Genomic DNA, 113,024 nt, shown 5'->3' with positions numbered 1-113,024 from the left:
AGCTTGCTTCGCAAGCAGGGATATATCGGGACGAAGGAAGGCATCGGCGGGGGCTACCTGCTGGAGCGGCTGCCGGAGCAGACGACGCTGGCCGAGATCTATTCGGCGACGTCGTTCGGCTCGATCAAGCCGGGCTGGTGCTCCGGCGGCGAGGTGGGAGACTGCATGATCGCCTGCCGCATGGAAGCGGTGATGGATGAGATTTTCACGGAAACGGAGGCCAAGCTGCTCCAGCATCTGGAGAGCATGACCATCCGCGACGTGCTGCAGCGCGTGAAGGCGGAAGAGACGTCGACCTGAAGCGACTAACGGCGGGAGGAATGGCAGATGAGCATGGAAACGGGGATGGAAGCGATTCAGATCGGGGACTGGGTAAGCGGGGTCACCGTCATGGACGAGAGATTCATCGGGTATGTCGATGCGGCGGATCCGGTCGGGTTTTACCGGATCGTCGTGACGCAGAGCGACCGCGAGCGGATTGTCGGCAAGCGCGTCGGCGCGCGCGCCTCCAAGGTGCGCAAGCTGTCCGAGCACGGCCAGCAGGCCGGAGCCGGCGAGCTGCGGACGCTGATCGAGCTTGCCCTCCTGACGTGGGACGAGGACTGGTTCCGCGAGCTGACGGAGCGCGCCCGGACCGCGGACGCGGAGCCGGGCAAGAGCGGTTCGAACGGAATGCCGGTCAACCGCATCTCGTCCATTCTCTAGCCCGGCCGCAGCCGGGGACGCGCTTGTCCTTTTGCAGCCGGTCCGCCATGATGGCGGACCGGTTTTTTTGGCTTCTTCTGACGAGCCCGCCGTCCGCATACGATGAGTAGGGAAGCGAGTTCGTCCGAGGAGGGAAACGCATGGCGAGATGGGGAAAAAGACGCGCCCCTTGGCGGCTGCCGGCGCTGCCGATGCGGCCGGTCCGGAGGATGAGGCTGTCCCGCTCCGCTTCTTCCGGGAGCCGGAGCGCGGGGTCCGGACGTCTGCGGCCCCGCCCGCTGTTTTCTTCGCGGAGCCGCCGGGCGGCTCCGCTCGCCGGGGATGCTGGGCGCCCCCGCCAGACGCGGCGCAGGCGCTGGCGATGGATGCTGCTGACGATCGCGCTGCTGCTGGCGTTCGGGACGCTCAACGGCTATTTTTACCTGGAACGCGAGCTGCAGCCGCCGCTCATGCGGATCGCCCAGCTCAAGGTGAAGCAGATCATGACGGAGGCGATCAACAAGGCGATCACCGATCAGGTCGCCACGGGCGCCAAGCTCGAGAACCTGATCGAGTGGAAGATGGACGCCTCCGGCAAGGTGAGCGGCTTCATGATGAACTACAACGAGCATATGAGGATCACGGCGCAGACGATCCAGACGGTGCAGCATACGCTGCAGGAAAGCGAGAGCTTTCGCGAGGGCGTGCCGATCGGGCAAGCGCTGGACAGCGCGCTGCTCGCCTCGTTCGGCCCGCGCGTGCCGATCCGATTCGAGCCGATCGGCGATGCCAAGGTCGAGCTGAGCACGAGGCAGAAGGATGCGGGCATCAACATGATCCTCGTCGAGGTCTACATGCGCATCCACACGGAGCTGTCGGTCATCATTCCGTTTAATGCCGCCTCGCAGACGGTCGATACGGAAATTCCGATCTCCTACCTGATGGTCGTCGGAGACGTGCCGATGTACTATTACGACGGCAAGGGCAAGCCGATCGGAGACAGCGCGGCGGCCGCGCCCGCGCTCACGCTGCCGCCGCCCTCGGGCGGCGCGGACGCGGGAGCGGCCCCGCCCGGCAACAGCGCGGACCAAACGGAAAACGACCCGGGAGAAAGCCCTTGAGGGCCTTCTCTCGGGTCGTTTCGTCGTACAATGCCTTGCCTACTCGAGATCCAGGTGCAGCCTGCGCGTATTGCGGAGCCCCTGAAGGCCGTCCGGATCCTGCATGGTCTTGAAGCGGGCGAAAGCCTCGGCCGCCTCCGAGGTGCGCACGCGCAGCGGCTTCTCTTCCATGGCGAGCAGGGCGGACACGATGCCGGCGACGTCCTCGCCCGTCTGCGGCACGCTCGTGCGCGAGGCGAACCGGTCGAGGTAGCGGGTCAATAGGGGCTTGTACTCATCCTCGAGGATGCCGCCCGTCCGGGACACCTGCTCCATGACCGTGCCGGAGAACGCCGTCGCGACGGCGCCCGGCTCGATCAGCGTGACATCGATGTTGAACGCGGGCTTGTAATAGGTCGCGAGGCTTTCGAGCAGGCCTTCGAGCGCGAACTTGCTGGAGCAATACAGCTCGTTGAACGGCTGTCCGACCAGGCCGCCGACGCTGGAGGTGGCCAGCACATAACCGTTGTCGGAGCGCTTCAGCAGCGGCAGCGCCGCCCGGATCGTGCTCATGACGCCGAACACATTGGTCTCGAACAGCCGGCGCACGTCTTCCATGTCGGCTTGCTCCAGCGTGCGCAGCATGCCGTAGCCGGCGTTGCAGAACAGCGCGTCCAGCTTGCCGTGATGCTCGTCGATGCGGCGGAAGGCCCGTTCGAGCGAGGCGGGATCGGTCACCTCCATCTCCAGGAACGTCAGGTTGGGCGTGCCGGCATAGGCGGCTTGATCCCGTTCGGGATGGCGGGTGCCGGCATAGACGGCATGGCCTTCCCCGGCGAGGCGGAGCGCGGTGGCGAGGCCGATGCCGGATGAGGCGCCGGTGATGCAGACGATGCTAGGGGACGAAGCCATCCTTTAGCCTCCTTTGGCAACTATCATCTATCGCTCCTATCCTACTCCGGGGAAGGGGAGAAAGCAAAAAGCCGCCCTGCATGAGGGCGGCTCGGATCATGCGGGCTGAGGCTGACGAGGCTTGCCGAAAGGGCTGCGGCGCCGCTAGCGGCCGCGGCGGGCTTTCTTCGCTTTCGCTTCGGCCTTTTCCCACTGGCGCAGCAGCGGATAAGGGTCGAACGCCCACTCGATCATGCCGCGATCCCGATAGATGCCGTAGTGGAGATGAGGCGGGAATTTGCCGGACGTGCCGGGCTTGCCGTAGCCGGAGCTGCCGACCCAGCCGAGCGTGCGGCCGGGCTCGACCGTCATGCCGCAGCGCAGCGACTTGTCGAAGCCGGACAGATGCGCATAATAATGGTAGCGGTTGTCGAGGTCGCGGATGCCGATGCGCCAGCCTCCGTAGGCGTTCCAGCCCATGTTCTCGATGACGCCGTAGCAGGTGCTGCGCACCGGCAGGCCGTGGCCGGCGAAGATGTCGGTGCCCTCGTGCGTCCGATGCCCGCCCCAGCCGCGGGCCGTTCCCCAGGTGCTGCGATAGGAGTAGTCCGTCCCGACCGGCACCGGAAAGGCGCTGCCGTCGAGATCGAGCCGTCCGAACGTGCGGTACAGCAGCGTGAACTGGTTGACCCGCTGGACGGCGCGCTGATTGTGGTAGAATTCCCAGACACCGATCGAGAAGTCGTCTGCCGTGCCGCCGAAGCGCGCGACGGCCGACGCCTGGGCGTAGAGCAGGTCGATGTCGCTGCTCGGATCGGCCTTGCCGTCGCCGTCGCCGTCGCGGCCGATGCCGCCGAAAAAGCGGATCGAATCCGGATTGCGATCGCTCGGATCCGGGTTCGTCGCTCCGCTCCACTGCTCCGGCGAAGCGTACAGGCCGGCCCAGGAGCCGAGCTTCGGGCGCGCCTTGGGCCGCGCCTTGCGCAGCGTGCGCTCGTACTGGTCGAGGGCGGCGATCTGTTCCCAATCCAGTCCCGTCATGAGGGAGAGCTGCCCGTAGGCGGCGCGGCGCTGCTCCGGCGCTCCCGCCTCCTTCGCGTCCGCTTCCGATGCGGGAGCCGCGTGCGCCGGCTGACCGAGCGAGGCGCCGAGCAGCATCGCCGCAGCCGTCAGGGCCATCCATTTCTTCATTGCTAATGTCCACCTCCGCCGGGAACTTGAGCTCGCTCCCGTAGGTTCTGCGTTCCGATTGGATTTTATCCGAAACATGTTATAATGGAGGTCAGGTTTTACGCCCTTTTTTCTACCGAACGACAGAAAGCGAAAGCAGGGGATTCCATGAGCACCAGAGCTCCCAAACCGAAGCTGCCGAAGCCGGAATGGCTCAAGATCAAGCTTCAGACCGACGGCCACTACGCCGAGCTTAAAGATATGATGCGTTCCAAGACGCTGCATACGGTCTGCGAGGAAGCGCGCTGCCCCAACATCTACGAATGCTGGGCCAACCGCACCGCGACCTTCATGATTCTAGGCGACATCTGCACGCGCGCGTGCCGGTTCTGCGCCGTCAAGACCGGCCTGCCGACCGAGCTCGACCTGCAGGAGCCGGAGCGGGTCGCCGAAGCGGCCGAGCAGATGGGCCTGCGCCACTGCGTCGTCACCTCCGTGGCGCGCGACGACCTGAAGGACGGCGGCGCTTCGATCTTCGCCGCGACGATCAAGGCGATCCGCGCCCGCCTGCCGCTGTGCAGCGTGGAGGTGCTCATTCCCGACTTCCTCGGCAACGAGGAGTCGCTGCGGATCGTGATGGACGCCAAGCCCGATATCCTCAACCATAACATCGAGACGGTCGAGCGGCTGTCGGACCGGGTCCGCGCCAAGGCGAAGTACAAGCGCTCGATCGAGCTGCTGCGCCGGGCCAAGGAGATGGCTCCGTCGATTCCGACCAAGTCGAGCATCATGCTCGGCGTCGGCGAGGAATACGAGGAAATCATCGCTTCGATGGACGATCTGCGCTCGGTCGACGTCAACATCTTGACGCTCGGCCAGTATTTGCAGCCGTCGCCGAACCATCTGGCGGTCGCGCGCTACGTCCATCCGGACGAGTTCAAGCAGCTGAAGGAAGACGGCCTCGCGCGCGGCTTCAGCCACGTCGAATCCGGACCGATGGTGCGCAGCTCGTACCACGCGCATGAACAGGTCAAATCTGCAGCAGGAGCGGCATCCGGAGTATGACCGGCCGCCCGGGCCGCTAGGAGGGCTACCGGTGATCTTTGTCGGAACGAAGAAGTACGAGCTGATCCATGAACACAAGACCGCCTGGAACGCCGAAGTATTCCGGGACCGCTACAGCGACGTGCTGGAGCGCTACGACTATATCGTCGGAGACTGGGGATACAGCCAGCTCCGGCTCAAGGGCTTCTACCGCGACGGCCATCCGAAGGCGAACCGGGACACGTCCTATTCCAGCCTCATGGAATATATCAACGAGTATTGCAACTTCGGCTGCGCGTATTTCGTGATGGAGCTCAAGGAGCCGGCATCCGCCGATCCGGACGCTCCGCCGGAGCAGCCGGCGGCCGGCGACATCGTCATCGTGCCGGGCGTGCGGCGCTTCGAGGAGGACAGCTACAGCCGTCCTCCGGCCGCCGACCGCCGGCGCGGGGCGGACCGCTCTTCCGGCTCGAAGCGCGGAGCGGCGGGCGACTCGGCGGCCGATGGCGAGGCCGAAGCGGCTGCCGCCGGCGAGCGCCGCCAGCCGCAGGGCGGCCGGACAGGCGGAGGCAAGCGCCAGGGCGGCGGAGGGCCGCATGGCGGCAAGCGCCGCGAGCATGCCTCGAGCGGCTCCGAGCGGCGCGGCGAACGGCGGGAGCATGCCTCCGCCGGCTCCGACCGGCGCGAGCAGGCTTCGCCCGGCGGCGGCGAGAAGCGCGAGCGGCGGGAGCGCCGCGACCAGGGCGGAGCTTCCGCCGCTTCGGAGCGGCAGCGCGAGCCGGGAGGCGAGCGGGCGCGCGAAGCGCAGGGCGAGACGCCGCGTGCCGACCGCGGCGAGCGGTCGCCGCAGAGCTCGGGCGGCGGCCGTCGAGGCGGCTCGCATCGGCGCGGCGGCCGCAGCGGCGGCTCGGGAGGCGAGCATGCGCCGCAGCAGCAGCCGGGCGAGACGCGCCAAGGCGGAGCCGGCGAGCGTCCGGGTGGCGGCGAGCGTCCACAAGGCGGCGAGCGTCCGCAGGGAGGCCGCCGCAAGCCGCAGGCCGGCGGAGGCCAGCCTCCAGCCGGTCCGGGACCCGGCGGACCGTCCGGCAGCTAGCGATTAGCGGGCTCGGCGGATGCAGGAGAGCGGCAAAAAGGGACGTGCACGAGCGCAAGCTCGTGCACGTCCCTTTTTCATGGCGCCTTGCGCGGCTTGTCCTGTCCGGCGCATGTCCCGCGGGAGCTGCGGCCGTTCAGCCCGGAAACCGCGAGTCGGGCTGAGGCTGGGAATCGTTCGTGTCGATGAAGGCGTCGCGCACGCGGTTCCAGAACGGAAACGGGCGATAGCGCGCGAAGCTGACCCGCGACTCGGCGACGCTGCAGCGGATCGAGCGGATGTCCGAGCGCTGGATGTTCAGGTGATCGATCGTCAGCAGCAGCCGCTGGTCTTTTTTGGACAGCAGATCGCAGTGATGATGCTGCGGCAGGATGACCGACGTGCCGAGCGTCCGATAGACGCGGTTGTTGATCGAGGCGATCTCCGCCAGCTGCAGCGACGGGATCGACGGATGGATGACGGCGCCGTTCAGGCTTTTGTTGTATGCGGTGCTGCCGGTCGGCGTCGAGATGACCATGCCGTCGCCGCGGAACATCTCGAACGGCTCGTCGTTGATGTTCACCTGCACGACGAGCGTGCCGTCCACGCCCTTGAGGGTGAACTCATTGAGCGCCAGATAGCCGGTCGTTCCCTCCGGCGTATCGAGCTCGATCTGGGCGAGCGGATAATGGACCAGCTTGGGCTGCTGCTCGGCCATCATGCGCACGAGCTCCTCCAGCTCGTCCGCCTGCCAGTCGGCGTAAAAGCCGAGATGGCCGGTATGGACGCCGACGAAGGCGACCTCCTCGATCCGCTCCAGATAAGTATGGAAGGCATGAAGCAGAGTGCCGTCTCCGCCGATGGAGATGACCATGTCCGGTTTCTTGTCGTTGCGGATGAATCCGCGTCCGGCCGCCAGCCGGTGAAACCGTTCCGTCAGCTCGTTGGACAGCCGGTCGCCTCGGCTCAATACCACATAGTTCAACAACGCAGGCGCTCCTTCCGAATCAATCAGGATACCCAAATGATAGCGGAAATCGCGGGCGAACACAATGACGGCGGCCTCTGTCGGGAGCGGCTCATCCGGGACCGATCCAGCCCCAAAGGGCGTATACCATGCCGGCGGCGAGCAGTCCGTGCAGGAAGCGGGCGAGCAGGAACGGCCGGTACCGCATGCCGGTATGGCTGACGAGGCTGGCGATCTGCGCGTGGACCGAGAGTCCGGCCCAGCTGAGCACCCAGGCGGCGAGCGCAGTACGGTGGAGGAGCGCGAGGCTCGCTTCGGAGGAGGCTTTGGCTCCGAGCGTCACCTCGAACAGGCCGCTGATGACCGGAGCGGCGGAGGAGGCCGAGCCGCCGAACGCTTCGAACACGAGGCCGAGTCCCGCTTCCAGCAGGCCGAGCAGCGACGTCTCGCGGAGCAGCTCCATGAGGACGGAGAACACGACGACCAGCCCGCCGACGACAATCATGAGCCGCAGCCCCGACTGGACGGCATCTCGCACGAGCACGCTGAACGGGCGGCCGTCGAGCAGCCTCGCCTCGTGCATCGCCTTCAGCGCGGAGCCGATGCCGCCTCGCTTGCGGGCGGACGAGTTGCGGCGGGGCGGCATCGGCTCGGGAGCAGCCTCCTCCGCTTCGCCGCGGCCGTGCCAGCGCATGAGGAAGCCGATCGCGAGGCTGCTGCCGTAGTGCGCGGCCGCCAGCACGGGCGCGATCGCGGCCTGGTGGAAGAAGCCGACCGAAACGGCGCCGATGAGGAAGATCGGATCGGAGGTCGTCGTGACCGCGACGAGCCTCTCTCCTTCCACCCGCGAGATGAGCTTCTGGTCCCAGAGCTGGGACGCCAGGCGAGCTCCGACCGGATAGCCGGACAGATAGCCCATCGCCAGCACGAAGCCTCCGCTTCCCGGTATGCGGAATACCGGCCGCATGACGGGGTCGAGCAGCTTCCCGGCGAAATGGACGATGCCGAGTCCGAGCATGAGCTCCGACAGGACGAAGAACGGGAAGAGGGCGGGGAACAGCACCTCCCACCAGATCGAAAGGCCGCGCAGGGACGAGGCCAGCACGGAAGCGGGATAAAAGGCCATGAGCGCCATGAGCAGGGCGGCGCAGAGGGCGGTGACGGTCGACGGATGAAGCAGCTTGCGGCTCATGGGCGGGGCGCTCCTTCGGATGGGATGAGGGACAGGAAAGCTTGATCCATTGTATGAGACAAGCGCGGGAATCAGAAGGACAAACCGTTGTCAGAAAAATCTAAAAAAGATAGAAAACGCTTGCAAAAAGGGCTGGCATTCCGTTTTCTTTATGGTACAATAGCATTACTCTAAACGGCTTGGAGTGATGGAGAATGAGTGTTGTCGCAGGCATTCTGGTTTGCGCTTTTGTGTATGTGATTCGCGAGTCCCTCATGGCTCCCGGTGAAGAAGATTACGAAAGCTGAAGCTTGTTCCCACCACTTATCCGAATGCCCGCGATGCGGGCATTTTTTCATGGGAAAACGCTTTCTAGCCGTGACGGAGTAGTTCTTTCCTCATAGACCGTTCGACCTAATAAATGGAGGTTTCCTTACCGATGAATAAACCGAGCAGTCCGTACGAGCTCATGGGCGGAGCGGAGACGATCACGAGGCTCGTCCATGCCTTTTATCCTAAAGTCGTTCAGAACGAGCGGCTTGCCCCGTTGTTTCAAAACGATCTGGCGCCGGTCATGGAAAAGCAAATCCAGTTCTTGACCCAGTTTTTCGGAGGTCCGCCGCTGTTTTCGGACGAGCACGGCCATCCGATGATGAGGGCCCGCCATCTGCCGTTCCGCATCACCCCCGAACACGCGGCCGCGTGGCTCGGCTGCATGGATGCGGCGGCGAGGGAGATCGGCATGCCGGACGACCTGAGAAGCTTCGTCATCGACCGCTTGTCCGGTCCCGCCTACCATTTCGTGAACAGCGACGGCCAGGACGATACGGAATAAGAGCCCGACAACCGAGAAGGAGATGTTTCGCGCATGGAGCCGCTATATGAATCGGTCGTATCCTGTCCCTGCTGCGAATCCGAGTATCCGACCGCCCGCGTCCGTTCCAGCTTCAAGCGGGCGGTCTCGTCCGACACGGACTTTTGCTGCTACTACAAGCATGATGTCAACGCGGATTTTTATGTCGTGCGCGTCTGCCCGCGCTGCGGCTACGCGACGACGGAGAACGGCTCGCGCGAGCTGAGGCATGATCAGAAAAAAGCTTATTTCGAGCAGATCGGCCCTTCCTGGAAGCCGAGGAGCTTCAGCGGCGAGAGGACGAGGGAGCAGGCGCTGCTCTGCTACAAGCTCGCGCTTCTGAGCGCCCAGGCGATCGGCGAGAAGGCGCGGCTCATCGCCGGCCTGCTGCATCATATCGCCTGGCTGCACCGCTACGGCCGCGAGGAGGAGCAGGAGCGGCGCTTCCTGCGCCATGCGCTCGAGGCGTACAAGTCCGTCTTCGAGCATGAGCATGTGGAGAACGACGCCAAGCTCATGTACCTGATCGGCGAGCTGCACCGCCGCCTGGACGAGCCGCGCGAGGCGGTGCGCTGGTTTTCCCGCGTCGTGCAGGATCCGTCCATCATGGACGCGGCGATGATCCAGGCGAGCCGCCGCCAGTGGCAGTTCATCCGCGAGCAGACGGCCGGGGCCGTTCCCGAGTGGATCGCCGACGGCGCTGCCGAGGGCGGAGCCGCAGCCGTCTCGTCATGAACCGAAAAAGCGTTCCCCGCGAGAGAGCCTCTTCGCAGGGAACGCTTTTTTGGCTTGTCGTCCCCGGCGGGGCTGCGGCTACAGGCTGCGTACGGGGACGTCCATCAGCAGATAGTCCTTGTCGGCGTCGAGCACCGTGACCCGGCTATGGCAGCACGGAAAGACGAGCAGCTTCTTCGCGCCTTCCGCGATCGTCTTGAGGTCGGACGGGCGCAGCGGCAGCAGCACGTTGTCGCGGCCGCAGAACGGACAGCCGGCCAGGACATCCTTCATCTGGACATCGTAAGGCCAAGAGCATTCGAACGGAATCATCGGTCCTCGTCCTTTTCCGGTTCGGACGGGGCGCCGGCCGTCTCGGGACCTGCGGCGGCAGCGGGTTTCTCCTGGCTGTCGGCGCCTTCGGCGCGGGCCAGCTCGGCCATTTTTTGGAGAAGGATATGGCGGGGCATATGCATGAGATGCTCCAGCGGCACGCCAAGCTGCTTGGCGAGCTTGACGGCCGTGTCGGCGGATATGGGCAGCGGTCTGGACATGTCGGTTCCTCCTTGCCGAAGTAGCGCCGCTGTCGTTCCGGTGGCGGATGGCGAGCGGCGCGAGCTATAATGGTAGCATACACGGCTGGACAAGTCCGCGCAACGCGCGGCGCCGCCGCCCTTCGAGAGAACGGGCTTGCGGCGAGGCCGGAAGGAGAGGATTTGAAACGATGCCAACATCCGTCTATCCGCTGAATTGGAACCTGGAGGTCTTTTACCCTGGCGGGTCCGCGTCGCCCGAGCTGAAGCAGGAGCTGCAAGGAATCTCGGACGACATCGCCCGGCTGAACGCGGAGCTGACGGCTGCGTCGGGCTCGGAGGGCGTGCCGGGGGCAAGCGGAGAGCAGCTGGACCGCTGGACCGAATCCGCTCAATCGATCGCCGCTCGGCTCGGCCAGACGGACAGCTTCGTCGGCTGCCTGCTCGCGGCCAACGTCCATGACAAGGAAGCGGCCTCGCTCAACGGGCGCATCCAGTCGCTGGAGGCCGACTATACGATCGCCCTTACCCGGTTCGACGATCTGATGAGCCGCACGCCGGACTCGATCTGGGAGAGCTGGGTCCAGTCCTCTCCGGTCCGCTTTTATCTGAGCGAGCGCCGTCAGAACGCCCGCGAGAAGCTTCGTCCCGAGCTGGAAGCGTTTGCGGCCGATCTGGCGGTGGACGGCTATCATGCCTGGGGCAACCTGTACAACACCATCGTATCCCGCGCGAAATTCAAGGCGAAGGACAAGGACGGCAACGAGGAGATCCTGTCCGCCGGCCAGATGTTCAACCGCCTGACCGACGCCGACCGCGGCGTCCGGGTCGAAGCGTTCGCCGAATGGGAGCGCGAATGGTCCGAGCACGCGCAGCTGTGCGCCGACACGATCAACCATATCGCCGGCTTCCGCCTGAAGCTGTACGACAAGCGCGGCTGGGGCGACGTGCTCAAGGAGCCGCTCAAGATGAACCGCATGACGCAAGCGACGCTGGACGCGATGTGGGCGGCGATCGAAGAAGGCAAGAAGGACCTGCTTCGCTACTTCGAGCGCAAGGCGAAGCTGCTCGGCGTCGAGCGGCTGGACTGGCATGACGTCACCGCTCCGCTCGGCTCGAGCACGACGAAGATTTCCTACGACGACGCCTGCCGGCAGATCGAGGAGCAGTTCGCCCGCTTCGATCCGAAGCTCGCCGAGTTCGCCGCGATGGCGCTCAAGGAAGGATGGGTCGAGGCCGAGGATCGTCCCGGCAAGCGTCCCGGCGGCTTCTGCGCCTCGTTCCCGGTCAAAGGGCAGACGCGCATCTTCATGACGTATTCCGGCACGGTGGACAACGTCAGCACGCTGGCGCATGAGCTCGGCCACTCCTACCATTCCTACGTCATGGAAGATCTTCCTCCATTCTCCAAGCAATACGCGATGAACGTCGCCGAGACGGCCTCGACCTTCGCGGAGATTATCGTTGCCCAGTCGCAGCTCGAGCTGGCCGAGTCCAAGGAAGAGAAGATCGCGCTGCTGGAGCTGAAGATCCAGAATGCGGTCGCCTTTTTCATGAACATCCACGCCCGCCTGCTGTTCGAGCTGAGCTTCTACGAGGAGCGCCGCAGCGGCGAGGTGTCGGTCAAGCGCCTGAACGAGCTGATGGAGGCGGCCCAGCGCAAGGCTTACGGCGACGCGATCGGCGAGGCGCATCCGCATTTCTGGGCGGCGAAGCTGCATTTCTTCTTCACGGGCACGCCGTTCTACAATTTCCCGTATACGTTCGGCTACCTGTTCAGCGCCGGCCTGTACGCCCGCGCCAAGCAGGCCGGTCCCGGCTTCGCCGAGCAGTACGTCAGCCTGCTGCGCGACACGGGCAGCATGTCGGTGGAGGAGCTTGCGCTCAAGCATCTGGGCGCGAACCTGCAGCAGGAGGATTTCTGGCGCAGCGCCGTGGCGCTTACGGGCGACGACATCCGGCAATTCCTCGAGCTGACCGAATAAGCCTCGGCGACAGTTCGCGATGACGGCCGTCTGAAGGTTGGATGAAGCTTGGCCAGGATACATGAAGATTCCATAAAGAGGGTTGAAACCGGTCGGCATGGAGCGTATTCTGTCGACAGGAAGGGCTTCAAGTGAATCTATTTCCTAGGAAATGATCGAGGAGGAGCGAGCCGATGAAATTCTTTCTGGATACCGCCAATGTAGAGGAAATCAAGCGCGTCGCCAAGCTGGGCCTGGTGGACGGCGTGACGACGAATCCGACGCTCGTCGCCAAGGAAGGCCGCGTCTTCAAGGAAGTCGTGCAGGAAATCTGCCGGATCGTGCCGGGTCCAGTAAGCGCCGAGGTGACCGGATCGACCAGCGACGAAATGCTCAAGGAAGCGCTCGAGATCGCCGAATGGGCGCCCAACGTCGTCATCAAGGTGCCGCTCACCGAAGACGGCCTGTACGTCACCCACGCGCTCGCGCAGAAGGGCATCAAGACGAACGTGACGCTTGTCTTCTCCGTCGCCCAGGGCCTGATGGCCGCAAAAGCGGGCGCGACGTTCATCAGTCCGTTCGTCGGCCGTCTGGACGACATCGGCATGACCGGCATGGATCTCGTGCGCGATCTGTCTGCCATCATCAAGATCTACGGCTTCCAGACGGAGATCATCGTCGCCAGCATCCGCAGCCTGGAGCATGTCAAGGAGGCGGCTCTCGCCGGCGCTCATATCGCCACGATTCCGGGCTCGCTCCTGCCGACGCTTTGGAAGCACCCGCTCACCGACATCGGCATCGAGCGCTTCACGGCCGATTGGAACAAAATGCAGGCGTCCTTGGCCAAGGGCTGATCCGGCCGCTAGAGCAGATTCTGGATGTCGATATCTCCCTAACGTCCCTTTCGGAAAAAGGGCATTTATTCCAGAAATGAGGCTTGACCGCCTCTTCCGGGCCATGCTATAGTCGACTCAATTCAATCGAATGACCTTGCGGAAGCACCGCAAACGAGCAGAACATCTGCTTGTTTGCGGTGCTTTTTCGCGTCCAGGGAGGGATCGGCCTGATGGCCAGGCTTGAGCTTGTCGTCGCGGCGGCAGAATCGGAATACATGCGGAGGCTGGCGGCCGGCGTGAGGGAATCGCCGTTCGGGAGCCGGTGGCGAATGACGGCTTGCACGACCGGCGATTCGCTGCGCCATTATTTGAAAGGAGGCTATGCCGTCCATCTGGTGCTGGCCCAGCCGTCGCTGCTGGAGCAGGCGGGCGAGCTTCCTGCCGGCATTCCGGCCGCGGCATTCGTCCGGCGCCGCGGCGAAGGCGGCGGATTGCCCGAGCTGCTCCAGTACCAGCCGATGCCGGAGCTGCTGGCCGCCATCGAGGCGCTGCATGCGGGCAGAGGCGCAGTCCGGCTGCAGGGCGGAGGAGGCGGGCGGGCATCCGTGATCGCCGTCTGCGATCCGGCCGGAGGGGCGGGCAAGACGACCTGCTCGCTCTGGCTGGCGCGGTTGGCCGGAGAGCGCGGGCATCGCGCGCTGTATCTAAATCTGGAGCGCTTCGACGCCTCCGGGCTGCAGCTGCGTGAGCCGGGAGAGCCCGCGGAGGAGGGGATCGAGGCGCTGCTGTACGCGCTCAAGGCGGACAAGCCGGACTTTCCCGCCCAGCTGGCGGGCGTGCGCCGATACAGCCGGCGAATGGGAACGGACTACATCGGCGAGGCGCCGAGTCCCGAGGAGCGGCAGTCGATGACCGGCGATGATGCCGCGCGCCTGCTGGAGGCGGTGGCGGGCAGCGGCATGTACGAGCTCATCGTCGCCGATATGGACAGCTTGCTGGACGAAGCGGCGGCAGCGGTGCTGGAGCGGAGCGACGCAGTCGTTTGGCTCTCTGAGCCTTCGCCCGCCGCCAGGCGCAAGTCCCGGCTGGCGTTCGAGGCCGTCGCGGCGCGGCATCCTGCTGCGGCCGCCGCCGCGCGCAGCAGGATGCTTCGCGTCCGGAGCCGGGTCAGGCCGCGGGCGCTGACGGAGGAGGAAGAGGTCAGGGACGACGACGATCCGCTGCCGCCCTATGCGGCGGAGCTTCCTTACGATCCGGGCATCGGCTTCGCCGAATCGGCCTCGCCGGCTTACATTCGGGCGGCAGGGGAGCTGCTGGAGCGTCTCGGCTGCGCGGCTCAGAGGAGCGTGCGGCCATGAGCGGACAGGCGGCGAGGCCGGAAGGCCATATAGCTGCGAGCCTGCGCGAGCAGATCCGGGCCGCGATCGATGCCGGCGGCGAGATCGGCGACGACGAGCTGATGCGGACGGTGGAGCGGACCGTCGACCGCTGGGAGGGCAGCGTCCGCCTCGTTTCCAGCGAGCGGCTGCGGCTCGTGCGGCAGCTTTTCCATTCGTTCCGCGGCTTGGATGTGCTGGAGCCGCTGCTCAAGGACGATTCAATCACGGAAATCATGATCAACGGGCATCGTCAGCTGTTCGCGGAGCGAGCGGGCCGCGTCGAGCCGCTCCGCGAACAGTTCGAGAGCCGGGAGAGGCTGGAGGACCTGATCCAGGCGATCGTGGCTCAGGTCAACCGCGTCGTCAACGAATCGTCGCCGATCGTAGACGCGCGGCTCGCCGACGGGTCGCGGGTGCACATCGTCCTTCCGCCGGCGTCGTTGTCGGGACCGGTCGTGACGATCCGCAAATTTCCGAAGCGGCCGCTGCTGATGGACGGACTCGTCGCCTGCGGCTGCCTCACGGAAGACGCGGCCGGATTTCTGCGCACGCTCGTGCGCGCGGGGTTCAACATCTTCATTAGCGGAGGCACCGGCAGCGGCAAGACGACCTTCCTCAACGCGCTGTCCCGCTCCATCCCGGACGAGGAACGAGTCGTCACGATCGAGGATTCCGCCGAGCTGCAGCTGCAGGTGCCGAATCTCGTGCGCCTCGAGACGCGCAACGCCAACACCGAGGGCAAGGGCGCGCTGCCGATGCGTCAGCTCATCCGTGCTTCGCTGCGGATGCGTCCGAATCGGATCATCGTCGGCGAGGTGCGGGGCGAGGAGGCGGCGGACATGCTGGCGGCGATGAATACCGGCCATGACGGTTCAATGAGCTCCGGCCACGCGAACAGCGCCAAGGACATGCTCAGCCGACTCGAGACGATGGTGCTTGCGGCGGCGGAGCTTCCGGTAGCGGCCATCCGCCAGCAGATTTTGTCGGCGGTGGACGTCATCGTGCATCTGTCGAGGATGCGCGACCATTCGCGCAAGGTGCTGGAGATTTCCCAGCTGGCCGGCATCGAGGGCGGGGAGATTCGGCTGGAGCCGCTTTACCGCTACGAGGCGGGGCCGGACGGCGCGGCGATGCTTCGGCGCACGACGGCGGAGCTGCGGCGGAGCGACAAGTGGGAGCGCGCTGGCGGCGAACCCTTCGGTGCCAGCGGCTCCTCCGCCAAGGAGGAACGGGACGATGGCGATTGAGCGCGCGCAGCTCTGGCTGGAGCGGATCGGCTGGCCGGCAGGCCGAGATCGGCCGCAGCCGGCATCCGCCGGAGCAGGCGCCGACTACAGCCGATACGAGCTGAGCCGCCGCGAGTTCCTGCTCGCCTTCGCGGCCGGAGCCGCGCTTGTTTTTTCGGCGGCATATCTGTTTTATCTGAATGTTTTGATCGCCCTGCTATTCTCGCTCGCCGGCATCAAGGCGCCATCGCTCTATCGGGAGCATGTCCGCGTCAAGCGGCAGGAGAGGCTCCGGATCCACTTCAAGGAAATGCTGTTCTCCCTCTCCTCCTCGCTGGCGGCGGGCCGTTCGGTCGAAAATGCGCTGTTCGCTTCGATCGGCGACCTCAGGCTCATCTACACGGGGTCCAGCACGGATCTGCTGCTGGAGCTGGAGCGCATCCGCCGCCGCTGCGCGAACGGAGAGACGCTGGAGTCGGGACTGCTTGATTTTGCCGCCCGTTCCGGCGTCGACGAGATCATGCAGTTCACAGACGTATTCACGACCTGCAAGCGCACTGGAGGCGACCTGGTCGAGATCGTGCGCCGCACCTCCCAGCTGATCGGAGAGCGGATCGAGGTCAATCAGGAGATTCAGGTGCTGATCGCCCAAAAGAAATTCGAGTCGCGCATTATGCTGGGCGTGCCGTTCGCTTTTCTCGGCTTTCTTCATCTGGCCGCTCCGGATTACATGGCGCCGCTCTATGCCAGCGCAGCGGGGTATGTCCTCATCACGGCCGCGCTGCTGCTGTTCGCCGCTTGCGGCTGGCTGATGCTGAAAATCATGGACATTCGGCTGTGAGGAGGTGGAGCGGATGGGATATGGATGGGGTTTTGCGACGATGGCGCTTGCCTGGATCGCGATGGCGGCGGCGACGCTCGGCTGGCGCAAGGCATGGAATACGGCCTGGTCCGCAATGAGGACGAGGGACCGAGAGCGGATCGGCCGCTTGTTTGGCGGGGAAGCCTTGCTGCGGCTCGCCGCGCGCCACGGCATGCCGCAGGCGGCCGAGGATCGGATTGCGGCGCTGCATGCGCTGCTCGTGCCGCTCCGAGGAGAGAGCTGGACGGCGGTGGATACGAGGCGTCTAGCCGCATCGGCCGTTGCAGGCGGCTATGCCGCGGCGACGGGAGGCTGGCTCGTCGCCGCGGCGGCGGGCGAGCCGCTCATCGCCTGGCTCGGCGTCTTCGCCGGCCTGGCGCTGCCGGCGGGCAAGATTCGCGACATCAAGGCCAAGGCGAAGCGGCGGAAGCAGGAGCTGCTGCTCGGGCTGCCCGATCTGCTGGGCAAGCTCACCCTGCTCGTAGGCGCAGGCGAGACGGTGCAGAGGGCGCTCGCCCGCTGCGCCGAGCGGCCGCCTCGGGGCAGAGCGGACGATCCGCTGCATCTGGAGCTGGCGAGGACGGTCCAGCTGCTGGCTAGCGGCCATCCGTTCAGCGCGGCGCTCGAGTCGTTCAGCCGACGCTGCTCGGTGCAGGAGGCCTCGGTATTCGCGACCGTGCTGCTGCTGAATCACCGCCGGGGAGGCGACCAGCTCTCCCTCGCGCTGAAGGAAATCTCCATCCCCCTCTGGGACAAGCGCCGCAGCGCGGCGCGCGCCAGGGGCGAGGAGGCTTCCTCGAGACTCGTATTTCCGCTCGTCGGCATCTTTTTCATCCTGATGATGCTGGTCGGAGCGCCGGCTATCCTCTTCATGGGCGGGTAGCCGATTCTAAATCTATTTTACTGGAGGAATCGACAATGAAACGAAACGCATGGCTGCATCCGAAGGGCCGTCTGCATGACGCGCTGAAGCGCTTCGCACGTTCGGAAGAAGGACTGGGCACGCTGGAAATCATCCTCATTATCGCTGTCGTCATCATCATCGCCCTCATCTTCAAGGAATGGATCATCGATCTCATCAACAACCTCATGGGCAAAGCCGATGATCAGGCGAACAAGATTTTCGAATGACGGAAGCGCGCGGCTGCTGAAGCGGCTCGCAGGCGGAACGGAGGGCAGTTTCGCGCTGGAGGCGGTCTCGGTGTTCCCGCTGCTGCTGGCCGCGACGCTGGCTTGGATGCTCGCCGCGCTGTTCGTCTTCCAGGGCAGCGTGCTGCAAAGCGGAGCGGCCCGCGCTGCGGACGCGGCTTCCCTGCATTGGGACAACAGCAAGCGGGAGCAGTCCGGCCTGCCTACGGCCGGACAAGACGACGGCTTGTACTGGCGGCTGTCTCAGGACAGCTTGCTGCAGGGGCTGCTCGGGCTTGGCGCAGGCAAGGACGAGGCTGTCGAAACGATCGCCTTGCCGGCATCGCAAAGCCCTTCGTCTGACGGCTCGCTGGCCGCGGCCAAGCTCGGCAAGGCGGCGGCCAGGCTGTCCCCGCGGCTCGTCGGCGAGATGGCCTATCGCAGGGATGGACTGGATCGGCGCACGGAAAGCCGCCTGCGCTTGCCGGTCGCGGCAGCGGAAGGACTCGTTCCCGCTGTTCGGGCATCGGCCGTCGTCACCGATCCGGTCGAGTTCATCCGCAGCGTCGATTTGGCTCGTTATTATACGGCCAAATTCCGCTCCTCCCGCGACGTGCAGCCTTCTTCGGCGGGAAAGGCGCTGACCGACTATGCTTCGGGCCGTCCTTAGGCGGCTGGCCTCGGCGTTCAAGCGGCCGAGCGGCGAAGCCGGCAGGCGACGATGGGGAGGCGGTATAAGCGGGTGCAGGCAGCCGGCTGACGCGCATTGCGGCTGCTCTAGGCGACAGAAGCGGCCGCTCCAGGAGGCTGGCCGAGCAGGCTTCCGCTCGGCGCACGGAGCGGTCACGATCTGGACCTGCATGACGGTGTCGGCTGTCCTGCTGCTGATGGCGCTCCTCATCGACTACTCCCGCATCGCCGCTTTCCAATTCAAGCTCGACAGCCTTGCCGGCTCGTCGGTCCGCTCGGTGCTGGCCGCTTATGACGAGCCGCTGTACGAACGCTACGGGCTGTTCGGCCGCGGAGGGACTGATGCCGCGCAGCTCGCGTCCGAGGCGCTGGATGTCTCGGACGCTCGAGGCGGGCTCTCCGATCTGCTGCCGAGTGAGAAAGACGGCCTGAGTCGTCGAATCGATCTTCTCCAGCTTGAGCTCGGCGAGCCGTCGGCGCAGCCGGCTCTCATGCTTGGCGAGTGGCCTGTGCTTCGACGCCAGATCGAGCAGGAGATGAAGATCAAAGGTCCGATCGACCTGACGCTGGAGCTGATCGACAAGCTGCGGCCGGTGGGCGGCTCGATGAAGCAGGCCGCGCAGGAGATCGGCACGCTTCAGCAGTCGGAAAAGGTTTTCGACAAGCGGCAAAGCGCCTTGGCCGAAATGCTGAGCCTAGGGGAGGCCGCCGCAAAGGTGGTCCGGGAAACGGGCAGCGACGGACTCGTCCCGCTGCCTGGACGCGACCAGGCAGCCACGTTCAAGGAGTCGGCGGACGGCTACGGCTCGTACCTCGCTTGGCTGGCCGCCGATGAAGCCGCCCAAGCGGCCTACCAAGCGGCGCTGCTGGCAGTTCCTCCGGCCAAGGAAGGCATGCCGGCCGCTCCGCTGCCGACCCCGCCGATGCTGAACACGGCTTCCATCCAGAACTACGAAGCGGCTGCAGCCGAGACGGCGGGCCGCCTGCTCGGGCTCGCCGCCTCAGCGGATCAGCATGATCGCTTGATCGGAGAGGCGCTGCAGCAGCTCGAGCTTGCCTTGCAGGCGGAGCAGGAGCTGGAACGGCTGGCGGCCGCCTCGCCGGCCGCTGCCTCGCCTCCGGCCGGATCGGAACCCCAGGCGGGAGCTGCGGCGGATCTGTCCGGACTGCTGCTCGGCAGAAGCTGGTTTGCTGAGACGGAAGCGACGCTGAGGACACAAGGAGAGCGGCTGCGCGCGTTCGCGGCCGAAGCGTCGGTCGCAGGCAGAAGGCTGGAGCAGGCCGTGCAGCGGCGGTCGCTGGCGGATGTGCCGCTGCTTCGGGGCGATGCCGTCCTGCTCGCCGACAAGCTGGAGCTTTACTGGCAAGCCTACGTTTCCCCAGGCGAAGAGCTGCAGCGGCTGAAGGCGAAGCTGGAGGCTTCGGACGGCAGCAAGAAGCTCCGGGAAGCCGAGAAGAAAAAGGCGGGCAGCCTTTGGAAGCAGGCTAAGGAGATGCTGGACGGATTCGAACGGATGAAGGCCGCGGAAGCCGAGCTGGAGGAATTCGCCCAGGTGGAGCGCTTGGCCGAAGCGAATCGGGCGTTCAACGAGTCGCTTCGGCAGCAGGACGACGGCGGTCAGGGCGAGGGAGCTGCAGGCGGCCAGGAAAAATCGGAGCGGCCGTCAACGGAGGGATCGGCCGCCGCCGGGGCTGAAGCGGCAAGCGGGAGGTCGGCAGCCTCCGATGAAGCCGATGCGGCGGACGAGGCGATCGCCAGTGCCCAGGAGACGGGCGGCGGGGTGCTGGGAGGACTGGAATCGCTGCTGGCCGCCGGAGGCGAGCGTCTGCTGATGGCGGAATACGGCGCCAGGCGCTTCGCCTCGATGGATCCGAGACGGCTGCAGACGCTGCTCGTCGGCGGGAGCTCGCAAGAAGCGTCGTCGGAGCTGACTTCGCTGGATCATCAGGAACTGGAATATATTCTTTACGGCTTCGCCAATCCGGCGGCCAATCTCGGAGCCGCATACGGCGAGCTGTTCGCGCTGAGGCTGGCGATCCGCACGATGGAGGGGCTGATCGCCAGCCGGGCGGCCGGCCATCCGCTGCTCGTGCTCGCCATGGCCGGCGTCTACGGCTTGCAGCATGCGCTGGGCGATCTGCGCGAGCTCGGCGCGACGGGAGAGGCGGAGCTGTCCAAGTACGCGCCGGTACGGCTCGGCTATTTGGATTACCTGCGATTGTTCATGCTGACGCACGGTACGGGGGACAAGCCGCTCAGCCGCATGGCGGCGGTCATCGAGCATCGGACGGGGGCGAGGCTGGAGCGGGTTCCGACGGGAATGTCGGTCGCGCTGACCGGCTCGATCCCGCTCTGGTTCTTGCCCGGCTTGGTCCGCCTTGCCGGACGAGCCGGAGCGATTGACGGTCAGGTGACAGGAGGGAAATATGAAGCGACATCGATTGCCGGCTGGTCTTATTGATGGCTCGGCCAAGCGTCTGCTTCGCGGACGCGAAGGCTCGATCGTGCTGGAGGCGGCGCTCGTCGTTCCGGCTTTCCTGCTCCTGCTCGTGTTCCTCTCCGTATTCCTGCAGCTGTCTGCCGCAGAAACGGCGCTGCAGCGGGCTGCGGACAGCTCGGCCCGGCTGATCGCCTCCCATATACGACCGGCGCTGCTGCTGCAGCAGGAAGCGTCGGCGGCGTTAAGCGCGGCCAGTCCGAGCGGCGTCGATGCGGCTTTGCCCGGCTGGCGAGAGGCGGCGGCGTCGGTGGCCGGCCGCTTGCCGGAGCCGGCCGGACCGCTCGCCGAATCCGTATTGCGCGGCGAATGGAAGCCCGTGATGCAGCAGGCTGCGGATGCGGCGGCAAGAACGGCGCTGGAGCCGCTGCTTCTCCGGGAGGCGGAGAAGGCCGGGCTGGACGCTGGACATGTCCGGCTGGCCGCGGTCCGCTTGCCCGATCTCGACACTCGGGAGCAGGGCTTCCTGCTGCTGGAGGCCGAGTACGAGTTTCCGATCCGGGTGCCGTTCACGAACGAAAGGCTCGTGCTGCGGCGATGGGCGAAAGAACGGGCCTGGATTCCAGATGCGGTGGCCGCGATGGGCGGAGGCGATGTCGAGTCCGGGGAAGGAACCGTTCGGATTACGGGCTTGACGCCGGTTCCGGCCCGTCCGGGCAGGAAAGCAACGCTGACCGCTGTCGCGTCCCCCGGAGCGCAGGTGACGCTCGAGGTCCGATACAAAAGCGGAAGCAGCGTCTCCCGTCATGTCGGCACGAAGACGGCCGACTCGCTCGGCAGAGTCGATTGGACCTGGCTCGTATCAGGCAATACGACGCCGGGCATTTGGGAGGTGATCGTCACCAGCTCCGATGGAGGAAGCGCGACGATGCCTTTCCATGTCGAGAAGAAGCCTTAGCCGGATCGGGTTGATTTCATTTGCGAAAGGAGGCAGAGCGATGCCGGTTTGGACTGGAGCTGCGACCGGGCTGCTGCTCGCGCTCGCTTTTTGGAGCGATATCCGTACGATGCGCATTCCGAACGCGTTGACCGGAGGCTTTTTCGTCGCCGGGCTGCTGGCGCACGCAGCGGCGGAAGGGGGAGCCGGACTCGGCCAATCGGCGCTCGGGGCGGCCGCCGGCTTCATCCCGCTCGCGCTGCTCTATTTGCTGCAGGGCATCGGAGCCGGAGACGTCAAGCTGTTCGCGGCGATCGGAGCCTGGACGGGAGCGGCCGCCGTGCTTGAGCTGCTGCTGTACTCGATGCTCGCCGGCGGAATCGGCGGAGCCGGATACTTGCTGGCCGTCCGCGCGCGCCGCTTCATGCGCGCGCGTCATGAGGCCCCTCCGGACAACGAGCCGGCGAGCCGCGCGCCGTCCCGGTTTCCGTTCATGCTGGCCGTCGTGCCGGGAGCGCTGGCGATGCTGCTGCTGGGCGAGTAGAAGCTTGATCGCCTGCGGCTCAAAAGCAATTGGATTCGGAACAAAGCAAAAGGAGGACGCGCGATGCGTCAGATCATAGCGGACTTTGAATGGAATCGGGAGCATGAGCTCGTGCTGTCCCGACCAGGCGGAATCGGGCGCGGCGACCTGGAGGAGATCGAGCTGGCGATGCTGGAGGAGGTTCAAGTGCCGGGACTGCTTCCGATCGGCTGGGAGGAGATGAACGGGGAGGTCAGGCTGAGATATCGGCTGACGGGCCGCAAGATGCTGAAGCAGCGGCTTGCGGACGGAATGGAGCGGCCGGAGGAGCTGTACTCGCTGCTCTATGGCGTCGTCTCGGCGATCGAGCAGTGCCGCGCCTGCCTGCTCGAACCGGACAATCTTCTGTTGGATGAGTCCTATCTGTTTGTCGGCGAGACATGGATGGATAGCGGCCTCGTCTATATGCCGATGCGTTCGGAGCATCGGCCTTCGGAGCTCCCGCTGCGCAGCCGGCTGCTTGCCTTGGCCGCCGTTTGCGGAGGCGCGATCCGGGAGGTCGATGCCGGATTGCCGGCATTGCTGAAGGCGCTCGGCGACGAGCAAGTCTCGATGGCCAGCTTGAAGGCGACGCTGCTGGAACTGTGCGCCGGCGGCAAAGGGGCAGGAGAAATGATCGGACCCGGGAACGGCGGCGTGGCGGCGCCTGCGCCGCATGCGGCGGGAAGCGCGGCCGGTCTGAAGGGAGCGGCGGTTCGGCCCACGCTTGCGGAGCCGCCTGCTTCCAGGGCGCCGGCATTCTCGGCGCCAGCGACTTCCGTTGCCGCTCCATCCACATCTGCCGCGCCAGCGACTTCCGTTGCCGCTCCATCGACATCTGCCGCTCCATCGACATCGACCGCAAGTTCTGCGCCTTTCCTCGCCGCTCCGGCGCGGTTGACCCAGCAGGACGAGCGGATCCGTCCGGCGGAGAAGCCGGGAGCATCCCCGGGCGGACGCAAGCCCGGCCTTCATACCTCGGACGCGCTGCTGCCTTTGCAGCTGGAGCCCGTATCGCTCCATCCACCGGAGCCGTCCGGCCAAGAGGCAAAACCGCTGAACCGGGGCATCGTCATCCTCGCCGTGCTGGCGGCGGCGGCGCTTCCCTGGAAGATGCTCTATTGGGAGGAGCCGACGAGCTCCAACCTGATGATCGGCCTCGGCACGCTCGCACTCGCAGCAGCCGCGATCGTCTGGATCTGGAAGGGCAAGAAGGGCGGACCGCAGGAACCGTCCTGGGAGCAAAGCCATCCAGCCGCATTCGAGCCGGACTCCGGCCCGCTGGCGCTCAAGCGGGACAAGCGCTGGGCGCTCGAGATGGCAGAGCCGGGCGGATCAGGGCCGGACGAGGCGGAGCCGTGGAGATGGAGCGTCCATCCGAACCCGCTTCAGGATGCGCTTCAGGATCCGCCTCGATCGGTCTCGGACCGAGCTTCGGAGGAGATTCGGCCGACACCGGCCCGGCCTCCCGCGTCCGAGCCGACCGTTTGGCTCGGCGGGGCAGAAGAGCGGGAGCGGCAGGGCGGAGCCGCCGTTTCGGCGGGCATCGTCCATCGGACTCGCGGCGGAGCGAAGGACAGCTTCGCCCTGATGCCGGGACGCCATACGATCGGCCGCGCTTCGGATTCCGCAGAGTGGACGGACGAGACGAGCGGCGTTTCTCGCCGCCATGTCGAGCTGGAGTGCCGGGCGGGCTCCTGCGAGGCCAAGGATCTCGGCTCGAGAAACGGCACGACGCTTAATGGCCGAGCGATGATCCCTTATAAAAGCTACAAGCTGGAGGACGGCGACGTCCTCCAGCTTGCCGGGCGGGACGGATCCCGATATGAGGTGCGGCTGGACTCTCCTCGCGGCTAGCGGAGCAGGTCGTCCAGCGCTGGCTGGATTTCAGGGAAGTCGAAGCGGAAGCCGCTTTGCAGCGCCTTGTCGGGGAGGACCCGCTGGCCTTTAAGCAGCAGCTCGGACATTTCTCCGAGCGCGAGCTTGAGCGGAAGCGAAGGGGCGACCAGCCAGTAGGGGCGGCCAAGCGCCCGGGCTGCCGCGCGGCCGAACTGCTCGTTGCGAGCCGGCTCAGGCGACACCGCGTTGATCGGACCCGAGAGGCTGTCATTTTCCAAAGCGTGGACGATAAGGCGAGTCAGGTCTTGCAGATGGATCCATGACATCCATTGCCGGCCGCTTCCGACCGGTCCTCCTGCCATCGCGCGGAACGGGAGAAGCATGCTCGGCAGCGCTCCGCCTCCGTTGCCGAGCACGATGCCGAAGCGCAGCAGCGCTCGCCGCCGGGCTGGGATGCGCTTCGCGGCTTGCTCCCAGTCCCGCACGACGGAGGAGAGGAAGTCGCTGTCGGTCGTCGGGCTATCCTCCGTGAACGAAGCCGACTCCGAAAACCCGTACGCATTCACTCCGGACGCCTGCACGAGCACCTGCGGATCCGCCTTGGCCCGTTCCAGCAGCGCGCCCAGCTTGGCCGCCGTCTCGATCCGCGATTCCCGTATCCGCTTCTTGGCGCTATTCGTCCAGCGCTGGCTGATCGGCTCCCCCGCCAGATTGACGATGGCTTCGACGCCGGCAAGCTCGCTCGGATCTTCTTCCAGCCGATCCCATCCGACAACGCGAAAGCTCCCAGCGCCGTTCGGAGCGGTGCCGGGAGCTTTCGCGGAGCTGCGGGAGACGATCCAGCCGGAGTGGCCGGCACGGGACAGGCGCTCGACGAGCGCTCGGCCGATGAAGCCGGTTCCTCCGGTGATGACGATCTTCATCCTTGACTCCTCCGTTCTTCGATCTGTTGCGTCTTAAGCGCCGACGGCGGCTCGCCTCAGGAAGCTTCCTTAATGGAGACGAGCCACGGCTGCTTGATCTTGCCGTCCGTGCCTCCGTCGACTTCCTTCACGATGTAGGTGTAATCGACGGTCGTTCCTTGATCGAACGCCTGCATCTGCTGGACAAGCTCGGAGCCGGCCTGGAATACGACGGTATCGGTATCGGTTTTGATCTCGACAGAATGGCCGTCCGCGAGGCCGTTGAACGTGCCGGACGCCTGCTGCTCCTGGGATTGCGTCACAGGATCGCCGCTGGAAGCGGCTTTTTCGGAGTTGCCGGGCGTTGGCGTCGCCTCGGCGACCGGCTCGCCGACGGAGTCGGGAGACACGTCGGACGAGCTGTCCACGATGCCGCTTCCTGTCGTCGCGTTGGCCGCGTTGTCCGCGGGCATTTCCTTCACGCCGCATCCTGCGGCGATCATCAGCATCGACATCAAGGCCAGGCTCGCGGGCGCGAGGCTGGCTTTTCTTTTGCCGCCGGAGCGGCGGGCTGTCATCAGGTTCATGGCAAGCACCTCCAAGGTCGTCTTTTCCTGTGCTTTTCCTTACCCGGACCAGCTGCCGGCCAATCTGCCGGCGACGGACGCTCAGCGGTTCAGGAGATGGGTGTAGGCGGAGTAGTCGATGCCCCGCTTGTCCAGGAACGTGACGAGGCTGCGGTAGTCCCGCTTGGGCGTCGCGCGGATGTAGCCTTCGATGCAATGGTTCCGCGTCACCTCGCTGGCGCCGCTCTCGACGGCGACTTGTCCGATCCGCGCCGCGATGGAGTGGCGGGCGATGTCGCGGAACGGACCGGGAACGGGCGAGACCAGCTCGTCGAGCAGCTCCTTGGAGTCGTCCGTCCACATGTCCCGGCTGCGCTCGACCCAATAGTTTTGCCAGTCGAGCTTGGACTTGCCGTCGCGTTTAGGCAGCACCTTGAGGAACTTGCGGAACATGAAGAAGCCTCCGACGGCCATCGAGCCGACCATGACGAAAGCCCAAAAAACGATGAAATACATGAACCAGTCTGGAATGTGGGGCATGAACGGTGTCACCTCACTCCAAATTATAGCCGATTCCTAGATTTATTTCGACGCACCTTGTAGAATAAGACTAATTGTTTTCACCACATCCGAAAGGGGCCACGAAGCATGCTCAAAATCGGTTCCCACGTCTCCTTCAGCGACAAGGGGCTCGTCACCGCCGCTCAGGAGGCCATCTCCTACGGCTCCAGCTCGTTCATGATCTACACCGGCGCGCCTCAGAACACGCGGCGCAAGCCGATCGAATCCTTATATATCGAAGAAGGCAAGCAGCTGATGGAAGGCGCCGGGATCGGCGAGATCGTCGTCCACGCTCCTTACATCATCAATCTCGGCTCTTATAAGGAAGACACGTTCGAGCTCGCCGTGCGCTTCCTGCAGGAGGAAATCCGCCGCACGCATGCGATCGGCGTCCGCAACATCGTGCTCCATCCAGGCGCGTACACCGACAAGGACGCGGAATTCGGCATCAACCGCATCGCGGAAGGACTGAACGAGGTGCTGTCCGGCGTCGAGGAGACCGACGTCAACATCGCGCTGGAGACGATGGCCGGCAAAGGCACGGAGATCGGCCGCACGTTCGAGGAGCTCGCCGCGATCATGGACAAGGTGTCGAACAACGATCGCCTGACCGTCTGCCTGGACACTTGCCACATGCACGACGCGGGGTACGACCTGGCGGGAGACCTGGACGGCGTGCTGCAGCAGTTCGACCGCATCGTCGGCCTTGACAAGGCGGCCGTCGTCCATGTGAACGATACGAAAAATCCGATCGGCTCCCACAAGGACCGCCATACGCCGATCGGCTCCGGCTGGCTCGGCTACGACGCGATCGAGCGGATCGTGCGGCACGAGGCGCTGGCCGGGCGTCCGTTCATCCTCGAGACGCCGTGGATCGGCAAGGATCCAAAGAAGCAGCGCCCGATGTATGAGGCGGAGATCGCGCTGCTGCGCGGAGACGGCCTGGAGCGGTTCGGCGAGCGCTTCTTCGACCAGCTGGAGCGGCTGCATCATTTCCTCGGCAAGCAGGACATCGACCGCCGCACGTACGTGCTGTCGGTATGGGATACGATCAAAAGCGACGCCAAGGCGCGCAAGGCCGATCCCCGCGAGCCGATGGAGCGGCTGTACGACCTCGTGCGCGAAGCGGGAGAGGACTTCCGCGATACGGCCGAGGAAGAGCTCAACCAGCTGATCACGTACTGGTTCGCCGGCAAGCAGGCGCTCGTCAACGCCTGATCGCAAACAAAGGCAGCAGCTTGCAAGCTCGTCATCCAGTCCGAAGACCTTGCTCGGCAGGCCCGGAGCCGTCCCATGCGGACGGGCTGGACCTGCCTCTCTTTCGGCCGCCCGCTTTAGCGCGGAGGCGTTATGCAGTTCGCTTGCGCTTCATGGCCGCCGCAGCGGCGGCATCTGCAAGCCCTTATTTTGAACATGGAAGGAAGAAACGACCCCTATGCCTCATTCCTATCAATCCCTCCAGCCCGGAGACGCGCCCTCATCCGGTCGCGCCCGCATGCTTATCTCCTGTCCGGACCGGCCGGGCATCGTCGCCGCTGTGTCCCAGTTCCTCTACGAGCACGGAGCCAACATCGTCCAATCCGATCAGTATACGATGAATCCCGAAGGCGGCATGTTCTTCATCCGCTTCGAGTTCGACCTGGCCGACATGGACGCCCAGCTGCCGGTGCTGCAGGAGGACTTCGGCCGCGTGGCGGACCGCTTCGAGATGAAGTGGCATACGTTCCGCGCGAGCCGCAAGAAACGCCTCGCGATCTTCGTCTCCAAGGAGGACCACTGCCTGCTGGAGCTGCTCTGGCAATGGCAGGCCGGCGATCTCGACGTCGAGATCGCGATGGTCATCAGCAATCACGACGACATGCGCGGGCTTGTCGAATCGTTCGGCATCCCTTACCACCATATCCCGATTACGCCCGACACCAAGGCGGAGGCGGAGCGCAAGCAGCTGGAGACGATCGGCCGCAGCGCCGACCTGATCGTGCTGGCTCGCTACATGCAGATCGTGTCGCCGAAGGTGATCGAGCAGTTTCCGAACCGCATCATCAACATCCACCACTCGTTCCTGCCGGCGTTCGTCGGCGGCAAGCCGTACGCCCAAGCCTACAACCGCGGCGTCAAGATCATCGGCGCGACCGCGCATTATGTGACCGAGGAGCTGGACGGAGGCCCGATCATCGAGCAGGACGTGCAGCGCGTCAGCCATCGCGACGACGTGCCGAGCCTCAAGCGGATCGGCCGCACGATCGAGCGCGTCGTCCTGGCGCGCGCGGTCAAATGGCATGCCGAGGACCGCATCCTCGTCCATCAGAACAAGACGGTCGTCTTCCACGGCTAGCCCTAGCGGCGCCATCATTCATGAAACCTTCATCCGGCCGCTCGGGCCGGATGATGGCATTTGCTCATGCGGCAGTGGTACAATATTTCACATGAAGCGACACGCTTGAACCGCCGAAACTAGGAGGAGATTCTTTCATGGCCATCAGCCAAGCTACGATTGACCAGCTTTCCGTTACGACGATCCGCACGCTTTCCATCGACGCGGTCGAAAAAGCCAACTCCGGCCACCCGGGCATGCCGATGGGCGCTGCGCCGATGGGCTACCAGCTGTTCGCCAAGACGATGACCCATAACCCTTCCAACCCGACCTGGATCAACCGCGACCGCTTCGTGCTGTCCGCAGGACACGGCTCGATGCTGCTGTACAGCCTGCTCCATCTGTCCGGGTACGATCTTTCCATCGACGACCTCAAGAGCTTCCGCCAGTGGGGCTCCAGAACGCCGGGCCACCCGGAATTCGGCCATACGGCAGGCGTCGACGCAACGACGGGACCGCTCGGCCAAGGCGTCGGCATGGCCGTCGGCATGGCGATGGCGGAAGCTCATCTCGGCGCCGTCTACAACCAGGACGGCCTCGAGCTGGTCGACCACTACACGTACGCAATCTGCGGCGACGGCGACCTTTCCGAGGGCATCTCCAATGAAGCCGCCTCGCTCGCCGGCCATCTGCAGCTCGGCAAGCTCATCATGCTGTACGATTCCAACGACATCTCGCTCGACGGCGAGCTCAGCCTGAGCTTCTCCGAAAATGTGGCCAAGCGCTTCGACGGCTACGGCTGGCAGGTGCTGCGCGTCGAGGACGGCAACGACTTGAACGCGCTGGCGGCGGCCATCGCCGCGGCCCAGGCCGAGAAGTCCAAGCCGACGCTGATCGAAGTGAAGACGATGATCGGCTTCGGCAGCCCGAACAAGGGCGGCAAGGGCGGCCATGGCGGCACGCACGGCTCCCCGCTCGGCGCCGAAGAGACGGTGCTGACCAAGAAGTTCTACGAGTGGGCTTCCGAAGAGCCGTTTTATGTGCCGGACGAAGTCCGCGCGCACTTCGCGGAAGTGAAGCAAAAAGGCGAGCAGGCCAATGCCGCATGGGACGAGAAGTTCGCCAAGTACGAGCAGGCGTATCCGGAGCTGGCCGCGCAGTTCAAGCGCTCCGTCAGCGGCGACCTGCCGGAAGGCTGGGACGCGGATCTGCCGTCCTACTCGCCGTCCGACAAGGCGGTCTCGACTCGCGTCGCTTCCGGCAACGCGCTGAACGGCCTCGCCAAGAACGTTCCTGCCCTGGCCGGCGGCTCCGCCGACCTGGAAAGCTCCACGATGACCCATCTCAAAGGCATCGACGTGTATAAGCCGGGCAACTATGCAGGCCGCAACATCTACTTCGGCATCCGCGAGTTCGGCATGGCCGCCGCGATGAACGGCATCGCGCTGCATGGCGGCATGAAGATTTTTGGAGGCACGTTCTTCGTCTTCACCGACTACCTGCGTCCGGCGGTACGGCTGGCGGCGCTCATGGGCCTGCCGGTCACCTACGTGCTGACGCATGACAGCATCGCGGTCGGCGAGGACGGCCCGACGCATGAGCCGGTCGAGCAGCTGGCGAGCATCCGCGTCATTCCGAACCTGACGGTCATCCGTCCGGCCGATGGCAACGAGACGTCCGCCGCGTGGGCGTACTCGCTCGAGAACAAGAAGAATCCGGTCGCGCTCGTGCTGACGCGCCAGAACCTGCCGATCCTCGAAGGCACGGCCGAGAACGCTCGCGAGGGCATCAAGCGCGGCGCCTACGTCATCTCCGACGCGCAGGGCGGCAAGCCGCAGGCGCAGCTGCTGGCGACCGGCTCCGAGGTGCAGCTGGCCGTCGCCGCCCAAAAGGCGCTCGCGGCCGAAGGCATTCAGGTCCGCGTCATCAGCATGCCGAGCTGGGATCTGTTCGACAGCCAGGACAAAGCGTACCGCGATTCCGTCCTGCTGCCGGACGTCAAAGCCCGTCTCGCGATCGAGATGGCGCATCCGTTCGGCTGGCATCGCTACACGGGAGACGGCGGCGCGGTGCTCGGCATCGATACGTTCGGCGCTTCCGCCCCTGGCGACCGCGTCATCAAGGAATACGGCTTCACGGTGGAGAACGTCGTCGCCAAGGTCAAAGAGCTGCTGTAAGCGGCAGACCTTTCCGTCGGCACGATCCCCCGGATATTCATGGAGATCAGCGGCGTTCCGCTGCAACATGCCGGAGAAGGCTCCCCGCCTTTTCCGGCTTTTTCTTGATCCATTGTTGTGGTATGCTAAAGCGGTAAAGAGTCGAACCACTACCACCCGAAGGAGCACGAATTCATGTCCCAATTCGAAAACGTCACCGCCGTCAAAAAGGCGAACATCTACTTCGACGGCAAGGTGACGAGCCGTACCGTCCTGTTCCCGGACGGAACGAAAAAAACGCTCGGCATCATGCTGCCCGGCGAATACGAGTTCGGTACCGACAGCAAGGAGATCATGGAGATTCTGGCCGGCGGCCTGAAGGTCCAGCTGCCGGGCAGCGAGGAATGGATCGCGATCGAAGGCGAAGGCGAGTTCACCGTGCCGGCAAATGCGAAGTTCAAGCTCGTCGTGAGCCGCGTGACGGATTATTGCTGCAGCTATATCCAAGAGTAGAAACGCCCTCATTTCCCTGATCTCTTCTGAAAACGAAGGCAGGCCGTCTACGGACGGCTTGCCTTTTTGGCGTTCGCTTAATTATTTTGGATTACGAGGGAACCTTTGGATATCGGGCCGAGTCTAAGCGACGAGGAGGTGAGGAGAATCGGCAAAGAGGGCACGGCAAGTCCTTACGCATGGCGAAAAGGCAATGACAGCCGGCTTCGCGCCAAGCCTGGCAACGAACCTCCATCCGAATCGGGCTTGAGCGAGTCGGAGCGGAATGAAGCAGAGAATCGAGAAAAGCTGGCCAAGCTGATGGACGAGCATGGCGACGCCGTATTCGGCTACGCGCTTGCCTTGACGAGGAGCCATGCGCTGGCAGGCGATGTTTCCCAGGAAACGTTCCTCAAGGCGTACCGTAGCCTGCACGGGTATCGAGGCCAGTCGTCCATGCGCACCTGGCTGTTCGCGATCGCGCGGAATACGGCGCTGAGCGAGTTGCGCTCCGCCTATTTTAGACGCATCATCTTGTTCGCCCGGGTTGACGGCGGAGGAAGCGCCTGTTCGGCAGAATCCTCCTATCTCGATGCGGCTGCGGCAGGAGAGCTGAGACAGATCGTGCTGAAGCTGCCGTTCAAGCTCAAGGAAGCGCTGCTGCTGGAGCTGGACCACGGTCTAAGCTTGAAGGAAATCGGAGCGACGCTGGAATTGTCCGTCGGCACGGTCAAGTCCCGCCTGAGCCGTGCCAGGCGCAAGGTAGAGAGCGAATGGAGGCGAAGGAACGATGAACAGTGACATTCCCGATTGGTATGGGGAAGCTGCCGACGGCGGCGCCTCGGGGCGGTTCACGGCGGAGATGAAGAAGCAGGTGCTCCGGCAAGCAGCCGATCGGCCATCAGCGCGGCGTCAGCCAAGCCTCTTTGCGGTCGCGGGAGCAGCTGCGCTGGCAGCGATGACAGCCTTGCTGGTGCTGCTGTCGGTTCAGCCGGATCTCATGCTTCAGCTGGAGAAGCGTTGGCAAGCAGACGGGAAGGCGCAGCCGCAGGCAGCCGCTTCCGAGGGCTCCGCCTCCTCTGCGGGCAAGCCCCTTCATTTTCAGGGCGGATTGGAAGAGACGGAAGTGGGCGCTGTCCTGAATGTCTTCATGCCGCATAGCGTCCAGCCCATCCCGCTGTCAGCCGTGAAGATCACGGAGGCTTCCGAGTGGCAGGAGGGAGCGAGGACGATCGCGTTCGAGCAGACGGTCAATGACTATACGAGCCGCGGGAACGGCTTTCAGCTGATGGGGGCGGGCGGAGAGCCGGAGGAGAGGGTTTTCGAGGTCGGCAAGCATGCTTCCAACGAGCTCGACATCGTACCGACCTCCTTTTATGGAGACTCTGCATTCAAGCTGGAAGGCAAATGCGGATGGGGCGAGGAAAAAAAGCCCTGCTCGCTCTGGATCGACCGTTCCCAGGAACAGATTCGCGTCTTTTTCCCTGTCGGGAAAAAGCTCGAGCAGGAGACGGATATCGATGGCGACGGGGAGCCGGAGCTGATCGTGACGGAACCATCCAACCGCATCATGATCTACAAACGCAATGTGGACGGAACTAAGGCGGCCAGCGTGCAGGATGCCCTGGACAGGTCCTCTACCTTCCGGCTGGAGCTGGATGAACGGACGGGAGCGATCACCGATCCGAGCACGGGGACGACTTACCGCTATGAAGCCGACGGCAAGGAGATCAGGCTGCTGCCCGAAAAGCCGTGACTTGCCTCGGCATGCATGGGACGCGCCTCCCCTCACATCTGGCCGACCGCTCGCTGCATGTCCGCATCGCGCATATCGTTTATTTCGAAGGGCCGCTGGCCTCCTATCGGTGAAAAGAAAAAGGGCTGAGCGCCTGATCCGGATGTCCGGACGGAGCGTTCAGCCCTTCGTCATGGCAATCAGCCGTTCTCCGGCCGTTCGCCGAGAGGCTGGCCGATCCACTGCTCGTACAGCTTGGCGACCGCGATCAGGTCCTCCTGGTCGTAGCCGGCCGCGCTGCCGGCCTGGAACAGGCTCTTGGCGGCTTCGAGCATCGGCGTCGGCACGTTCAGGCCGTCCGACAAGGAGGAGGCGAGCCGCAGGTCCTTGAGCATGAGCGCCAGCGAGAACTGCACGCTGTAGTCGCCCTCCAGCAGCTTGGACGACTTGAGCTCGGCCGCCTTGCTGCCGGCGCCGCCGGCGCGCACGACTTCGAGGAACTTGGCCGGCTCGAGGCCGCCGCTGACCGCGATCGACAAGCCCTCGGCCAGAGCCAGGTTGTTGATCGCGACGATGGCATTATGGCCGAGCTTGGCGACGGAGCCGCTGCCGGACGGGCCGAGATGCACGATTTTGGTGCCCATCGCGTCCAGCACGGGGCGGACGCGCTCCAGCAGTTCCGCTTCGCCGCCGGCCATGAAGACGAGGGTGCCGGATACGGCGGCCGGCTTGCTGCCCGTCACCGGGCAGTCGAGGAAGCCGCAGCCCGTCTCCGCCGCCGCGGACGCGAGCTCGCGCGCCAGCGCGGGGGAGATCGTGCTGTGGTCGATCAAAGCCGTCCCGGGACGCACGGCGGACAGGATGCCGCCCTCGCCGCGGTACAGCTCCCGCACGACATCGTCGTTGCTGAGCATCGTGATGACGACGTCGGCCGCGCGGACCGCCTCGGCCGGCGATCCGGCTTCCGCGGCCCCAAGCTCCTTGAGGTCCTCGGCCTTGCCCGGCGTACGGTTCCAGACGGCGACGGAAAAGCCTTTGCGGACGAGGTTGGCGGCCATCGGCGAGCCCATCGTGCCGAGGCCGATAAAAGCGATGGATAAAGTCATGCGAAACACCTGCTTTCTTCGAAAGTTCATCGAGCGCTGAAGCATCTCTTTCAGTCTACCATAGCGTTCGTGAAGCTTCCATGAAAGGGGTCTGGGGTTGCTTGTTTTCGCCAGCCGCATCCAGTATCCTTAGGACATGCCGCAAGGCGAACGGGACCGGCCCCGGCGGCCGGACGCGAGTATGGACGGGTGCTCTCACCCGAACTTGAAGGAGGCATTTTTCGTCATGAGCAAAACGATCCGCTTCGACTACAGCAAGGCGCTCGGATTCCTGGGCCAAAACGAGATCGACAACCTGGAGGGCCCGATCCGCCTGGCCCACGAGCAGCTTCATAACGGAACCGGAGCCGGTTCCGACTACCTCGGCTGGATCGACCTGCCGACCGCATACGACAAGGAAGAGTTCGCCCGCATCAAAAAGGCGGCGGACAAGATCCGCTCCGACTCCGAAGCGCTTGTCGTGATCGGCATCGGCGGCTCCTACCTCGGCGCGCGCGCCGCGATCGAGATGCTGTCGCATTCGTTCTACAACGTGCTGCCCAGCGGCGAGCGCAAAGGACCGCAGGTGTTCTTCGCCGGCAACAACATCAGCTCGACGTATGTGACGCATCTGCTGCAGGCGCTCGAGGGCAAGAACTGGTCGATCAACGTCATCTCCAAGTCCGGCACGACGACGGAGCCGGCACTGGCGTTCCGCGTATTCCGCGAGCAGCTGGAGAAGAAATACGGCAAGGAAGAGGCGCGCGGCCGCATCTACGCGACGACGGACAAGGCCCGCGGCGCGCTCAAGAAGCTCGCGACGGAGGAAGGCTACGAGTCGTTCGTCATTCCGGACGACGTCGGCGGACGCTACTCCGTGCTGACGGCGGTCGGCCTGCTGCCGATCGCCGCGGCCGGCATCGACATCGACGCCATGATGCAGGGCGCGGCCGACGCTTCCAAGGAATATGCCAACCCGAACGTGGCGGACAACGAGGCGTACCAGTACGCCGCGGCGCGCAACGCGCTGTACCGCAAGGGCAAGGCGACGGAGATCCTCGTCAACTACGAGCCGTCCCTGCACTTCGTCTCGGAGTGGTGGAAGCAGCTGTACGGCGAAAGCGAGGGCAAGGACCACAAGGGCATCTTCCCGGCGGCCGTCGACTTCTCCACCGACCTGCACTCGATGGGCCAATTCATCCAGGAAGGCAACCGCAACCTGTTCGAGACGGTCATCCAGGTCGGAGAGCCGCTGGAGCAGATTACGATCGGCAGCGATCCGGACGATCTGGACGGCCTGAACTTCCTCGCCGGCAAGACGATGGACTTCGTCAACAAAAAGGCGTTCGAGGGCACGCTGCTCGCGCATACGGACGGCCAGGTGCCGAACCTCGTCGTGAACATCGCCGACCTGACGCCGTATACGTTCGGCTATCTCGTCTACTTCTTCGAGAAGGCATGCGGCATCAGCGGCTACCTGCTCGGCGTGAATCCGTTCGACCAGCCGGGCGTCGAGGCGTACAAGAAGAACATGTTCGCCCTGCTCGGCAAGCCCGGCTACGAGAAGGAGAAGGCCGAGCTGGAAGCCCGCCTGTAGGCGGACGGCTCGATGCTGGACCGCTACCGCTCGCTCCGGGAGCCCGGCTCCAAGGAGATCGTCATCAAGAAGTCCCGTTTCATCGGCTACGGACGTCCGGTGGAGAGCGAGGCCGAGGCGATCGCGTTCATCGAGGAGATCAAGAAGCTCCACTGGAACGCGACGCACAACTGCTCGGCCTATGTCGTCGGCGAGCGGGACGAGCATCAAAAAGCGTCCGACGACGGCGAGCCGAGCGGCACCGCCGGCAAGCCGATCCTTGAGGTCATCAAGCATCAGGGCCTCAAAAACGTCGCGATCGTCGTCACCCGCTATTTCGGCGGCATCATGCTCGGCGCCGGCGGCTTGATCCGCGCCTACACGGACGGCGCTGTCGCCGCCATCGAGGCGGCCGGCGCGATCACGAACGTGCTGCATCGCGAGATTGCCGTCGAGGTCGACTATACGTGGTACGGCAAGCTGGAAAACGAGCTGCATGCCCGCGGCGTGCTTGTCGGCAGCGTCGACTTTACCGACCGCGTCGTCGTCCGCTGCCTGCCGCCAGCCGCCGAGTCGGACCGCTTCATCGACTGGATGACCGACCTGACCCAGGGACAGGCCGGAATTTCCGCCGGCGAGACGATCTATGTCGCGCTCGAGGACTGACCGGCCGTCCCGCGCTTGAATTCATGCATCGGGCGGCGCTCGTTGCGCCGTCCTCCCCCAAAGCTGTTCCCCGTCTGCCCGCAGGCGAGGGAGCGGCTTTTTTGCGTCGGGCCGGGGAGCGGCCTTATTCCGAGTAAACCGACCTTTTTCGCATTGACGGAATCGCGGGGACTCTGGTACAGTAGCGTTAATACCAAGTAACTTAATGGGAATATTGAAATCCGATTAGCGCAAAGAATCGTACCTTCGTGGGCACGAGCTTAGGAGGTTGTCCGGCAACGTGAACATCAGGCTTCGCAGCAGCTGGTGGAGCTTCGGCTTTCGATCGGCGATCCTGCTCTACTTTTTTCTTCTTGTCATTCTTCCGATCTTCGGCATCTACGTCCAGTCGTTCTCGCTCGGCTGGGGCGCCTTCGCCGACAGCGTGGCGGATCCGATCGCCTGGAAGGCGGTGCTGCTGACGGTCCGGCTGGCCGTGCTTGCGGCGCTCATCAACGTCGCGCTCGGCACGATGATCGGCTGGGTGCTCATCCGCTACCGCTTTCCCGGGCGCAGGGTGCTCAACAGCCTGGTCGACCTGCCGTTCGCCCTGCCGACCGCCGTCGGCGGCCTCATGATCCTGCTGCTGCTCGGTCCGAACAGCTGGGCGGGGCTCGCCGCGGAGAAGCTCGGCTTCGAGATCGTCTTCCACGAGCCGGCCATCGTGATCGCGATGGTGTTCGTCACGTTCCCGTTCGTCATCCGCGGCGTGCAGCCGCTGCTGGAGGAGATGGACGCCTCCGAGGAGGAGGCGGCCTACACGATGGGCGCTTCCCGGCCGCGCACCTTCTTCCGGGTCATCCTGCCGACAATGCTGCCCGGCATCGTCAGCGGCGGCATGCTGGCGTTCTCGCGGGCGCTCGCGGAGTTCGGCGCGGTCGTGCTCGTCGCCGGCAACATTCCCGGCCGCACGCTCGTCGCCTCGGTGTACATCTTCGGCCAGATCGAGAGCGACGACACCCAGGCGGCCGCGGCGGTATCGGTGCTGCTGCTGACGCTCAGCTTCCTCATCCTGTGGGGCATCAACCTCGTGCAGGGAAGGAGGAAGCGCACATGAGAAGGCTGTGGATCGGACTGACCTATGCGGTCTTCGCGCTGCTGATCGTCGTGCCGCTCGTCAAGATCGCGACGGGCTCCCTCGAGGACGGCGTCTCGGGCCTGCTGGACGCGCTGCTGCGCCCGGAGGCGCTCCATGCGCTCATGATGACCGGCATCATCGTCGTGTTCGTCACGCTCATCAACACCGTCTTCGGCGTCATGCTGGCCATCTACCTCGTGCGGGCCGCGTGGCTGCATCCGCGGATCAAGGGGCTGCTCAACAGCATCGTCGACCTGCCCTACGCCGTCTCGCCGGTCATCGGCGGCCTCATGATCGTGCTGCTCGTCGGACCGGACACGGCGCTCGGAGCGCTGCTCGAAGGGGCGGGCATCAAGATCGTCTACGCCCTGCCGGGCATGGTCATCGCGACGCTGTTCGTCACGTTCCCGCTCATGGTGCGCGAGGTGATGCCGGTGCTGCAGGAGATCGGGAGCCAGCAGGAGGAGGCCGCGACGATGCTCGGCGCGTACTCGTGGTACACGTTCTGGAAAGTCACCTGGCCGTCGATCCGCTGGGGCGTCATCTACGGCGTCGTGCTGACGGTCGCCCGCACGCTCGGCGAGTTCGGAGCCGTGCTCGTCGTCTCCGGCAACATCATGAACCTGACGCAGACGGCGACGACGCTCGTCTATCAGGATGTAGAGAACTTCAACGTAGTGGCCGCGAACGGCGTGGCGCTCGTGCTGGCGGCATTTTCCGTCGGGCTGCTGCTGCTGATGGAATGGGCGAAAAAGCGAAAGGAAGTGCATTGACATGCATATCGAGGTCAAGGGGCTGAGCAAGTCGTTCGGCGATTTCAAGGCGGTCCAGGACGTAAGCTTCGGCATCAAGAAAGGCCATCTGATCGGCCTGCTCGGACCGAGCGGCGGCGGCAAGACGTCGATCCTGCGCATGCTCGCGGGATTGGAGGCTCCGACCGCCGGCGACATCCTTTTCCACGGCAAGCGCGTCAACGACCTGCCGCCGCAGGAGCGGGGCATCGGCTTCGTCTTCCAGAACTATGCGCTGTTCAAGCATATGACCGTGTTCGAGAACGTCGCCTTTGGCCTCAAGGTCAAGAAGCTGCCCAAGGATGCGATCCGCGAGCGCGTGCAGAGCCTGATCGAGCTGACCGGGCTCAAAGGCTTCGAGCATCGCTATCCGGCCCAGCTGTCCGGCGGCCAGCGCCAGCGGGTGGCGTTCGCCCGCGCGCTCGCGCCGGAGCCGCAGCTGCTGCTGCTCGACGAGCCGTTCGCGGCGATCGACGCCAAGATCCGCTCCGAGCTGCGCACATGGCTCAAGGAGATGATCGAGCGCGTCGGCATCACGTCGATCTTCGTCACGCATGACCAGGACGAGGCGATCGAGGTCGCCGACGAGATCATGATCATCAGCAAGGGCCGCCTGGAGCAGAAGGGCACGCCTTGGGAGATCTACAAAAATCCGGAGACGCAGTTCGTCGCCGAATTCATCGGCGAGTCGACGACGGTCGACAACGTCGCCGCGCTGCACGGCTTCGAGGAAGCGGCCGCCTGGACCGGCACGAGGGGCCTCATCCGTCCGGAGTACATCGAGATCGGCAAGCCGGGCGAGATCACGCTCGCCTCGGCGACGATGCGCGGCGTCGTGCGTCATATCCATTTCCGCGGCAGCGAGTGGATGGTCGAGCTCGAGATCGGCGACATCCGCCTCATCACCTACCGCTCGCTGGAGAAGGATGTGCTGAAGCCGGGCGATCCGGTCGACATCCTCATCCACCGCGCCTATCTGTTCAACGAATCCGACAGCTGGATCATGGAGAACAAGCTCAAAGTCGATCCGATGCCTGTCATCATCTAAGGGAGAATGCGATGCCAACGAATCGGACCCGAACCCCTTCCCTTCGCAGGGCGGGCGGGATAGCCGGCAGCCTGCTGCTTCTGCTGGGACTGCTGAGCGGATGCTCCGGATCGGCCGCCCCGAAGGCCGATCCGGCGGCTGCGCAAGGAGATGTGACGCTCGTCATCGGCGCCTACTCGGTCGTCAAGGACGTGTTCGCCGAGCTGCTGCCGAGGTTCAAGGAGCAATGGAAGGAGCAGACCGGACAGACGGTCGTCTTTCAGGAGTCGTACGAAGCGTCGGGCACGCAGGCGCGCGCGATCATCGGCGGCTTCGAGGCCGACGTCGCCGTGCTGGCGATGGAGGGCGACCTGCAGCGCATCCGCGACGCAGGGCTGATCGAGCATGACTGGCGGGAGGGGCCTTACCGGGGCAACATCACGACGTCGATCGCCGTCATCGGCACGCGCGCCGGCAACCCGCTCGGCATCCGCGGCTGGGAGGATCTGATGAAGCCCGGCGTCAAGGTGCTCTATCCGAATCCGCAGACGAGCGGCGGCGCCCAGTGGGACATCAACGCCATCTACGGGGCGGGGCTCAAGCAATCGGAGCGCGAGACGGGCCAAAAGGATCCGGCCTACGCGAAGGGCTACCTGGAGCGCGTGCATGCGAACATCGAGTCGCTCGACAAAAGCGGGCGCGCGTCGATGGCCGCGTTCGAGTATGGCGTGGGCGACGCGATCGTCACCTACGAGAACGAGCTGCTCGCCCGGATCGCCAAGGGCGTCGACTACGACATCGTCATCCCGGACGATACGATCCTGATCGAGAATCCGGCGGCCGTCGTCGACCGCAACGTCGACAAGCGCGGGACGCGCGAGGTGGCGGAGGCGTTCCTGGAATTCCTGCGCAGCGAGGAGACGCAGCGGTATCTGGGCACCCAGGGCTTCCGTCCCGTCGAGCCGCAGGCCGCAGCGGAGGCGGCAGCGAGCTATACGACTCCGCCCGGCTTGTTCGACATCCATTACCTCGGAGGCTGGCCGCAGGTCAAAAAAGAGCTGTACTCCAAGCGCGGCATCTGGTACCAGGTGCTGGCCGGCATCTGATCGCCATGGCCCCGGGCCTGGCTTGCAGAGCCCAGCCCGAGGCGAGGCTCGAACCCGCTGAACCCGCAAAAAATCCAGGCCAGCCGGAACGATTCCGGCTGGCCTGGATTTTTCATTTGCCGAAGCTCAGCTCAAGATGAACTTCTCCACGACATGGGCGACCCCGTCCTCGTTGTTGGACAGCGTGACGTAGTCGGCCAGCTCCTTGAGCGCGGGCTGCGCGTTGGCCATGGCGACGCCGAGGCCGGCCTCCATCAGCATCTCGCGGTCGTTCCAGGCGTCGCCCATGGCGATCGTCTCGTCCAGCGAGCAGCCGACATGCTCGGCCATGAAGCGCAGCGCATGGCCCTTGGTGCCTTCCTTGTGCATGAACTCCAGGTAATGCGGCTTGGACTTGGTGATGTGCATGCGGCTGCCGAGCAGCGGCTGCAGCTCCGCGGCGATGCGATCGAGCAGCGCCGGCTCGTCGATGACGAGCATCTTGAGCAGCGGCCGGCTCAGCAGCGAGCCGAAGTCCGGCTCGACGACATAAGGAATATTGGACTGGCGCGCGTAGGCCTTGACCTTGTCGTTGTCCTCGCGCACGTACAGCCGGTCGTCCACGTACAGCTGCAGATGCAGTCCCCTTTCCGTGCAGAAGCGGTCCAGCTCGGCCGCCGCATCGGCCGGCACATAGCGCTCATAGAGCACCTGGCCGTCCAGCAGCGTCTTCACGAGCGAGCCCTGGTACGTGATGATCGGCACGTTGAGCGCCAGTCCCTCGGCGACCTGGCGGGCGGAGGCGAACATCCTTCCCGTCGCGAGCGTCACCGTCACGCCGCGCTCCAGAGCGGCGGCCAGGGCGTCGCGCGTCGCGGGCGTCACCTCCAGCTCGTCGTTCAGCAGCGTGTCGTCCACATCGATTGCAATCAGCTTGTACATCGGTTTCTCTCCTGTCTCTATTCGGCCGGGCCGCGAGCTTGATCCCTCTCATTGTACCGGACGCCGGCGCAGGGCGACAAGCCGCGCCGAGCCGGCAAAATTGAACGCGCCTGCCAAATGAGATAAAGTGAAGGGATACAGAAACTGAGGCCTTCGGGCGGAAGCGGAGAGATCAGTCATGAGAGAGCGCGGAACGGCCGCTAGGCAGCGGCTGGCGACATGGTGCGTACTGGGAGCGGCGGCGGCGCTGATCGTCGGCTTCGGAGCGGGCAGGATATCGATGCTCGTCCAATACCCGGTGCTGAAGGAGAAGGTTTTCGCCAATTTTAACGCCTCCTATAAGGAAATCAACAAGGACTTCCTGTTCGGAGCCGAGCCGGAGGCGCTGCTGAACGGAGCGACCAAGGGCATGCTCGCTTCGCTCGACGATCCGTATTCGGTCTACTTGCCGGGCAGCGAGGGCCAGGACTTCGTCCAGAGCTACCAGCCGGAGTTCGTCGGCATCGGCGTGCAGGTGCGGCAGGAGGAGGGGCGTTATCTGGTCGATACTGTCATCAAGGATACGCCGGCCGAGAAGGGCGGCCTGCTGACCGGGGACGAGATCGTCCAGGTCGACGGGACTCCGGTCAAGGGCATCAGCATGGACAAGCTGGTCGCGCTGCTCCGAGGCGAGGAGGGCACGAAGGTCAAGGTGACGCTCGCCAGATCCGACGGGCCGCAGCTGACCGTAGAGCTGACGCGGGCGCCGATCCCGGTGACGACGGTGACGCATGAGCTGCTGGAGGACGGCGTCGGCCGGATCACGATCTCCCGCTTCGCGGAATCGACGGCCAAGGAGTTCGAGACGTCGCTGAAGGCGCTGCAGGACAAGGGCATGAGCCGGCTCGTGCTCGACCTCCGCTCCAATCCGGGCGGACTGCTGACGCCGACGATCGAGATCGCGAACCGGCTCGTTCCGAAGGACAAGCTCATCCTCGAGGTCGATTACAAGGACGACAAGAAGGTGCAGAAGTACTACTCCAAGCAGAAGACGAAGCTCGAGCTGCCGATCGCGGTGCTCGTCAACGGCCAGACCGCCAGCGCCGGCGAGGTGCTCGCCGCGGCGCTGAAGGAATCGGCCGGAGCGACGGTCATCGGGACGACGACGTTCGGCAAGGGGATCGTGCAGAGCTTCGGCCAGTTCAACGACAAATCCGTGCTCAAGCTGACCGAGGCGCAGTGGAAGACGCCGAGCGGCCAGTCGATCCACAAAAAAGGCGTCGAGCCGGACGTCAAGGTGGAGCTGCCGTCCTATGCGACGCTGCCGATGCTGCCTGCGGGCGAGGAGAGCAAGCAGGGCGACTACGGCGATTACGTCAAGACGCTGCAGACGATGCTGCAGGCGCTCGGCTATCCGGCGGCGCCGGTGCCGGGCGTGTTCGGAGAGCAGACGGCGGAGGCCGTGCGCGGCTTCCAGCGGGACAACGGCCTGGAGGCGACAGGCGTCGTCGGCGACAAGACGTCCCACGCGATAATGGCCAAGCTGCGCGACAAGCTGCAGCAGGAAGATCCGCAGCTGCGAGAGGCGCTCGACCAGCTGAAAAAATGACCGTAAAAAGACCGTACCGGAGGCGAATGCCCCCGGCACGGTCTTTTTACGGCTGCGACGAGCGCTATTGCTCGGTCAGGACGATCGGCCCGCCCTCCACGATCGCGATCGTATGCTCGAACTGCGCGGAGCGCTTGCCGTCCATCGTCCTGCAGGTCCAGCCGTCGGTCTCGATGAACATCTCGAGCTTGCCCTCGTTGATCATCGGCTCGATCGTCAGCACCATGCCTTTCTTGAGGCGGAAGCCCTTGCCTGGCTTGCCGACGTGAGAGAAGTTCGGCTCCTCGTGCAGCTGCCGCCCTACGCCGTGGCCGAGCAGGTCGCGCACGACCGAGAATCCGTTCTGCTCGGCATGCTTCTGCAGCGCGTGCATGACGTCGCCGATGCGGTTGCCCGGCTGGGCGAGGGAGACGCCGATGTCGAGGCATTCCTTGGTCACCTGCATCAGCTTGCGCGAGCTCTCGGGCAGCGTGCCGACCGCGTACGTCCAGGCGGAGTCGGCGATCCAGCCGTCCGCCTGGGCGACGATGTCGATCGTCGCCAGGTCGCCGTCCGCGAGCGGCGCGTCGCTCGGGAAGCCGTGCGCGATGACGTCGTTGACGGAGGCGCAGGTCGCGTATTTATAGCCGTTGTAGCCGATGGTGTAGGGGATCGCGTCCTGGCTGCGGATGTAGGCGTCGACCATCCGCTCGATCTCCATCGTCGTCACGCCGGGGCGGATCATGGCGCCGATGCGGCGATGGCACTCGGCGACGATACGGCCGGCCCGGCGCATCTGCTCGATTTCTTCTGGCGTTCGGATCGGTATGGACATGGCGGTTCCTCGCTTTCGTTGACTTGCCTCTAACGTTACTCCTCCAGCCTTGCTCCGGTCAACTGCGGGGCGGATCGCATGAAAAAGGCCGCGTCTGCGGCCCGGACTGTCCCTAGCTTTTGCGCGCTCAGCCTCTGTCCCGGCTCTCGTCCTTCGCCGGCGCGGGCTCGACCTTGCGCATATGGTCGTCGCTCAAGTAGCTTTCCCCTTTGCGGTCGCCGCGCTTGCGGCTCCACAGGATGAGCAGCACGACGACGACGATCGTCGCGATCACCCCGACATTCAGAAAGCCTCCCAAAAACAGAAATCCATTCCTTGCCGTATCGTTCATCGCCATCACCTCTTGATTTACCTTACCCTGCGCGGACTGCGGCTACTCCACGCCCAGGGGCGATATGGTACAATAATGCGACAACCCCAGCCGCTGGGCGGCTGACAGGAGGCAACCGAGAGACGATGAGCCAATCTCCCTTTAAAATGAGGTACTTGCGCGTGAAGGAAGCGGTCAAGGCGGCCGGCTTCGACAAGGCGATCTTCACCTCCCCGGCGACGATCTATTATTTGACCGGCTTCTACAGCGATCCGCACGAGCGGTTCATGGCGCTCGTGGCGGAGCCGGGAATGGACGGCTATACGCTGTTCGTACCCGCTCTCGACGAGGAGAGCGCCCGCGGAGCGGCGAGCGTGGAGCGGCTTGCGGCCGTCGGCGACACGGATCGCCCGTATGAGCTTCTGCAACGCCTTTGCGGAGCTTCCGCTGCCCGGCGGATCGGCGTCGAGAGCTCTCATCTGACGCATGCGAGCTTCGTCCGCATGGCCGCCGTCTACCCGCAGGCGGACTTCGTGGACGCCGGTCCGCTCATCATGAGCCTGAGGCTGTTCAAGTCCGCGGACGAAATCGAGCGCGTCAAGACGGCTGTCGCGCTCGCCGAGCAGGTGCTGCAGGAGGCGGTGTCCAAGGTGCGCCGCGGCGTGTCGGAGCTCGAGCTGAACGCGGAGATCGAGTACCGCATGCGGGGGCTCGGCGGCGACAGGCCGGCGTTCGAGACGAGCGTGCTCGGGGGCGTGCGCAGCGCGCTGCCGCATGGCCGCTCGAGCAGCTACCAGCTGCAGGAGAACGACTTTCTCCTGATCGACATGGGCGTGTTCAAGGACGGCTACTGCTCGGACATTACGAGGACCTTCATCCTCGGCGAAGGCTCGGCGTCGCAGCTTCGGATCTACGACGCCGTGCTTCAAGCCAACCTCGCCGGCATCGCCGCCGCGCGCGCCGGCAGGCCGCTCCAGGAAGTCGACCGGGCCGCGAGGGCCGCGATCGAGAAGGAAGGATTCGGCTATTATTTCACCCACCGCACCGGCCACGGGATGGGGCTGGAGATCCACGAGCAGCCGTCCGTGCACGGAGAGAACTCGGACCCGATCCAGCACGGCATGCTGTTCACGGTCGAGCCCGGCGTCTACATTCCCGAGCTGGGCGGGGTGCGGATCGAGGACGATATCTATATCGGCGACGACGGCGAGGCGCAGGTGCTGACCTCGTATCCGAAGGAGCTGACGCGGCTTTAGGCCGGGCGCGCAGGCGAGCGCGGGACGGCATGCCAAAAGGGACGGCCCCGATAGGAGAATCGGGGTCGTCCCTTGTTGTCGGGGCGGAAAATCCGCTCCGTCTGCGGCGCAAGCGCTAGCTGTCCGCCTCGACGACGAGCGTGAAGTCGTCATAGTGGAACGCCGGGGCGACGATGCAGGTGACGAATACGGGCTCGTCGCCGAGCGGACGGGCCGTCTGCCAAGCGCCGGCGGGCACGAGCGCCTGCGGCGACTGGCCGGCTGCGATGTCGAGGCCGAGGATGAGCTTCTGCTGCTCCTCCGGCTTGTCTCCGTGGCCGCCGAGCGTCAGCTCCAGCGGGCCGCCGGCGTGGAACAGCCACAGCTCGTCGGACAGCACCTTGTGCCATGCCGACTCCTCTCCGGGATGCAGCAGGAAATAGACGGAGCTGGCAGCGGCGCGCGCGCCGGAATAAGGGGCGCCAAGCACTTCATGCGGGATCTGGTAGGAAGCTTTCCACATTTCCTTGAACCAGCCGCCTTCGATATGCCGCTCCATGCCGAGCAGCCCGACATACGGCGACAGATTGGATGTTTGGGTCATGGCAGGATTCTCCTCTTCGCGTTGGACTCGCTTCACTATAGCATGCGCGCCGCGAGGATTCCAAACGCGGGCTTGTTCCCGTGGACAACTCTTCTAAACGGATGGTAGAATACGGGAAGTTTCGTATAAACCGGTACGTTCGGCTTGTACTTGAAAAGAGGGATCCCGACCATTGACCAGCTTTAAGATTCGTCCCGTCCGCTGCCTGTCCGCGCTGGCCGCGCCCGTGCTGGCTGTCGCCCTGCTCGCGTCCGGAGCCTCCCCGGCGGCGGCCCAGCCTGCCGCCGTCCAGGCGCCGGCAGCCAAGGCCGCCGCGATCTCCGTCACGCTCGACGGCAAGAAGCTGAGCCTGCAGGCTCAGCCGATCCAGAGCAAGGGCACGATCCTCGTGCCGATGAAGGATCTGTTCAAGGCGCTCGGCGCCACGGTCACCTGGGAGCCGACGACCCGCACCGTCATCGCGAGCAGCGGCGGCTATCTGACGCTGACGCTCCAGATCGGCGCCTCCCACGCGGCGGTCAACGGCAAGAGCGTCAAGCTCGACGCGCCGGCGACGGTGCGCTCCGGCGTGACGTACGTGCCGATCCGCTTCGTCTCGGAGGCGTTCGGCGCCGCCGTCCGCTGGGATGCCGCGGCGCGCGTCGTGCGCATCCAATCCGAGGAGGCGCAGTTCGAGGAGCGGCTTCAGCGGGAAGAGAAGGCCCGCGAGGCGCGCCGCCTGACGACCGCCCAGATCGTCGCGAAGAACGACGACAGCGTCGTTCTCATCCAGACCGACTACGGGCAGGGCAGCGGCGTCGTCGTCGGCGACCGCTACGTGCTGACGAACCTGCATGTGATGCAGGATGCCAAGTCCGGCTTCGTCAAGACCAACGACGGCCGCTCGCTGCCGATCGTCGGCGTCGCCGCCTACGACGAGAAGGTCGATCTGGCGATCGTGCTGACCAAGGATGAGCTCGATCTCGATCCCGTAACCTTCGGCAGCTTCGACGACATGCAGAAGGGCGATCCGGTCGTCGCCATCGGTAGTCCGCTCGGCGTCCAGAACACGGTGTCCGTCGGCGTCGTCAGCAACTTCGGCTACGATGGCGGCAGCATCTATTACCAGATCAGCGCCCCGATCGACCACGGCAGCTCCGGCGGCGGCCTGTTCAACCAGTACGGCGAGCTGATCGGCCTGACGACGTCCGGCTACGAGGATACGGCGGCCGACCTCAACTTCGCCGTGGCATCCGAGGATGCGGTGGAGCTGATCCGAACCGCCGCCATCGATCCGGCCAAGGTCGGCTTCCTGAAGCCGACGCTGCCGGAGACGCTCGTCGGCGCGTCCGAGGACGAGATCGCGAGCCTGCTGGCCAAGCAGTTCGACAGCGTGTCGGCGAGCGACGGCGAGCTGAAGCTCAAGGGCTGGACCGCAAAGCGGGACGCGGACGGCTGGCTGCAGCTGTCGGCGGACATCGACACCGATTTTTATGACTACTACGGGTCCAAGATGCAGAAGAACCTGCAGATCTGGGCGGCCAATACGGCGCATGAGCTGCATCGGATGCTGCCCAAGGACAAGATCCGGCTGAACCTGTTCTATTCCAAAAAAGTCGGCTTCGAGCCTCGCGACTATGAGGCCGGCGCCGTCTCCGCGCTGCCGGACGGCAAATGGCAGGTGCGGTATTCGATTCTCGACGTGCAGTTCCAGGACGAGCTGCTGATCCGCCTTCACCCTTGACTTCTTGACTTGGAGCACTTATTTTTCTTTCAGCCGCCCGGGACTTCCCGGGCGGCTGTTTCTTTTCGGCGAGGATTGCGGTATCATGAACGTTGATTTGAAGGAGGTTGCCGTCATGAACGTCGTTCTAGCCACGCTGAACGCGAAATATATCCATACCTCGCTCGCCTTGCGCTGCTTGAAGGCTTACTGCGAGAAGGACTTCCCGATCGAGATCGCGGAATATACGATCAAGGATCCCGTCATGAACATCGTCTCGGACCTGTACGCCAAGCAGCCGCAGGTCATCGGCTTTTCCGTCTACATCTGGAACATCGAGGAGACGATCAAGGTGATCCGCGTCCTGCGCAAGATCATGCCGGACGTGCGCATCGTCATGGGCGGTCCCGAGGTCAGCTACGACACGGGCGAGTGGCTGGACAAGCTGCCCGAGGTCGATTTCATCATCCACGGCGAAGGCGAGGAGACGCTCCATCATCTGCTGCAGGAGATCGAGGGCGAGGGCAAGTACCATCTCGTCTTCGGTGCGGCTTACCGGCGCGTGAAGAACGGCGCGCAGGAGACGGTCGTCAACCCGCCGCGGCCGAAGCTGAACCTGGCGGAGCTGCCTAGCCCTCATCGCTTCCCCGAGGATCGGGAGTCGCTCGCGAACCGCGTCGTCTACTTCGAGACGAGCCGGGGCTGTCCGTTCAGCTGCTCGTTCTGCCTGTCGAGCATCGAGGTCGGGGTGCGGTACTTCGACATCGAGCGGACCAAGGCGGACCTGCTTTATCTGATCGAGGCAGGAGCGAAGACGATCAAGTTCGTCGACCGCACGTTCAACATCAAGCGCGACTACGCGCTGGAGATGTTCAAGTTCCTGATCGAGAACCACGGCGGCTGCGTGTTCCAGTTCGAGATCACGGCCGACATCATGCGGCCGGAGGTGCTCGATTATTTGGCGGAGCACGCTCCGCCGGGCATCTTCCGCTTCGAGATCGGCGTGCAGTCGACCAACGACGTCACCAACCTGGCGGTCGAGCGCCGTCAAAACTGGAACAAGCTCGTGCGCACGGTGACCAAGGTTAAGGACTCCGGCAAGATCGACCAGCATCTCGACCTCATCGCCGGCCTGCCTCATGAGGACTATGACACGTTCCGCAAGACGTTCAACGACGTGTTCGCGCTGCGGCCGGAGGAGCTGCAGCTCGGCTTCCTCAAGATGCTGCGCGGAACGGGGCTGCGGCGCGACGCGGACAAGTACGGCTATGTGTACGCCGATCAGGCGCCCTACGAGATTCTCGGCAACAGCCTCATGCCGTTCTCGGATCTGATTCGCATCAAGCGGGTCGAGGACGTGCTGGAAAAATACTGGAACGCGCATCGCATGGATCATACGCTGCTCCATCTGATCGACCGCGTCTTCGGTTCCGCGTTCGACTTCTTCCAGCGGTTCGGCGACTTCTGGGAGCGCCAGGGCTGGGAGCGAATCGGCCATCAGCTGGAGGACCTGTTCGCGCGGCTGCGGGCTTTCCTGCTCTCGGACGAGGCGCCGCGCGGCATGGAGCTGGACGTCGTGCTCGGCCTGATGAAGCTGGATTATTTCCTGGGCCATAACCACAAGCCGCGCAAGGTGTGGTGGGAGTTCGGCATGGACAAGTCCGAGCTGGCGGGGTGGATGAAGCGGCTCGCGGATGCGCCGGAGGAGGCGGGAGCGGAGTTCGCGCGGCTCGGCCTCGGCGAAAAGGAGCTGCAGAAGCACGCGGTCGTGGAGCGGCTGCCGTTCGATCTGGAGCGCTATCTGCACGACGGCTCGCTCAGCCGCGAAGCGGAGACGCTGCTCGTCGTCCTGTACGGGACGGAGGGCAAGCGGGGAGGGCGCGCGTTCAGCCTGCGGCTCCCTCGCGGGACGGCTGCGGCTCTGTAGCGCCTGCTCGGCATTCGAGCGAGCTGGATATATAAAAAAAGCGTGCCGGATTTCCATCCGGCACGCTTTTTGGCATGCATTCGCAAAAGCTTATGGCACGAGGCTGCGCAGCACGGTCAGCTCGCCGTCCAGCGTGCAGGAGCCGAGCGTCGCCGGCAGCAGGAAGCATTCGCCGGCCTTGACCTCCTGCGACTGCCCGTCGCCCCAGGCGATGGAGCCGGAGCCTTCCGCGATGACGAGGATGACGAAGCTGTCCGGCGATACGGTCAGCTCCCACGGACCGCGCACGACGCCTTTGTCGACGAGGAAGTAGGGGGACTCGGCGATCGTCAGCCAGCTGCCCGGCTGCGCGCCGTCCGTCGTCATGCGCGTCGCTCCGGCGCCTTCGTAGGCGATGACGTTGAGCGAGTCCTCGACATGAAGCTCGCGCAGCTGGCCGTCCAGGCCCGGGCGCTTGTAGTCGTAGACGCGGTACGTCGTATCCGAGTTCTGCTGGATCTCCGCGACGACGACGCCGGCGCACAGCGCATGCACGGTGCCGGCCGGGATGTAGAACGCGTCGCCCGCCTTCACCTCGACCTCCTGCATCGTCTCCATGACGCGGTCCTCGTCGATCGCCTGCCGCAGGGCGGCGCGGTCGACCCCGTCCTTGAGGCCGTAGATGATTTTGGCGCCCGGCTTGGCGTCGAGAATGTACCACATCTCCGTCTTGCCGAGCTCGCCGGCCGGCAGTCCTTCGTAGGCGTCGGTCGGATGCACCTGCACCGACAGGTCGTCGTTGCAATCGAGCAGCTTGATGAGCAGCGGGAAGCGGCCGTTCTTCTCGGAAAAGCCTTTGCTGCCGAACCATTCGCGCCCGTAGCGCTCGCGGATCTCGTCGAGGCCGAGGCCGTCCAGCGGTCCGCCGAGCACGGTGGTCGTGCCGTTCGGATGATCGCCGATCATCCAGCCTTCGCCGATGTGGCCGTCGGGCAGCTCCAGGCCGAACTGCTCCAGGGCGCGGCCGCCCCAGACGCGTTCCTTCATTTCAGGCTTGAATTTAAGCGGGTATGGTGCGAGTGTCATCTCTATTTCCACTCCTATTCGAAAGATATGTAGAGGATGATTGCCGACAGGACGGGAGGCCGTCAGGCGGTAGGAGCCTGTCCCGGCTGAAACAGCTCGAGCAGCTCGCCGTCCGGTCCGTAGAAGAAGAAGTAGCGCGCGCCGTTCGGCAGCGTCGTCAGCTCGGTGTCGCGCAGCGGAACGCCGAGCCGCTTGATGCGCTCGAACTCTTCCTCGACGTTGTCGACGGTGAAGGCGATATGATGCGTCTTGCCCTCGGCCGGCAGATCGGAGTCATAGCCCTCGATCAGCTCCAGCTCCGTCTGCTCGGAGCCGGGGAAGCGCAGGAAGGCGAGGCGGATTACGCCGTTCGTGTGCGTCAGCGTGTACGTGTGCTCCATGCCGAGCACCTGCTTGTAAAAGTCGATCGAAGCCTCCAGATGCGCCGTCATGACGCCGACATGCTCCAGCTTGCGGATAGCCATTTGATATTTCCTCCTTTTAATGGAATGAACTCGGCTCGGGCGAGCCGGTCGGCGAAGCTTTTTTCTCGATGCCGAGCGCGTAGGGCGCGGACGGCTTCTGCACGAGCCGATAGACGGCCGCCTGCGCCGATTCCGCCGGCAGGCCGGCCGTCCAGCGCATCACCTCGTCCGCTTCCTCGGCGCCGCCGGGGTGGCCGGGATAGAGGACGCAGGCGAGGATGCCGCCGGGGCGAAGGACGCGGAGCGCGGCCTCCAGCGCCGGCAGCGTCGTCTGCGGCGTCGTGATGAGGCTCGTATCCTCGGAGCCCGGCAAGTAGCCGAGATTGAACAGCACGGCCGCGATCCGGCCGCGGAGCTCCGGCGGCACGGCCGTCTCCAGCTCGCCGTGCGACTGCAGCAGCAGGGAGGTGCGCGCAGGCAGCCGGCCGGCTGCCTGCAGCGGCTCGAGCCGCTCGCGCGTGCGCCGCAGCGCCTCCTCCTGCACGTCGAAGCCGATCAGCGAGCCGCGCGGTCCGACGAGCTCCGCGAGGAAGCGCGCGTCGACGCCGCCGCCAAGCGTGGCGTCGATGACCGCGTCGCCGGGCTGGACGCGCTGGCGCACCCAGCCATGCGCCATGCCGATGACGGAGAGCAGGCCCATCAGCTCCGCTCCCCCGGCTCGCAGCCCGGCGCGTCCTGCGCTGCCGCCTTCATGAGAGCGGCGTACTTGGCGGCGGACAGCTTGCGGCCCGGCTTGGTCAGCGCCGGCGCGTGCTCCGGCTCCGGCAGCAGGCCGGGAGCGGCAGGCTGCCAGAGCCGTCCCTGCCAGGTGCCGCGGCGGGAGAGCTCGTCGTCGAACGCGTTCAGCACTTCCCATTTGCGCAGGCTCCAGGTCGGTCCGATCAGCAGCTCGCGCGGCGCGTCGCCGGTGAGCCGGTGCACGATCATCTCCGGCGGCAGCAGCTCCAGCGTGTCGACGACGAGCTGGACGTACTCGTCCATTTCCAGGAAGCGCAGCAGTCCGTCCTCGTACTGCTTGACCATCGGCGTCTTGCGCATGAGATGGAGCAGATGGATCTTGATGCCCTGCACGTCCATCGCCGCGACGGCGCGGCCGGTGTCCAGCATCATCTCATGCGTCTCCTGCGGCAGGCCGTAGATGATATGGGCGCAGACGCGGATGCCGCGCTCGCGCAGGCGCCGCACCGCATCGAGGTAGCAGGCGGTGTCGTGGGCGCGGTTGATGAGGTCCGAGGTCGACTCGTGGATCGTCTGCAGCCCCATCTCAATCCAGAGGTAGGTGCGCTCGTTCAGCTCGGCGAGATAGTCGACGACATCGTCGGGCAGGCAGTCCGGCCGGGTCGCGATCGAGAGTCCGACGACGCCCGGCTGCGCCAGGATCGCTTCATAATAGAGGCGCAGCTCCTCGACCGGCGCGTACGTATTGGTGTAGGCCTGGAAATACCCGATGTAGCGGGCGTCGGGCCATTTGAGATGCTGGCGGTCGCGGATCGTATCGAACTGCTGGATGAGGTCGTCCCGGCGGCTGCCGGCGAAGTCTCCCGAGCCGCGCGCGCTGCAGAACGTGCAGCCGCCCGTCGCGACGGCACCGTCGCGGTTCGGGCAGGTGAAGCCGGCGTCCAGCATCACCTTGAACACCTTGCCGCCGAACTGCTCTCTCATCTCGTAATTCCAGGTATGGAACCGCTTGTCTCCCCACAGGAGCGGGGAAGAGGCGGATGGCGTTGCAGCTTGCATGTCGGCTCCTTTCAAAAACGCTCGGATTCGGCGGTCGGACGGCCGCAGCCGCCCGCCGCGTCGGGTTGCTACCATCATACCTGAATTTCGCTTCCGCGCCAAAGGTCTCCGGGCATGCAGGCCTGCGGCCCGAGGTGGACAAGCTGGAAAAAATAAATAATGAAAGCGCTTATTTTGGGCTTGATAAACCTTACATGATGTGTTAAATTAAAGAGGAAAGAAATCAATTAAATCAAGGGTTTTTCATCACTTGAACGCTGCCGCGACCCTGATTTTCATAAGCGCCCGATCTCCTGGGAATGCTGTAAAAAAATCCATGAGGTGATGAACATGAACACGGTGAAAATTCCGCAAGGCGACAGCAAGGTCACGATCGAGCTCACGGTCAAGGAACTGATGGCCCTCGCCGGAATTCGGTTCCACGGCAATCACCGCCTTGAAATCGAGGCCCGCCGCAAGCTGAACCATGTGCTGTCCGAGACGTACGAGCTGGAGCAGCCGATCCCCTATCAGATGCTGAACTAGCATCCACTCTTTCGAACCGAGCGGTTTCCGCGGCAGGCACAGCCTCCCGGAGCCGCTTTTTCTTTACAAGCGGAGCTGTCTTAGGCACAATAGGACGGTAGAGTCTGCTTAGGCCGACGGCCGAGGCTATTGGAGGAATAATCGAATCATGCGCTTGAGAGGAAGAAAAGGCATCCGCGAGGAGCTGGAGGCGCTGCCGCGCCTCGTCGTGCTCGATGCCGAGAAGCATAAAGGCAAGTGGAAGGAATTTTTCGGCAACGACAAGCCGATCCATGTGGAGCTGGGCATGGGCAAGGGCAAGTTCATCAGCCAGCACAGCGTGCGCAACCCGGACGTGAACTACATCGGCGTGGACATGTACGACGAGCTGATCCGCCGCGCGAGCGAAAAGGCGCTGCTGGCGAGGGAGGAGCTCGGCCTGGAGGGCTACCCGCCGAATCTGGCGCTGCTGCGCGCCAACATCGAGAACATCTCGGATATGTTCGCCCCCGGCGAGCTGGAGCGGATCTACCTGAACTTCAGCGATCCGTGGCCGAAGTCCAAGCATGCGCGCCGGCGGCTGTCGCATCCGCGCTTTTTGGAGCAGTACGCGGTAATTCTCAATGAATACGGCGAGATCCATCAGAAGACGGATTCGCGGCTGCTGTTCGAGTTCTCGCTCAACAGCTACGCCGAGACGGAGATGCAGATGCGCGCCATCTCGCTCGACCTGCATCGCGACGAGGTGCGGGACGATCTGGTGCTCACCGAGTACGAAAGCAAATTCATCCAGCAAGGGCTGCCGATCCACCGCTGCGAGGTCGTCGTCGGAGCTTCCGCGCTCGCCGCATACCGCGACGAGAAGAACGCCCGCCGCAGCCGCGAGGCGGCCAAGGAGCGCGAGGACCTGGAAAAGGCCAAGCTTCACGGCTCCCAGGCGTGAGCCTGCCGCCGCAGCGGACCTGATAACGAAAGCGAACCGCCCGCCGTTCCCTTGCAAGGGGACGGCGGGCGGTTCGCTTTTGCGCCTGCCTCCGGCAGCGGCAGCCTGTCCGCCGCGAGCGGCCTAGCTGCCGATGAACGAGATGGCCAGCAGCGCGGTCAACGTGCCGAGCAGCGCTCCGGCGCCGACGTCGGACGGGTAATGAAGTCCCAGGTACATCCGGGACCATCCGACCGAACCGGCGATCAGCGCGGCGGCAGCGACGATGAGCGGCAGCCAGGCGGGCAGCTCGGAAGCGGCAGCGTACGACAACGGGACGATCCAGGCGAAAACCGCTGTCGTATGGCCGGAGGGAAAGGAGGAGTCCGCCAGCGGGCTTTTGCCCGTGCGGACGCCTTCGATCGCCTGGTAGGGCCGCAGCCGCTTGAGCGTGCGCTTGACGACGGCGACCGGAATATGGCTGACGACGACCGCCGCGAGGCTCTGCCAGCCGGCGAGCTCCCAAGCTCCTTCGCCGAGCAGCAAGAGCAGCAGGGAGGCGCTCAGCGTGAACGTCGCTCCGCCCATATGCGTCACGGTCGACAGCCAGCGCCTCACGACGGCGCCGAGCCTCGCTCCCGCAGGGCCGCGGTTCAGCCAAAGCAGCAGCCTTCGCTCCTTCATGCGGAGCCAGCCGATGAACATCGCCACTCCTCCCGTCGGTTTGGTATTCTGTACCCCTATCATAACCTTCCGCGTGCGATCTGAATATGTCGCAGCTTCATTCTAAAGCAGATTTGTTAGGGCTGAATGAAGCGAAAGCCGTTTTAGGTTTCGCGGGCGTGGTAATGATGGGAGGAAGGACGCATCCGCTGGCGGATGCGTCCTTGAAGCGAAACCCGTCGTTCACCGGATTGTCACCGCCTTTTGTCGGACCTTGGAGAACTTTTCGAGGCGGTCGCTCGTCGGTAAGGACGAAAGCATCAAAACGCCAGCAAATGAATGGAAGAAGCGGTTAGCGCAAGCAAATGAGGGCATCCTAGTCTTTAATGCTCGTTGCAAGCGTTTTTCCCCTTGCTTTGAGCCGAAACGAAGGGGATTCGCCTTTTGACAAAGCTACGGGTTCCGTGGAAAATCAAAAGGGCCGTTTCCAGAAAAGCTGACATTAAAAAAACCAACACAGAGAGAAAAGAGCCCGCAGCATGTACAGAGAGAATATTAAAATCGGGGTCTCAAGGGGGCAACACAAATGATCGCGAGTTCCATCATGATCGCATTGCAAATTTTCCTGGCATTCGTCGGAATCTATCAGTTCGGCTTGGCGTTGTTCGGCATCGTCCGCAAGAAAAAGACGATCCGGCACAAGCCGCAGAAATCGTTCGCCATTCTTGTCGCGGCCCACAACGAAGAGAAGGTCGTCGGCGCGCTGATCGAGAACCTGAACCGCCTGGATTATCCGAAAGAGCTGTACGACGTGTTCGTCATCTGCGACAACTGCACGGACGGCACGGCCGACATCTCCCGCAGCATGGGCGCGCACGCTTGCGAGCGGTTCAACAACCAGCTCAAAGGCAAGGGCTACGCCATCGAATGGATGCTGAAGGAGCTGTGGGCGATGCCCAAGCAGTACGACGCCGTCGTCATGTTCGACGCGGACAATCTGGTGAACACCGATTTCCTCATCCACATGAACAATGACCTGTGCAATGGCCATCAAGTCATCCAGGGCTACCTCGATACGAAAAATCCGGACGACTCCTGGGTCACGGCATCCTACGGCATTACCTACTGGTACTGCAACCGCCTCTGGCAGCTGTCGCGCCGCAACCTCGGCATGGCGAACTTCCTCGGAGGCACCGGCATGTGCTTCGAAAGCGGCCTGCTGAAGGAAATGGGCTGGGGCGCGACGAGCCTCGTCGAGGACCTGGAGTTCTCCATGCGCTGCGTGCAGCGCGGCGTGCATCCGGTGCTCAACTACGAGGCCAAGGTGTACGACGAGAAGCCGGTCTCCTTCCGCGCCTCGGCGCGCCAGCGCCTGCGCTGGATGCAGGGCCACTTCACCGTCGCCCGCCAGTATTTCTTCCCGCTGCTCTGGGCCAGCATCAAGGAGCGCAATTTCGTCAAGTTCGATGCGGCGCTGTACTCGTTCTCGGTCTACAGCACGCTGCTCGGCTTCGTCGGCACCGTCGTCATCTGGATCGATTACGTGCTGCCGGCAGACAATGTGTTCTCGTCGATCTATGCGTATCTTCCATTCTGGGTGCCGGCCGTCGCGCTCGCGTCCGCCGCGCTTATGTTCCCGCTCGTCATGGCGCTTGAAGGGATCAAGTCCGGCAAGATGTACGCCCATCTGCTGTCGATGATCGTCTTCCAGCTCAGCTGGCTGCCGATCACGTTCTATGCGTTCTTCACGCAGAACAACAAGCAATGGAGCCATACGCAGCATACGCGCGTCATCCGCCTGGAGGAAGTGCAGAGCAAGCAGGCTTCGTAGGGCGGTTGACAGGCAGCTCGTCGTCATGGTACATTAGTTCAAGTGTTCTTGATTTCATGCAATTTACAACGACATATTCGCACAAGCAGGAGCGCCCGCTTCTCACCTGACCGACGCCGTCGGCTGGTATGCGATACGCAATATGGCCGCCTTCCCTCCTTGCGGAGAGAGGACGGATCTACTACGGCGTCTCACGCGGGTCCTGCTCCAGGACCCGCTTTTGCTTTTTATAGAGCATTCACGCGCGCAACACCAATCCCATTCGGAGGTGGACGATTATTAGCCGAGATCACCAAATCAACGACGACATCCGGGCGAGGGAAGTACGCCTGGTCGGACCCGAGAGCGAGCAGCTTGGCATCAAGCCGATCCGCGAGGCGCTGCAGATGGCCATCGATGCCAACATGGATCTGGTCAACATCGCTCCTCAAGCGAAGCCGCCGGTATGCCGCATCATGGACTACGGCAAGTTCCGCTACGAGCAGCAGAAGAAGGAGAAGGAAGCCCGCAAAAACCAGAAGATCGTCGATCTGAAGGAAGTGTGGTTCCGCTCCAACATCGACGAGCATGATTATCAGACCAAGCTCCGCAACGTCATCAAGTTCCTTGGCGAAGGCGACAAGGTCAAAGCCTCCGTCCGCTACCGCGGACGCGAGATCGCGCATGCGGCGGTCGGCCAGCGCATTCTGGAGCGTCTCCAGACCGAAGTGGCCGACATCTGCAACGTCGAGCGTGTGCCGAAACTGGAAGGACGCAGCATGATCATGATTTTGGCACCGAAGAACAACAATTGATTTTCATTTATTCAAGGAGGATAACGACATGCCTAAGATGAAAACCCACAGCAGTCTGAAAGACCGCTTCAAGATCACGGGAACGGGCAAGGTAAAGCGCTACAAGGCGTACCGCAACCACCTGCTCTCCCATAAATCGGGCCGCACGAAGCGCGTTCTGGCTACCCAGCCGAACATGGCTGCCGGCGACGTAAGCCGTCTGGCTCAAGGCCTCGCGCAACTGAAATAGCATTTCCCTGAGATTTATTTGATTAGAACCTACAGGAGGGTATTATCATGGCAAGAGTAAAAGGCGGATTCGTTCGCGCCCGTCGCCGCAAACGGATTCTTAAGCTCGCAAAGGGTTACTTCGGTTCCAAGCATCGCCTGTTTAAAACCGCAAAGGAGCAGGTCAACAAATCCCTGCTGTACGCGTACCGCGACCGTCGCCAACGGAAGCGCGACTTCCGCAAGCTGTGGATCGTCCGCATCAACGCCGCTGCGCGTCTGAACGGCCTGTCCTACAGCAAATTCATGTTCGGCCTGAAGCAAGCCGGCGTCGAAGTGAACCGCAAGGTTCTTGCCGACCTGGCCGTGAACGACATCGGCTCGTTCAACAGCCTGGCTGACGTGGCCAAGCAAAAGCTGAACGCCTAGCATCAAAAGGCTGTTCCCGTCATGCAGATGACAGGGAGCAGCCTTTTTTTGCGTTCATGCGGACATCCGTACAGCCGGGACGGCCGCCGGGAGAATAAGCTGGAAGGAACGGAAAGGAGGAATCATGTTGTCTAACGTCTCCAAGCAGCAAGTGCAGGCACTCATCGGCCAGACGGTCGAGGTCAAGATGAAGGACGGCTCGGTCGTAACGGGCAAGCTGGAAAAGCTGAACGGCGACAAGCTCTATGTGCGCGTTCAGGAGCAAGCCGGCAAGGCGGGCACCCGCGCCTTCATCTTGCCGCTGGCGCTGTTCTCCGTCCTTGCGATCGGCCTCGCTCCTTTCGGCGCTTATGGCGGGGGCTTCGGCGGCCCCTACGGACCGGGACCCGGCCCTTACGGCCCTTATGGACCGGGACCGGGCGGCCCTGGAGGTCCTTACGGCCCTTACGGTCCGGGCTGCTGCCCTCCAGTCGGACCGAAAGGGTTCTACTGACCTTCGGATCGCAGCGGCTTCGTCCACTGCGTCACCTTCAGATCGGGAAAATGGCGCACCGGCTCGTAGCCCTCGCGAGCGTAGAACCGGCGCGCCTTTTCGTTGACGTCGTCGACGAACAGCACGGCCATGAGCGACCCGCCCAGCGTTCCTTCGCGCTCGGCGCGGCGCATGAGCTCCAGGCCGATGCCGTGCTTGCGGCTGGCCGGATCGACCACGAGCATGTCGATGTGGAGCAGCGAGTGAATCTGGCCGAAATGGACGAAGCCGAGCGGGGGGCCGCCTTCGGGAGCGGCGACGATCGTGCGGCCGCTGTCGAAGCGGTCCGGCAATTCGGCAAGCACGGCGGGATCGTCGGGACTGACCGTATGGGACATCGGCATCAGCTCGGTGCGGATGAGGCGGATCAGCGTCGGCAGATCGTCCGGGCGATGCCCGCGATAGCGGATTTGGCGCATGCGGGAGACTCCTTCCGACGGGCCGGCGGAGCGCTTCCGCATGAGGCGGAGCGGGCATCCGCCGCGGCCGTCTCCACAGTCTATGCCGAAGCGGGGCCGGTTGCGAAGCGATTCGTTTTCCGGCCTCGTACATAACTTTTCCTGCAGCCGCGTAATCTAAGTATTGACGGATGATAAGCTCAAACCTATAATAAGGTCTAAGCTAATACCCGAACAGCAATGAAGAGGACGAAGTGTTAAGGGCTCTACTGTCCAGAGAGCGACGGATTCGCTGCAACCGCCGCCAGCATCCCTTTCCAACGAGCTCACCTCGGAGCTGTTTTCCTGAACGAAGCGCCCTTGCGCTTTCATTAGGGAGAATCGCCTGGCATGCGTTAACCTGCCGAAGTAGGACCGATGAGGCATGCATCTCGCGTCTTACTTCTTGAGACTCCGCATCGCGAGATGCGGCGTAAACCTGGGTGGTACCACGGAAGATCAACCTTTCGTCCCTATGCTTCGGCATAGAGGGCGAAAGGTTTTTTTGATTCAGCCAATACGATAGGGGCGAAGGCGGACCGTCGACACCGCCGCCGTCACGAAGGGAGGATCACATGATGGTGATGCAAGGCGAAGCAGTGCGCTCCAAGGAAGAGATCATGGATAGAATGAGGAAGCCGGAAGTGGTGAGCGGCTCTGAAATGCTGCTCCGCAGCCTGGTGCTCGAGGGCGTGGAATGTGTATTCGGCTACCCGGGCGGCGCGGTGCTGTTCATCTACGACGCCATGCACGGCTTCAAGGACTTCAACCACGTGCTGACCCGCCACGAGCAAGGCGCGATCCATGCGGCGGACGGCTATGCGAGAGCTTCCGGCAAGGTCGGCGTCTGCATCGCGACCTCCGGGCCGGGAGCGACGAACCTCGTCACCGGCATCGCGACCGCGTTCATGGACAGCGTGCCGCTCGTCGTCATTACGGGCAACGTCGCGACGAGCTTCATCGGCACGGACGCGTTCCAGGAAGCGGACATCACCGGCATCACGATGCCGATCACGAAGCACAGTTATCTCGTGCGGGACGTCGAGGACCTGCCGCGCGTCATCCACGAGGCGTTCCACATCGCGAACAGCGGCCGCAAAGGCCCGGTCCTGATCGACATCCCGAAGGATGTCTCGGCGGCCAAGGCGCTGTTCAAGCCGGTGACGGACGTGAGCATCCGCGGCTACAATCCGACCGTCACGCCGCGCAAGCCGCAGCTCGACAAGCTCGTCCGGGCGATCGCCGAAGCGGAGCGTCCGCTCATCCTCGCCGGCGGCGGCGTCGTCTACTCGGGCGGCCATGAGGAGCTGCTGGAATTCGCGGTCAAGACGGGCATTCCGGTCACGACGACGCTGCTCGGCCTCGGCGGCTTCCCGAGCGGCAACGAGCTATGGGTCGGCATGCCGGGCATGCACGGAGCGTACGCCTCCAACAAGGCGATCCAGGAGAGCGACCTGCTCATCAACATCGGCGCCCGCTTCGACGACCGCGTGACGATGAAGCTGGACGGCTTCGCGTCCAAGGCCAAGATCGTGCACATCGACATCGATCCGGCCGAGATCGGCAAAAACGTGCCGACGGACATCCCGATCGTCGGCGACGTCAAGACGACGCTCGGCCTGCTCAACCAGGAGGTCGGCTTTGCCGACAAGGCGGACGCCTGGCGCGCCCAGATCCGGCAATGGAAGCAGGACCAGCCGCTGCGGTACGTCGATTCCGACACCGAGCTCAAGCCGCAGTGGGTCATCGGCATGATCCACGATACGACCGAGGGCAACGCGATCGTCACGACGGACGTCGGCCAGCATCAGATGTGGGCGGCGCAGTACTACCGCTTCAACCAGCCGCGCTCCTGGATCACCTCCGGCGGCCTCGGCACGATGGGCTTCGGCTTCCCGTCCGCGATCGGCGCGCAGATGGCGCACCCGGACCGGCTCGTCGTCAGCATCAACGGCGACGGCGGCATGCAGATGTGCGCCCAGGAGCTGGCGATCTGCGCGATCAACAACATTCCGGTCAAGGTCGCGATCATCAACAACCAGGTGCTCGGCATGGTGCGCCAGTGGCAGGAGATCATCTACGACAACCGCTACAGCCACATCGACCTGGCCGGCAGCCCCGACTTCGTCAAGCTGGCCGAGGCGTACGGCGTCAAAGGCTTCCGCGCGACGAACAAGCAGGAGGCGGAGGCGGCCTGGAAAGAAGCGCTTGCCCATCCGGGTCCGGCAGTCGTGGAATTCGTCGTCCGCAAAGGCGAGAACGTCTACCCGATGGTCACCCAGGGCAACACGATCGACGTCATGCTGATGGGGGATGAACAATGAACCAGAGATATACGATCGCCGTCCTCGTGAACAACCAGCCGGGCGTGCTGCAGCGCGTGGCTGGCCTGTTCGGACGGAGAGGCTTCAACATCGAGAGCATCACGGTCGGCGCCAGCGAGGAAGCGGGCCTCTCCCGCATGGTCATCGTCACGGAAGGCGACGAGAAGGTGCTGGAGCAAGTGTCCAAGCAGCTGTACAAGCTGATCGACGTCATCAAGGTCGTCGACGTGAGCGGCAGCCCGATGGTCGCCCGCGAGCTGGCGCTGATCAAGGTCAACGCCGAGCCGGCAGCCCGTCCGGAAATTCTCGGCGTCGTCGAGACGTTCCGCGCCGCGGTCGTCGACATCGGACCGAGCTCGCTGATCGTGCAGGCGGTCGGAGGGACCGACAAGATCGACGCGATGATCGAGCTGCTGCGTCCATACGGCATCCGGGAGCTTTCCCGCACCGGCGTGACGGCCATGAACCGCGGCACCGTCCGCTCCTGATTCGCTCCGCGCCAGGAGCCAGACGATGCGCCGCCGGACTGTAGCGCGAATTTTCGGATAAGTTCGACAACGAATCTATAAGGCTATTGTTTTTACCTATAACACCTCAAAAACCCGCTTTGAGCGGGAGTTTAAGGAAGGCAGACGAGCCGCTCCCCGCTCGAGCTTTAACGCGCTGTCTCTTTAAACACCCGCTCAAAGGGGTTCCAATCCAAAGGAGGCATCATCTCATCATGGCAGTTAAATTGTTCTATGAAAACGACGCGGATCTCAGCGTTCTCCAAGGCAAGACGGTAGCAGTCATCGGTTACGGCAGCCAAGGCCATGCTCAAGCGCAAAACCTGCGCGACAGCGGCGTGAAGGTCGTCATCGGCCTGCGCGAAGGCAAGTCCGCCGACAAAGCCCGCAACGACGGCTTCGAGGTGCTGACCGTCGCCGACGCGACCCGCAAGGCGGACGTTGTCCAGATCCTCATGCCGGACGAGACGCAAGCCCAGGTGTACAACGATGAGATCGCCCCGAACCTCAAAAAAGGCGCCGCTCTCATGTTCTCCCACGGCTTCAACGTGCACTTCGGCCAAATCGTGCCGAGCAAGGACACGGACGTGCTGCTCGTCGCTCCGAAATCGCCGGGCCACATGGTGCGCCGCACGTATGTCGAAGGCTTCGGCGTTCCCGGCCTGATCGCGGTCGAGCAGGACGCGACGGGCAATGCCCAGGCGATCGGCCTCGCTTACGCGAAGGGCATCGGCTGCACCCGTGCCGGAGTATTCGAGACTTCGTTCCGCGAAGAGACCGAGACCGACCTGTTCGGCGAGCAGGCTGTCCTTTGCGGCGGCACGTCCGCGCTCGTCAAAGCCGGCTTCGAAACGCTGGTGGAAGCGGGCTACGCGCCGGAGATGGCGTACTTCGAATGTCTCCATGAGCTGAAGCTGATCGTCGACCTGATGTACGAAGGCGGACTGGCGTCGATGCGCGACTCCATCTCCAACACGGCCGAGTACGGCGATTATGTCACCGGCCCGCGCATCGTGACCGACGAGACGAAAAAAGCGATGAAGGAAGTGCTCTCCGACATCCAGCAAGGCAAGTTCGCCCGCGACTTCATCCTCGAGAACAAGTCCGGCCGCGCCATGCTGACGGCGACCCGCCGCAACGAAGCCGAGCATCCGATCGAGAAGACGGGCGCGCAGCTGCGCGAGCTGATGCACTGGATCAAGAAGTAAGACGAGTCAAGCAGCACGGCAGCGCGCTTCTTCCACCTGGAATGAGGCGCGTTTGCCGCTTCATAAGCTAAACAATCCTACCGAACGGAGGTGCCGGCTTGCGCAAGATCTATATTTTCGATACAACGCTCCGCGACGGCGAGCAATCGCCCGGGGTCAACCTGAATACCCGGGAAAAGGTGGAGATCGCCCTCCAGCTCGAGAAGCTCGGCGTCGACCGCATCGAGGCCGGCTTCCCGGCCGCCTCGCCGGGCGATCTGGCGGCGGTGCAGGCGGTGGCCGCAGCGGTCAAGTCCGCGACCGTCATCGGCCTCGCGCGCGCCGTCGAGCGCGACATCGACGCCGCCTGGGAAGCGCTCAAGGATGCGGCCGATCCGTGCATCCACATCTTCCTGGCGACGTCGCCGATCCATCGCAAGCATAAGCTCAAGATGGAGAAGGAGCAGGTGCTCGCGACGGCCGACAAGGCGATCCGCTACGCGAAGCAGAAGTTCGCCAAGATCGAGTTCTCGCCGGAGGACGCAGGCCGCACGGAGCTGGACTTCCTGTGCGAGGTGACGGAGATGGCGATCCGGGCGGGAGCGACCGTCGTCAACATCCCCGATACGGTCGGATACATGACGCCGGCCGAGTTCGGCAACATTTTCAAGACGCTCAAAGAGCAGGTGCCGGGCATCGAGACGATCCAGCTCAGCGCCCACTGCCATGACGACCTCGGCATGGCGACGGCGAACGCGCTGGCGGCGATCCAGAACGGCGCCGACCAGATCGAGGGCACGATCAACGGCATCGGCGAGCGCGCCGGCAACACGGCGATCGAGGAAGTGGCGCTGGCGCTGGAGACGCGCGCGGCTCTGTACGGCGCCAAGACCGGCCTCAAGCTGACCGAGATCGCCCGTACGAGCCGACTCGTCAGCAAGCTGACCGGCATGGTCGTGCCGGGCAACAAGGCGATCGTCGGCGCGAACGCCTTCGCCCATGAGTCCGGCATCCATCAGGACGGCATGCTCAAGGAGAAGACGACGTACGAGATCATCTCTCCCGAGACGATCGGCATCAAGGAGTCGAAGCTCGTCATGGGCAAGCACTCCGGCCGCCACGCGTTCCGCGAGAAGCTGCTCGATCTCGGCTATGAGCTCGAGGACGAGGCGCTGAACGCCGCGTTCGCCAAGTTCAAGGATCTGGCCGACCGCAAGAAGAACGTTACGGACGAGGATCTGCTCGCGATGCTGGAGGAGAAGCTCGTCGACACGCCGGAGGTGTACGCGCTCGAAACCGTCGAGGTCCATTACGGCAACCGCTCTACGCCGAAGGGATCCGTCTCGATCCGGGTCGAGGAGCGCGGCGTGCAGTCGGGCACGGCGGAGGGCAACGGCTCTGTCGACGCCCTGTTCAACGCGATCGACCTCGTCACGGGCGAGACGGTCGAGCTGGACGACTACTCCATCAAGTCCGTCACGGACGGCAAGGACGCGCTCGGCGAGGTGCATGTCGTGCTGCTGCAGGACGGCGTATCCGCGCAGGGCCGCGGCGTGAGCACGGACATCCTCGAGGCGAGCGCGCGCGCGTATGTCGACGCGCTCAACCGGCTCATCGAGAAGCGCAAGGCTCCGGGCCGCCGCGACAAGATGAGCCTGATCTGACGCGACGCGAGCTTCTCTTTACAGCTCCATCCGGTCCGCCTGTTTCCGCAGCAGGCGGGCTTTTTCATCTCGCGAAGGCTGCTCTATAGGCGCGCCCTATCAACACCATAGCTATCCTATCTTGGAACAATCGAGCGGGAGTATGGTACAACTGATGATAGTTATTCTCATTCGTTATCGAGACGAGACAGGAGTGTTCAACTATGGCAGAAGTGAAAAAGATCGCGGTCATCGCAGGCGACGGCATCGGACCGGAAGTCGTCGGCGAGGCCATCAAGGTCATCAAGAAAATCGAGGAGCGGTACGAGTACCGCTTCGAATTCGAGCACGGCCTGTTCGGGGGCATCGCCATCGACGAGAAGGGAACCCCGCTGCCGCAGGAGACGCTGGACATCTGCCAAAAGGCCGATGCGGTGCTGCTCGGCGCGGTCGGCGGACCGAAGTGGGACAACAACTCGAAGGAGCTGCGTCCTGAGACGGGACTGCTCGGCATCCGCAAGGCGCTCGGCCTGTTCTCCAACATCCGTCCGGCGACGGTGTTCGACTGCCTGAAGGATGCCTCCACGCTGAAGCCCGAGGTGCTCGAGGGCACCGACCTGATCGTCGTGCGCGAGCTGACGGGCGGCATCTACTTCGGCGAGAAGTTCCGCCGCGAGGGCGAGCACGGGCAGGAAGCGGTCGACACCTGCGTCTACAACGTGCAGGAGATCGAGCGCATCGTGCGCCAGGCGTTCGACATCGCGATGACCCGCAGCAAGCGGCTGGCGTCCGTCGACAAGGCGAACGTGCTGGAGACGTCCCGCCTGTGGCGCGAGGTCGTGAACCGGATCGCTCCGGAGTATCCGGAGGTCGAGCTGGAGCATGTGCTCGTCGACAACTGCGCGATGCAGCTGCTGCGCCGTCCGTCGAGCTTCGACGTCATCGTCACGGAGAACATGTTCGGCGACATCCTGAGCGATGAGGCGGCGATGCTGACCGGCTCGATCGGCATGCTGAGCTCGGCGTCGCTCGGCGAAGGCAGCTTCGGCCTGTACGAGCCGGTGCACGGATCGGCTCCCGACATCGCGGGCCAGGGCATCTCCAATCCGATCGCGACGATTTTGTCGGTCGCGCTCATGTTCCGCCTCACGTTCGGCTATCATGACGCGGCGCAAGCGATCGAGGACGCGGTCAAGGAAGTGCTCGACGCCGGCCACCGCACGGGCGACATCGCGGTCGACAAGTCCAAGGCGATCGGCACCGAAGCGATGGGCGACCTGATCGCGAGCGCGATCCGCTAAGCTTTCCGGCTCGCGGGAAGCCCCCTCCTTTCGAATGGACTGCCGTTTTTTGGACAACCTAATTCCGATGCGCATTTAGCGTGAAGGAGGGTTTCGGAATCATGGCAGAACGTTTGGTCGGCCGTCCGGCGCCGGATTTTACGATGGAGACCGTCGACGGCGAGGGCAAGGAGTTCGGCAGGGCGTCGCTTTCCGACTACCGCGGCAGATGGCTCGTCTTCTTTTTCTATCCGCTCGACTTTACGGTCGTGTGCCCGACGGAAATTACGGCGCTCAGCGATGCGGCCGACCGGTTCCGCAAGCTGGACGCGGACATCCTCGGCGTCAGCATCGACAGCGTCCACAGCCACAAGGCCTGGATCAACACGCCGAAGAGCGAGAACGGACTCGGCAAGCTGAGCTTTCCGCTGGCATCCGACATGACGAAGCAGGTTGCTCGCGACTACGGCGTCTTGATCGAAGAAGAAGGCATCGCGCTGCGCGGCCTGTTCATCGTCGATCCGGAGGGCGAGCTGAAGCATCAGGTCGTCCACCACAACGACGTCGGCCGCAGCGTCGAGGAGACGCTGCGCGTGCTCCAAGCGCTGCAGTCCGGCGGGCTTTGTCCGATGAACTGGAAGCCGGGCGACAAACCGATCCGCTCCAACTGAATTCATCCCTTCCAGGGTAGCCAGGGCATTCCGCCTTGGCTTTTTTCATTCTAGAAAGTCTTCGATGTCGGTTCCGCGTTTCCGGCCGCTCGCCCCAAATTCTGATCAGGCGCACGAATCGCGGCTCCTTCTGCGTCCAAGCGGCTTTCCAAGGGTAAGGATAAGCAAATCCAGCAGGCATCGACCTATGAAGGAGGCCCCTTGAAATGACCCATGAAACGGAACGACCGCAAGCGGCTGAGCCGCCTCGCGACCCTGATGCTCCCCGTCTGCCGCAGCCGCCGGAGCCGGAAATAACGCCTCCGCCCGCCCCTGAAATCGAGCAGCCGAAGCCCGCCGAGCTGCCGCCAGCCGATCCGCAGCCGGAAATCATGCCCGATCCGGGACCGGAGCTGCCGCAACTGCCGCAGGAGCCCGAAATCAAGCCCGAGGACCTGCCTCCGGCTCCGCTTCCGTAACCGTCGGCGGTTTGGCAGGAATTCCGCTAGGCATTGCCGAATAGAATGCAGATAACGATCCAAGCCATTCCGATTGGCGGACGGCGAGTACAAGGAGGGAACCAGGATGAGCTTTTGCTGCGGAGCGAGCATGATCGGCACGAAAGGAACGCTCAGACACTATCGGACCCACATTCATAACGTCCCCATTCTGTTCTGTCCGGTTTGCCATCGCGTGGATATTCATTATATGATAGAAAGCGAATACGAACTATTAGCCGAATATGCGCATGGAGACGGAGTTTCCGAGGTGGATTTCCACGACTATGTCGACCAGCGCGGCAAGTCGCTGTTCGAGAACTGCGTGAACCATGACAACGAGGATCCGATGGAAGTGGTCCTGAGCCAGATCGACATGGCGCTCGACCTGCTCGGCTTCGCCAAGCATATCGGAGACGCGGACTGGGAAGCGGAGCTCAAGAAAAGGCTCGGCATCCTCAATTCCCGCCGCAACAAGCTGAAAGCCAAGCGGACCTCGGAAGGTCTTTGCTAGAGACGAACGGCGCCTCCTGTAGCAGGAGGCTTTTTTATTTGAAGCGACTCCCGCAATCGGGCGGGACGCTGCGAACCGTATAGGAAACGAGGTGCTCTGTTGCTGCTGATGGTGTTCAAAAGATGGTTCGGACGCTTCAGCGTCAAGCAGCAATCCGCTGTCTCCGAACCGGACAAGCTCCGCGCGGCGCTGGGGCGGATCCAGGCAGGCGACGAAGCGCTGCGGGAGAAGCTCATCCAGGATTACCGTCCGTTCATCCTCAAATCGACCAGCCGGTTCTGCAAGCGGTATATCGATCCGGTACGCGACGACGAGTTCAGCATCGCGATGATCGCGTTCAATGAAGCGATCGAGCATTTTTCCCCCGCGTCGGGACGATCGTTCACCGGCTTCGCCGAAACGGTCATCCGCCGCCGGCTGATCGACTATATCCGGCGCGAGAAGCGCCACCGCCAGACCGTGCCCTCCGGCAGCTTCGACCAGGAGGGCGAGCTGGAGGACAGCCTGCAGGCGGCATGGATCCAGCAGGCCGTCTCGCGCTTCCATCTCGATCGCGACGCGGAGGAGCGGCGGCTGGAAATCGAGGACTTCGCCGCGGAGCTGAAGGGCTACGGCATCCGTTTCGCGGAGCTTGCGGAGTGTTCGCCGAAGCACGAGGACTCCCGCAGGCTGCTGCAGGGCATCGCGCTTCGCCTGGCGGATCAGGACTGCCTGTGGGGCATGCTCGTCGACAAGCGGCGGCTGCCGGTCAAGGAGCTGATGGAGCAGTCTTCCGTCTCGCGCAAGACGATCGAGCGCAACCGCAAGTATTTGATCGCGATCGCGGTCTTGCTGCGCGGCCATTATCCTTATTTGGAAGACTACTTGCTGCTGCGCCCTGGCCGGCAGCCGTTGGAACGCAAGCAGAATCAGGAGCAGGCGGCAGGGGGGAGAAATCGGTGAACGGCATCGTGCTGGAGGTCAAGAAGGGCAGCGTCATCGTGCTTACGCCCGACGGCAGCTTCCGCAAGATCAGAAGCCGCGGAGGGGAAGCGGTCGGCCAAGAGGTCGAGCTCCCGCCCGCCGTCCGTGCGGTCCGGCCGCGCTGGATGCTGCCGGCGGCGGCGGGAGCATTGGCGCTGCTGCTGGCGATCCCCGTCCTGTACGCAGGCCGGGCGGCGGCCCATCCGGTCGTCGCCTACATCAGCCTCGACATCAATCCGAGCTTCGAGGTCGGCGTCGACGCCGACCTCATGGTGCGGCAGCTGCGCGCGGTCAATGCCGATGCCGTGCCGCTCGTCCAAGAGCTCGACTACAGCGGGCAGCCTGCCTCGCTCGTCATGGAGGAGCTGGCGGAACGGCTGGCCGAATCGGATTACTTGAAGCAGGAGACCGCCAAGGTGCTGCTCGCGGGAGTCCGGCTGAAAGGGAACGGAGAAGAGCTGACGGAGCTCGGCGCGCAGGCCCGGCACGCGCTGGAGTCGGCGGCGGAGCAGGCCGGCGAGGACGGCCTGCAGGTGACCGAGCTGCGCTCGACGCCGCAGGTGCTTCTGGAAGCGGAGGAGCTCGGCCTGTCCGTCGGCCAGATGACCGTCTATCTCCTGGCCATGGAAAAAGGCTACGACGTGTCGCTCGACCGTCTGCGTACGCAGCCGCTGCCGGCAACGGCCGTTTGGCAGGGCGGCCTGGACGCGCTCGTGCCGGACAGCGCGGAGCTGGATGAGGAGAAGCTGGATCGGCTGCTGGAGGCGGAAAAGTCGGCTCGGGCGAAGGCGTCCGCCGTCCAGCCGGCGAGTCCGGCCGCGGAGCGGGCCGCAACGCCGTCGCCGCCCGCCCGTCCGGCGGCGGAGAAGCCGCCGGCGGCTGCCTCGGCGCCGGCGCGCACGGCGACGCCTCCGGCCGAGCGGCAGCGCGAGCCGGAAGGCCGTCCGTCCGCGCATCCGCCGCATGGACCGAGCCGCCATCCGGCATCGGCCCAGCCTTCCGGGAACGTAAAGGCGGCCGAAAGCCGCGAACGGGACCAGCGCGAGTTCAGGCGCGGGCTGGAGCAATGGAAGCGGGAGGCGGAGCAGGCTCGCCGGACGCTGGAGCGCAAGCAGCGCGAGGCGGAGCGCCGCCTCGAGCAGGCCCGCGACAGCCGCGCCAAGGAAGCCGCCGCCAAGGCGGCGGAGATTCGAAGCGAGGCGGAGCAGCGGATCCGGGAAGCGGCGGATCGGTGGAAGCGGGAGCAGGAAAAAGCGAAAAGCAGCGCGGAGGCCAAACGGAAAAAGGCCGAAGCCCAGCGGAGGGAGCAACGGGATGGCCGGGACGGGCATTCCGATCGCTGACGAGCCGACGCATGTCGAAAGCGGGCCGGACAGGCCCGCTTTCGCGCGTCTTCTGGCAGGGGCCGATCCGAGTTTCGGAGCGGGCTGGAGCTGGCAATTTTCGACATTATTTCCGATTGACACTTGTTGACAGCCAATCCTATGATTGATGTACGAATCGACGGCTTGACTGCGATCCTGACAGCAAGGAACAGGGAGGGCGGAGCTCGTACATGGAGATGGAACTGTTCAACATCAGCAATGTGAGGGATGCGATCCGAGCTCGTCAACGAGGCCGGGAGCTGGCGCGGGAGCTTGGCTTCGGCATCATCGACCAGACGCGCATCGCTTATGCCATATCCGAGCTATCGAGCGGTTTCGTAGAGATGCATCGGCGCAGCCAGATGCTGATCGGCAAAGTGCGCAAGGAAACGGGAGAAGCCGGATTGGAATGGTCGCTCATCGGCAGCTGCAGCTTTTCCCTTGAGCTGGAAGAGGAATGGAATTCGCTTTGGTCGGAGGAATGGGACATCGCCATCACGAGACGCATCGGCACCTGCATCACGTTCCGCAAATGGCTGCCTCCGTCCTTCTACATGAGTTCGACACCGATACAGCTCCAGCTGTTTGCAACCGGAGAGGAGCAAGGCTAATGCAGGCAATTCGAAAGCGCTATTTCCCGGCGCTTGCCGAATATATTCGAAGCGGGAGCGAGGCATCGCTGTATCAGGCAACAGAGCTAGGGAAAATGTTCCATAACATCGGGCCGGAGGAGATCATCGCGATCCACGAGGAGAGCATGCGCAACATCGTCCTCAACGTCGACTCGGAGGAAGCGCTCGACTTGTACGGCCGCTCGTTCCTGTTCCTGATCGAGCTGATGGTCGCCTACCGGTTCCGGTACCAGCCCGAGCGTCCGGCGGACGAGCGGTACATCGAGATGAGGGAGCTGCTCAGCCGCTCCTACCGCTCCTTCGAGCGGGTCAAGAGCAAGTACGAGAACGTGCTGCAGCATATGGACAGCGGCATCGCTCTGTTCGATACGGAAGGCATCGTCACGTTCATGAACTTGCAGATGGCCCGCTTTCTCGACGTTCCCCGCAAGACTCTCGTCGGCTGCAGCATATTGGAAATCCTCCGCCACGCCCAGCTGACCCGTCCGACGAGGCGGCTGCTGGTGCGTCTCTATCGCGAGATCATCGTGCGCCGCAACAAGTATTTCGAGTTCCAGGACAGCAGCGGCCGCCATCTGCTCATCACGGCGACCTACGGCGACCAGCTGGACGGAGACTATCTCATCAGCATGAAAGATGTATCCGAATACAAGCAGATCGAGCAGACCGCCTACCAGAACGACAAGCTGGCGATGCTCGGCAAGATCGCCGCCGCGATCGCGCATGAGATCCGCAATCCGCTCACCTCGATCCGCGGCTTCATCCAGCTGCTGCGGCCGACGCTGGTCGATCTCGGCAAGGAGGAGTACGCCAAGATCATGGTGGCGGAGATCGACCGCGCCAACGACATCATCTACGAATTCCTCAACTCCTCCAAGCCGACCGCTCCGATGAAGCAGACGATCCGGCTCGCGTCGCTGCTCAAGGAAGTCAGCCTGCTCAGCGAAAGCGAGGCGCTCATGCATAATTGCTTCATCTCGCTGGAGGCGCAGGATTCCGAGCTGCATGTCTCGATCGACGTCAAGCAGATCAAGCAGGTCGTGCTGAACCTGTTCAAAAACGCGATGGACGCCATCGCGGAGCTGGAGGGCGAGCGGGAAGGGCGGATCGACGTCATCCTGGACCGCAAGTCGGATTTCGCCGAAATTACGATCCGCGACAACGGCAAGGGCATGGACCGGGCGACGCTGAACCGTCTGTTCGATCCTTTTTTTACGACAAAGGAGTCGGGGACAGGCCTCGGGCTGTCGGTCAGCTACCGGATCGTCCGCAACCACTCCGGCACGATCCGCGTCACGAGCACCGCGGGGGAAGGCACGTCGTTCATGATCTATTTGCCAATTGCCGAGCAAAAGACTTAAAATCGGGGGAGATCTCCCCGGTTTTTTTTGCGTTTTGGACCCGCATGGATCGAGGGAAAGCGAAAGGAAGCGGAAACGAATGAACAGGACCATCACTTTTTCTCATAAGGTTTCGGAGGCGGCGGAAGCGGCCGGCGCGCTGATCGTGCGGCCGGTGGCTCCGGCCGAGCTGCAGGAGGACGCGGCCGGAGGCGGCCTTGGAGCCGGCGACCCGCTCGCGGTTCCCGCCGTGCGGGAGGCGCTGCGCCGCAGCTATCGGCTCGGCGCCTTCAAGGCGGCGGCGGAGCAGACGCTGACGATGCCGCTGCTCGGCCTGCATGAGGCGGAGGCGGCCGTGTTCGTCGGCCTCGGCGAGTCGTTCGCGACGGGCGACGGGCTGCGCCGCCTCGGCGCGGCCGCGGCGCGGGAGCTCAAGGCGCAAAAAGCGGAGCGCGCCGTGCTGCTCGTGCCGCTGCAGCTGCATGACGGCGTAGGCGACAGCCTCGGCACGGCGCAGGCGGCCGCGGCATTGGCCGAAGGGCTGACGCTCGGCGGCTACGAGCGCGCCAAGTCGCGCTCCGGCGAGCCGCCGGCGGCGCGGGAGCTGCAGATCGAGCTGCAGCTGTGCGGCGGCGCGGACGAAGGCCGGGCGGCGGCCTGGAACGAAGGGTTCGCGCGCGGCCAGCTCGCCGGCGAGGCGGTCGCCTGGGCGCGCGATCTCGTGCATCTGCCGGGAAGCGAGCTGACGCCGGAGGCTTTGGCCGAGGAAGCGGAGCGGCTCGCGGACGAGGCGGAGCTCGACGTCGAGATCATCGACGAGTGGACGGCGGGAGAGCTCGGCATGGGCGGCCTGCTCGGCGTCGGCAAAGGCAGCGTCCATCCGCCGCGCATGATCGTGCTGCATTACGAGGGCGATCCGGACAGCGTCGAGAAATGGGGCCTGATCGGCAAGGGCATCACGTTCGATACCGGGGGCTACTCGCTCAAGCGCGCTCCCGGGATGGAGGATATGATCGGCGACATGGGCGGCGCGGCGGCGGTGCTCGGCGCGATGCGGATCATCGGCAAGCTCAAGCCGAAGGCCAACGTCGTCGCGGTCATCCCTTCGGCCGAGAACATGATCTCCGACCGGGCGTTCAAGCCGGGCGACGTGCTGACGATGATGAACGGCATGACCGTGGAGATCGTCAACACGGACGCCGAGGGCAGGCTCGTGCTCGCGGACGGGATGACGACCGCGATCCGGCGCGGGGCGACGAAGCTCGTCGACGTGGCGACGCTGACCGGCGCGGTCGTGTCGGTGCTCGGCGACACGGCCTCCGGCATCCTCGGCAACGACGAGACGCTGAGCCGCGAGCTGGAGGAAGCGGCGATCCGCAGCGGCGAGCGCGTCTGGCCGCTGCCGGCCTATGCCGAATTCCGCCGCAAGCTCGACAGCGCCGCCGCCGATCTGAAAAACGGCGCGGGCCGGGAAGGCGCGGCGAGCATCGCCGGCCTGTTCATCGGCGCGTTCGCGGAGGACAAGCCTTGGGTGCATATCGACATCGCCGGCACGTCGTGGATCGGCCGGCCGCGCGGCTGGGAGAGCAAGGGCGCGACCGGTGTCATGACGCGCACGCTCGCGGAGCTCGTGCTGCGGGACGGCGGCATGGAGCTTCGCTGAGACGGAGCCGGCACGACAAATCTTTTGCGTTCTTTACCGATTTCCCGTATCATAGGATGAACGTTACCTTACCATGTTAGGAGTTCTGCGATCATGTCCGCCAAAACGACCCCAAGCAAAATTGTCGACTGCACCGTCCGTGATGGAGGCCTCGTGAACAACTGGGACTTCAGCATCGAATTCGTGCAAGATCTATACCGCAGCCTGGACGAGGCCGGCGTCGAGTATATGGAGATCGGCTACAAAAACTCGCCGAAGCTGCTCAAGGGCGCGGATGCCGCAGGCCCTTGGCGCTTCCTGAACGACGACTTCCTGCGCAAGGTGCTCCCGAACAAGGGCCGGACGAAGCTGTCCGCCCTCGTGGACATCGGCCGCGTCGACGAGAGCGACGTGCTGCCCCGCTCGGAGAGCATGCTCGACCTGATCCGCGTCGCCTGCTACATCCAGGACGTGGACAAGGCGCTCGAGCTCGTGGAGCTGTTCCATGAGCGCGGCTACGAGACGACGCTCAACATCATGGCGCTGTCCAACGTCATGGAGAACCAGCTGATCGAGGCGTTCGACGCGATCCGCGAGAGCGTCGTCGACGTCGTGTACGTCGTCGATTCCTACGGCAGCCTCAAGCCGAGCGACTTCGGCTACCTGATCGACAAGTTCAAGCAGCATCTGCCGAACAAGAAGCTGGGCGTGCATACGCACAACAACCAGCAGCTCGCGTTCGCCAACACGCTGCTCGCCGTCGACAAGGGCGTCGAGTTCCTCGACGCGAGCGTATACGGCATGGGCCGCGCCGCCGGCAACTGCAACACGGAGCTGCTCGTCGCCCATCTGCCGGGCACGAAGTACAGCGTCCGCCCGGTGCTGGAGATGATCGAGAAGCATATGCTGCCGCTTCGCCAAAAGGAAGAGTGGGGATACATCATGGAGTACATGGTGACCGGCCTGCTCGACGAGCATCCCCGCTCGGCGATGGCGCAGCGCGGCTCGGACAAGCAGGACCGGATCGTCGATTTCTACGATCAGCTGACGACCCCCGAAGTGCTGCACGGCAAATAAGCCGCCGTCCGCTCCGCCCGGAGCCTGCGAAGCCGCCCCTGACGACCGCCACGGTCGTCAGGGGCGGCTTTTTCGCGTCTGCACGCCCAATAAGTATGCGTTTACAACAGAGACGCGACCTGCTATTGTTTTAGTTCCGAGAGACAAGAGGGCAGGAGAGGATCGCATGTACCGAGTGTTGCTGGCCGATGACGAGGCCGATGTCCGAGAAGGATTGCGGGCGGAGATCCGCTGGGAGGAGTGCGGCTTCGAGGTCGCGGCGACGGCCGAGAACGGCCTGGAGGCGCTGGAGCTGGCCGAGCGGCTGCTGCCGGACGTCGTGCTGACGGACATCCGCATGCCGTTCGTGGACGGGCTCGAGCTCGTCCGCCGGCTGCAGGCGGCCTTGCCGCTGGCCAAGACGGTCATCCTGACCGGCTACGACGAGTTCGACTATGCCCGCCAGGCCGTCTCGCTGAGCGTCGACGAGTACCTGCTCAAGCCGTTCACGGCGGCGAGCCTGACGGAGCTGCTGCGCGGACTTAAGGAAAGGATGGACCGCGAGCGCGCGGAGCGCGAGGACGCGCGCGAGCTGCGGGAGCACTATTACCGGAGCCTGCCGCAGCTGCGCGGGCAGTTCCTCAGCTCGCTGCTGTATCGCCGCTACCCGGAGGCGGCCATTCGGCGCAAGGCCGAGCAGTATGGCCTGAGCCTGGACGGGGAGGGCTGCTCGGTATCCGTCGTCCGCATCGGAGAGCTGGAGGAGGACGCGGGCACGGAGGGCTCGCTCCGGCAGTCGCCGGACGAGGAGCTGAAGCTGTTCGCCGTGCTCAACGTCGCCGAGGAGATCTGGTCGGCGGCGCGGCGCGGCATCGCTTTCCTCCATCAGGACAGCATCGTGCTCATGGACTTCGGCATCGCGGAGGCCGGCTGGAAGGAGAGCTGCCAGCAGACGCTGGAGCAGCTCGCGCGCAGCGTCGAATTCTACCTGCGGCTGCCCGTGACGATCGGCACCGGCCTGCCCAAGCGCAGCCTGTCCGAGCTGCAGGAAGCGTACGAGGAAGCGCTGCTCGCGCTCGACTATCGGCTCGTGCCCGGCATGGACCGGCTCGTCTTCCTGCAGGACGTCGAGCGCCGGCCGTCGGAGCCGCTGCGCTTCGACGAGCTGCGCGAGCAGGCGCTCGCGCGCTGCCTCAAGGTCGGCACGGCCGAGGAGCTGGAGGCGCTGCTGGCGGACATTCTCGGCGAGATTCGGGAAAGCCATACGTACAGCGGCATCCAGATGTACCTCATGGAAGTGCTGACGGCGATCTGCCGCACGGCCCAGTCCGCCGGCGTCGAGCTCGAGGAGCTGCTCGGAGCCGGAGCGCAGCCGTATGCCGAGCTGTCCCGGCTCGCCGGACTCGGCGAGGCGAGGCGCTGGCTGGGGGAGCTCGGCGCGGCCGTCATGCAGCGCATCGCCGGCACGCGCCAGCATGCGTACAAGGATCTGGTGGAGGAGGCGATCCGCTTCACCCGCGCGCATCTGCATGATCCCGAGCTGTCGATCGCGAGGGTCTGCTCGCATCTGCATATCAGCGCCGGCTATTTTTGCGGGCTGTTCAAGCGCGAGGTGAAGCTCACGTTCCTCCAGTACGTGCTGCAGCTGCGCATGGAGCTCGCGCAGGAGCTGCTGCGCTCGACCGAGCTCAAGGCGTTCGAGATCGCCGAGCGGATCGGCTTCTCCGAGCCGAACTACTTCAGCTTCTGCTTCAAGAAGCATACCGGCACGACGCCCAAGGAATACCGCAGCCGGGCCAAGGAAGCGGAAGCGGGGCCGCTGCCGTGAAGCGGCCGACGCTCAAGGAGGCGGCCCGCTTCAAGGAGCGGGTGCGCCATTCGCGCGTCAGCAGCATCCAGTCGATCGTCACCTGGTCGTTCTCCGTCATGATCGTCATCGCGATCGGCACGGTCGCCTTCCTGCTGCACGACAAGTTCTCCGCATCGGCGGAGCGCAGCGCCTTCACCTCCTCCAGCCAGATCGTCGATCAGGTCAGCTACAACCTCGAGGACTACGTGCGCGGCTTGTCGAGCTTTTATCGGGCGATCGAGCAGAACCTGCTGGACAAAGGCCGATGGGACGGCAGCGAGGTCGACACGCAGCTCGACACGCTCATGGGCAGCCGCGACGACATCGTCTCGATCGCGCTGTTCGCCGAGGACGGCACGCTGCTCAAAAACCGCCCGGCCGCGGAGCTGCGCCCGAGCGCGAACGTGACGGGCCAGGGCTGGTTCCAGGCGGCGCTGCGCGTGCCGGACCATCTCGGCTTCTCGCTGCCGCATATCCAGAACCTGTACAAAGGCGGCTATCCGTGGGTCGTCAGCATGAGCAAGCGCGTCACCGTGCAGCAGGACGGACAGGCGCAGGAGGTCATCCTGCTCGTCGACATCAACTTCAAGCAGATCGACGAGCTGTGCAGCCGCATCAGCCTCGGCCGGCAGGGCTACGCCTACATCATCGACGAGGGCGCGGGCAACATCGTCTACCATCCGCAGCAGCAGCTCATCTACATGGGGCTCAAGCGGGAGAACGTCGAAGGCGCGCTCGTCTCCTCCGGCGACTATGTCGAGGAGCTGGACGGAGAGCGCAGGCTCGTCACCGTCAAGTCGGTCGCCAACATCGGGTGGAAGATCGTCGGCGTGAGCTACCTCGACGAGCTGCTCACGACGCGGGAGGAAGTGAACCGCTACCTCGTGCGCGTCGTCGCCGCCAGTCTCGTGCTCGTGCTGCTCTTCGGCATGCTGCTCGCCCGCTCGATCATCCGGCCGCTCAAGCGGGTGGAGAAGATGATGCGCTCCGTGGAAAGAGGCCAGTTCGACGTCGAGCTGCCGGTCGAGGGACCGCTCGAGGTCGAGCGGCTGTCGCGCCGCTTCAATCTGATGGTGCACAAGATCCGCCAGCTCATGGGGCAGATCGTGCTGGAGCAGGAGTCCAAGCGGCGGCATGAGCTGGAGGCGCTGCAAGCCCAGATCAATCCGCACTTTCTGTACAACACGCTCAACTCGGTCGTGCGCATGGCGGCGATGAGCCGCGGCGAGGAGGTCGTCACGATGATCACCTCGCTGTCCAAGCTGTTCCGCATCAGCCTCAGCCAAGGACGCACGCTCATTTCGGTCAAGGACGAGCTGGAGCACGCGCATCATTACCTCACGATCCAGCAGCTGCGCTTCGGCCGCAAGTTCACGTTCGCCATCCGGGCGACGGAGGAGGCGGAGCGCTGCCGGACGCTGAAGCTCGTGCTGCAGCCGCTGCTGGAGAACGCGATCGAGCACGGGCTCGAATATTCGGCGGATGAAGGGCGGATCGAGGTGCAGGCGTTCGTGGAAGACGGCGTGCTGACGCTGCTCGTCGAGGACAACGGCGCCGGCATGGCGCCGGAGGCGGCCGCGCTGCTGCTCAGCGGGGAACGCGGGAGCGCGGAGGCGCCGGAGCGCCGGCCGTCGCGGACGGGCAAGGGCTCCGGCGTCGCGCTGCGCAACATCCACGACCGGATCCGGCTGAATTACGGAGCGGCGTACGGCCTCGAGTTCCGCAGCGAGCTCGAGGAGGGCATGACGGTGACGGTACGCATTCCGGCGGAAGCCGCAGAGGAGGAGATCGACGATGAAAAGCAGCCTTGAGCGACTCGGACGGCGCTCCTTCGCGCGCATCCGCCGCCTGCGCGGGCTGTCGGCCGGCTCGCCGGACTCCGCATGGCTGTCCGCACGGCTCCCGGCCGCCCTGCTGCTCCTGCCGCTGCTCGCCGCCGCCGGCTGCTCCGGCTCCGCCGCGCCTGCCGCGCCGCCGCCGCCCCGTCTGGCCGCGCTGATCGCGCCGCAGTCGGACGGCGCGCTAGCCGGCGCGATCCGGCTCGGCGCGGAGGCGGCGGCCAAGGAATTCGGCTACCGGCTCGACTATGTGGAGAAGGAGGCGGGCCGGCCCGGCGAAGGCCAGGCGGAGGCGGCGAGCCGCGCGCTGAAGGAAGGCGCGGAGGCGCTGCTGCTCGATCCCGACGGCGAGCTGCAGCTGGCGGAGGTGGTGAAGCTCGCTCATGCGGCTGGAGCGGCCGTGATCACGCTGAGCGACGCGTATCCGGTGGACGGAGTCGCGAGCGCGGTGACGATCGACAACCGCGAGGCCGGCCGCCAGGCCGGCGCGGCGATGGCGGAGCTGCTCGGCGGCTACGGGCGCGTGGCCGTGCTCGGCGCCGACTCCTCCGCACCCGGCTACGAGGAGCGGCATGCCGGCGTGCTGGAAGAGCTCGCCCGCCATCCGGCGATCACGGTCACCGAGGGCTACTCCTGCGGCTCCTCCTCCGACGGCTGCAGCGAGGCGGCGCGCCAGCTCATGGACGAGGCGGACGGCATCGTCGCGCTCCAGGAGCAGGGCGTTCTCAGCTCGGCGCGGGAGTCGCTTCGACGCGGCGCTTCCTCCGAGGTGAAGATCGTCGGCTTCGGAAGCGAGACGGAGCAGCTGGAGCTGCTGCAGGACGGCGTCATCGACCGGCTCGTCGTGCAGAGCGGCTTCAACGCCGGCTATCTCGGCATGCGGCAGGCCGACCGGCTGCTGCGCGGAGAGAAGCCGGAGGCGAGAGTCGCGCTCGCGACCAAGGCGGTCAGCCCGGACAGCATGTTCTGGATGGACAATCAGAAGCTGCTGTTTCCTTTCGTCAAATAGGCCCGAACGGGCCTATTTTTCGTCTGTCTGCAAAAAGCTAATGAAGATTTCGATAGAAAGCAGGAAGATTTTCGATTCGAAAAAAGCGCAAGCCCTTTCATAATAAGAGCATGAGAACGGACGGCGGCGCCGAGAAGGCGATCGCTGCCGAACCCCCATCCTACATCCTTCAGGAGGTCATTCCTTATGAAAAAACAAGCGGCACTCGCGGCGGCGCTCGCGGCGGTCATGGTGACGGCGGCCGGCTGCGGCGGCAACAACGGCGGCGGCAACGCGGGCGGAGACTCCGGCAGCGGCGGCGACCAGCCGAAGATCGGCGTGGCGATCTACAAGTTCGACGACACGTTCATGACCGGCGTGCGCAACGCGATGACGGCGGCGGCCGAGGGCAAGGCGCAGCTCGACATCGTCGACAGCCAGAACGCCCAGCCGACGCAGAACGAGAAGGTCGACCTGTTCATCTCCAAGAAATACAAGGCGCTGGCGATCAACGCGGTCGACCGCACGGCGGCCGGCGTCATCATCGACAAGGCCCAGGCGGCCGACATTCCGGTCGTGTTCCTGAACCGCGAGCCGGTCGCCGAGGACATGAACAAGTGGGATAAGGTGTACTACGTCGGCGCGAAGGCGGAGGAGTCCGGCACGCTGTCCGGCCAGATCATCGCCGACTACTGGAAAGCCCATCCGGAAGCGGACAAAAACAAGGACGGCGTGCTCCAGTACGTCATGCTGCAGGGCGAGCCGGGCCACCAGGACGCCGAGCTGCGCACGAAGTACTCCATCCAGGCGATCGAGGACGCCGGCATCAAGGTCGAGAAGCTGGAGCAGGATACGGCGATGTGGGACCGCGTCAAGGGCCAGGACAAAATGCAGGCTTGGCTCGCGGCGCGCGGCGAGAGCATCGAAGCGGTGCTGGCCAACAATGACGACATGGCGCTCGGCGCGATCGAGGCGCTGAAGGCGGCGGGCTACTTCTCCGGCGACAAGTTCATGCCGGTCGTCGGCGTCGATGCGACCGCTCCGGCGATCCAGGCGCTGCAGGACGGCACGCTGCTCGGCACCGTGCTCAACGACGCCAAGAACCAAGGCGGCGCGACGGTCGCCCTGGCGACGGCGCTGGCCAAAGGCGAGACGCCGACGAAGGAGAACACCGGCTACGACATCACCGACGGCAAGTACGTCTGGATCGCCTACAAGAAGATTTTGAAGGACAACATCGCCGACGCCCAGCAATAAGCGGGACTCGGCCAGGGAGCCCGCAGCCCGGGACGCGGCGGGCTCCCTTTTGCATCCCGCCGGCGCTCGCCGGCACGGCAGGGCCGCTCCGCGGCCGTCCCGTAGGCCGTCCGACTTTTTCCCAGCAAAGGAGGCGCGAGCGATGAGCTCCCCTTATCGATTGGAGATGCGCGGCATCTCCAAAGCTTTTCCCGGCGTGCAGGCGCTGAGCGGGGTCAGCCTGAACGTGCGCCCCGGCACGGTCCATGCCCTCATGGGCGAGAACGGCGCCGGCAAATCGACGCTCATGAAATGCCTGTTCGGCATCTACAAGCCGGATGAAGGCGAGATCCGTCTCGACGGCGAGCGCGTCGACATCCCGAATTCCAGGGCCGCGCTGTCGCATGGCGTGTCGATGATCCACCAGGAGCTGCATCCGGTGCCGCATCGCAGCGTCATGGAGAACATCTGGCTCGGGCGCTTCCCGCTCAGGGGCATCTGGCCGCTGCGGCTCGTCGACGAGCGCCGCATGCGCCGCGACACGCAGGCGCTGCTGCTCGATCTCGGCCTCGACATCGACCCGCAGGCGCAGGTCGGCAGCCTGTCCGTCTCCAAGATCCAGTCGCTGGAAATCGCCAAGGCGGTGTCGTTCCAATCCAAGGTGATCGTCATGGACGAGCCGACGTCGTCGCTGACCGGCAACGAGGTCGAGCAGCTGTTCGAGATCATCGAGAAGCTGCGCAGGCGCGGCGTCTCGATCATTTACATCTCGCACAAGATGGAGGAGATCCTGCGCATCTCCGACGACGTGACGATCATGCGCGACGGCAAGTACATCGGCACCTGGGAGGCGTCCGAGCTGACGACCGACCTGATCATCAGCCGCATGGTCGGCCGCGATCTGAGCGAGCGCTTCCCCGAGCGCAGCAACACGCCTTCCTCGGTCATCCTGAAGGCCGACGGCCTCACGTCGACGAATCCGATGTCGTTCCAAAACGTCAGCTTCGAGCTGAAGCGCGGCGAGATTCTCGGCGTCGGCGGACTCGTCGGCGCGCAGCGGACCGAGCTGATCGAGGCGCTGTTCGGCCTGCGCCAGCTGAAGTCCGGCACGATCGAGATCGACGGGCGCAAGGTCAGCATCAAGTCGCCGGCCGACGCCAAGAAGCACGGCATCGCGCTGCTGACCGAGGAGCGGCGGACGACGGGCATCTTTCCGGTGCTGTCCGTGTACGAAAATACGATCATCGCCAACCTGGGCCGCTACCGCAGCCGGCTCGGCCTGATCGACGAGCGCAAGGGACGGCGGGAGGCGGCCGACAACGTCGCCAAGTTCCGCACGAAAACGCCGGGCGTGGACACGCAGATCCGCAACCTGTCGGGCGGCAACCAGCAGAAGGTGCTGCTCGCCCGCTGGCTGCTCACCGATCCGGAAATCCTGCTGCTCGACGAGCCGACGCGCGGCATCGACGTCGGCGCCAAGTTCGAGATCTACACGATTATCGCCGAGCTGGCGCGCCAAGGCCGCAGCATCGTCATGATCAGCTCGGAGATGCCGGAGCTGCTCGGCATGTCCGACCGCATCATGGTCATGAGCGAGGGACGGATGACCGGCATCCTCGACGGACGCAAGGCGACGGAGCAGGAAATCATGCGGCTGGCCGCGCAGCAGCGGATGGCTTAGCCAGGAGGGAACAGCATTCATGAGCACTCAAATGAACACGCCGGCGAAAAAGCCGGCCGGCCAGGCGGTCCTGGGCTATCTGAAGCATCTCGTCACCAACCGGGCGATCTTCCTCGTCCTCATCCTGCTCGTCGTCGCGATCGCGATCATGGACCCGACGTTCCTGGCGTACTCGACGCTGCGCGACATCCTGCAGCAGAACTCCACCCGCGCGATCATCGCGCTCGGGGCGGGCTTCGTGCTCATCACCGGCGGCACCGACCTGTCCGCGGGCCGCGTCGTCGGCCTGACGGCGGTCGTCTCCGCCTCGATGCTGCAGGTGGACACCTATGCGGCGAAGTTTTTCCCGAACCTGCCCCAGCTGTGGGTCGGCATCCCGATCGTCGTCGGCATCGTCGCCGGCCTGCTCGTCGGCTGCGTCAACGGCTTCATCATCGCCAAGCTCAAGGTGCCGCCGTTCATCGCCACGCTCGGCACGATGGTCGCCGTGTACGGCATCAACTCGATCTACTTCGACTCCGATCCGAACCAGTCGCAGCCGATCGCCGGCCTGCGACCGGACTTCACCAAGATCGGCACCGGCTCGATCCACTTCGGCGGAGGCTACACGCTTCCGTACATTGTGCTCATCGCCGTCGGCGTCGGCCTGATCTGCTGGGTCGTCTTCAACAAGACGCGCCTCGGCAAAAACATGTACGCGATCGGCGGCAACGTGCAGGCGGCGCATGTGTCGGGCATCAACGTCGCCCGCAACCTGATCTTCATCTACGCGATCGCCGGCGCCCTGTACGGCCTCGGCGGCGTGCTCGAGGCGGCGCGCACCGGCGGCGCGACGAACAACTACGGCAACATGTACGAGCTGGACGCGATCGCGGCCTGCGTCGTCGGCGGCGTGTCGACGGCCGGCGGCATCGGCACCGTGCCGGGCATCATGGCCGGCGTGCTCATCTTCGGCGTCATCAACTACGGCCTCACGTTCATCGGCGTCAGCCCGTACTGGCAGCTCATCATCAAAGGGCTCATCATCGTGGCGGCGGTCTCGTTCGACATCCGCAAATACGTCGCGAAGCGGTAGGCCGCGCGGGCGTGGGGCCAGATGCCCGGCGCAAGGCAGCGCGGCAAAGCTGGGCGCGGCAAAGCCGGGTTGTGCAAGCGCGGGGAAGCGCAAAGCAAGGCTAGTAGACTGGGCGCGGCCATGCAAGGTTGGGCAGGTCAAGGCTAGGTTGGGCAAGACAAGGCTAGGTTGGGCAAGACAATGCAAGGTTGTGCAAGTCTTTGCAACGCAAGGTGAGGCAAATGATCGCAAGGCGAGGAACGGGCAGCTGCCCGCTCCTCGCCTTGCCTTTTTGCGAGTTACAGCGTCTCGCCAGCCCGTCTTCAAGCTGTAACCCGAAAAAATCGGGTTACAGCGGTTCACCAGCCTGTCTTTCAGGCTGTAACCCGAAAAAATCGGGTTACAGCGGTTAACCGGCCCGTCTTTCAAGCTGCAACCCGAAAAAATCGGGTTACAGCGTCTCGCCAGCCCGTCTTTCAGGCTGTAACCCGAAAAAATCGGGTTACAGCGGTTCACCAGCCTGTCTTTCAGGCTGTAACCCGAAAAAATCGGGTTACAGCGTCTCGCCAGCCCGTCTTTTCGACTCTAACCGACACGCCTGCCTACCGGAGTTACTTGATTAGCCTCACAACTCCGACCGTTTCGACCCCCGCTAGCCCGGGTTACTCGGTTTTTCCGCTTAACTCCGACGGGTTCGGCACTCACTTGCTCGAGTTACTCGGTTCTTCCGCGTAACTCCGACTGGTGCAGCCTCCGCTAACCCAAGTTACTCGGTTTTTCCGAGCAACTCCGACGGGTGCGGCACTCACTTGCTCGAGTTACTCGGTTCTTCCACGTAACTCCGACTGGTGCAGCCCCCGCTAACCCAAGTTACTCGGTTTTTCCGAGCAACTCCGACGGGTGCGGCACTCACTTGCTCGAGTTACTCGGTTCTTCCGCGTAACTCCGACTGGTGCAGCCTCCGCTAACCCAAGTTACTCGGTTTTTCCGAGCAACTCCGACGGGTGCGGCACTCACTTGCTCGAGTTACTCGGTTCTTCCGCGTAACTCCGACTGGTGCAGCCTCCGCTAGCCCGAGTTACTCGGTTTTTCCGAGCAACTCCGCCCGATTCGGCCCCCGCTAGCCCGAGTTACGCGGTTTTTCCGAGCAACTCCAACCGTTTCGGCCTCCGCTCGCTCGAGTTACTCGGTTTTTCCGCGTAACTCCGATGGGTTCGGCCTCCGCTAGCCCGAGACGAGAGAGGCCGACGTCCTTTGGATCGCGCGAGCGATTTCGATACGGGCCCAAGTCGTTGCAGCCTGGGTAAGCTCCAGCAAGTGGGAGCTGCTTTCAGGCTCTTTTCGCAGCGGCCGTTCATGACAAATAATCCTGCTGGATAAGGTGCTAGGTGCGGTCTGGAGGTTATGGTAAACTATTCCCAAACGAACGGCGAGGGAGGAAGGACGATGACGAGAGACAAGGTGCCCCGTTAATCCCGTAAGAAGACCGGAGCAAAAACTGGGGCCGACGTCCGCGTACGCGCCAGATCCGGCTGCAATGTCGGCGCCCGTACAGTCGTCAGAGCTAGCTGCAATGTCGGCGTCCGCACAGGCGATAGAGCCGGCTGCAATGTCGGCGTCCGCACAGGCGTCAGATCCGGCTGCAATGCCGGAATTCGCGCAAACGTCGATGCCGTCGCTCGCGGAGCCGAGCGTGCCCGCGCTCCTCCCTGCGCTTTCCTGTCCGGTCGGAACGGAGGAAACGTAAAAGGGAGGATGGCGAGAATGAGAGAACGGAACGAGTGGAACGTTGCTGACGGAATGGAGGAGCGCTGGCGGGAGCTGCGCTTCGGGCTGGAGATCGAGTTCGTCGGCGGCGAGCCGGAGCGGCTGGAGCTGCTGCCGGGCTGGACGATGGCGCTGGACGAGAAGCAGATCGACGGAGACGGAGAGGCGTCGGGCAGCGAGCTGCAGTCGCCGCCCCTCCGCTGGGAGCAGCTCGATCAAGCGGAGGCGATGCTGGAGCGGCTGAGGCGGCAAGGGGCGCAAGCCAATTGGAGCTGCGGCCTGCATGTGCATGTAGGGCTGGAGCCGTTCGGCGAAGCCGCGCTCCCCGCGCTGCTGGAGGCGGCGCTGAGCTCGCAGGAAGCGCTTAGCTCTCTGCTCGGCACGAGCCCGCATCGCCGCTTTTATGCGCCGCCGATCACGGCGGAGATGGCGGAGGCTTTCCGCGCCAGCGGCGATCTGGCGGCGCTGAGGCGCAGCGGACGGCCGCAGTCCCATCGCTGCGGCATCAATCTGAGGCCGTGGAGCGAGATCGGCACCGTCGAGATCCGCTACGCGAACGGAACGCTCGAGGCGGCCGAGGTCAGGCGCGTCGTCGAGCTCTGCCTGCGGTTCGTGGACGGCGCCTGCAGAGGGCAACGCCTGCCGGATGAGCCGGCGGCTTTGGCCGCCGCGCTCGGCGCGCCGTCCGGCGGTTACCCGCCGCGCGCCGATCCGCCTCGCTGGCATCGCGAGCGGATCGCGCTCGAGAACGCCCTGCTGCCGCAGCTTACGGCACAGGCGGCGGAGCTCGTGCCCGGCGGCGAGATCCATCACATCGTCGCTGCGGACGGCGGCGTCATGGTAGCGGTCGAGGATGAAGAAGGCTCGCTGCATCGGTTCCGCTGCGCGCTTGCCGCCGGCGGACTGGAGCCGCTGGGCGACGGATAATCAGGAGGGAGTGGAGTCCGGATGGAAAGGGAACTTCAGGAAATTCAGGTCAGGCTGGCCGCAGAGCTGGCTGCCGCGCTGCAGGAGCGCAGGCTGCCGCTGGCTCCGGACGGGAATCCGATCGTCGAGGAGCGCGAGCGGCGTCTCGACCGGGAGGCGGCGCGGCTGCTGGAGCTGCGTGAGCGCCGGATCGGGGAGGAGGAGTCGAGGCTGCGGCTGCTGGCGCTCGTATCGGGCCTGCATTTGCGCAACGGCAGCTTGAACCGCTCGCATGAGCTGTCGCAGGAGCTGGACGGTCCCGACGGCAGCTATCTGCACGGGATGATGCACCGGATGGAAGGGGACTTTTCCAACGCGAAGTATTGGTTCCGGCTCGCCGGCCCGCATCCCCGCGCCGAGACCTGGCGCCGCCGGACCGAGCAGCTGCTCGACGGCACGCCGGATGCGGAGCCGGCTCTCGCCCGCCGGCTGCGCCGCGAGCCGGGCGTGGACCCGGCGCTGCTGACGGACCTGGCGGCCGCCTCCGCGCTGACCGGCCATGCCGGAGCGGATACGCCGCTGCTGGAGCGGGTTCAGGAGCTGGAGCTGGAGCTGCTGCTGGAGGCGCTGGCTGAAGCCGGCGAAGACCGGTCATGAGCGAAGGAATGCTGCCGGTCGTGTGGCTGCTGATCGCCGTCGCGCTCATGGCCCAGCCGGTCTACCGTCTGACCCGGCGCATCCGCGAGCTGGAGGACAAAGTGCGGGAGCTCGAGGCGGAGGTCCGCTCTCCGAGCCGGAGACGGAACAACCTGCGCGTGCTCGACGGGGGAGACAAGGAGAGCTGATGCATGTCAGGCCTTGCCTGCCCGGGAGCGGCCGCATTTTTGAAAAGGGGCGGTTCCAAAGGTCGTTTTCATTGACCTTCGGAACCGCCCCTGCTTTTTCAACATGCAAGAGGCAGCCGGCGCGCCGCGAGCGACGTGCCGGCTGCCTCTTGCTTGGAATCGCGGTCGGCCCGGAGCCGCGCCGGCCTCCGGCCTAAACGCCGATCAGCTCGCCGTCGCCGCGCAGCGCGGCGGCCCGATGGAGCTTGTTCGCATGGAAGTAAGCCGTTCCTTCCAGCCTGCGGCCGTCCTTCGTCAGCGCGGACACCTCGACGCCGATGTCCGATGCCGTATAGAAATAGTCCAGCAGCTCGCTGTCGGCCACTCCGTTCACGTCGATATACCACAGCCTCGAGCCGGCGTCCGTGACGAGCGCCAGCTCGGCCGATTCCATCTCCAGCTCTTTCGTCCAGCCGCCATGAGTCAGCGTCAACAGCAGCAGCGGATACGTTTCCATGTCGATTTCTCTCCCGTCTGCTCCTGATTGTACCTGCGGCACTGCCGCGATGCAACCTTTCGGAGCGGGCGTCCGTCCATCACAGCAAGATCCAGAATTGGGTCTTGATCCCACAGGAAAGCAACCGGGGGCGATGAGCATGAAAAAGAGAAACGACGAGCCGTCGGGCACGGAAACGAACCGGCAGCCTGCGCCAGAGAGCGGCCGAGGACTCCGATGGACCAAGATCGGTCCGCGGCTGAAGCTGGCCACGGCCAGCCTGCTGATCGCGGCGCTGCTGACCGGCTGCGGCGCGGCGGATGAAGGGGCGGTCCCGGGGAGCGGGGAAGCTTCTGCAGGCGGAGCCGCCGCCGTAGACGCGGCCAGCCGGGAGTCCGTCGCCGGCGCGCCGCAGAAGAGCGCGGCGGAAGAGGCTTCGTCCGGCGCTGCCGCGGCGCAAGGGAGCGAGGAGCCCTCTGCGGCTGACGCATCCGCCGCAGCATCCGCCGCAGAAAGCGCTGAGCTCCAGCATTCGGACGCCATGCCTCCAAAGGCAGAGCCGCGGCAAATGCCCGAACCGCAAGCCGGCATGCTGACGGCAGGAGAATGGGACGATCTCGGCGCGTGGAGCCGCTGGACGGAGCTGATTCAGGACAGTCCTTATCCGGCTGCCTGGGGCTTCGCCCCCTATCGCCGCCTGACGGTGCAGGCGACGGCCAAAGGCAAGCCGGCACGGGACGTCGAGGTCATCCTGCAATGCGGCGGCAAGCGGGAATGGACGGCTCGCACCGACGGCAAGGGACAGGCGACGCTGTTCGCGGGACTGCTCGAGTCGCGAAGCCGGCAGGACGTGGAGCTGCAAAACGAGCCGGCTGCTTCGAGCGAGCAGCAGGGAGGCTCAAAAGATCAGGCCGCCGCGCCTCAGGACTGCTCGGTCCAAATCGACGGGGGGAACGGACTTCTCGTACGAGAAGCGGAAGCGAAGGATTGGGCGGGGCGGGTCATGAAGCTTGAGACCGACCGGGAAGCGGCGCAGCCGGACGCCGTGCTCGACCTGCTGCTCATGATCGATACGACCGGGTCGATGGCCGACGAGCTGAGCTATCTATCGACCGAGCTGACGAACGTCGTCTCCCGCGTCAAGAAAAACATCGGGCAGAACCTGACCGTCCGGATCAGCCCGAACTTCTACCGCGACCACAACGACGAGTATGTCGTGCGGTCGTTCCCGTTCCTCGAGGACGCCGTCAAGGCGCAGGCGCATATCGCCCGGCAGGAGGCCGACGGCGGACAGGACTACCCGGAGGCGGTCGCCGAGGCGCTGACCGATGCCGTGCTGGAGCATGATTGGAGCCGCAGCGCGAGGGCGAGGCTGATGCTGCTCGTGCTCGACGCTCCGCCCCACCAAGGACTTCGGGAGCGCGAAAGCATCCAGCATGCGGCCGCCGAAGCGGCGAAGCAGGGCATCCGCATCGTGCCGGTCGCCGCGAGCGGCACCGACCTGGAGACGGAGCTGCTTCTGCGCACGCTCGCCGTCTCGACCGGCGGCAGCTACGTGTTCCTGACCGACGACAGCGGCATCGGCAACGGCCATAAGCAGCCGGAGGGCGTCGAGCCGCAGATCATGCCGCTGAACGATCTGCTCGTCGATCTGATCAGCCGGCACGCGGAGGGCTGAGCCCGCCTGCATCCGCCCGATCCTCCCTTCCCGCAACAGCACCAGCCCGCTTCCGGCATCCGCCGGAGCCGGGCTGTTCAGCATTTCCATCGTGTATTCCGATAATGAACTAGCGGCTATCCTCCTCGTGAGGGAACGATTCACGCCGTCCGATCAGCCATCAGGAAGGAATCGACATGAAGAACCAACTGCTCCTGCTCGTCGGCTTGGTCCTGATTTTCGCGGCCGCCGCTTCCATCGTCGTCTACTACTGGCTCCATCCCGTCGAAAACTACCCGCAAGCGCGAGCGGGCGTCCTCGACGCCCGCGATTGGGATTTTACGAAGCAAGGCGTCATCCCGCTGCAGGGAGAATGGGAATTTTATGAAGACAGGCTTCTAACGCCGGCCGATTTCGCCCAGAGCGAAAAGGAGCTGGAAAGCGGACGAAGCCTGCTGAACGTGCCCGGCAACTGGAACTCGGCGGACGGCTTCGGCGCGGGAACGTACCGGCTCCGAATCGAGGTGAGCGAGCCGGGATATTACAGCGTGAGAGCAAAAAAGATCCGCCTGTCCAGCCGCATTTACGCGGCGGGGGACGAGCTTGGAGGCAGCGGAACGCCCGCTGCGGACCCGAGCCGCTTCGTGCCGAGCAATCTGCCCGTCCTGGGGACGGTCAAGGCGGAGAGCCGCACGATCGACATCGTCATCCAGGTGGCCAGCTACCGGTATTTGCCGGGCGGACTCGTGCAGCCGCCGGAGTTCGGGCTGGCGGAGGAGGTGGCGGCCAGGCGAGACGTCTCGCGCATGGGCGACATGATCCTCGTCACGGCCCTGCTCGTCTTCGGCCTTTATTTCGCCGGCATGTTCAGGCAATGGAGGCGCGAGCCTTACCTGCTCTACTTCAGCCTGTTCTGCCTCTCGCTCGGCCTGTTCTTCAGCATCGACAACGAGATCGTGCTCGCGTCGCTGCTTCCGTCGATCTCGTTCCCGGCGCTGCAGAAGCTGCTCTTCATCGTGCCGTCGCTGTCGATCCTGTTCTTCATCCATTACGTCCGGCTGTATTTGGACGACAAGCCCGGCAGGGGGCTCAAGGCGTTCCTGGGAGCGAGCTACGGCTTTCTGGCCGTGCTCATCTTCATTCCCAACGAGGGGCTCGTTCCGCTCCTGTGGCCCGGCATCCTCATGCAGACGCTCTCGTTCGTCTTCATCTTCACGTCGATCTTTCGCAAGCGCCATCTCGGCGCAAGGGTCTATTCCATCCTGCTCGGGACCTTTTTCCTCATCATCAGCTGGGTGTTCGCGCAGACGCGCTATCAGCTGGCGCTGGACAGTCCCTACTACATGGTCGTCACGCTGCTGCTCGTCGTGCTGTCCCAATCGTTCCTAATGTCGGACCGGCTGCGCTCCGCCTTTGTGCAGAGCGAGCGGCTCTCTCGGAGGCTGCTGATCCAGGATCGGCAAAAGGATGAGTTCCTCGCCAAGACGTCGCATGAGCTGAGGACGCCTCTGCACGGCATCGTGAACCTGTCCCAGTCGCTGCTGGACCAGGCCGAGACTCCGCTCCAAGCGGAGCATCGCGACAACATCCTGCTGCTGAATCGGCTCGGGAGGCGGCTCGCCGGCCTGGTGGGCGACATCCTCGATCTGAATCGGATCCGCTATGGGGAGCTGCGGGTGCAGCTGAGGCCGGTCGACATGCGCGTCTCCGCCGAATTCGTCTGGGAGACGCTGGCGATCGCATCGGTCAATCCGGGCATTCGGCTGCGCAACGAGCTGCCGGCGGAGCTGCCTCTCGTCCTGGCGGACGAGAATCGGCTGCGCCAGATTTTGCACAATCTGCTCGAAAACGGGCTGAAATACACGGAGCGCGGCACGGTGTCGCTCTCGGCCGCACGGCAGGGAGACATGCTGGCGGTGACGGTCAGCGACACGGGCCGTGGAATTCCCCCGGAGCTGCGGGAGGAGCTGTTCCAGCCGTTCGTCCATGGCCGCGAATCGGGGGCGGGCTCGCGCGAGGGCATCGGACTGGGGTTGAGCATCGCCCGGCAGCTGGTGGAGCTGCAGGGCGGCGCCATGTCGCTGGAGTCCGAGGTCGGACGAGGATCCAGGTTCACGTTCACGCTGCCGGTGGCCGATGCCGGGGAGCGGCCCGCCGCGGCTGCCGCAGCGCCCTCCTCCGCTATGCGGGCGGAAGGGAGCGAAGCGCGGCACGGCGCTTCGGCGCTGCATCCGATGCGCTTGGGCGAGGGCGGCGGCTCCACAGCAGCCCTGCACATTCTGATCGTCGACGACGAGCCGTCCAATCTGAAAGTGGCGCTGGACGCGGTCGCCTCGCTCGGACATCGCTTCACGGCGGTCAGCAGCGGAGCGGAAGCGCTTGAGGCGCTGCGGCGCCGGCAGCCGGATCTCGTGCTGCTCGACCTGATGATGCCCGGCGTGTCCGGACTGGACGTCTGCCGGGAGATCCGGTCGCTGCACGGGCTGTCCGAGCTTCCTGTGCTCATGCTCACCGCGTCCGGCCAGACCGCAGACATTGTGGCCGCCTTTGCCGCCGGCGCCAACGACATTCTGCACAAGCCGTTCGAGCTGGCGGAGCTGAAGGCCCGCGTCCAGTCGCTGCTGGCGATGAAAAGCTCCTCGGAGCAGGCGGTGCGCCGGGAGATGGACTTCCTGCAGGCCCAGATCACCCCTCATTTCCTGTACAACACGTTGAATGCCCTGATCGGGCTGAGCTACAAGGACGTGGACAAGCTGCGCGAGACGATCGAGCATCTGACGACCTATTTGCGCGCCAAGTTTACGTTTGTCCTGGCCGAAGCGGTCCCGCTGGAGCGGGAGCTGGAGCTGGCGCGGGCTTATCTGGCGATCGAGCAGCTGCGCTTCGGCCCGCGGCTGCAGGTGGAATGCGTCGTCGACGAAGGAGCGCGCGCGCTCCTGCCGCCGCTGACCTTGCAGCCGATCGTGGAGAATGCCGTCCGCCACGGCATCGGGCCCAAGCCCGAGGGCGGCACGGTGACGGTCTCGATCCGCAGCATCCCGGTTGGGGTCGAGATCCGGGTCGAGGATGACGGAGTCGGCATGGACGAGGCGATGCTGGCCAGGCTGGAGGCCGGGCAGGCCGGCGGCATCGGCATCGGCAATGTCAACCGCCGGCTGCAGATGAGGTATGGGCGCAAGCTGGACATCGCCAGCCGCCCGGGGGCGGGGACTCGAATGACGATGATCGTGACGAAGGAGGAGCGCGCATGAGGGCGATTTTGATCGACGATGAAGAAATAGCGCTCGATGTCCTGGAAATCAAGCTGAACGAGGCGGGCGGAGTGGATGTCGTCGGCAAGTTCCAGCGCGTGGCGGACGCGATCTCGCAGTGCGGCGCGCTGCAGCCCGAGCTTCTCTTCCTGGATATCGAGATGCCCGGCATGAACGGGCTTGAAGCCGCCGCGGCGCTGCGCGCCGTCTGCCCGGACGCCGAGGTGATCTATGTGACGGCCTACCACCATTATGCGGTGGATGCGTTCGGCACGGAGGCGATCGGCTATCTGCTCAAGCCCGTCGCCAAAGACAAGCTGCTTCAGGCGCTGTCGCGCTACGAGAGCCTGCGGGACCGGCTGCGCGATCGCAGCGGCGCCGGTCAGGAGCCGAGCGGCGCGACGACAGGGAGGACCGGGACCGGGCAAGCCAGTCCGCTCGACCTCGTCCCGCCGCCGGATTCGCCGACGCTGTCGCTGAAGGTGCTGGGCAGCATGGAGCTGTACGGCGGAGGCGGCCGCCTGCTCACCTGGCGCACCCGCAAGACCAAGGAGCTGTTCGCCTACCTCTGGCATCATCGCGGCCGACCGGTCTACAAATATGCCATCCTGGAGCATCTGTGGCCGGACGATTCCGCGGAGCGGGCGCAGAAGCTGCTGCATACGTCGCTCTATTATTTGCGGAGCCTGCTGAAGGCGGAGGGCTGCGGGGAGATCGTCCATTATGGAGACGAGCGGTATTGGCTGGACGCGGGCGGCATCCGCAGCGATCTGGAGGAGCTGCTGGAGCGGTCGAAGACCGGCTTGGAAGGGGAGGCCGGACAGGACGCGGCGGGGCTCTACCGGGGCGACTACCTGGAGACGGAGCATTACCCGTGGGCGGACGCGTACCGGATCGAGCTGCGCTCCTCGTTCACGGCGGCGCTGAGAGCCGGCCTGGTCCAAGCCGGCTCCGCGCAGCGGCTGGCGCTGCTCGGCAAGCTGATCGAGCTGGAGCCGGAGCATGGCCCGTATTACGACCTGCTGGCCGAGTCGCAGGAGCAGATGGGACATTGGAGCGGCGCGCGCCAGGCGCTGGCGCTCAAGGAACGGATGGGACGGGAGTAAGGCTGGCCGGCCGGGACGAGCAAAGGCCGGCTGCAGCAGGAAACGGCTGTCGAAGCATCATTCGACAGCCGTTTTTGTCGTTTTTTGGCGAGATTGTTGTGAAAGTGTTGAGAATCGCCCTGCTACACTGGACGAGGCGGAACGCAATCACTCAAGGACAAGGTGGGAATACGAATGAAAAAATGGGGATCGCTTCTCCTCGTCATCGCGATGCTCTTCACCGCCGTGCCGACGGCATTCGGTGCCGTCCGCACGGGCTGGGACCTGAAAAGTCCTCGCGGCATCGCGACGGACAGCAGCGGACGCATCTATGTCGCGGATATAGGCAATCATCGAATTCAGGTCTTCAACGAAAACGAGAGCTTGTCGATGACGCTGGGCGAAACGGGGATCAGAGGGGCGGACAACGCCCATCTGGATACGCCGACGACGGTAGCAGTCGATGCTGCGACGGGAGAAATCTATGTAACGGATACTTCCAACAAGCGCATCCAGGTGTACAGCAGCCAAGGAAGCTATCTCCGCAGCCTTGCTCTTCCAGCCAGCGCAGTGTCGGAGTCTGTCGCGCTGGACGGCCTAGGACATGTCTTCGTGACGGACCACAACAACATGATCTACCGCTTTAATACGGACGGAAGCGGCTATAAGCAGCTCTTCGGCTATCCCGATGTAGACTACAGGCCGCTAGGAATCGCGGCGGATTCCAAGGGAACGTTATACATCTCCCAAGTATTGAGAAACACGATAGTGGTATACACATACAATAAAAGTCAGGACAAGTACACGTATCAGAAGACGATCGGTGAGAAGGACAAACCGGGCACGGACAACATGCATTTCAATCAGCCTTGGGGCGCGCATGTCGACCGCGACGATCGCCTTTATATCGCCGACGGCGGCAACAAGCGGGTGCAGGTGTATAACAGCGACGGCAGTTATCACATGACGTTGACAGCCCCGAGTCTGACCTCCCCTTACCATGTGGCGACAGACCGAAACGGCACCATCTATGTCAGCGACAACCATAGGTCGATCCTGATGTTCGACGCGCAGGGGCAGTTCGTGAAGACGCTCGGCCAGAACACCGTTCCGGTATTCGAGGGCAGCCAGACGGCGCTTGCGGTCGCGCAGGACTCTTCGCCGACGGATGTCAGATCCTTGCTGAAGGTCACGGACAGCGACAGCGGGCAGACGCTGAGCTGGACGCTGACGACAGCGCCGACTCATGGAGCCGTCAGCCTCGGCCAAGGCGTCGCTGCCAGCGGAGGCTCCGGGCTGACGCCGGCCGATGCGATCGAATACGAGCCGGCTGCAGGCTATTTCGGCACGGACCCGTTCACGGTCACGGTCAGCGACGGAGCGGGAGGCTCGGCTGCCCGCACGATCAACGTCACGGTGAGCCGGAAGGCGGCCGCGCCGACAGCCGATCCGGCCAGCGGCTCCGTCGTGGCGGACGGCAGCGGCATCGCTCTTTCGACGACGACGCCGGGCGCGTCCATCTACTATACGACCGACGGCACGGAGCCGACGACGGCCAGCGCCGCCGGCACGGCAGTCGCCGTCAGCGGCGCTCCCGGCGAGACCGTGACGGTGAAGGCGTTCGCGGCAGGGCCGAATCTGCTCGACAGCGACGTCGTGACGTTCTCGTATGTCATCGAGACGCCGAAGTCGAGCAATGCCGATCTGCAAAGCCTGTCGCTGTCGGCAGGAGACTTGAGCCCGGCCTTCTCGAGCGGCACGACCCGGTACTCGGCCAGCGTGGCCAGCGAGATCTCCAGCTTGACGGTCACGCCGAGCGTGGCGGATGCGGTGTACGGCACCGTAGCCGTCAGCGTGTATGATGGAACGGGCAAGCTGACGGGCGGACCTCATGCCTTGAGCGGAGGGGGAGCCTCGCCCGCGCTGCCTCTGGCGGCAGGCGACAACGTCATCGAGATCCGGGTGAGCGCGCAGGACGGCAGCATGCTCATCTATACGGTGAGCGTGCAGAGAGCGCAAGCAACGGAAACGCCGCAGCCGGAACAGCCGACGGAGGAGCCGACGCCGACGCCAACGCCGGTGGAATCATCGACTCCGACCCCGACTCCGGTCGAAACGCCGACGCCGACACCGACAGCGACGCCGACACCGACAGCGACGCCGACGGCCTCTCCCGGCCTGAGCATGACGGTGAACGGCCAGCCGAAGGGGCAGCTCGTGCAGGCGGCGACGGAGCAGACGAACGGCCAGACGATTCTCGTCGCGTCCGTCAACCGCGCGCAGCTGCTGGAGCAGCTGGCGGCTGCGGCTGACGGGGCCGTAATGGCGATCCCCGCCGCGAACGAGCCGGTCGACGGCGTATCCGTCCGCCTGACCGGCGATGTCGTCCAGGCGATGGCCGCCCGCAAGGCGCAGCTGCAGGTGCAGGCGCCGAGCGGCACCTACGCGCTGCCGGCGGGACAGATCGACATCGCGAGCCTGGCGGCGCGGCTTGGCGCTGCGGACCGCCTGTCGGAGATCCTGCTGCGGATCGACGTCGTCCAAAGCGATGCGGCGACAGCCGAGCTGGCGCGGCAAGCCGGCCTTCGTCAAGGCTTCCACGTCGCCGCGGCGCCGGTGACGTTCGAGGCGGCGGCTGCCTTTGACGGCAAAAGCGTCGCGATCGACCGCTTCAGCTCTTATGTGAAGCGCGAGCTGCCGCTGCCGCAAGGCGCGGATCCGGCCAAGATCACGACCGCTGTCGTCATCGGCAAGGACGGTACGGTCCGGCATGTGCCGACCTTCATCGAGATGCGGGACGGGGCGCAATACGCGATTGTCAACAGCTTGACGAACAGCGCCTACGCGCTCGTCTACCATCCCGCCGCCTTCGCCGATGTCGCAGGGCATTGGGCGGAGCCGGCCGTGAACGACCTGGCCTCGCGGATGGTCGTCAGCGGCGTTGACGCCGAGCATTACCGTCCGGATGCGGCCGTCACCCGCGCCGAGATCGCCTCGATCCTCGTGCGTGCGCTTGGCCTCGCTCCGAGCTCCGCCGCTTCGCCGTTCGCCGATGTCGACGCAGCGGTCTGGCATGCGGGCTCGATCGCGGCGGCGCAGGCGTACGGCCTCGTCCAGGGCGACGGGCACGGCTCGTTCAACCCGAGCCGCAGCGTGACCCGCGAGGAGGCTCTGACGATGCTGGCCCGAGCGATGGCGATCGCAGGCATGGACGCCAGCGGTGCAGGCGCCGATTCCCTGGCTGCGCACCGGGATGGCGGCCAGGTCAGCCTATGGGCGCAGGATGCGTTCGCGGCCGCTTTGCGCCATGGACTGGTCCAAGGCTCGGGCAAGGGGCTGGAGCCGAAGCGGCCGATCACCCGCGCCGAGACGGCTGCGCTCGTGCAGCGGCTGCTCATCGCCGCCGGCTTGATTGACCAAGCCGGCTCCAAGTAGCAAAAGCAAAAAGGCTGTTCCCCTCGATGCCGGTCATGAAGCCGGATCGTACGGGACAGCCTTTTTTTCGTTTTCCTGAAGTCAACTTTTTAATGTGAAATGGACCTGTCCACATTAAATCGACAGTCACTAAAGGTAACTAAGTCTTTCTAGACTGATGCAAGGCACCTCAAGCCAAGAGCTTTCGAAGAATCAAGCTGCCGATTATGCATATTCCAGTATTCTTTGGTACCAAAGTCTTGTTAATTTATTTTAAGGATATATCAACAGCTATTATTACCTATTATTGGATTGGTTCTTTTGTCCCTGTTTTTTTTGGTTTAAAATGTTAATATTAATAATATCCCAAATAAAAGGAGATATACCATGAAGGTGAAGGGTAAGCTCTTAATAGTAGCTAGTCTAGTTTCTATCACTACAAGTTTTAGTGGTATTAGTAATGCGGCGACAAGCGAAGACATAGTTTCATTAGAACCAAGGGAGCAAGTGAATTCTGTTAATTTATATTCGCAAGAAATACCTGCTAGAAACAAAATGATTAGTGATTTAATGGCAGAGAGAGCGATAGTTTTAGCTGAAGAGAAACCAGGGTTTTTAATGGAATGGAACCGTCTTGGAAATGAGATGCAGAAATTAGGTGTGGAATTCTTAAGCAATCAAGAAGTGAAAATGAAAATTAATAATTTGTCTAATTATGACAGAATAAGTCCGTATGTGGTCATACCATCTCAATCGAATATTGCTTGGACTAGTTATCGCGAAAATTGGGTTAAAGATGGGATAACTTATGAAGTACAGCATCTTACAGCAGAAGCTAACAGTCAAAACTCTAGTCTTAAAGGAGCCAATGGAAAAATAATTCAGTCAGATAATTCCTTTCAAGCTGGAGCGACGAATTTAGCTGCAACAGTAGCTAAAGATGCTGCTAAAACAATTAGTCTACCGATAAATATCGGATTAACCGTTTATGATTATGTGAAAGATTTCGTTACTGATTCTAATTTTTCGAAAACTACAGTTATTGAAAATATTTCGGTAAACTACTCTTATCTTTGGTATGAGAATGTCGATTTTATGTATGTGAAAAAAGTTGGACAATCAGATAACCAGCAAATAATGAGCTTTGTTTCATCTTCAATGGCAGGGACACTATCATGGAATACGCTCTCATTCAATTATAAGAAATCGACCGGTGCTGTGGAAAGTGCTCAAATCGGTATGGGTTCAAGAACATATGATTTAAGGCCTGATAATCATAGAAATGGTTCCGCTGCTATAGCTGCTTATTTAAGCCCTTATGCACCAAAAAATGCTTATTTATTTTCCCTTGAAATGAGAACCATTCAAAATAAGCTAGCCACTACAATTCACGGAACTAATCCAAGTGTCCCAGGTTCGATTACTTAGTTCTTAAAGGTCCTCTAAAGAGAGGGCCTTTTAACGCATTATAAAGACTAATTTTTCGTTGTAGAAAAGTGAAGCTTAAAATCAGTTGTTAATTATGCTACACTTAGAATAAGGAACATTCTCTCAAATCTACTTCCTTTAAGTGGGTTTTTATCTATTGAATTTTTTCTGGAAAAGTTGCGGATAAATTAAATCAGAGTTTCTTCTGCTTTACCGAATAATTAATAAAAAGTTCTTGAGAAGAGAAGTTGACTCTGGCAATGAAATTTTGAAACCTTTATACGAATTTAATAAGACTTGTGAAGCACGACATTGTTTACGACACCATGCTTCATTTATCTCAAAACCGCTTAACAGCATTGGGATTGAACTCTCGGACTCTGTTTAAACGATTAAATTAAAAATTGCATTCGTAAAGGAGTTTTGATACTTGGAATAGTGATAACGTACGTTATCCAATTAATCAAGGCTTTTCTTGTCGAATACCCATTACAATGCTTTCAAGCGAGATCCAATTTTACTATTTATAAAAAGAATATTTTTAAAATTTTATATTATCTCATTTAAACGAAATTTTTTTTAAAAAAGGATGATTAATTTGAAATATAAGAAATCCCTTTTCGTTACCGTTGTAATTGTTCTTTTTTTTGTTTTCTTTAAATTCTCGGAAAATATAGATGTTAAACGAGATGCAATAGTTATGGATTCGGAAAACTCATCTTTTTTTAGTAAAACAAAAATTCACATCAAAGGAGATTTGAAATATTCTCTATTTGGTAAGTCAACATTTAAAGGGAATATTCTTATTGACTCTTATAATGAATCAAAGACTAATCAAACCGAATTAATAATAACTAAAGAAAAAGATGGAGTACGAATGGCTTCATTAATGTATTTAAGTCCAAAAAAACCGTTTAGCATAGTGTCTTCGAATGTCATTTGGTTTGACAAAAAATTTCATAAAATAAATGTTTGGATTAATGATGAGGATGAGAGTAGCAATTATTTTGTTGTTACGGGATCAAGTGAGGAGGAAGCATTAAGTATTCAAAACGAGCTAAGAACTAGATTTGGAGAAAAATTATTTATGCCGAAATAGTTCTTTGAAAATTCGAAACGAATATTTTAAGTCGAACAATCGCAATTTAATACTTCGTAAGTAGCATAAAGGGATGCTCTTAGTGAATATTTAACATAATTCACCAAGAGCAGCCCTTTTTCTACCATTAACTGATCTTACATGTCGTTATGATCGTTCTGTAGAGTTGTGTTGATGCGGGTCTGCTCCTCTCGAAGCCGCGCCCGCGAGCGCAGGAAGTACGCGTCCTCGAGCGTCGGCTCCTGGACGGCGAACTCCGGCCCGGGACAGTCCGCTGCGAGCAGGCGCACGCTCCAGAGGTCCAGCTCTGGCCGAACCTGCAGCAGGTCGCCAGGCGGCAGCTCGCGGTAGCGCTCCGGCGAGACCGATCCTCCCCAGACCGAGCCGGGCAGGGCGGACGTCCACTCCTGCGGCGTGCCGTGGAACTGCGGCTTGCCGTCCGCCAGCCACAGGATGCGGGACGCCCAGGCTTCCCACTCGTTGAGCTCATGCGTGGAGACGACGACGGCGCGGCCGCGGGCGTACGAGGCGAGAAAGCGGATCAGCCGCAGCCGCTCGACCGAGTCGAGCGCGTTGAGCGGCTCGTCCAGGAACAGGTAGTCCGGCGAGCCGATGACGGACTGCGCGAGCGCGATCCGCTGGCGGATGCCCTGCGGCAGCGTCTTGATCGCGCGCCGCCGGTAAGGCTCCAGCTGGAACAGCCCGATGACCCGGTCGGTCTCCGCGCGGCCGGCCTCGCCTTTGAGCTCGGACAGATAGCGCAGCAGCCGCTCCATCCGCATGTCCTCGTACAGCTCCAGCCCGGTCGGCACATAGCCGATCGACGAGCGGATCGCCGCCAGATCGCGGTCGCCGCTCATGAGGCCGTAGCGGATGCCGCCCTGGTCGGGAAACTCGGCGGTCGCCAGCAGCTGCAGCAAGGAGGACTTGCCGGAGCCGTTGGCGCCGGCCATGACGGTGATGCCTTCGCGCAGCAGCAGCCGGGGGACGTCCAGCGTGAATACGCCGGCCCGGCGCTCCCAGCGCACGCCGCTCAGCTCGATCATCGGCGGGCCTCCTTTAGACGACCCGCTTGATGACGAGGCTGCGGCGGTACGCCATCGAGATCATGAGCGCGCCGGCTCCAAGGCAGAGCCAGTAGATGGCGGTGCGGATCGTTTCCGGCGCGGAGCTGCCGCTTTCGGGCATGCGCAGCACGTATTCCATGACGTTCCACGCCATCCAGAACAGCGAGCCGATCACGAACGAGCTCTTGACCCCGGCCCGCAGCATGACGTAGGCGGCGCCGCCGGCGATGAGCAGGATGAGCGACATCCACTGAAGGATGAACGGCAGCACCGGGAACTGCTCCATGCGCGTCGCCAGATAGAGCGAGGCCGCCACGCCGAACAGCACGTTCAGGCCGCCGACGATCATGACGCGGGCCATCAGCAGCAGCGCGGGCGGATACGGCGTGATGCTCTCGATCGTGCGCATCTCGCGGTTCCAGCTGCGGAAGCTGTACAGCAGGCCGGAGAGGAACATCATCGGCAGGAACAGCGACAGCTTGGCGCTCACCTCGCTCAGCATTGACGAGCCTTCCTCGCCGGAGCCGTACGGCAGGATGTACATCAGCATGAGGAATACCCCCAGGCTGGCGAGCCAGTACGCCCGCGAATACGCGCCGAGCTGCGTGCGCAGCAGCTTGAGCAGCGTCGGCCGGCGGGCGTCCGGCACGCTGCCGCCCATCCAGTCCGGCACGCCTCGGCCGGAGAGCTCCGGACGCAGCCCGTCGAAGGCGGGCTGCAGCGACGCCAGCAGGCGCGCCGTATCCGAGGCCGTCACCGGCCGCGCGTGCAGCGAGGACAGGGGACCGCGAAGCTCCTCTTCCAGCTGCTTCAGTTCCTTATCGTTCGGCAATTCCATCCGGTTCCCCTCCTTCCGCCCGCATCGGGGCTTTCTGCTCCTTGCCGAGCTTCGTCTTGAGCCGGCGCAGAGCCTTGTACAGATGCGTCTTCACCGAGCCCAGCGGGAGCTGGAGCGCGTCGGCGATGTCCTGCAGCTTGAGATCCTGATAAAAGCGGAGCAGCACGACCTCGCGCTGCACCTGCGGCAGCTCCTCGAGCGTCTGCCGGATCTCGCGGCGCGTCTCCGAGCGCTCGGCCATCTCCACGACGGAGGGCCGCTCGTCCTTGCGCTCCGGCGGCTCGCCGAAGCGGTTGCGGTCGGTCTGGTAGCCGGAGCTTTTCCAATAGTCGCGGCACTGGTTCATCGCCACCCGGTACAGCCACGCCTGCACGTTGTCGGGGCTGCGCCGGTCCTTGAGCTGGCGGATCAGCTTGAGGAACGTCTCCTGCACGATATCCTCCGCCCGCCCCGGATCCTTCAGCTGGCGCTGCAGGAAGCCCGAGAGCGGAGCATGGTAGCGGTGGACCAGCGCCTCGAAGCTCGCCTGGTCTCCGTCCATCATTCCTTGGACCAATTCTTCATCCGTCACCGTCACGCGGTCATCCTCCTTCATCGTCCGTCATCGGCGGCCAGCGGTCGTCCGGCATGCGCGCTCGCCATTCCTTCATAAATTCGTCCACCGTCACGTACGGCGGCGCGGCTGCGGCCATGCGCTCGCCGGCTCCGCTGCGAGGCGGCTCCGGCAGCGCGAGCCCGCGGCTGCGGAACTGCTCCAGCACCTCGCGGGCGAGCGCGGCATGGCCTCGGTCGTAGGCGGCCTGGATCAAGGCGCGCATCGACCTCCATGCCGGCAGCTCCTCCGCCTCGATGCGGTACGGCTCGTCCGGGCCGCGCTGCTTGTTGTACAGAAAAGCATAAGCGGAGCGGATCGCCAAGGCAACGGATTCGCTGCCGGAAGGATCCTCCAGCGCGTTCTCCCGGGCCATCGCTTCTCCCCGACCGACGTCGCCGAACAGCAGCAGGTCGCTCAGCGCGTCCTCGGCGTAGCCGTCGAGATTGCGATGCTCCGTCTGCGGGATGAACAGCGTGTCGTTCTCCGCATGCCAGGAGCGGTTCACGCTCGGAGCCTCGACCGGCGCGCCGATCAGATGCATCGGGAAAAAGAACAGCTGCCGGACCGCGCCGAGCGGAGCTCCGGCCAGCTCCTCCAATCCTTCGCGTCGCCGCTCGAACCGCTCGAGGAACGCTTCCGCCTCGTCCCGGTTGCCCGGCGTCGTCACGATCCGAATCGCCTCGCCCTCCCGCCGGACCGTCTCGAAGCGGCCTCCGACGAGCGTGAGTCCCGCGCCGGAGACGCCGCGGAAGCGGACGGCTCCGTCCGCCGACGGCTCCTCCGGCAGCGTGCCGAACAGCGGAGCGCGGAAGCCGGACGCTTCCACCTCGTAGGCGGCGCCGGGCGTCAGCGCGGACGACGGGCGGTCGAGCAGCCTGCCGTCTTCGTCGAGCGCCAGCAGCGTGTCGCCGCCGGGCAGCGGGTACCAGCCGAGCGAGGCGGGCAGGTAGAGCGCATCGGAGCGGAGGAAGGCGAGATAGCTCTCGCTGCCGCCCGGCCCGCTCAGCCATTCGTCGAGCCGGCCGCCGTAGCGGATCTCCACCGTCTGGACAGGCCGGCCGCGATCGAGCATAAGCTCGGGAAAGCGGATGCTGTCGCCTTTGCGCTCCCAGGCGATCGGCACGCCGTTCAGCTGGACCGACCGCACCTGCAGCGACGGATAGAGCAGCAGCGACACGATGCCGGGCTCCTTGTAGCGCAGCGTCCGCCCCCGCTCGGCCGGCAGCAGCCGGCCCTTTTCGGTCGGCAGCTCGAGCGTCGCCTCGGCGACGAGACTGCCGTCGCCGGCCAGCTTGAGCCGCAGGTCCATCCGTTCCAGCCGGAAGCGGTAGGCGGCGGGATCGAGCCGTTCGTCCGGGCCGGCCGCCGCCTGCTCGAGCTGCGCGCGATGGACGTCGCGGGCCGCCTCCAGCGAGGCGAACGGCGCGAATGCTCCTGCAGCGGCCAGCATCGCCACGAGCGCGAGCAGCCACGGCCGCCGCCGGTTCAGCGGCGGCTTGCTGCGGCCGAGCAGCGCCGCGCCGGCCACGAGCAGGAACAGCGAGAACGCGGCGCCGAAGCCCATGATGCGCAGCAGCTCGCCGCGGGCGAGCGGCCAGGACCAGACCTCGTTGCCGAGCAGGCTGTTCTCGAACAGCGGCTGCAGGTAGAACGCCTTGAGCCAGCTCCATTCGTAGACCGGCCGGATGTAGGCCTGCAGGAACAGCGAGCCGAACACCCAGGCGCAGAACGCCGCCGGCAGCGAGAAGCGGAGCGGCAGCAGCACGCCCAGGAACAGCCCAAGCGCCAGCGAGACGGCGAAGGCATGCTCGTACAGCAGTCCGTAAAGGGCGAGCTGCCGCCCCATCGAGGCGGCGGGCAGGCCGTGCCGCAGCGCCGAGGCGGCGTACGCCGCTCCGACCGCGAGCGTGTACAGCGTCATGTAGGCCAGGCCGGCGAGCCATTTGGCCGCCATCCAGCCGCCGGCGGGCAGCGGCAGCCGGAACAGCCATTCGGCGGACGGATGGAGCAGGTCGCGCCGCATGAGCAGCACGCCGAGCAGCAGCGGGATGGCGGTCGTCAGCATGAGCAGCATCTGATGCGTGTCGGACGCGTACAGATTGATGTCCTGCGACGACTCCGGCCGCAGCCGCCATGTGTGCAGCAGCATCCAGATGGAGGCCGCGGCCGGCAGCAGCAGCGTCCAGCGCAGCAGCAGCAGGGAGCGCAGCTCCATCGCCGCCTGGCGAAGCACGTTCGGAATCATGTCGGACCTCCGGAGGGCTGGCGGTTCATGAGGCTCAGATAGCCTTCCTCCAGCGTCGGCTCCACGCGCTCCGCGAACGGCGACGGCGGGCGGTCGCTCAGCGCGCGGCAGAGGATGCCCTCCTCCGTGCGCCGGGCGCTCAGCAGCCCGCCCAGCGGCATGCGCCGCCATTCGTTCTCCGACGTCTCCCACGCCCAGGTGCGGTCCTCGGCGAAGCCGGCGAGCCCTTGGGTGCTGCCGTGGTACAGCAGCCGTCCTTCGCCGAGCACGATCACCTCGCGGCAGCTCGCGCCGATGTCGCCGAGCACATGCGTCGACAGCAGCACGACCCGCGTCGCCGCGGCCTCGGCGAGCACCCGCCGCAGGCGGATGCGCTCTTCGGGATCGAGGCCGGCGGTCGGCTCGTCGACGATCAGCAGATCGCCGGCCGACAGCAGCGCCTGGGCGACGCCGAGCCTTTTGGTCATGCCGTACGAATAGTGGCGGGCCGGCAGATCGGCCTCGCCGAGCAGATTGACCTGCTCGAGCACCTCGTCGACCTTGCGCCGGCGCTCCGCGAGCGAGCCGCCGCCTTGCAGCGAGGCGGCATGGAGCAGCCACTGGCGGGCGGAGAACTGCGGCAGCACGCGGATGTTCTGCGGCAGGTAGCCGATGCGGCTGCCGCTGCGACGGAAGTCGCGGACCGAGCTGCCGCGCAGCAGCGCGTCGCCGGTCGTCGGCGCCAGCATGCCGGCCAGCAGCCGCAGCAGCGTCGACTTGCCGGCTCCGTTCGGGCCGAGCAGGCCGTGGAGGCCGGGGCCGAGCTCCAGCGTAAGCGGGCGCAGCGCCCAGCCCGTTTTGTATTGTTTTCCCAGCTTGCAGGCGGTAAGCATGTAGATGTGAGCCTCCTGTGCAATCAACGACTGTCTCGCGCAAAAAGTTTCTCTATAGAAAGCAGTATACCATCCGGAGCCGGAGCGCGCCGCCGGCGGAGAACGCCGCGCGGGGGGCGAGGCGTCCTCCGCCGGGCGTCGTTGACAGCTTCGCGACGCGGCGAAGATAATGAAGGAATGTGATCGACGGGCCGGCAGGCGAGGCGGGCGGGAGGCTGCCGCCGCATGCCGACAACGCAGGAGACCGAGCGGAGGGGTAGCCGATGGCGACGGGCAGCGGGCGGGACGAGCAGGAGCGGATGGCGACGGGCAGCGAGCGGGACGAGCGGGAGCGGAAGCCGACGGGAGGCGAGCGGGAGAGGCCGTCCGAAGCGGTCATGAGCGGCGCGGCTGCCGGGCTGCGCAAGCCGCCGCTGCGCTGCGAGCCGGCCGGAGACCGGGCGCTGCTGCTGCTCCCGCCGGGGGACGGCTCGGCGCCGCCGGAGGGCGAGCCGCTGCAGCGGCTGCTGGCCCATGCCGCGGCTTGGCTGGAGGCGGCAGGCTGGGAGTGGCTGGAGGACGCGGTGCCGGCCTATGAGAGCGTGCTGGCCGTCTACGATCCGGCGCGGCTGCAGCGCGGCCGGAAGGGCGCTGTCCCGTGGCGGCTGGCGCAGCGCCTGATCGAGGATCGGCTGGCCGAGCTGCCTCCGCCGCCCGAAGCGGCGGAGCGGGCCGCGATCGAGATCCCGGTGCGCTACGGCGGCGAGCACGGGCCCGATCTGGAGCAGGCGGCGCGGCGCAGCGGCATGACGCCGAGCGCGTTCATCGCGGCGCATTCCAAGCCGCTGTACCGAGTCGTCATGCTCGGCTTCCTGCCTGGCTTTCCCTATCTCGACGGACTGCCGCCGGAGCTGGCGCAGCCCCGGCTCGATGCGCCGCGGCTGCGCGTTCCGGCCGGATCGGTCGGCATCGGCGGCGCGCAGACCGGTCTCTACCCGTCGGAATCTCCGGGCGGCTGGCAGCTGATCGGACGCACCGCTGCGTCGTTGTACGACCCCGCCCGCGAGCGTCCCGCGCTGCTCGCCCCCGGAGACCGGGTGCGGTTCGTTCCGGTGGAGTAGAACTCGACTTTCCCAGCGGCAAAATCATGTCTAGGGCATGAAGGCGAGGGGCAAGCGGACCTTTTGCTGCACGATTGACGAAAGTAGCTCCATTTGTATGATGATTTACACAAAATGGATCTTCAAGCTCGCTTTCGGGGTGTTTTGTGCGGTTTTTCATCCAAACCAAGCTTTCCTAAAAAGTCGGGTGGGAATTTTGTGTGGTTTGTCGTACAAATAGGTCGAAATAGGTCTGCTCGACGGAGAGTTTGTACGATATTTCATTCAAAATAGATGTGGAAGATCAGCTCGAAAGATGGTGATGATGCTTCACCATCTTTTATCGAAAAGGTTGAAGAGTCCAGCCCTTTGGAAAACGGGCTGGACTCTTTTCGTGAAACGAGCGGCGGCTGCCGGCTCAGCGATCCTCGAACCGGCCGAGCGCGATGACGGCATTATGGCCGCCGAAGCCGAACGAGTTGGACAGCCCGACCGCCAGACTCTCGCGCCGCGGGGCGGCCGGGACGGTCAAGGCGCAGTCCGGGTCGGGCTCCTCCTGGTTGAGCGTCGGCGCGATCAGCCCCTCGCGCAGCATGCGGACGAGCGTGATCGCCTGCGCGCCGCCTGATGCGCCGAGCATATGGCCGGTCATCGACTTGCCGGCGAATACCGGCACGCTCCCGCCTCGCTCGCCGAGCGCGCTGCGGATCGCCCGGCTCTCTGACAGGTCGCCGGCCGGCGTGCCGGTCGCATGGGCGCAGACGAGGTCCACGCGCTCGGCCTCCAGGCCGGCGTCGGCGAGCGCCAGCCGCATGGCGGCCGCCGCGCCGCGGCCGGTCGGCTCGGTCGCGACCCGGTGGTACGCGTCGGAGGTCGCGCCGTAGCCGAGCACCTCGGCCAGCGGCTCGGCGCCGCGCGCAAGCGCATGGGCGAGCGTCTCGAGCACGACGATGCCGGCGCCCTCGGCCATGACGAAGCCGGAGCGGCTGCGGCTGAAAGGACGGCTGGCCGCCGCCGGATCGCCGCCCGACGAAGCGAGCGCGGTCGCGTTGCCGAAGCCGGCGAGGGCGATCGGGACGACGGCGGCTTCGGATCCGCCGGCGACGGAGACATCGGCGATGCCGGCGCGCAGCAGGCGCATCGCTTCCCCGATCGCCGTGTTGCCGATCGAGCAGGCGGTCACCGGCGAGAGCGTCGGCCCGGTCAGGCTGTAGCGGATGCTGATTTCCGCGGCGGCCATGTTGGCGATCATCATCGGCACGAGCGTCGGGCTGACGCGGCTATGGCCGCGGGCGCCCAGCACGCGCGCCTGCTCCATGAGCGTGCCGAGCCCGCCGATGCCGGAGCCGACATAAACGGCCGTCCGATCCGGCACGAGCCGGCCCTCGCCGAGTCCGGCCTGGCCGAGCGCTTCCTCGGCCGCCGCGAGCGCGAACTGCACGAAGCGGTCCATCTTGCGGGCTTCTTTGCGGCCGAACCGGGCTTCTCCGTCCCAATCGGGCACGAGGCCGGCAATCGCCCGCTCGTCGGCCTGCTCCAGCCACTCCTCCGGCCATCCGCCTTCTTGCAGGCGGCGGATGCCCGAGCGGCCTTCTGCCTGGGCGGTCCATAACGTCTCGGCGCCGGCGCCGAACGGACTGACGGCTCCCATGCCGGTAATGACGACGCGATGCTCCTTGCTGGACGGGGCGGCGTTCGTGTAAAGCTCCATCATGCTCCATCTCCTTCGCAGCTTGCGGATAAGCGCAGTTTCGCACAGCTCTTATGCTGGTACAAGTTGTTGTTTATACTAGGATAAGAAGTAATGGGATCGAGGAGGAAGGGCATGAACCGACAGGAGAGGCTGAAGGCTCTATCGGAATTTCTGCGCTCGCGCCGGATGGCGCTGCTGCCGGAGGAGCACGGCTTTCCCGCAGGGGGGAGGCGGCGGACGCCGGGGCTGCGGAGGGAGGAGGTCGCGCAGCTGGCCGGTGTGAGCCCGACCTGGTACACCTGGCTCGAGCAAGGACGGGACATCCGCGTCTCGTCCTCGGTGCTCGACGCGGTGGCGAAGGCGCTGCGGCTGAATGCGGACGAAAAGCGGTACATGGCCGCGCTGGCGGGCGACGCCGCAGAGGGCGGCGAGCCGGAGAGGAGCGCGTCCGACGAGCCGGCGGCGCTGCCCGCTCCGCTGGGGCGGATTTTGGACGAGCTGGCCGGCTGTCCCGCGATCGTCTCGGATCGCCGCTGCCGGATCGCCGGCTGGAACGAGGCGGCGGCCCGCGTTTTTCTCGACTTCGGCTCGGTGCCCACGGAGGAGCGCAACATGATCACGCTGCTGTTCACCCGGCCGGAGCTGCAGCGGCTCGCCGTCAACTGGGAGCAGTTCGTACGGGGCTATCTGGCGCTGTTCCGCTATTACTACGGCCGGTATGCCGACGACGACTGGTATTCCCGCTTCATCGAGGCGATGGAGCGGCGCGACGCCCGCTTCGCCCCGCTCTGGGAGGAGAGCCGCGTCAGCGCCGCGCCGGAGGTGATCCTGGAGTTCCGCCACGCCCGCGCGGGCAAGATGCAGTTCCAGCTGACGAGCCTGCAGGCCCAGGGACAGCCGGATCTGCGCGTCAGCATCTACACGCCCGCTCAAGGCACGGCGACGGAGCGCAAGATGAGACGGCTGATGGACGAGGAGCGGGGCGGCTGAGCGGAAGATGAGGCGGCTGATGGACGAGGAGCGGGCGGCTGAGCGGAAGATGAGGCGACTGATGGACGAGGAGCAGGGCGGCTGAGCGGAAGATGAGGCGGCTGATGGACGAGGAGCGGGCGGCTGGGCAGAAGATGAGGCGGCTGATGGACGAGGAGCGGGGCGGCTGAGCGGCAGGCGGAGCCGCGAGCGGAGGGAATGGAAGTCTGTCGTGGCTTCATGCGGACAGGCCAGCCGAAGCGCTTCAGCGGAACGGGCTGCCGGCCAAGCAGCTGGTCGCGGGGCCAGTCGATGAGGTCGAGGCGCGGGATGGCAAGCTGGAGCCGGCATGAGCTACAATGAAGGTCATGAGCGCGGAAAGGAAGGGATGAGGATGAGGACGAAGGAAGCGGCGTTCACGATCATCCGCCCCGGCTTCGGCGCCGAGCTGCAGCATCTGGGCCGTCCCGGCCTGCGAGCCCAGGGCATGCCGGCCGGCGGCGCGATGGATGCGGTCTCGCTGCAGACAGCCAATCTGCTGTGCGGCAATTCGCGCGGCGCGCCGGCGCTGGAGCTGGCGCTCGGCGGCGTCCGCATGCGCGTCGACGCGCCGGACGGCGTGCTCGCGGCGATTTGCGGCGCCGACATGCCGGCCGACTTGGACGGCGTGCCGGTGCCTGCGGGCCGAGCCGTCTGGCTGCCGGCGGGCGGCACGCTTTCGCTCGGCGCGGCGCGCTCCGGCTGCCGCGCCTACTTGGCCGCCGCAGGCGGCCTCGCCGCGCCGGGGGCGGCGGCCTGTGGCGCGGCCGGCGGCGATGAACGCGCCGGCATCGGCCGCCGGCTTGCCGCCGGCGAGGCGCTCCGCCGCGGCGAGCCTTCGGCGCGCGGCGCGGCGCTGCTGGCGGCGCTCGCGCAGCGCGCCGCCCAGGCCGGCGGCGGCGGGAGGCTGCCCGCCGCCGCGCCGTGGCTCGCGCCGCGCCTCGTGGCGCGCGGCGGAGCCGACGGCTCCGGCACCGCCGTGCTGCGCGCGGTGCCGGGAGCCGCTTACGGGCAGCTGACGCAGGCTGCCCGGGAGCGGCTGTGGCGGGAGCGGCTCGCCGCCTCTCCCGCCAGCGATCGGATGGGCGTCCGGCTCATCCCGGACGCCCATCCGATCGAGCTCGAGCGCCGCGCGGAGCTGCGCTCGCACGGCGTGCTGCCGGGCGCGGTGCAGCTCCCGCCCGGCGGCCATCCCGTCGCGCTGGCGGCAGGCTGCCAGACGACGGGCGGTTATCCCGTCATCCTGCATGTCATCGCCGCCGACCTGCCGCGGCTCGGCCAGCTGCGGCCCGGCGACGGGACGCGCTTCCTCCGCGTGGAGCTGGAGGAGGCGCAGCGCCTCCTGCTGCGGCAGCAGCGGGAGCTCGACCGGCTCGAAGCCGCGCTGCGCCTTCGGACCGAACGCTTCTTGCAGGAGCAGCGCCGCGCGCCGGCCGCTGACAGCTGATTTTTTCATTTGAACAGGAGGAAAGCGACATGACCAACGATCAGCCGGGCGTCGACCCGCAGGCTGCGAGCAGCGCCAAGTCCGGCAAGAGGAAAGGGTCGCCGGCCTTCGTGGCCGGCCTGTATACGGCCGATGCGCCGGGCAGCTTCGTCTCCCGCGAGCTTGCGGAGGCAGAGCTGGAGTTCGGCGGAATCCGCGGCGACCGCCACTTCGGCGTGACGTCCCGCGCGGACAGCCGCCAGCCGATGTATCCTCGCGGCACCGAGATCCTCAACCGTCGGCAGATCAGCATCCTCTCGCGCGAGGAGCTGGAGGAGACGCGGGAGCGGATGGGCATCGAGGCGCTCGATCCCGAGTGGATCGGCGGCAACCTGCTGCTCTCCGGCTATCCCGGGCTGACGCAGCTGCCCGCAGGCTCGCGGCTGCTTTTCCCAAGCGGCGCCGGGCTCGTCTGCGAAGGCGAGAACCATCCCTGCACCGACGCCGGCAAGGAGGTCGAGCGGCATGTCGCTCCCAAGGAGCGGCTGCCGCAGGCGTTCGTGAAGGCCGCGCGCGGCCGGCGCGGCATCGTCTGCTCGGTGGAGCGTCCCGGCCGCATCGCGTTCGGCGACGAGATCCGCATCATCCCCCCGATGTAGGGGAAAAGGAGGCCATCCCGCATGCAAAAGCCGACGATCGACCTGAACGCCGATTTCGGCGAAGGGTATGGAAGCTACGCCTTCGGAGATGACGCCGCGCTGCTCGGCTCCATCACGAGCGCCAGCATCGCCTGCGGCTGGCATGCCGGCGACGCCCGCACGATGCGGACGTCGGTCGAGCGCTGCCTGCTAGCCGGCGTGGCGGTCGGCGCCCATCCGGGCTACCCGGACCGGCAAGGCTTCGGCCGCCGCGCGATGGCGCTGGACGCCGAGGAGGTGTACGAGGCCGTCCTTTATCAGACGGGCGCGCTGCAGGCGTTCGTGCGCGCCGCCGGCGGCGAGCTGCGCCACATCAAGCCGCATGGCGCGATGTATCATCGCTGCGGAGCCAGCCAGGCCCATGCGGATGCGGTCGCCCGGGCTGCCGCCGAGCTGGGCGGGCTGGCGCTGTTCGGCCCTCCCGGCGGACTGCTGGAGCGCGCGGCCGTCTCGGCCGGACTGCCGTTCGCGGCGGAAGGCTTCGCCGACCGCGCCTACTTGCCGGACGGCTCGCTCGCCGGCAGGGACCGGCCCGGCGCCGTGCACGGCGAGCCGTCCCAAGCGCTGGAGCAGGCGCTGACGATCGCGCTGCGCGGCGAGGCGCCCGCCTTGGGCGGAGGCTTCGCGCCGGTGGCGGCTCGGACGCTGTGCCTGCACGGCGACGGACCGGGCGCGGCCGAGCTGGCCGCGCTTATCCGCGCCGGCCTGGAGGCGGCCGGCGTCGCCGTGCGCGCGCCTTGGCAGCCATGAGCGGCGTGCTGGAGGCTCGCCGCAGCCGCTCCAGCTCCGAGGCCAGGGGCTCGAAAGCCCTTCTCGGAGCAAGCCCCGAAGCCGGCGGCTCGGAAGCTCCTCTTGGCGCATGCTCCCGAGGCCGGCGGCTTGGAACCTCCTCTTGGTGCATGCTCCGAGGCGAGCGGCTCGGAAGCACCTCTCGGCGCATGCTCCGAAGCCGGCGGCTTGAAAGCCCTTTTCAACGCATGCCCTGAGGCCAGCGGCTTGGAAGCCACTCTCGGCACATGCTCCGAGGTCAGCGGCTCGAAAGCACCTCTCGACGCTTGCTCCGAGGCCGGCGGCTCGGAAGCCACTCTCGGGGCATGCCCCGAGGCCGGCGGCTCGAAGGCACATCGCCCCGCATGCCCTGTGAGCAACGATCCGCAAGCCGCTCGCGGCCCATCCGCTCCATCCGCTCCGCTGCCTCAGGCTGATCAAGCACATTCGTTGATGTCCCCATCCTCTGGCATCTGGATGTTTGTCTACGGTACGCTACAGCCCGGACGCAGCAACTTCGGCGTCGTCGCTCCGTTCGTCCTTGCGCAGCGGCCGGGACGGGTGCGGGGGCGCCTCGTCGACGCGGCGGACGGCCATTATCCCGCGCTTGTCCGCGAGCTTTCCGCTTTGAACCGGGCCGTTCGGGGCTGGTGGCTGCTGCTGGAGCGCGACGGCTTGGCCGCCTGCGATCGGCTGGAGGAATTTTTCGGCCCGGAAGAGGCGAATGACTACGAGCGGATCTGGACGCGGGATCTCGACGATCCGGCCCGTCAGGGCTGGGTCTATGTCTGGCCCGACGACCGCGGCTGCGCCGATTTGCACAACGGAGTGTGGCCGTAACGTTGCAGTCTCGTTTGCAGCCTCGAGTTGAGATGGAAGCGGGCTTGGCTCCACCACCAGCATCGTACACCCTGAGACAAAAGCGGAGCTTGAGCGGCTGACGGCTATGAATAAGGATAGAAACCAAACCGCTGGTGACGAGGCGGTTTGGTTTTTGGTTTTCCCAACTATCGGAATACTGCATTCTAGCTTGGTTATCGGGCGTTCGGAGCCTGGCTCTCCGGCTCGGGTTCGAAAGCGATCAGCGTCACCGGGCGGCCTTCTCCGTCCGACAGCGATTGCTCCAGCTCCCGGATCCTTTCCACTGCCACGAGGGGAAGCTCGGCGTATCGGTACGGCTCGAAGGGCTGGGACTTGCTCATCTGCGTTCACCTCCTTGCGGATAGCGTTCGCTCTCCACAGCATCTTTATCCAGATAAAGGGAGAGGGGGGCGGCGCTTTTGAGAGGCGTCCGCTCCATCACATCGACGCTCATCGCTCGATCGTCCGTCACGGGATCGCTCGAAAAACTCGGATTGCAGCTGCCCGGCGGCGCGCATCCGAGACCGTAACCGGAAAAAGTCGGGCTGCAGCTCCTGGGCAGAGTGCATCCGAGCCTCTAACCCGAAAAAATCGGGTTGCAGGCGCCAGGCAGAGCGCATCCGAGGCTGTAACCCGAAAAAATCGGGTTGCAGCCGTCTGGCAGAGTGTATCCGAGCCTGTAACCCGAAAAAATCGGGTTGCAGTCACCAGGGCAGAGCGTATCCGAGCCTGTAACTCGAAAAACTCGGGTTGCAGGGCTTTGAGGTGCGCGTTCGTAGGCAATTACGCGGAAAAACCGAGTAACTCGGGCGTGCAGGAGGAGAAACGGAGGGAGTTGCGCGGAAAGACCGAGTAACTCGGGC

Annotated in this window: 105 protein-coding genes (1 of these 105 cut by a window edge); 77 read left to right on the top strand and 28 right to left on the bottom strand. The window is 64.4% G+C overall.

All coding sequences use genetic code 11. The features are described from left to right. The 3 genes from H582_RS0120110 to yunB form a co-directional block, all read left to right on the top strand. On the top strand, positions 1-300 hold the 3' portion of the coding sequence (locus tag H582_RS0120110) for an RrF2 family transcriptional regulator (protein ID WP_028599982.1). Its footprint begins 129 nt before the window's first position; the window shows 300 of its 429 coding nt (coding positions 130-429); its start codon lies off the left edge, out of view; the stop codon is at positions 298-300. Positions 301-327: 27 nt separating this feature from the next. After that, the gene (locus H582_RS28645; RefSeq protein ID WP_052333472.1) at positions 328-705 is read left to right on the top strand and encodes a hypothetical protein; all 378 of its coding nucleotides are present in this window, start codon (positions 328-330) and stop codon (positions 703-705) included. Between the two features lie 365 nt (positions 706-1,070). Next, positions 1,071-1,805, top strand: a complete 735-nt coding sequence (yunB, locus tag H582_RS28640) for a sporulation protein YunB (RefSeq protein ID WP_052333471.1) — start codon at positions 1,071-1,073, stop codon at positions 1,803-1,805. 39 nt (positions 1,806-1,844) lie between these two features. Here yunB and H582_RS0120095 read toward each other — a convergent pair whose 3' ends face one another. Both H582_RS0120095 and H582_RS28635 read right to left on the bottom strand, forming a co-directional pair. Then, on the bottom strand, positions 1,845-2,696 hold the full coding sequence (locus H582_RS0120095; RefSeq protein ID WP_028599981.1) for an SDR family oxidoreductase: 852 nt from the start codon (positions 2,694-2,696) through the stop codon (positions 1,845-1,847). Between the two features lie 144 nt (positions 2,697-2,840). Continuing rightward, complete coding sequence (locus H582_RS28635) at positions 2,841-3,866, bottom strand: M23 family metallopeptidase (protein WP_052333470.1); 1,026 nt, start codon at positions 3,864-3,866, stop codon at positions 2,841-2,843. Positions 3,867-4,013: 147 nt separating this feature from the next. Between H582_RS28635 and lipA the strand changes: the two genes are divergently transcribed. Both lipA and H582_RS32625 read left to right on the top strand, forming a co-directional pair. Next, the gene (lipA, locus tag H582_RS0120085) at positions 4,014-4,910 is read left to right on the top strand and encodes a lipoyl synthase (protein ID WP_028599980.1); all 897 of its coding nucleotides are present in this window, start codon (positions 4,014-4,016) and stop codon (positions 4,908-4,910) included. A gap of 31 nt (positions 4,911-4,941) precedes the next feature. Continuing rightward, the gene (locus H582_RS32625) at positions 4,942-5,982 is read left to right on the top strand and encodes a YutD family protein (protein WP_205621429.1); all 1,041 of its coding nucleotides are present in this window, start codon (positions 4,942-4,944) and stop codon (positions 5,980-5,982) included. Positions 5,983-6,118: 136 nt separating this feature from the next. Here H582_RS32625 and H582_RS28625 read toward each other — a convergent pair whose 3' ends face one another. Further along, on the bottom strand, positions 6,119-6,946 hold the full coding sequence (locus H582_RS28625) for an NAD kinase (RefSeq protein ID WP_043111631.1): 828 nt from the start codon (positions 6,944-6,946) through the stop codon (positions 6,119-6,121). Positions 6,947-7,040: 94 nt separating this feature from the next. After that, positions 7,041-8,120 (bottom strand): nucleoside recognition domain-containing protein, encoded by a 1,080-nt coding sequence (locus H582_RS0120070; protein WP_028599979.1) that lies wholly within the window; start codon positions 8,118-8,120, stop codon positions 7,041-7,043. 418 nt (positions 8,121-8,538) lie between these two features. On the opposite strand from H582_RS0120070, the gene H582_RS0120065 reads away from it, so the two are divergent. Continuing rightward, the gene (locus H582_RS0120065) at positions 8,539-8,934 is read left to right on the top strand and encodes a globin domain-containing protein (protein WP_028599978.1); all 396 of its coding nucleotides are present in this window, start codon (positions 8,539-8,541) and stop codon (positions 8,932-8,934) included. A gap of 33 nt (positions 8,935-8,967) precedes the next feature. After that, entirely contained in the window at positions 8,968-9,687 is a 720-nt protein-coding gene (locus H582_RS0120060; protein WP_028599977.1) for a DUF2225 domain-containing protein, read from the top strand. Positions 9,688-9,765: 78 nt separating this feature from the next. Here the strand turns inward: H582_RS0120060 and H582_RS0120055 are convergent, their stop codons facing one another. Together H582_RS0120055 and H582_RS0120050 are read right to left on the bottom strand one after the other, a co-directional pair. After that, on the bottom strand, positions 9,766-9,999 hold the full coding sequence (locus H582_RS0120055; RefSeq protein WP_028599976.1) for a hypothetical protein: 234 nt from the start codon (positions 9,997-9,999) through the stop codon (positions 9,766-9,768). Beyond that, positions 9,996-10,220 carry a YycC family protein gene (locus H582_RS0120050; RefSeq protein ID WP_028599975.1) on the bottom strand — a complete coding sequence of 75 codons (225 nt, stop codon included), beginning with the start codon at positions 10,218-10,220 and terminating at the stop codon, positions 9,996-9,998. Before H582_RS0120050 ends, H582_RS0120055 begins: the two co-directional genes overlap by 4 nt. 170 nt (positions 10,221-10,390) lie before the next feature. Here H582_RS0120050 and H582_RS0120045 point away from each other — a divergent pair, with 170 nt between their 5' ends. From H582_RS0120045 to H582_RS0119990, 12 genes are all read left to right on the top strand, one after another. Further along, positions 10,391-12,184 (top strand): M3 family oligoendopeptidase, encoded by a 1,794-nt coding sequence (locus tag H582_RS0120045; protein ID WP_028599974.1) that lies wholly within the window; start codon positions 10,391-10,393, stop codon positions 12,182-12,184. A gap of 173 nt (positions 12,185-12,357) precedes the next feature. Then, entirely contained in the window at positions 12,358-13,017 is a 660-nt protein-coding gene (fsa, locus tag H582_RS0120040) for a fructose-6-phosphate aldolase (RefSeq protein WP_028599973.1), read from the top strand. Between the two features lie 212 nt (positions 13,018-13,229). Next, positions 13,230-14,357 (top strand): P-loop NTPase family protein, encoded by a 1,128-nt coding sequence (locus tag H582_RS0120035; protein ID WP_127464405.1) that lies wholly within the window; start codon positions 13,230-13,232, stop codon positions 14,355-14,357. After that, the gene (locus H582_RS28620) at positions 14,354-15,625 is read left to right on the top strand and encodes a TadA family conjugal transfer-associated ATPase (RefSeq protein ID WP_052333469.1); all 1,272 of its coding nucleotides are present in this window, start codon (positions 14,354-14,356) and stop codon (positions 15,623-15,625) included. Before H582_RS0120035 ends, H582_RS28620 begins: the two co-directional genes overlap by 4 nt. Further along, on the top strand, positions 15,615-16,445 hold the full coding sequence (locus tag H582_RS0120025) for a type II secretion system F family protein (RefSeq protein WP_084137447.1): 831 nt from the start codon (positions 15,615-15,617) through the stop codon (positions 16,443-16,445). Before H582_RS28620 ends, H582_RS0120025 begins: the two co-directional genes overlap by 11 nt. 13 nt (positions 16,446-16,458) lie before the next feature. Continuing rightward, the gene (locus H582_RS28615) at positions 16,459-17,349 is read left to right on the top strand and encodes a type II secretion system F family protein (RefSeq protein WP_052333468.1); all 891 of its coding nucleotides are present in this window, start codon (positions 16,459-16,461) and stop codon (positions 17,347-17,349) included. A 35-nt stretch (positions 17,350-17,384) separates the two neighbouring features. Continuing rightward, positions 17,385-17,597 (top strand): Flp1 family type IVb pilin, encoded by a 213-nt coding sequence (locus H582_RS28610; RefSeq protein ID WP_043111630.1) that lies wholly within the window; start codon positions 17,385-17,387, stop codon positions 17,595-17,597. Beyond that, positions 17,569-18,264, top strand: coding sequence for a hypothetical protein (locus H582_RS28605; protein WP_127464404.1), 696 nt, complete (start codon positions 17,569-17,571; stop codon positions 18,262-18,264). Before H582_RS28610 ends, H582_RS28605 begins: the two co-directional genes overlap by 29 nt. A gap of 190 nt (positions 18,265-18,454) precedes the next feature. Continuing rightward, positions 18,455-20,746, top strand: coding sequence for a hypothetical protein (locus H582_RS0120005; protein ID WP_028599970.1), 2,292 nt, complete (start codon positions 18,455-18,457; stop codon positions 20,744-20,746). After that, positions 20,712-21,680: a hypothetical protein gene (locus H582_RS30370; RefSeq protein ID WP_127464403.1), complete on the top strand. Its 969-nt coding sequence runs from the start codon at positions 20,712-20,714 to the stop codon at positions 21,678-21,680. Before H582_RS0120005 ends, H582_RS30370 begins: the two co-directional genes overlap by 35 nt. Positions 21,681-21,720: 40 nt before the next feature. Continuing rightward, positions 21,721-22,203: an A24 family peptidase gene (locus H582_RS0119995; RefSeq protein ID WP_028599969.1), complete on the top strand. Its 483-nt coding sequence runs from the start codon at positions 21,721-21,723 to the stop codon at positions 22,201-22,203. Between the two features lie 63 nt (positions 22,204-22,266). Further along, entirely contained in the window at positions 22,267-24,078 is a 1,812-nt protein-coding gene (locus H582_RS0119990) for a DUF6382 domain-containing protein (RefSeq protein WP_028599968.1), read from the top strand. Here the strand turns inward: H582_RS0119990 and H582_RS0119985 are convergent. The 3 genes from H582_RS0119985 to H582_RS0119975 form a co-directional block, all read right to left on the bottom strand. Further along, complete coding sequence (locus tag H582_RS0119985; RefSeq protein ID WP_028599967.1) at positions 24,075-24,983, bottom strand: TIGR01777 family oxidoreductase; 909 nt, start codon at positions 24,981-24,983, stop codon at positions 24,075-24,077. The genes H582_RS0119990 and H582_RS0119985 overlap by 4 nt on opposite strands. Before the next feature lie 56 nt (positions 24,984-25,039). After that, on the bottom strand, positions 25,040-25,549 hold the full coding sequence (locus H582_RS0119980; protein ID WP_127464402.1) for a hypothetical protein: 510 nt from the start codon (positions 25,547-25,549) through the stop codon (positions 25,040-25,042). Between the two features lie 81 nt (positions 25,550-25,630). Beyond that, positions 25,631-26,068: a DUF2621 domain-containing protein gene (locus H582_RS0119975; RefSeq protein WP_028599965.1), complete on the bottom strand. Its 438-nt coding sequence runs from the start codon at positions 26,066-26,068 to the stop codon at positions 25,631-25,633. A gap of 108 nt (positions 26,069-26,176) precedes the next feature. Here H582_RS0119975 and H582_RS0119970 point away from each other — a divergent pair, with 108 nt between their 5' ends. The 6 genes from H582_RS0119970 to H582_RS0119945 all read left to right on the top strand — a co-directional run bounded on the left by H582_RS0119970 (position 26,177) and on the right by H582_RS0119945 (position 32,807). Continuing rightward, positions 26,177-27,307: a deoxyribonuclease IV gene (locus H582_RS0119970; RefSeq protein WP_028599964.1), complete on the top strand. Its 1,131-nt coding sequence runs from the start codon at positions 26,177-26,179 to the stop codon at positions 27,305-27,307. Positions 27,308-27,524: 217 nt separating this feature from the next. Next, positions 27,525-28,424 carry a formyltetrahydrofolate deformylase gene (purU, locus tag H582_RS0119965; RefSeq protein WP_028599963.1) on the top strand — a complete coding sequence of 300 codons (900 nt, stop codon included), beginning with the start codon at positions 27,525-27,527 and terminating at the stop codon, positions 28,422-28,424. A 137-nt stretch (positions 28,425-28,561) separates the two neighbouring features. Next, the gene (tkt, locus tag H582_RS0119960; protein ID WP_028599962.1) at positions 28,562-30,580 is read left to right on the top strand and encodes a transketolase; all 2,019 of its coding nucleotides are present in this window, start codon (positions 28,562-28,564) and stop codon (positions 30,578-30,580) included. 174 nt (positions 30,581-30,754) lie between these two features. Next, complete coding sequence (ppnP, locus tag H582_RS0119955) at positions 30,755-31,072, top strand: pyrimidine/purine nucleoside phosphorylase (RefSeq protein WP_028599961.1); 318 nt, start codon at positions 30,755-30,757, stop codon at positions 31,070-31,072. Between the two features lie 246 nt (positions 31,073-31,318). After that, on the top strand, positions 31,319-31,852 hold the full coding sequence (locus tag H582_RS0119950) for an RNA polymerase sigma factor (protein ID WP_043111629.1): 534 nt from the start codon (positions 31,319-31,321) through the stop codon (positions 31,850-31,852). Beyond that, a complete protein-coding gene (locus H582_RS0119945; RefSeq protein ID WP_028599959.1) occupies positions 31,842-32,807 on the top strand; it encodes a hypothetical protein in 966 nt (321 codons plus the stop codon). The genes H582_RS0119950 and H582_RS0119945 overlap by 11 nt, the downstream gene beginning before the upstream one ends. 179 nt (positions 32,808-32,986) lie before the next feature. On the opposite strand, the gene H582_RS0119935 is transcribed toward H582_RS0119945, so the two are convergent. Further along, positions 32,987-33,922: an NAD(P)-dependent oxidoreductase gene (locus tag H582_RS0119935; protein WP_127464401.1), complete on the bottom strand. Its 936-nt coding sequence runs from the start codon at positions 33,920-33,922 to the stop codon at positions 32,987-32,989. A 196-nt stretch (positions 33,923-34,118) separates the two neighbouring features. Here H582_RS0119935 and H582_RS0119930 point away from each other — a divergent pair, with 196 nt between their 5' ends. The 6 genes from H582_RS0119930 (at position 34,119) to H582_RS0119905 (ending at position 40,154) form a co-directional block, all read left to right on the top strand. Next, on the top strand, positions 34,119-35,468 hold the full coding sequence (locus H582_RS0119930) for a glucose-6-phosphate isomerase (RefSeq protein ID WP_028599957.1): 1,350 nt from the start codon (positions 34,119-34,121) through the stop codon (positions 35,466-35,468). A gap of 12 nt (positions 35,469-35,480) precedes the next feature. Beyond that, complete coding sequence (locus tag H582_RS0119925; protein ID WP_028599956.1) at positions 35,481-36,113, top strand: YigZ family protein; 633 nt, start codon at positions 35,481-35,483, stop codon at positions 36,111-36,113. A gap of 280 nt (positions 36,114-36,393) precedes the next feature. Continuing rightward, positions 36,394-37,209, top strand: a complete 816-nt coding sequence (gene cysT, locus H582_RS0119920; RefSeq protein ID WP_028599955.1) for a sulfate ABC transporter permease subunit CysT — start codon at positions 36,394-36,396, stop codon at positions 37,207-37,209. Continuing rightward, a complete protein-coding gene (locus tag H582_RS0119915; protein WP_028599954.1) occupies positions 37,206-38,003 on the top strand; it encodes a sulfate ABC transporter permease subunit in 798 nt (265 codons plus the stop codon). The genes cysT and H582_RS0119915 overlap by 4 nt, the downstream gene beginning before the upstream one ends. A 1-nt stretch (position 38,004) precedes the next feature. After that, positions 38,005-39,069, top strand: a complete 1,065-nt coding sequence (locus H582_RS0119910; RefSeq protein ID WP_028599953.1) for a sulfate/molybdate ABC transporter ATP-binding protein — start codon at positions 38,005-38,007, stop codon at positions 39,067-39,069. An 11-nt stretch (positions 39,070-39,080) separates the two neighbouring features. Then, positions 39,081-40,154 (top strand): sulfate ABC transporter substrate-binding protein, encoded by a 1,074-nt coding sequence (locus H582_RS0119905; protein ID WP_028599952.1) that lies wholly within the window; start codon positions 39,081-39,083, stop codon positions 40,152-40,154. A gap of 126 nt (positions 40,155-40,280) precedes the next feature. Here the strand turns inward: H582_RS0119905 and H582_RS0119900 are convergent, their stop codons facing one another. Beyond that, complete coding sequence (locus H582_RS0119900; protein ID WP_028599951.1) at positions 40,281-41,075, bottom strand: Cof-type HAD-IIB family hydrolase; 795 nt, start codon at positions 41,073-41,075, stop codon at positions 40,281-40,283. Positions 41,076-41,253: 178 nt separating this feature from the next. Between H582_RS0119900 and H582_RS0119895 the strand changes: the two genes are divergently transcribed. Next, positions 41,254-42,663, top strand: a complete 1,410-nt coding sequence (locus H582_RS0119895; protein WP_052333465.1) for a S41 family peptidase — start codon at positions 41,254-41,256, stop codon at positions 42,661-42,663. Between the two features lie 64 nt (positions 42,664-42,727). Here the strand turns inward: H582_RS0119895 and map are convergent, their stop codons facing one another. Both map and H582_RS32110 read right to left on the bottom strand, forming a co-directional pair. After that, positions 42,728-43,477, bottom strand: a complete 750-nt coding sequence (gene map / locus H582_RS0119890) for a type I methionyl aminopeptidase (RefSeq protein ID WP_028599949.1) — start codon at positions 43,475-43,477, stop codon at positions 42,728-42,730. Positions 43,478-43,604: 127 nt separating this feature from the next. Continuing rightward, positions 43,605-43,808 carry a hypothetical protein gene (locus H582_RS32110; protein ID WP_127464400.1) on the bottom strand — a complete coding sequence of 68 codons (204 nt, stop codon included), beginning with the start codon at positions 43,806-43,808 and terminating at the stop codon, positions 43,605-43,607. 125 nt (positions 43,809-43,933) lie between these two features. Between H582_RS32110 and H582_RS0119880 the strand changes: the two genes are divergently transcribed. Further along, on the top strand, positions 43,934-45,043 hold the full coding sequence (locus H582_RS0119880) for a M24 family metallopeptidase (RefSeq protein WP_028599948.1): 1,110 nt from the start codon (positions 43,934-43,936) through the stop codon (positions 45,041-45,043). Between the two features lie 115 nt (positions 45,044-45,158). Here the strand turns inward: H582_RS0119880 and H582_RS0119875 are convergent, their stop codons facing one another. Next, the gene (locus H582_RS0119875) at positions 45,159-45,626 is read right to left on the bottom strand and encodes a cupin domain-containing protein (RefSeq protein ID WP_028599947.1); all 468 of its coding nucleotides are present in this window, start codon (positions 45,624-45,626) and stop codon (positions 45,159-45,161) included. A 172-nt stretch (positions 45,627-45,798) separates the two neighbouring features. Here H582_RS0119875 and H582_RS30365 point away from each other — a divergent pair, with 172 nt between their 5' ends. Further along, entirely contained in the window at positions 45,799-47,349 is a 1,551-nt protein-coding gene (locus H582_RS30365; RefSeq protein ID WP_052333464.1) for a stalk domain-containing protein, read from the top strand. Positions 47,350-47,464: 115 nt separating this feature from the next. After that, a complete protein-coding gene (locus tag H582_RS0119865; protein WP_028599946.1) occupies positions 47,465-49,255 on the top strand; it encodes a B12-binding domain-containing radical SAM protein in 1,791 nt (596 codons plus the stop codon). Positions 49,256-49,345: 90 nt separating this feature from the next. On the opposite strand, the gene H582_RS0119860 is transcribed toward H582_RS0119865, so the two are convergent. The 4 genes from H582_RS0119860 to mnmL form a co-directional block, all read right to left on the bottom strand. After that, positions 49,346-50,320: a type I phosphomannose isomerase catalytic subunit gene (locus H582_RS0119860; protein WP_028599945.1), complete on the bottom strand. Its 975-nt coding sequence runs from the start codon at positions 50,318-50,320 to the stop codon at positions 49,346-49,348. A gap of 62 nt (positions 50,321-50,382) precedes the next feature. Then, positions 50,383-50,784 carry a VOC family protein gene (locus tag H582_RS0119855; protein WP_028599944.1) on the bottom strand — a complete coding sequence of 134 codons (402 nt, stop codon included), beginning with the start codon at positions 50,782-50,784 and terminating at the stop codon, positions 50,383-50,385. Positions 50,785-50,800: 16 nt separating this feature from the next. Beyond that, entirely contained in the window at positions 50,801-51,424 is a 624-nt protein-coding gene (gene mnmM / locus H582_RS0119850; protein WP_028599943.1) for a tRNA 5-(aminomethyl)-2-thiouridylate-methyltransferase MnmM, read from the bottom strand. Continuing rightward, on the bottom strand, positions 51,424-52,521 hold the full coding sequence (mnmL, locus tag H582_RS28585) for a tRNA modification radical SAM protein MnmL/YtqA (RefSeq protein ID WP_084137445.1): 1,098 nt from the start codon (positions 52,519-52,521) through the stop codon (positions 51,424-51,426). The genes mnmM and mnmL overlap by 1 nt, the downstream gene beginning before the upstream one ends. 330 nt (positions 52,522-52,851) lie before the next feature. On the opposite strand from mnmL, the gene H582_RS0119840 reads away from it, so the two are divergent. Both H582_RS0119840 and trmB read left to right on the top strand, forming a co-directional pair. Next, positions 52,852-53,046, top strand: coding sequence for a hypothetical protein (locus H582_RS0119840; protein WP_028599942.1), 195 nt, complete (start codon positions 52,852-52,854; stop codon positions 53,044-53,046). 148 nt (positions 53,047-53,194) lie between these two features. Further along, a complete protein-coding gene (trmB, locus tag H582_RS0119835; RefSeq protein WP_028599941.1) occupies positions 53,195-53,968 on the top strand; it encodes a tRNA (guanosine(46)-N7)-methyltransferase TrmB in 774 nt (257 codons plus the stop codon). Positions 53,969-54,091: 123 nt separating this feature from the next. On the opposite strand, the gene H582_RS0119830 is transcribed toward trmB, so the two are convergent. Beyond that, a complete protein-coding gene (locus H582_RS0119830) occupies positions 54,092-54,652 on the bottom strand; it encodes a phosphatase PAP2 family protein (protein WP_052333463.1) in 561 nt (186 codons plus the stop codon). A gap of 547 nt (positions 54,653-55,199) precedes the next feature. Between H582_RS0119830 and H582_RS0119825 the strand changes: the two genes are divergently transcribed. The 5 genes from H582_RS0119825 (at position 55,200) to H582_RS0119805 (ending at position 58,364) form a co-directional block, all read left to right on the top strand. After that, a complete protein-coding gene (locus H582_RS0119825; RefSeq protein WP_028599939.1) occupies positions 55,200-56,441 on the top strand; it encodes a glycosyltransferase family 2 protein in 1,242 nt (413 codons plus the stop codon). A 296-nt stretch (positions 56,442-56,737) separates the two neighbouring features. Next, entirely contained in the window at positions 56,738-57,235 is a 498-nt protein-coding gene (infC, locus tag H582_RS0119820) for a translation initiation factor IF-3 (protein ID WP_043111625.1), read from the top strand. Between the two features lie 28 nt (positions 57,236-57,263). After that, complete coding sequence (gene rpmI / locus H582_RS0119815; RefSeq protein WP_028599937.1) at positions 57,264-57,464, top strand: 50S ribosomal protein L35; 201 nt, start codon at positions 57,264-57,266, stop codon at positions 57,462-57,464. 47 nt (positions 57,465-57,511) lie between these two features. Next, complete coding sequence (gene rplT / locus H582_RS0119810) at positions 57,512-57,871, top strand: 50S ribosomal protein L20 (RefSeq protein WP_028599936.1); 360 nt, start codon at positions 57,512-57,514, stop codon at positions 57,869-57,871. Positions 57,872-57,995: 124 nt separating this feature from the next. Then, a complete protein-coding gene (locus H582_RS0119805; protein ID WP_028599935.1) occupies positions 57,996-58,364 on the top strand; it encodes an LSm family protein in 369 nt (122 codons plus the stop codon). Here H582_RS0119805 and H582_RS30360 read toward each other — a convergent pair. Further along, positions 58,358-58,822, bottom strand: a complete 465-nt coding sequence (locus H582_RS30360) for a GNAT family N-acetyltransferase (RefSeq protein ID WP_052333462.1) — start codon at positions 58,820-58,822, stop codon at positions 58,358-58,360. The genes H582_RS0119805 and H582_RS30360 overlap by 7 nt on opposite strands. A gap of 596 nt (positions 58,823-59,418) precedes the next feature. Here H582_RS30360 and ilvB point away from each other — a divergent pair. The 23 genes from ilvB (at position 59,419) to H582_RS0119680 (ending at position 86,602) form a co-directional block, all read left to right on the top strand. Beyond that, entirely contained in the window at positions 59,419-61,164 is a 1,746-nt protein-coding gene (gene ilvB, locus H582_RS0119795; protein WP_028599934.1) for a biosynthetic-type acetolactate synthase large subunit, read from the top strand. Next, positions 61,161-61,652 carry an acetolactate synthase small subunit gene (gene ilvN / locus H582_RS0119790; RefSeq protein ID WP_028599933.1) on the top strand — a complete coding sequence of 164 codons (492 nt, stop codon included), beginning with the start codon at positions 61,161-61,163 and terminating at the stop codon, positions 61,650-61,652. Before ilvB ends, ilvN begins: the two co-directional genes overlap by 4 nt. A gap of 233 nt (positions 61,653-61,885) precedes the next feature. Continuing rightward, positions 61,886-62,878 carry a ketol-acid reductoisomerase gene (ilvC, locus tag H582_RS0119785; protein WP_028599932.1) on the top strand — a complete coding sequence of 331 codons (993 nt, stop codon included), beginning with the start codon at positions 61,886-61,888 and terminating at the stop codon, positions 62,876-62,878. A 98-nt stretch (positions 62,879-62,976) separates the two neighbouring features. After that, entirely contained in the window at positions 62,977-64,521 is a 1,545-nt protein-coding gene (locus H582_RS0119780; RefSeq protein WP_028599931.1) for a 2-isopropylmalate synthase, read from the top strand. Positions 64,522-64,724: 203 nt separating this feature from the next. Continuing rightward, on the top strand, positions 64,725-65,801 hold the full coding sequence (gene leuB / locus H582_RS0119775; protein ID WP_028599930.1) for a 3-isopropylmalate dehydrogenase: 1,077 nt from the start codon (positions 64,725-64,727) through the stop codon (positions 65,799-65,801). Between the two features lie 101 nt (positions 65,802-65,902). Then, a complete protein-coding gene (locus tag H582_RS0119770; RefSeq protein WP_028599929.1) occupies positions 65,903-66,451 on the top strand; it encodes a peroxiredoxin in 549 nt (182 codons plus the stop codon). 206 nt (positions 66,452-66,657) lie between these two features. Next, on the top strand, positions 66,658-66,909 hold the full coding sequence (locus H582_RS0119765) for a hypothetical protein (protein ID WP_028599928.1): 252 nt from the start codon (positions 66,658-66,660) through the stop codon (positions 66,907-66,909). A 106-nt stretch (positions 66,910-67,015) separates the two neighbouring features. After that, entirely contained in the window at positions 67,016-67,441 is a 426-nt protein-coding gene (locus H582_RS0119760; RefSeq protein ID WP_028599927.1) for a hypothetical protein, read from the top strand. Positions 67,442-67,549: 108 nt separating this feature from the next. Continuing rightward, on the top strand, positions 67,550-68,383 hold the full coding sequence (sigI, locus tag H582_RS0119755; RefSeq protein ID WP_240479050.1) for an RNA polymerase sigma factor SigI: 834 nt from the start codon (positions 67,550-67,552) through the stop codon (positions 68,381-68,383). After that, complete coding sequence (locus H582_RS0119750; protein ID WP_028599925.1) at positions 68,380-69,747, top strand: anti-sigma-I factor RsgI family protein; 1,368 nt, start codon at positions 68,380-68,382, stop codon at positions 69,745-69,747. Before sigI ends, H582_RS0119750 begins: the two co-directional genes overlap by 4 nt. A 212-nt stretch (positions 69,748-69,959) precedes the next feature. Further along, a complete protein-coding gene (locus H582_RS30355; protein WP_052333461.1) occupies positions 69,960-70,379 on the top strand; it encodes an ATP-binding protein in 420 nt (139 codons plus the stop codon). After that, complete coding sequence (locus H582_RS0119740; RefSeq protein WP_028599924.1) at positions 70,379-71,761, top strand: ATP-binding protein; 1,383 nt, start codon at positions 70,379-70,381, stop codon at positions 71,759-71,761. Before H582_RS30355 ends, H582_RS0119740 begins: the two co-directional genes overlap by 1 nt. Positions 71,762-71,840: 79 nt before the next feature. Then, positions 71,841-73,403: a leucyl aminopeptidase gene (locus H582_RS0119735; protein ID WP_028599923.1), complete on the top strand. Its 1,563-nt coding sequence runs from the start codon at positions 71,841-71,843 to the stop codon at positions 73,401-73,403. Between the two features lie 93 nt (positions 73,404-73,496). Beyond that, entirely contained in the window at positions 73,497-74,459 is a 963-nt protein-coding gene (locus tag H582_RS0119730) for an aldolase catalytic domain-containing protein (RefSeq protein WP_028599922.1), read from the top strand. A 166-nt stretch (positions 74,460-74,625) separates the two neighbouring features. Next, positions 74,626-76,266, top strand: a complete 1,641-nt coding sequence (locus H582_RS0119725) for a response regulator (RefSeq protein ID WP_028599921.1) — start codon at positions 74,626-74,628, stop codon at positions 76,264-76,266. Continuing rightward, entirely contained in the window at positions 76,263-78,098 is a 1,836-nt protein-coding gene (locus tag H582_RS0119720) for a cache domain-containing sensor histidine kinase (RefSeq protein WP_052333460.1), read from the top strand. The genes H582_RS0119725 and H582_RS0119720 overlap by 4 nt, the downstream gene beginning before the upstream one ends. Further along, a complete protein-coding gene (locus H582_RS28570) occupies positions 78,082-79,134 on the top strand; it encodes a substrate-binding domain-containing protein (RefSeq protein WP_052333459.1) in 1,053 nt (350 codons plus the stop codon). Before H582_RS0119720 ends, H582_RS28570 begins: the two co-directional genes overlap by 17 nt. A gap of 186 nt (positions 79,135-79,320) precedes the next feature. Further along, positions 79,321-80,370 (top strand): galactose ABC transporter substrate-binding protein, encoded by a 1,050-nt coding sequence (locus H582_RS0119710; protein WP_028599919.1) that lies wholly within the window; start codon positions 79,321-79,323, stop codon positions 80,368-80,370. A 142-nt stretch (positions 80,371-80,512) separates the two neighbouring features. Beyond that, positions 80,513-82,030, top strand: a complete 1,518-nt coding sequence (locus tag H582_RS0119705) for a sugar ABC transporter ATP-binding protein (protein ID WP_028599918.1) — start codon at positions 80,513-80,515, stop codon at positions 82,028-82,030. A 31-nt stretch (positions 82,031-82,061) separates the two neighbouring features. Continuing rightward, entirely contained in the window at positions 82,062-83,105 is a 1,044-nt protein-coding gene (gene mglC / locus H582_RS0119700) for a galactose/methyl galactoside ABC transporter permease MglC (protein ID WP_052333458.1), read from the top strand. Positions 83,106-84,848: 1,743 nt separating this feature from the next. After that, on the top strand, positions 84,849-85,778 hold the full coding sequence (locus H582_RS0119690) for an amidoligase family protein (protein WP_164820183.1): 930 nt from the start codon (positions 84,849-84,851) through the stop codon (positions 85,776-85,778). A gap of 21 nt (positions 85,779-85,799) precedes the next feature. After that, complete coding sequence (locus H582_RS30350; protein ID WP_052333457.1) at positions 85,800-86,414, top strand: hypothetical protein; 615 nt, start codon at positions 85,800-85,802, stop codon at positions 86,412-86,414. After that, positions 86,411-86,602 (top strand): hypothetical protein, encoded by a 192-nt coding sequence (locus tag H582_RS0119680; protein ID WP_028599915.1) that lies wholly within the window; start codon positions 86,411-86,413, stop codon positions 86,600-86,602. Before H582_RS30350 ends, H582_RS0119680 begins: the two co-directional genes overlap by 4 nt. A gap of 193 nt (positions 86,603-86,795) precedes the next feature. Here H582_RS0119680 and H582_RS0119675 read toward each other — a convergent pair whose 3' ends face one another. After that, complete coding sequence (locus H582_RS0119675; RefSeq protein ID WP_028599914.1) at positions 86,796-87,098, bottom strand: hypothetical protein; 303 nt, start codon at positions 87,096-87,098, stop codon at positions 86,796-86,798. A 139-nt stretch (positions 87,099-87,237) separates the two neighbouring features. On the opposite strand from H582_RS0119675, the gene H582_RS0119670 reads away from it, so the two are divergent. The 6 genes from H582_RS0119670 (at position 87,238) to H582_RS32095 (ending at position 99,011) form a co-directional block, all read left to right on the top strand. Further along, on the top strand, positions 87,238-88,755 hold the full coding sequence (locus tag H582_RS0119670) for a vWA domain-containing protein (RefSeq protein WP_164820182.1): 1,518 nt from the start codon (positions 87,238-87,240) through the stop codon (positions 88,753-88,755). Between the two features lie 176 nt (positions 88,756-88,931). Then, a complete protein-coding gene (locus H582_RS0119665) occupies positions 88,932-91,985 on the top strand; it encodes a hybrid sensor histidine kinase/response regulator (RefSeq protein WP_028599912.1) in 3,054 nt (1,017 codons plus the stop codon). Beyond that, complete coding sequence (locus tag H582_RS0119660; protein ID WP_028599911.1) at positions 91,982-93,091, top strand: response regulator; 1,110 nt, start codon at positions 91,982-91,984, stop codon at positions 93,089-93,091. The genes H582_RS0119665 and H582_RS0119660 overlap by 4 nt, the downstream gene beginning before the upstream one ends. A 174-nt stretch (positions 93,092-93,265) precedes the next feature. Beyond that, positions 93,266-96,505, top strand: a complete 3,240-nt coding sequence (locus tag H582_RS32105) for an S-layer homology domain-containing protein (RefSeq protein WP_028599910.1) — start codon at positions 93,266-93,268, stop codon at positions 96,503-96,505. A 366-nt stretch (positions 96,506-96,871) separates the two neighbouring features. Continuing rightward, complete coding sequence (locus tag H582_RS32100) at positions 96,872-97,912, top strand: hypothetical protein (RefSeq protein ID WP_127464569.1); 1,041 nt, start codon at positions 96,872-96,874, stop codon at positions 97,910-97,912. 598 nt (positions 97,913-98,510) lie between these two features. Next, the gene (locus tag H582_RS32095) at positions 98,511-99,011 is read left to right on the top strand and encodes a hypothetical protein (protein ID WP_127464568.1); all 501 of its coding nucleotides are present in this window, start codon (positions 98,511-98,513) and stop codon (positions 99,009-99,011) included. A gap of 137 nt (positions 99,012-99,148) precedes the next feature. Here H582_RS32095 and H582_RS28555 read toward each other — a convergent pair whose 3' ends face one another. From H582_RS28555 to H582_RS0119630, 5 genes are read right to left on the bottom strand one after another with little or no spacing between them, the layout of a single operon-like run. After that, complete coding sequence (locus H582_RS28555; RefSeq protein WP_052333455.1) at positions 99,149-100,057, bottom strand: ATP-binding cassette domain-containing protein; 909 nt, start codon at positions 100,055-100,057, stop codon at positions 99,149-99,151. 13 nt (positions 100,058-100,070) lie between these two features. Next, entirely contained in the window at positions 100,071-100,916 is an 846-nt protein-coding gene (locus H582_RS0119645; protein WP_028599909.1) for a hypothetical protein, read from the bottom strand. Further along, positions 100,897-101,493, bottom strand: a complete 597-nt coding sequence (locus H582_RS28550; protein ID WP_228551354.1) for an RNA polymerase sigma factor — start codon at positions 101,491-101,493, stop codon at positions 100,897-100,899. Before H582_RS28550 ends, H582_RS0119645 begins: the two co-directional genes overlap by 20 nt. A 4-nt stretch (positions 101,494-101,497) precedes the next feature. Next, positions 101,498-103,756, bottom strand: a complete 2,259-nt coding sequence (locus H582_RS0119635) for a M1 aminopeptidase family protein (protein ID WP_028599908.1) — start codon at positions 103,754-103,756, stop codon at positions 101,498-101,500. After that, positions 103,753-104,628 (bottom strand): ATP-binding cassette domain-containing protein, encoded by an 876-nt coding sequence (locus H582_RS0119630; protein WP_028599907.1) that lies wholly within the window; start codon positions 104,626-104,628, stop codon positions 103,753-103,755. The genes H582_RS0119635 and H582_RS0119630 overlap by 4 nt, the downstream gene beginning before the upstream one ends. A gap of 263 nt (positions 104,629-104,891) precedes the next feature. Here H582_RS0119630 and pxpB point away from each other — a divergent pair, with 263 nt between their 5' ends. Next, on the top strand, positions 104,892-105,728 hold the full coding sequence (gene pxpB, locus H582_RS28545) for a 5-oxoprolinase subunit PxpB (RefSeq protein WP_205621428.1): 837 nt from the start codon (positions 104,892-104,894) through the stop codon (positions 105,726-105,728). Positions 105,729-106,125: 397 nt separating this feature from the next. Here pxpB and H582_RS0119620 read toward each other — a convergent pair whose 3' ends face one another. After that, positions 106,126-107,421, bottom strand: a complete 1,296-nt coding sequence (locus H582_RS0119620; protein WP_240479046.1) for a beta-ketoacyl-[acyl-carrier-protein] synthase family protein — start codon at positions 107,419-107,421, stop codon at positions 106,126-106,128. 111 nt (positions 107,422-107,532) lie between these two features. On the opposite strand from H582_RS0119620, the gene H582_RS0119615 reads away from it, so the two are divergent. The 5 genes from H582_RS0119615 (at position 107,533) to H582_RS0119595 (ending at position 112,140) form a co-directional block, all read left to right on the top strand. After that, positions 107,533-108,390 carry a helix-turn-helix transcriptional regulator gene (locus tag H582_RS0119615; protein WP_028599905.1) on the top strand — a complete coding sequence of 286 codons (858 nt, stop codon included), beginning with the start codon at positions 107,533-107,535 and terminating at the stop codon, positions 108,388-108,390. 373 nt (positions 108,391-108,763) lie between these two features. After that, positions 108,764-109,855, top strand: a complete 1,092-nt coding sequence (locus H582_RS28540) for a 5-oxoprolinase subunit C family protein (protein WP_052333453.1) — start codon at positions 108,764-108,766, stop codon at positions 109,853-109,855. 29 nt (positions 109,856-109,884) lie between these two features. Then, a complete protein-coding gene (locus H582_RS0119605; protein WP_084137440.1) occupies positions 109,885-110,493 on the top strand; it encodes an MOSC domain-containing protein in 609 nt (202 codons plus the stop codon). A gap of 21 nt (positions 110,494-110,514) precedes the next feature. Continuing rightward, on the top strand, positions 110,515-111,282 hold the full coding sequence (locus H582_RS0119600) for a LamB/YcsF family protein (protein WP_028599903.1): 768 nt from the start codon (positions 110,515-110,517) through the stop codon (positions 111,280-111,282). Between the two features lie 471 nt (positions 111,283-111,753). After that, positions 111,754-112,140: a gamma-glutamylcyclotransferase family protein gene (locus tag H582_RS0119595; protein ID WP_028599902.1), complete on the top strand. Its 387-nt coding sequence runs from the start codon at positions 111,754-111,756 to the stop codon at positions 112,138-112,140. Positions 112,141-112,334: 194 nt separating this feature from the next. Here the strand turns inward: H582_RS0119595 and H582_RS32090 are convergent, their stop codons facing one another. After that, complete coding sequence (locus H582_RS32090) at positions 112,335-112,502, bottom strand: hypothetical protein (RefSeq protein ID WP_153783173.1); 168 nt, start codon at positions 112,500-112,502, stop codon at positions 112,335-112,337. Positions 112,503-113,024 lie beyond the last annotated feature (522 nt).

This window comes from Paenibacillus pasadenensis DSM 19293 (assembly GCF_000422485.1).
GTDB lineage: Bacteria > Bacillota > Bacilli > Paenibacillales > Paenibacillaceae > Paenibacillus_O > Paenibacillus_O pasadenensis.
The sequence above is the reverse complement of the archived record's forward strand: the minus strand, read 5'-3'. Positions and strand labels throughout refer to the sequence as shown.

What these genes read in the sequence shown, in the direction of transcription:
- H582_RS28645 (WP_052333472.1), top strand. Translation starts at nt 328, where the DNA reads ATGAGCATGGAAACGGGGATGGAAGCGATTCAGATCGGGGACTGGGTA.
- rpmI (WP_028599937.1), top strand. Translation starts at nt 57,264, where the DNA reads ATGCCTAAGATGAAAACCCACAGCAGTCTGAAAGACCGCTTCAAGATC.
- H582_RS0120055 (WP_028599976.1), bottom strand. Translation starts at nt 9,999, where the DNA reads ATGATTCCGTTCGAATGCTCTTGGCCTTACGATGTCCAGATGAAGGAT.
- H582_RS0119880 (WP_028599948.1), top strand. Translation starts at nt 43,934, where the DNA reads ATGAGCCAATCTCCCTTTAAAATGAGGTACTTGCGCGTGAAGGAAGCG.
- H582_RS0119805 (WP_028599935.1), top strand. Translation starts at nt 57,996, where the DNA reads ATGTTGTCTAACGTCTCCAAGCAGCAAGTGCAGGCACTCATCGGCCAG.
- H582_RS0119930 (WP_028599957.1), top strand. Translation starts at nt 34,119, where the DNA reads ATGAGCAAAACGATCCGCTTCGACTACAGCAAGGCGCTCGGATTCCTG.
- H582_RS28605 (WP_127464404.1), top strand. Translation starts at nt 17,569, where the DNA reads ATGATCAGGCGAACAAGATTTTCGAATGACGGAAGCGCGCGGCTGCTG.
- pxpB (WP_205621428.1), top strand. Translation starts at nt 104,892, where the DNA reads ATGGCGACGGGCAGCGGGCGGGACGAGCAGGAGCGGATGGCGACGGGC.
- mnmM (WP_028599943.1), bottom strand. Translation starts at nt 51,424, where the DNA reads ATGGGCCTGCTCTCCGTCATCGGCATGGCGCATGGCTGGGTGCGCCAG.
- H582_RS30350 (WP_052333457.1), top strand. Translation starts at nt 85,800, where the DNA reads ATGGAAAGGGAACTTCAGGAAATTCAGGTCAGGCTGGCCGCAGAGCTG.
- H582_RS0119970 (WP_028599964.1), top strand. Translation starts at nt 26,177, where the DNA reads ATGCTCAAAATCGGTTCCCACGTCTCCTTCAGCGACAAGGGGCTCGTC.
- H582_RS28610 (WP_043111630.1), top strand. Translation starts at nt 17,385, where the DNA reads ATGAAACGAAACGCATGGCTGCATCCGAAGGGCCGTCTGCATGACGCG.
- H582_RS0119980 (WP_127464402.1), bottom strand. Translation starts at nt 25,549, where the DNA reads ATGAACCTGATGACAGCCCGCCGCTCCGGCGGCAAAAGAAAAGCCAGC.
- H582_RS0119860 (WP_028599945.1), bottom strand. Translation starts at nt 50,320, where the DNA reads ATGACACTCGCACCATACCCGCTTAAATTCAAGCCTGAAATGAAGGAA.
- H582_RS0120095 (WP_028599981.1), bottom strand. Translation starts at nt 2,696, where the DNA reads ATGGCTTCGTCCCCTAGCATCGTCTGCATCACCGGCGCCTCATCCGGC.
- H582_RS0119910 (WP_028599953.1), top strand. Translation starts at nt 38,005, where the DNA reads ATGCATATCGAGGTCAAGGGGCTGAGCAAGTCGTTCGGCGATTTCAAG.
- lipA (WP_028599980.1), top strand. Translation starts at nt 4,014, where the DNA reads ATGAGCACCAGAGCTCCCAAACCGAAGCTGCCGAAGCCGGAATGGCTC.
- H582_RS0119770 (WP_028599929.1), top strand. Translation starts at nt 65,903, where the DNA reads ATGGCAGAACGTTTGGTCGGCCGTCCGGCGCCGGATTTTACGATGGAG.
- H582_RS28620 (WP_052333469.1), top strand. Translation starts at nt 14,354, where the DNA reads ATGAGCGGACAGGCGGCGAGGCCGGAAGGCCATATAGCTGCGAGCCTG.
- leuB (WP_028599930.1), top strand. Translation starts at nt 64,725, where the DNA reads ATGGCAGAAGTGAAAAAGATCGCGGTCATCGCAGGCGACGGCATCGGA.
- map (WP_028599949.1), bottom strand. Translation starts at nt 43,477, where the DNA reads ATGTCCATACCGATCCGAACGCCAGAAGAAATCGAGCAGATGCGCCGG.
- H582_RS0119620 (WP_240479046.1), bottom strand. Translation starts at nt 107,421, where the DNA reads ATGATGGAGCTTTACACGAACGCCGCCCCGTCCAGCAAGGAGCATCGC.
- ilvN (WP_028599933.1), top strand. Translation starts at nt 61,161, where the DNA reads ATGAACCAGAGATATACGATCGCCGTCCTCGTGAACAACCAGCCGGGC.
- ppnP (WP_028599961.1), top strand. Translation starts at nt 30,755, where the DNA reads ATGTCCCAATTCGAAAACGTCACCGCCGTCAAAAAGGCGAACATCTAC.
- H582_RS0119630 (WP_028599907.1), bottom strand. Translation starts at nt 104,628, where the DNA reads ATGCTTACCGCCTGCAAGCTGGGAAAACAATACAAAACGGGCTGGGCG.
- H582_RS0119660 (WP_028599911.1), top strand. Translation starts at nt 91,982, where the DNA reads ATGAGGGCGATTTTGATCGACGATGAAGAAATAGCGCTCGATGTCCTG.
- H582_RS28540 (WP_052333453.1), top strand. Translation starts at nt 108,764, where the DNA reads ATGAGGACGAAGGAAGCGGCGTTCACGATCATCCGCCCCGGCTTCGGC.
- H582_RS32105 (WP_028599910.1), top strand. Translation starts at nt 93,266, where the DNA reads ATGAAAAAATGGGGATCGCTTCTCCTCGTCATCGCGATGCTCTTCACC.
- H582_RS0120045 (WP_028599974.1), top strand. Translation starts at nt 10,391, where the DNA reads ATGCCAACATCCGTCTATCCGCTGAATTGGAACCTGGAGGTCTTTTAC.
- purU (WP_028599963.1), top strand. Translation starts at nt 27,525, where the DNA reads ATGCCTCATTCCTATCAATCCCTCCAGCCCGGAGACGCGCCCTCATCC.
- H582_RS0119680 (WP_028599915.1), top strand. Translation starts at nt 86,411, where the DNA reads ATGAGCGAAGGAATGCTGCCGGTCGTGTGGCTGCTGATCGCCGTCGCG.
- H582_RS0119945 (WP_028599959.1), top strand. Translation starts at nt 31,842, where the DNA reads ATGAACAGTGACATTCCCGATTGGTATGGGGAAGCTGCCGACGGCGGC.
- ilvB (WP_028599934.1), top strand. Translation starts at nt 59,419, where the DNA reads ATGGTGATGCAAGGCGAAGCAGTGCGCTCCAAGGAAGAGATCATGGAT.
- H582_RS30370 (WP_127464403.1), top strand. Translation starts at nt 20,712, where the DNA reads ATGAAGCGACATCGATTGCCGGCTGGTCTTATTGATGGCTCGGCCAAG.
- H582_RS0120065 (WP_028599978.1), top strand. Translation starts at nt 8,539, where the DNA reads ATGAATAAACCGAGCAGTCCGTACGAGCTCATGGGCGGAGCGGAGACG.
- H582_RS0119665 (WP_028599912.1), top strand. Translation starts at nt 88,932, where the DNA reads ATGAAGAACCAACTGCTCCTGCTCGTCGGCTTGGTCCTGATTTTCGCG.
- H582_RS0119895 (WP_052333465.1), top strand. Translation starts at nt 41,254, where the DNA reads ATGAGAGAGCGCGGAACGGCCGCTAGGCAGCGGCTGGCGACATGGTGC.
- H582_RS0119855 (WP_028599944.1), bottom strand. Translation starts at nt 50,784, where the DNA reads ATGGCTATCCGCAAGCTGGAGCATGTCGGCGTCATGACGGCGCATCTG.
- H582_RS0119925 (WP_028599956.1), top strand. Translation starts at nt 35,481, where the DNA reads ATGCTGGACCGCTACCGCTCGCTCCGGGAGCCCGGCTCCAAGGAGATC.
- H582_RS0119615 (WP_028599905.1), top strand. Translation starts at nt 107,533, where the DNA reads ATGAACCGACAGGAGAGGCTGAAGGCTCTATCGGAATTTCTGCGCTCG.
- tkt (WP_028599962.1), top strand. Translation starts at nt 28,562, where the DNA reads ATGGCCATCAGCCAAGCTACGATTGACCAGCTTTCCGTTACGACGATC.
- H582_RS0119765 (WP_028599928.1), top strand. Translation starts at nt 66,658, where the DNA reads ATGACCCATGAAACGGAACGACCGCAAGCGGCTGAGCCGCCTCGCGAC.
- H582_RS32100 (WP_127464569.1), top strand. Translation starts at nt 96,872, where the DNA reads ATGAAGGTGAAGGGTAAGCTCTTAATAGTAGCTAGTCTAGTTTCTATC.
- H582_RS0119840 (WP_028599942.1), top strand. Translation starts at nt 52,852, where the DNA reads ATGAACACGGTGAAAATTCCGCAAGGCGACAGCAAGGTCACGATCGAG.
- H582_RS0120050 (WP_028599975.1), bottom strand. Translation starts at nt 10,220, where the DNA reads ATGTCCAGACCGCTGCCCATATCCGCCGACACGGCCGTCAAGCTCGCC.
- H582_RS0119710 (WP_028599919.1), top strand. Translation starts at nt 79,321, where the DNA reads ATGAAAAAACAAGCGGCACTCGCGGCGGCGCTCGCGGCGGTCATGGTG.
- H582_RS0119865 (WP_028599946.1), top strand. Translation starts at nt 47,465, where the DNA reads ATGAACGTCGTTCTAGCCACGCTGAACGCGAAATATATCCATACCTCG.
- H582_RS30355 (WP_052333461.1), top strand. Translation starts at nt 69,960, where the DNA reads ATGGAGATGGAACTGTTCAACATCAGCAATGTGAGGGATGCGATCCGA.
- yunB (WP_052333471.1), top strand. Translation starts at nt 1,071, where the DNA reads ATGCTGCTGACGATCGCGCTGCTGCTGGCGTTCGGGACGCTCAACGGC.
- H582_RS32090 (WP_153783173.1), bottom strand. Translation starts at nt 112,502, where the DNA reads ATGAGCAAGTCCCAGCCCTTCGAGCCGTACCGATACGCCGAGCTTCCC.
- H582_RS32110 (WP_127464400.1), bottom strand. Translation starts at nt 43,808, where the DNA reads ATGAACGATACGGCAAGGAATGGATTTCTGTTTTTGGGAGGCTTTCTG.
- mnmL (WP_084137445.1), bottom strand. Translation starts at nt 52,521, where the DNA reads ATGCAAGCTGCAACGCCATCCGCCTCTTCCCCGCTCCTGTGGGGAGAC.
- H582_RS0120005 (WP_028599970.1), top strand. Translation starts at nt 18,455, where the DNA reads ATGACGGTGTCGGCTGTCCTGCTGCTGATGGCGCTCCTCATCGACTAC.
- H582_RS0119975 (WP_028599965.1), bottom strand. Translation starts at nt 26,068, where the DNA reads ATGCCCCACATTCCAGACTGGTTCATGTATTTCATCGTTTTTTGGGCT.
- H582_RS0119985 (WP_028599967.1), bottom strand. Translation starts at nt 24,983, where the DNA reads ATGAAGATCGTCATCACCGGAGGAACCGGCTTCATCGGCCGAGCGCTC.
- H582_RS0119830 (WP_052333463.1), bottom strand. Translation starts at nt 54,652, where the DNA reads ATGTTCATCGGCTGGCTCCGCATGAAGGAGCGAAGGCTGCTGCTTTGG.
- H582_RS28555 (WP_052333455.1), bottom strand. Translation starts at nt 100,057, where the DNA reads ATGATCGAGCTGAGCGGCGTGCGCTGGGAGCGCCGGGCCGGCGTATTC.
- H582_RS0119605 (WP_084137440.1), top strand. Translation starts at nt 109,885, where the DNA reads ATGACCAACGATCAGCCGGGCGTCGACCCGCAGGCTGCGAGCAGCGCC.
- H582_RS0119635 (WP_028599908.1), bottom strand. Translation starts at nt 103,756, where the DNA reads ATGATTCCGAACGTGCTTCGCCAGGCGGCGATGGAGCTGCGCTCCCTG.
- H582_RS0119730 (WP_028599922.1), top strand. Translation starts at nt 73,497, where the DNA reads ATGTCCGCCAAAACGACCCCAAGCAAAATTGTCGACTGCACCGTCCGT.
- H582_RS28615 (WP_052333468.1), top strand. Translation starts at nt 16,459, where the DNA reads ATGGGATATGGATGGGGTTTTGCGACGATGGCGCTTGCCTGGATCGCG.
- H582_RS0119740 (WP_028599924.1), top strand. Translation starts at nt 70,379, where the DNA reads ATGCAGGCAATTCGAAAGCGCTATTTCCCGGCGCTTGCCGAATATATT.
- H582_RS0119705 (WP_028599918.1), top strand. Translation starts at nt 80,513, where the DNA reads ATGAGCTCCCCTTATCGATTGGAGATGCGCGGCATCTCCAAAGCTTTT.
- H582_RS0119595 (WP_028599902.1), top strand. Translation starts at nt 111,754, where the DNA reads ATGTCCCCATCCTCTGGCATCTGGATGTTTGTCTACGGTACGCTACAG.
- H582_RS0119725 (WP_028599921.1), top strand. Translation starts at nt 74,626, where the DNA reads ATGTACCGAGTGTTGCTGGCCGATGACGAGGCCGATGTCCGAGAAGGA.
- H582_RS0119900 (WP_028599951.1), bottom strand. Translation starts at nt 41,075, where the DNA reads ATGTACAAGCTGATTGCAATCGATGTGGACGACACGCTGCTGAACGAC.
- sigI (WP_240479050.1), top strand. Translation starts at nt 67,550, where the DNA reads ATGGTGTTCAAAAGATGGTTCGGACGCTTCAGCGTCAAGCAGCAATCC.
- H582_RS0120070 (WP_028599979.1), bottom strand. Translation starts at nt 8,120, where the DNA reads ATGAGCCGCAAGCTGCTTCATCCGTCGACCGTCACCGCCCTCTGCGCC.
- H582_RS0120060 (WP_028599977.1), top strand. Translation starts at nt 8,968, where the DNA reads ATGGAGCCGCTATATGAATCGGTCGTATCCTGTCCCTGCTGCGAATCC.
- H582_RS0119875 (WP_028599947.1), bottom strand. Translation starts at nt 45,626, where the DNA reads ATGACCCAAACATCCAATCTGTCGCCGTATGTCGGGCTGCTCGGCATG.
- H582_RS0119735 (WP_028599923.1), top strand. Translation starts at nt 71,841, where the DNA reads ATGAACAGGACCATCACTTTTTCTCATAAGGTTTCGGAGGCGGCGGAA.
- H582_RS28635 (WP_052333470.1), bottom strand. Translation starts at nt 3,866, where the DNA reads ATGAAGAAATGGATGGCCCTGACGGCTGCGGCGATGCTGCTCGGCGCC.
- H582_RS0119670 (WP_164820182.1), top strand. Translation starts at nt 87,238, where the DNA reads ATGAAAAAGAGAAACGACGAGCCGTCGGGCACGGAAACGAACCGGCAG.
- H582_RS0119600 (WP_028599903.1), top strand. Translation starts at nt 110,515, where the DNA reads ATGCAAAAGCCGACGATCGACCTGAACGCCGATTTCGGCGAAGGGTAT.
- H582_RS30360 (WP_052333462.1), bottom strand. Translation starts at nt 58,822, where the DNA reads ATGCGCCAAATCCGCTATCGCGGGCATCGCCCGGACGATCTGCCGACG.
- H582_RS0119905 (WP_028599952.1), top strand. Translation starts at nt 39,081, where the DNA reads ATGCCAACGAATCGGACCCGAACCCCTTCCCTTCGCAGGGCGGGCGGG.
- H582_RS0119690 (WP_164820183.1), top strand. Translation starts at nt 84,849, where the DNA reads ATGAGAGAACGGAACGAGTGGAACGTTGCTGACGGAATGGAGGAGCGC.
- H582_RS0119995 (WP_028599969.1), top strand. Translation starts at nt 21,721, where the DNA reads ATGCCGGTTTGGACTGGAGCTGCGACCGGGCTGCTGCTCGCGCTCGCT.
- H582_RS28570 (WP_052333459.1), top strand. Translation starts at nt 78,082, where the DNA reads ATGAAAAGCAGCCTTGAGCGACTCGGACGGCGCTCCTTCGCGCGCATC.
- H582_RS0120025 (WP_084137447.1), top strand. Translation starts at nt 15,615, where the DNA reads ATGGCGATTGAGCGCGCGCAGCTCTGGCTGGAGCGGATCGGCTGGCCG.
- rplT (WP_028599936.1), top strand. Translation starts at nt 57,512, where the DNA reads ATGGCAAGAGTAAAAGGCGGATTCGTTCGCGCCCGTCGCCGCAAACGG.
- trmB (WP_028599941.1), top strand. Translation starts at nt 53,195, where the DNA reads ATGCGCTTGAGAGGAAGAAAAGGCATCCGCGAGGAGCTGGAGGCGCTG.
- H582_RS0119915 (WP_028599954.1), top strand. Translation starts at nt 37,206, where the DNA reads ATGAGAAGGCTGTGGATCGGACTGACCTATGCGGTCTTCGCGCTGCTG.
- H582_RS0120035 (WP_127464405.1), top strand. Translation starts at nt 13,230, where the DNA reads ATGGCCAGGCTTGAGCTTGTCGTCGCGGCGGCAGAATCGGAATACATG.
- ilvC (WP_028599932.1), top strand. Translation starts at nt 61,886, where the DNA reads ATGGCAGTTAAATTGTTCTATGAAAACGACGCGGATCTCAGCGTTCTC.
- fsa (WP_028599973.1), top strand. Translation starts at nt 12,358, where the DNA reads ATGAAATTCTTTCTGGATACCGCCAATGTAGAGGAAATCAAGCGCGTC.
- H582_RS0119990 (WP_028599968.1), top strand. Translation starts at nt 22,267, where the DNA reads ATGCGTCAGATCATAGCGGACTTTGAATGGAATCGGGAGCATGAGCTC.
- H582_RS0119760 (WP_028599927.1), top strand. Translation starts at nt 67,016, where the DNA reads ATGAGCTTTTGCTGCGGAGCGAGCATGATCGGCACGAAAGGAACGCTC.
- H582_RS0119935 (WP_127464401.1), bottom strand. Translation starts at nt 33,922, where the DNA reads ATGAACTTTCGAAGAAAGCAGGTGTTTCGCATGACTTTATCCATCGCT.
- H582_RS0119675 (WP_028599914.1), bottom strand. Translation starts at nt 87,098, where the DNA reads ATGGAAACGTATCCGCTGCTGCTGTTGACGCTGACTCATGGCGGCTGG.
- mglC (WP_052333458.1), top strand. Translation starts at nt 82,062, where the DNA reads ATGAACACGCCGGCGAAAAAGCCGGCCGGCCAGGCGGTCCTGGGCTAT.
- H582_RS0119645 (WP_028599909.1), bottom strand. Translation starts at nt 100,916, where the DNA reads ATGGAATTGCCGAACGATAAGGAACTGAAGCAGCTGGAAGAGGAGCTT.